Genomic DNA, 114,865 nt, shown 5'->3' with positions numbered 1-114,865 from the left:
ACCCGCGACTGGCAGGCGGTGATCCGCGGCAACATCGATTCGCTGTTCAACGTCACCAAGCAGGTGGTGGACGGCATGATGGAACGGCGCTTCGGCCGCATCGTGCTGATGGCATCGCTGACCGGCGGCCAGGGCCGCGTGCGGGAAGTCAACTACGCCACTGCCAAGGCCGCGGCGCAGGGCTTCACCCGTTCGCTGGCGCAGGAGCTGGCGCCGCACGGCATCACCGTCAACACCGTGTCGCCCGGCCACATCGCCGGCGCCGGTGCCCGCACGCCACCGCCCGACGTGCTGCAGCAACTGGCCGCCGCCACGCCGGTGCGCCGCCTGGGCCGCCCGCAGGAAGTGGCCAGCCTGTGCAACTGGCTGGCGTCGGACGATGCGGCGTTCATGACGGGCGTCGATTTCCCGGTGAACGGCGGCGCCCTGACGGGCCGGTGACCGGGGCGCGCCCCCCACGACCGTTTCGACGACCTGTTGATCACCCGGCGCAGCCTGCCGCTGTGGTCGGTGCCGTACCCGCAGGAGCTGAACGACATCCCGGCCATCGTGGTGGGCCGGCCTGACCGGCTGCGGCGGGCGCTGCAGCACATCGCCGCGCACCGGGCCGACCTGTGGATCACCACGCCCGGCGCGATCGCCGCGGCAGCGGCGCAGGCAGCGCCGTAGAGCCGTAGAGCCGCCCGGCACGTGGCTTGCGTGCAGGCGCGGCACGATGTCGTGGTCTGCCGTTCTCCCCGCAGCCGGCGCCGGCCGGGTGGCCGACGTCTGGCGTGATCGCCTGAGCCTGCTGCTGGAATCCACCGGCGAGGGCATCTTCGGCATCGACCTGGCCGGCTGCTGCGTGTTCGTCAACCGCAGCGCGGCGCAGCAGCTGGGCTGGCCGCCCGAGCAGGTGCTGGGCCGCAACATGCATGCGCTGATCCACCACACGCACCCGGGCGGCGCGCATTACCCGGAAGAACAGTGCCCCATCTTCAACGCCTTCCGCCAGGGCCTGCCCTGCCGGGTCGATGGCGAGGTGCTGTGGCGCGCCGACGGCAGCGCCTTTCCGGCCGAATACAGCAGCTACCCGATCCTGGAGAACGGCGAGGTCTGCGGCGCGGTGGTCACCTTCGTCGACATCAGCGAGCGCAAGCAGGCCGAGGAGCTGCTGCGCCGCACGAACGATGCGCTGGAAACCCGCGTGGCCGAGCGCACCGCCGAGCTCAGCACTGCATTGGCGCAGCTGCGCGAGCTGGCCAACCACCTGGAGACGGTGCGCGAGACCGAGCGCAAGCGCATCGCCCGGGAGGTGCACGACGAGCTCGGCTCGCTGCTGGTGGCGCTGAAGATGGATGTCGACTGGCTGGGCAAGCGCCTGGCGCCGATGGCCGCGCGGCCCGAGCTGCTGTGCAAGTGCCACGGCATGGGCCGGCTGATCGACACCGCGGTCGACAACGTCGGCCGCATCATCACCGACCTGCGGCCCAGCATCCTCGACCACCAGGGCCTGTGGGCCGCGCTGGAATGGCAGGCGCAGGAATTCATCGAGGCCGCCGAGCTGCCCAGCGACCTGCAGCTGCACGTGGCCGCCGGCGTGGCGCCGCCGGAAGGGGGCGTGGCCATCGCGGTGTTCCGCATCTTCCAGGAGATCCTGAGCAACATCGCCCGGCATGCGCAGGCCACGCGGGTGCAGATCCGCATCACGGTGGACGACCCGCCCGAGCCGGTGCTGTACCTGGACGTGCGCGACGACGGCATCGGCGCGCCGCCCGAGGCGCTGGCCGATGCACGCAGCTACGGCGTGCTGGGCATGCGCGAGCGTGCGGCGCACTTCGGCGGCCGGCTGGTGATCGACAGCGCGCCGGGCCTGGGCACCCGCGTGCGGCTGGTGATGCCGCTGAGCGTGCAGGAGGCCGCGCCATGATCCACGTGCTGGTCTGCGATGACCACCAGATCGTGCGCCAGGGCATCAAGCAGATCCTGGCCGACGCCGACGACATCGGCTGGGCCGGCGAGGCCGCCAACGGCCCCGACGCCATCGCGGCGGTGCGCCGCGGCGGCATCGACGTGCTGCTGCTGGACATCGCGATGCCGCAGCGCGACGGGCTGGACGTGCTCAAGCAGCTCAAGGCCGAATTCCCCAAGCTGCCGGTGCTGATGCTCAGCACCTACCCCGACCGGCAGTACGCGGTGCGCAGCCTGAAGCTGGGCGCCTCCGGCTACCTGAACAAGAGCGCCGATTCCGAGCAGATGATCGACGCCATCCGCACCGTGGCGCGCGGTCGCCTGTTCATCACGCCCAGCGTGGCCGAGCAGCTGGCCGGCGCGGTAGGCGCCGGCCGCGGCGCCGATGACGAGCAGCCGCTGCACGAGCGGCTGTCGCACCGCGAGCACCAGGTGTTCCGCCTGCTGGCCACCGGCCACAGCGTGGGCGAGATCGCCGAGCAGCTGGTGCTGGCCCCCAACACCGTGAGCACCTACCGCGCCCGCATCCTCGAGAAGACCGGCGTGCGCAACGACGTGGAGCTGGCGTTGTATGCGGTGAGGCATCAGTTGCTGGCGTAGTGCCAGCCCTACACCAACAACCCGCGCTGATCGATGGTGCCCGCGGGGGTGGCTTCCTAGCATTCAGCTCACCGATCCACCAAGGACACCCCGATGAGCCCAGGCCTCGACCCGTACGACGCAGACCGCCCGCTGCTGATGCGCTGCGCCTGCGGCCAGCATGCTTCCGCGGCCGAGCATGGGCAGGCCGAGGCGGCCATCGGCACGCTGAAGGCGCGCAGCGAGAGCGAGGACTTCATCGCCAGCGCCAATGCCTTCATCGAGGCCGCGCTGGTCAAGGCGCTGTTCCCGCAGGACGAGGTGCGCCGGCGCTTCCTGCGCGCGGTGGGCCGCTCCACCGCCATGGCGGCCATCGGCAGCGTGCTGCCGCTGGCCAGCCTGCAGGCGATGGCCCAGGACAAGGTCGCGCTGGAGAAGAAGGACCTGAAGATCGGCTTCATCCCCATCACCTGCGCCACGCCGCTGATCATGGCCCACCCGCTGGGCTTCTACAGCAAGCAGGGCCTGAACGTGGAGGTGGTGAAGACGGCCGGCTGGGCGCTCATCCGCGACAAGATGCTCAACAAGGAGTACGACGCCACGCACTTCCTGAGCCCGATGCCGCTGGCCATCAGCCTGGGCGCGGGCTCCAACCCGGTGCCGATGCGGGTGGCGACGATCCAGAACACCAACGGCCAGGCCATCACGCTGGCCAACAAGCACAAGGACCAGCGCGACCCGAAGCAGTGGAAGGGCTTCAAGTTCGCGGTGCCCTTCGAGTATTCGATGCACAACTTCCTGCTGCGCTACTACGTGGCCGAAGCAGGGCTCGACCCCGATCGCGACATCCAGATCCGCGTGGTGCCGCCGCCGGAGATGGTGGCCAACCTGCGCGCCGGCAACATCGACGGCTACCTGGGCCCCGACCCGTTCAACCAGCGCGCGGTGTATGAGGAGATCGGCTTCATCCACCTGCTGACCAAGGACCTGTGGAACGGCCACCCGTGCTGCGCCTTCGGCACCTCGGCCGAGTTCATCCAGAAGAATCCCAACACCTTCGCCGCCCTGTTCCGCGCGGTGATGACATCGGCCGCGATGGCGCGCGAGCCGAAGAACCGCGAGCTGATCGCGAAGGTGATCGCGCCGCAGGCCTACCTCAACCAGCCCGAGACGGTGCTGGCGCAGGTGCTCACCGGCCGCTTCGCCGACGGCCTGGGCAAGGTGCAGTCGGTGCCCGACCGAGCCGACTTCGACCCCATGCCCTGGCAGAGCATGGCGGTATGGATCCTCACGCAGATGAAGCGCTGGGGCTACGTGAAGGGCGACGTCAACTACAAGCAGCTGGCCGAGCAGGTGTTCCTGCTGACCGACGCCAAGAAGACGATGGAGTCGCTGGACATGAAGCCGCCGGCCGGCGCGTACCCCAAGTTCACCGTCATGGGCAAGGTGTTCGATCCCGAGAAGCCGGACGCCTACGTGTCCAGCTTCGCCATCAAGCGGGCCTGACGCAGTGGCGACGAACACCACGCCGAGCCACCTGAGCCTGCGTGCCGCGGCCTTGTCGCTGGCGCTGCTGGTGCTGCTGCTCGCGGTATGGCAGGTGGCCACGCTGCCGGCGCGCGGGACGGCTCCGGCACCCGCCGCGGCCAGCATGACGGCCGAGGAGATCGAATACGCCAAGCTGATGGGCAAGGACCCGACGGCCGGCGCGGCGGCCTCGCCGGTGCAGAAGTCGGGCTTCCCCACGCCAGCGCAGATGGGGGCCGCCGCCTGGGCGCAGCTGGCCAGCCCCTTCCACGACAACGGGCCCAACGACAAGGGCATCGGCCTGCAGCTGGGCCATTCCCTGGGCCGCGTCGCGCTGGGCTACCTGATCGCGGCCCTGGTGGCGATCCCGCTGGGCTTTGCCATCGGCATGAGCCCGCTGCTGTACCGCGCGCTCGATCCGTTCATCCAGATCCTGAAGCCCATCTCGCCGCTGGCCTGGATGCCGCTGGCGCTCTACACGATCAAGGATTCGAGCGTGTCGGGCATCTTCGTGATCTTCATCTGCTCGGTGTGGCCGATGCTGATCAACACCGCGTTCGGCGTGGCGGGCGTGCGGCGCGAATGGCTGAACGTGGCCCGCACGCTGGAGGTCAAGCCGCTGCGCCGTGCGTTCGAAGTGATCCTGCCGGCCGCGGCGCCCACCATCCTCACCGGCATGCGCATCAGCATGGGCATCGCCTGGCTGGTGATCGTGGCGGCCGAGATGCTGGTGGGCGGCACCGGCATCGGCTACTTCGTGTGGAACGAGTGGAACAACCTCTCGCTGCCCAACGTGATCTTCGCAATCCTCACGATCGGCGTGGTGGGCATGTTGCTGGACCTGATGTTCGCCCGCCTTCAAAAGGCAGTCACTTATGCAGACTGATGGAGCCCCCAAGACGCCTGCAGCGTCGTCCCCCCAGGGGGGAGCGCGGCCGCTTGGGAGCGGCCCGGCGCCGGCCGCTGAACTGCCCTTGCTCATACAAGTGCAGGGCTTGGCCAAGGCCTACCCTGGCGCTGCCGAGCCGGTGTTCGACCAAGTGAACTTCAGCGTCCGCACCGGCGAGTTTGTCTGCATCATCGGCCACAGCGGCTGCGGCAAGACCACCATCCTCAACGTGCTGGCCGGGCTGGAGCAGGCCAGCCAGGGCGTGGTGCTGATGGACGGCCGCGAGATCGCCGGGCCCAGCCTCGAGCGTGGCGTGGTGTTCCAGGGCCATGCGCTGATGCCCTGGCTGACGGTGCGCAAGAACATCGCCTTCGCGGTGCGCAGCAAGTGGCCGCAGTGGAGCGCCGCGCAGGTGGATGCGCAGGTGGAGAAGTTCGTCGCGATGGTGGGCCTGGCGCCGGCCATCGACAAGAAGCCCTCGCAGCTGTCGGGCGGCATGAAGCAGCGGGTGGGCATCGCCCGCGCCTTCGCCATCGAGCCGCGCATGCTGCTGCTGGACGAGCCATTCGGCGCGCTGGATGCGCTGACGCGCGGCACCATCCAGGACGAGCTGCTGCGCATCTGCGCCGAGACGCGGCAGACCGTCTTCATGATCACGCACGACGTCGACGAGGCCATCCTGCTGGCCGACCGCATCCTGCTGATGAGCAACGGCCCGCAGGCCCGCGTGGCGGAGGTGGTGGTCAACACCCTGCCGCGCAGCCGCCAGCGCGCCACGCTGCACCACGACCCGCAGTACTACCGCATCCGCAACCACCTGGTCGATTTCCTGGTGGAGCGCAGCCAGGCGCTGTCGCACGGCCGCGCGCCGCCCCAACCACCCGAAGTGCGCCCCGGCCTGCAGGCCGCGGACGCGCCGCACACCGAATACCCACCGGCGGACCCGAAGGTCACGCCCTTCCATCCGCGCAGCAAGGAGCAAGCCGCATGAGCCGCATCGACGTCACCGAGAAGATCATCGCCACCAAGGTGGCCCAGGGCCTGAAGTGGTCCGACGTGGCCGCCAGGGTGGGCCTGAGCAAGGAATGGGTCACGGCCGCCTGCCTGGGCCAGATGACGCTGAATGCCGAGCAGGCCGGCGTGCTGGCCGAGATCTTCGGCCTGACGCCCGCCGAGAAGCAGTGGCTGATGGTGGTGCCCTACAAGGGCAGCCTGCCCACCAGCGTGCCCACCGATCCGCTGATCTACCGCTTCTATGAGCTGGTGAGCGTGTACGGCACCACCTTCAAGGAACTGATCCATGAAGAGTTCGGCGACGGCATCATGAGCGCCATCGATTTCAAGATGGACCTGCAGCGCGAGGCCCATCCCGCCGGCGATCGTGTCAGCATCACCATGAGCGGCAAGTTCCTGCCGTACAAGACCTACTGACGCCACGCAAGGAGACGCCATGGCCGCACCCGAGACCCGCCCGCCCGTTCCCCCCTTCACCGAGGACAGCGCGCGGCAGAAGGTGCGCATGGCCGAGGACGCCTGGAACAGCCGCGACCCCGACCGCGTGGCCGGCGTCTACACCGAAGACACCGTGTGGCGCAACCGCGCGGAGTTTCCGGTGGGCCGCGAGCAGGTGCGCCAGTTCCTGCAGCGCAAGTGGGCGCGCGAGCTGGACTACCGGCTGATCAAGGAGCTGTGGGCCTTCGACGGCCCGCGCATCGCGGTGCGCTTTGCCTACGAGTGGCACGACGACTCCGGCCACTGGTTCCGCAGCTACGGCAACGAGAACTGGCAGTTCAACGCCCAGGGCCTGATGGAGCGGCGCTACGCCAGCATCAACGACCTGCCGATCCGCGCGGAAGACCGCCTGTTCCACTGGCCGCTGGGCCGCCGGCCGGACGATCACGCCGGCCTGTCGGACCTGGGCCTGTAGCGTGCCGCGCGCGTGGCGTCGGCGTATGCTCGCAGCGCATTTGTCTACCGCCCGCACGAGCCCATGAGCCTGCCCCAAGTCCACCACATCACCCACCCGCTGGTTCAGCACAAGCTGACGCTGATGCGCGAGAAGACGCGCAGCACCAGCGGCTTCCGTCGGCTGCTGAACGAGATCAGCATGCTGATGGCGTACGAGATCACGCGCGACATCGGCACGCAGATGATCGAGATCGAGACGCCGCTCGAGAAGATGCAGGCGCCGGTGATCGACGGCAAGAAGACGGTGTTCGTCAGCATCCTGCGCGCGGGCAACGGCTTTCTCGACGGCATGCTGAACGTGGTGCCCGGCGCGCGCGTGGGCCACGTGGGCCTGTACCGCGACCCGAAGACGCTGGTGGCGGTGGAGTACTACTTCAAGATGCCCAGCGACATGCATGAGCGCGACGTCATCGTGCTCGACCCGATGCTGGCCACCGGCAACTCGGCCGTGGCCGCGGTGGAGCGGCTGAAGGAAACCAACCCCAAGAGCATCCGCTTCGTGTGCCTGCTGGCCGCGCCGGAGGGCCTGAAGAACTTCCACGGCAGCCACCCCGACGTGCCGGTGTACACCGCCGCCATCGACCGCGGGCTGGACGAGCACGGCTACATCGTGCCGGGCCTGGGCGACGCCGGCGACCGCATCTTCGGCACCAAGTAGAACGGCCGGCGGTGTCGATGCACGACCTGCTGATCCGCAACGCCACGCTGCCCGACGGCCGTAGCGGGCTCGACGTGCTGGTGCTCGATGGCCGCATCGTGGCGGTGGAGCCGAACATCCAGGCGTCGCCGCAGCTGCCGGTGCACGACGCACAGGGCTGGCTGCTGAGCCCACCCTTCGTCGACGCCCACTTCCACATGGACGCGACGCTGAGCTACGGCCTGCCGCGTGTCAACGCCAGCGGCACGCTGCTGGAAGGCATCGGCCTGTGGGGCGAGCTGAAGCCGCTGCTCACGCCCGAGGCGCTGGTGGAACGTGCGCTGGCCTATTGCGACTGGGCGGTGGCCAAGGGCCTGCTGGCCATCCGCACCCATGTGGACGTGTGCGACGACCGCCTGATGGCGGTGCAGGCGCTGCTGCAGGTGCGCGAGCAGGTGCGGCCCTACATCGACCTGCAGCTGGTGGCCTTTCCGCAGGACGGCGTGCTGCGCGCGCCGAATGCGCTGGCCAACCTGGAGCGTGCGCTCGACCTCGGCGTGGACGTGGTGGGCGGCATACCGCACTTCGAGCGCACGATGGCCGACGGCGCCGAGTCGGTGCGGGTGCTGTGCGAGATCGCGGCCGACCGCGGCCTGCGCGTGGACATGCACTGCGACGAGAGCGACGACCCCATGTCGCGCCACATCGAGACGCTGGCCTTCCATGCGCATCGGCTGGGGCTGCAGGGCCGGGTCACCGGCTCGCACCTCACGTCCATGCACTCGATGGACAACTACTATGTGAGCAAGCTGCTGCCGCTGATCGCGGAGGCCGGCGTGCATGCGGTGGCCAACCCGCTGATCAACATCACGCTGCAGGGCCGGCACGACACCTACCCCAAGCGCCGCGGCATGACGCGCGTGCCCGAGCTGATGGCCGCGGGCGTGAACGTGGGCTTCGGCCATGACTGCGTGATGGACCCGTGGTATTCGCTCGGCTCCGGCGACATGCTGGAGGTGGCCGCCATGGGCCTGCACGTGGCGCAGATGACTTCGCAGGGCGGCATGCAGGCCTGCTTCGATGCGGTGACGGTCAACAGCGCGCGCATCCTCGGCCTGGAAGGCTACGGGCTGGCGCCCGGCTGCCGCGGCGACTTCGTGCTGCTGCAGGCCCGCACGCCGGTGGAGGCGCTGCGCCTGCGCGCGCACCGGCTGCTGGTGGTGCGCGGCGGCGCGGTGCTGGCCGAGTCGGCGCCCGTGCGCAGCCTGCTGCAGCTGCCCGGCCGGCCCCCCGAGGTGGACTGGACGCTGGCGCGCTGAGCCCGTGACTAGAATCGGCCGCACAGGGTAGGGGCAGCCAGAACTATGAAACTGATCGGATCGTTGACCAGCCCGTACGTGCGCAAGGTGCGCATCGTGTTGGCGGAGAAGAAGCTGGACTACCAGTTCGTGCAGGAAGACGTGTGGGGCAGCGACGCCATCCTCGCGTCCAACCCGCTGGGCAAGGTGCCCTGCCTGGTGATGGAAGGCGGCGAAGCCGTCTTCGACAGCCGCGTGATCGTCGAGTACGTGGATGCGCTGTCGCCCGTGGGCAAGCTGCTGCCCACCGCCGGCCGCGAACGCGCCGAGGTGCGCACCTGGGAGGCGCTGGCCGACGGCGTGCTGGACGCGCTGATCCTCGCCCGCCTGGAGCAGACCTGGCCCGGCCGCGCCGAGGGCGAGCGCTCGCAGGCCTGGATCGACCGCCAGATGGTCAAGGTGGACGCCTCGCTGAAGGCGATGGCCAAGGGCCTGGGCGACAAGCCCTGGTGCTGCGGCGGCAACCACCTGACGCTGGCCGACATCGCGGTGGGCTGCGCGCTGGCCTACACCGACTTCCGCTTCCCGCAGGTGGAGTGGCGCAGCCAGCATCCCAACCTGGGCAAGTTGCTGGACAAGCTGGCCGCCCGTGCCAGCTTCGCCGACACGGCGCCGCCGACGGCCTGAGCAGGCTCAGGCGGCCTGCGTCGCCTGGCCCGCCTGCGCGGCCTGCGTGGGCGGCATCGGCGGGTTGGCGGCCCGCTCCAGCGCCGGGCCTTCGCCGGTCACCGGCTCGAAGCTCTCGGCCCGCGCCAGCTTCCAGTACAGGCTGTAGACGGCATGCGGCCAGTCCTCGCGGCCTTCGATGGCGGCCAGCAACTGGCCCGGCCGCAGGAAGGGCAGCTGGTTGATCAGCAGCCGCACCTCGTGGTCGGACACCCGGTGCACGATGTGCGCGGCCGTGATCTGGTTGGGGTGCTTCAGGCCCGCGGCCTGCACCAGTTCCTTCAGTGCTTCCAGCGTGTTGTGGTGGAAGCGGTAGACCCGCTCGGCCTTGTCGGGCACCACCAGCGCCTTCTGGCGCACGGGGTCCTGCGTGGTCACGCCGGTGGGGCAGTGGCCGGTGTGGCAGGTCTGGGCCTGCACGCAGCCCAGCGCGAACATGAAACCGCGCGCCGAATTGCACCAGTCGGCGCCCAGCGCCATCATCCGCGCGATGTCGAAGGCGCTGATCACCTTGCCGGCGCAGCCGATCTTGATGCGCTCGCGCAGGTTCAGGCCCACCAGCGTGTTGTGCACCAGCAGCAGGCCTTCCTGCAGCGGCGCGCCGACGTGGTCGGTGAACTCCAGGGGCGCAGCGCCGGTGCCGCCTTCGGCGCCGTCGACCACGATGAAGTCGGGCACGATGCCGGTGGCCAGCATCGCCTTGCAGATGGCGAACCATTCCCAAGGATGGCCGATGCACAGCTTGAAGCCGGTGGGCTTGCCGCCCGACAGGGTGCGCAGCCGCTCGATGAACTGCAGCATCTGCACCGGCGTGTCGAAGGCGCCGTGGCGTGAGGGGCTGATGCAGGCCACGCCCACCGGCACGCCCCGCGCCGCGGCGATCTCCGGCGTGACTTTCGGGCCGGGCAGCACGCCGCCATGGCCGGGCTTGGCGCCCTGGCTCAGCTTCAGCTCGATCATCTTCACCTGCGGGTCGGTGGCATTGGCGACGAAGCGTTCCTCGTTGAAGGAACCGTCGTCGTTGCGGCAGCCGAAGTAGCCGGAGCCGATCTCCCAGATCAGGTCGCCGCCATGCTCGCGGTGGTAGCGGCTGATCGAGCCTTCGCCGGTGTCGTGCGCAAAGTTGCCCCGCCGGGCGCCGCCGTTGAGCGCCAGCACCGCGTTGGCCGACAGCGCGCCGAAGCTCATGGCCGAGATGTTGAACACGCTGGCGCTGTAGGGCTGCGCGCGGCCGGCGCCGATGGTGATGCGGAAGTCGTGGCTGTCGATCCGCGTGGGCGCGATGGAATGGTTGATCCACTCGTAGCCCGGCTGCTTCACGTCCATCTGCGTGCCGAAGGGCCGGTTGTCCGGTTCGCCCTTGGCACGCTGGTAGACCAGCGAGCGCTGCTGGCGCGAGAAGGGCGCGGCCTCGTTGTCGCTCTCGATGAAGTACTGCCGCATCTCCGGCCGGATGAACTCCAGCAGGAAGCGCAGGTGCCCGATCACCGGGTAGTTGCGCAGGATGGAGTGCTGCGGCTGGCGCAGGTCGTGCACGCCGATGGCCAGGCCCGCCAGGCCAAGCAGCGCCACCCAGCCGCCGCTGCCGAAGCCGATCCAGGCGAAGCTGCCCAGCAGCGCGGCCACCGCGCAGGCGAACACCGCCGTGTAGCGCACGGGCACATGGCGGTTGACCGCCGAGATCCAGGCAGGGGCCATCGTCGTTCTCTCGGGAAATGGGGCCGCCGCATGGTAGTGGCTGCCCGTGAATCGGCGCGCGCGGATAAGCGGCGGCTTCACCGGCCATGCGGGGCGGTTATCGTCGGGCCGCCATTGCAGACACCCGGAGCCCCCTGTGCTGAAGATCCTCGGCAAATCGCCTTCCATCAATGTGCGCAAGGTGCTGTGGACCTGCGCCGAGATCGGCGTGCCCTACCAGCAGGAGCAATGGGGCGCGGGTTTCCGGCCCACCGACGACCCGGCCTTCAAGGCCCTGAACCCGAATGCGCTGGTGCCGGTGATGGTGGACGGCGAGGCGGTGCTGTGGGAATCGAACACCATCTGCCGCTACCTGGCGCGCCGCCATGGCCGCACCGACCTGCTGCCTACCGACGCCTTCGCCCGTGCCCGGGTGGAGCAGTGGATGGACTGGCAGCTGGGCGACCTGAACAACGCCTGGCGCTATGCCTTCATGGCCCTGGTGCGGCACAGCCCGGCGCACACCGATGCCGCGGCCATCCAGGCCAGCGTGGCGCAGTGGAACGGCCTGATGGCGGTGCTGGACCGCCAGCTGGAGCGCACCGGCGCCTTCGTGCTGGGCGCGGACTTCACGCTGGCCGACGTGGTGCTGGGCCTGGCCACCCATCGCTGGTATTCGGTGCCGATGGCGCATGCCTCCCTGCCGGCCGTGGCCGCCTACTACGAGCGGCTGAGCCAGCGGCAGGCCTTCCTGCTGCACGGGCGCAACGGGTTGCCCTGAGCACGTGCGCGGCTCAGCGCACGGCCTCCGGCGCGGCCAGGGTGTCGAGGATCGGGCAGTCGGGCCGGTCGTCGCCGTGGCAACAGTGCACCAGGTGCTCGAGCGAGGCCTTCATCGCCAGCAGCTCGCGCGCCTTGGCTTCCAGCGCGTCGATCTGGGCCTGCGCCAGGGCCTTGACCTGCCGGCTGGGCCGCTCGCGGTCGCGCCACAGGCCCACCAGCTCGCCGATCTGCGCCAGCGGAAAGCCGAGATCGCGCGCATGGCGGATGAAGCGCAGGGTGTGCACGTCGGCCGCGCTGTACAGGCGGTAGCCGGCCTCGGTGCGCGGCGGCGCGGCCAGCAGGCCGATCTGCTCGTAGTGGCGGATCATCTTGGCCGTCATGCCGCTGGCCTTGGCCGCCTGGCCGATGTTCATGCTCATGCGGGGCTCCTTGTTGCCATCCGGTTCAGGCGCCGGGCCGCCAGCGGCGCAGCAGCAGCGCATTGGCCACCACGCTCACGCTGCTGAAGGCCATGGCCGCGCCGGCGATCATCGGGTTCAGCCAGCCCAGCGCGGCCAGCGGGATGCCCACCACGTTGTACGCGAAGGCCCAGAACAGGTTCTGGCGGATCTTGGCGTAGGTGCGGCGGGAGACGTCGATGGCGTCGGCCACCAGCGCCGGGTCGCCACGCATCAGCGTGATGCCGGCGGTTTCCATCGCCACGTCGGTGCCGGTGGACATGGCGATGCCCACGTCGGCCGCGGCCAGCGCCGGGGCATCGTTGATGCCGTCGCCCACCATCGCCACCACCCCGCCGGCCTCGCGCAACGCCTGCACGGCCTGGGCCTTGTCGGCCGGCAGCACGTCGGCGCGCACCTCGTCGATGCCCAGCGGCTGGGCCACGGCGCGGGCGCTGCCGGCGTTGTCGCCGGTGAGCATCACGGTGCGGATGCCCAGGCGGTGCAGGCGCTGCACCGCAGCCACCGCGGCGGGCTTGACCGTATCGCCGAACGCCAGCAGGCCGAGCGCGCGGGCGCCGCCGCCATGCGCTTCCAGCAGCCAGGACACGGTGCGGCCCTCGCCCTGCAGCCGCTCGGCCTGCGCCGCCAGCGCGCCGGCCTCGGCGCCCGATTCGTCCAGCAGCCGCTGGCTGCCCAGCAGCAGCCGGCGGCCTTCCACCGTGGCCTGCAGGCCGCGGCCGGGCAGCGCCTGCGCGTCGGCCGCGGCAGGCACGGGCAGCGCCTGCGCCTGTGCACGGGCGCTGACGGCACGCGCCAGCGGATGTTCGCTGTGCTGCTGCACGGCGGCGCACAGGCGCAGCAGTTCGGCCTCGTCCATGCCGGGCGCGGGCAGCAGCGCCACCAGCGAAGGCAGGCCTTCGGTCAGCGTGCCGGTCTTGTCGAAGGCCACGGTGGTGACGGCGTGCGCCAGCTCCAGCGCCTGCGCATCCTTGATCAGGATGCCGTGCGTGGCCGCGACGCCGGTGCCGGCCATGATGGCCGTGGGCGTGGCCAGTCCCAGCGCGCAAGGGCAGGCGATCACCAGCACCGCCACGGCATTGATCAGCGCCTGCTCCCAGTCGCCGCTGGCCAGCACCCACCCGCCGAAGGTGAGCAGCGCGATGCCCAGCACCACCGGCACGAACACCGCGCTCACGCGGTCGACGGTGCGCTGGATCGGCGCCTTGCCGGCCTGGGCCGATTCCACCAGCCGGATGATGCGGGCCAGCGTGGTCTCGGCGCCCACGGCGGTGGTGCGCACCAGCAGGGCACCTTCGCCGTTGATGGCGCCGCCGGTTACCGGCCCGCCCTCGCCACGGGCGGCGGGCAGGCTCTCGCCGGTCAGCAGCGATTCGTCCAAGTGGCTGTGACCTTCCACGATCACGCCGTCCACCGGCACGCGCTCGCCGGGGCGGATCACCACCAGGTCGTCCACCCGCACCTGGCGCACCGGCACCTCGGCTTCCACGCCGTGCCGGCGCACCCGGGCCACCGCCGGGCGCAAGGCATTCAGCGCCCGGATGGCCTCGGTGGTCTGGCGCTTGGCGCGCTGCTCCAGCCACTTGCCCAGCAGCACCAGCGTGATGACGGTGGCGGAGGCCTCGAAGTACAGGTGCGGCATGCCGCCGCCGTGCGCCGCATGTCCGCCCGCCACGGCCATCAGGTAGACCGACAGGCCGTAGGCGGCCGAGGTGCCCAGGGCCACCAGCAGGTCCATGTTGCCGCTGCCGGACAGCGCCGCCTTGACACCGGCGCGGTAGAAGCGCCAGCCCAGGACGAACTGCACCGGCGTGGCCAGCGCCAGCTGCCAGGCCGCGGGCAGCACCGCCTCCACCCCGAAGGGCGCCAGCAGCATCGGCAGGATCAGCGGCAGCGTGAGCAGGGCAGCCAGCGCCACCGGCCACCAGCCCGGCAGGCCGCGGGGGGCCGAAGCCGCGGCGCCGGCGGCTTCGGCGTCTTCCAACACCGGGCTGGCCTCGTAGCCGGCCTTCTCGACCGCCGCCTGCAGCGCCTGCGGCTGCACGCCATCGCCGGCTTGCACGGTGGCGCGCTCGGTGGCGATGTTGACGCTGGCCTCCTGCACGCCCGGCACCTTCTTCAGGGCCTTTTCCACCCGCATCACACAGGAGGCGCAGGTCATGCCGCCGATCTGCAACTGGAATTCGTGGGACGGCGCGGCGGTGGTGGTGGCTGACGACATGGCGGGGGACTTCCGAGGCAGGTTCTGGCAGCCAGTGTGAACCTTGCCATCATGGCAAGGTCAAGCCAAGGCCCTACCCCGTGTGCCGCGCTTGACCTTGCCACGAGGGCAGGGTTCAAGCTGCAGGCTTCCTTACCCACCGGAGTTCTCCATGATCAGCTTTGAAGTGAACGACATGAGCTGCGGCCACTGCGTGCGGGCCATCACCCAGGCATTACAGCAAGCCGATCCCGGTGCGCAGGTCCAGGTGGACCTGGACGCGCACCGCGTTCAAGTGCAGCCGGTGGCGGCCGATGCATCAGTGCTGCGCGCCGCCATCGAGGAGGCGGGGTACACGCCGGTGGCGGCGGCCTGAGGGGGCTGCCAACTCCTAAAAGCCCGCTGACGGGCTTGTGTACCATCCGACGCGGCCGCGCCGTCGAGCGAACGGCGGTGATGTTCTGCTCTCCCCATGGTGGTTATCTTGGCCTTGCCCCTCTCCCGTCTGCTGAAAATCGCCGTCCTCGTCCCCGTCCTGATCGCCGGCGGTTGCGGTGGCCAGAGCAGCGGCGACCTGATCGCCTCGGCCAGGTCGTACATGGACCGCAACGACAACGCGGCGGCCATCATCCAGCTCAAGAACGCGCTGCAGAAGGACCTCAAGCTGGCCGAAGCCCGCTTCCTGCTGGGCGAAGCGCTGCTGCGCAGCGGCGATGCGGCCAATGCCGTGGGCGAGCTGCGCCGGGCGCTGGAGTACGGCTACCCGGCCGACGAGGCGGTGCCGGCGCTGGCACGGGCGCTCACCGCCCAGGGCCAGGGGCAGGTGGTGATCCGCGACTACGCCACCACCCGCTTCGACAAGCCCGAGGCCACCGCCAGCCTCAAGACCTCGCTCGCGATGGCCTACCTTGGCGAAAAGTCGCAGCCGCAGGCGGAACAGGCGCTGGCCGATGCACTGCAGGCCGCGCCCGACCATGCCCCCGCGCAGCTGCTGCAGGCGCGCCTGCTGGGCAACCAGGGCCGGCGCGCCGAGGCACTGGCGCTGGCCGACAAGGTGACCGCCGCCCATCCGAAGGATGCCGACGCCTGGTTCACCCGCGGCAACCTGCTGACGCTGGAGGGCCGGCGCCAGGAAGCGCTGGCCGCCTACAACACCGCGCTGGAACACCAGCCGGCGCACGGCCCGGCGCGCATCGCCAAGATCTCGCTGCTGTTCGAGCTGGGCGAGCCCGAGGCCGCCGCCGAGATCGAGAAGCTGCGCCGGGTGCCCGGCCAGCAGCGGCAGAGCCTGTTCTTCGAGGCGCAGGCGGCACTGGCCCGCGGCGACGACCAGCGCGCCTACGAGCTGATCCAGCAGGTGCTCAAGGCCGCCCCCAACCATGCGTTGTCGCTGCAGGTGGCCGGCGGGCTGGAGCTCAAGCGCGGCCGCGTGCTGGTGGCCGAGCGCACGCTGGCCAAGGCGCTGCAGCTCTCGCCCGACCTGCCCGCGGCGCGGCGGCTGCTGGCGCAGGCCTACGTGCGCCTGGGCCAGCCCGCCAAGGCGCTGGCCACGCTGGAGCCGCTGCTGGCGGCCGCCAAGCCCGACAGCGAAGCCCTGCTCATCGCCGGCGAGGTGCAGCTGCTGATGGGCCAGGCCGACAAGGCCGAGCAGCTATTCCGCCAGTCGGTGCAGGCCGCGCCCGACCAGCTGCGCAGCCGCACGGCGCTGGCCGCGCTGCAGCTGCAGCGCAACCAGAGCCCGGCCGCGCTCGACGAGCTGAAGTCCATCGCCGCCGAGGACAAGACCGGCTCGCAGACCGACATGGTGGTCATCAGCTACTACGTGGGCCGTGGCGACACCGCCCAGGCGCTGCAGGCCATCGAGCGCCTGGAAGCCAAGCAGCCCGGCAAGCCGCTGGCCGCCCAGCTGCGCGGTGGGCTGCAGCTGCGGCAGAACGACCTGGCCGGCGCCCGTGCTTCCTTCGAGCGGGCGGTGGGCCTGGACGCCACCTACATGCCGGCGGTGCTGCGGCTGGTGGAGTTGGACCTGCGCGAGAACAAGCGTGATGCCGCGCGTGCACGCTTCGAGAAGGTGCTGGCCGCCGACAAGCGCAACCTCCAGGCGCAGCTCGGCCTGGCGGGCCTGATGGCGCGTGACCGCACCGAGCCCGCCAAGATCGAGGCCCTGCTGCGCGAGGCCATCAAGGCCAACCCGGCCGAGGTGCAGCCCCGGCTGGCGCTGGTGGAACACCTGCTGATACATCGCCAGCCGCAGCAGGCGCTGGAGGCGGCCCAGGCCGCGCTGGGCGCGCAGCCCGAAGGCATCGAGCTGCTGGACGCGCTGGGCCGTGCCCAGATGGCCACCGGCGACACCAACCAGGCCATCTCCACCTTCAACCGGCTGGTCGCGCTGGCGCCCGGATCGCCGCTGCCGCACACCCGCCTGGCCGAAGTGCAGCTGGCCGCCCGGAATCCGCAAGGCGCCAGGGCGCACCTGCAGCGCGCGGTGGCGCTGGCGCCCGACCTGGTGCCGGCGCAGCAGCAGCTGGTGCGCATGGCGATGACCGACGGCCGCACCGCCGACGCCCTGGCCATCGCCCGCACCGTGCAGAAGGCACGCCCGCAGGACCCCACCGGCTACCTGTGGGAAGCCGACATCGAGGCGGAAAAAGGCGGCCCGGCGGTGGCGGTGGAGCGCTACAAGGCGGTGTACGCCCGCTTCGCGCAACCCGAGCCGGTGATCCGCCTGCACCGCGCCCTGCTGCAGGCTGGACGCGCGCCCGAGGCAGAGAAGCTGGCGGCCGGCTGGATCGCCGCCCACCCCACCGAGCGTGAGCTGCGGGCCCACCTCGGCGAGGTAGCGATGATGGCGCGCGACTATCCCAAGGCCATCGCGCAGTTCAAGGCGGTGCTCGACCACCACCCCGACTACGTGCCGGTGCTCAACAACATCGCGTGGTCGATGGTGCGCGCGGGCGACAACGGCGCGTTGGCCCACGCCCGCCGGGCGAACGAGCTGCAGCCCGAGGTGCCCGCCATCCTGGACACCCTGGCCCTGGCGCTGGCGCAGGACAAGCAGTACGACGAGGCCATCCGCGTGCAGAAGCGGGTGCTGGAACTGGCCCCAGACGAGCCGGCGGCACGCATGTCGCTGGCCCGCATCTACATGCAAGGCGGCAAGCCGGCACTGGCCCGTACCGAGTTGCAGGCGCTGGCCGCGCTGGGGGACAAGTACCCCGCGCAACCCGAAGTGCAGAAGCTGCTGGGCCAGCTTTAGTGACATCGGTCACGGTGTCCGTTGCCGGGCGCCGTGACCGCCATGCGGCCCGGCCGCCCGGCTCCGATCTCAAACTCCGATGCTTCGCGTCGCCGAGGAACAGGAGACCGCTTTGGACAACAACAACCGCTTCGACTACAGCCGCGCCTTCTCGCGCAACATCGGCTGGGTCACCGCGCAGGAGCAGGACAAGCTCGGCAGCGCCCGTGTGGCCATCGCCGGCCTGGGCGGGGTGGGCGGCGCGCATGCGCTGACGCTGGCCCGGCTGGGCATCACCCGCTTCCACATCGCCGACTTCGACCGCTTCGAGGTGCACAACTTCAACCGGCAGGCCGGTGCCTTCATGAGCACGCTGGACCAGCCCAAGGCGGACGTGATCGCGGCCATGGTGCGCGACATCAACCCGCAGGCCGAGGTCACCGTGTTCGGCGAAGGCGTGTCGCCGGACAACGTGGCGGCCTTCCTGGGCGGGGTGGACGTGTATGTGGACGGCATCGACTTCTTCGCCATCGAGGCGCGCCGGCTGCTGTTCGCCCAGGCTTATGCCCAAGGCATCCCGGCGCTGACGGCCGCACCGCTGGGCATGGGCGTGTCGCTGCTGTATTTCCAGCCGGGGCGCATGAGCTTCGAGGACTACTTCCGCGTGGAAGGCCAGCCGGTCGAGGAGCAGTACGCCCGCTTCATCGCCGGGCTGTCGCCGTCCGCGCTCAACCGCAACTACCTGGTGGCGCCCGAGGCGGTGAACTTCAAGGAGCGGCGCGGCCCGTCCACCGGCATGTCCTGCGACCTGTGCGCAGGCGTCATGGGCACGGCGGTGCTCAAGGTGCTGCTGCGGCGCGGCGCCTTGAAGCCGGCGCCGTGGGGGCTGCAGTTCGACGCCTACGAGAACAAGCTCAAGCACACCTGGCGGCCGGGCGGCAATGCCAACCCGCTGCAGCGTTTGCTGCTGCGCTTCATCCGGCCGCGGGTGGCGGGGGCCTGATCGGCGCTCCCCAAAGGAAACGGGGCCGACCCTGCGAAGGGTCGGCCCCGTTTGTCATGCAGCGCCTTCAGCCGAAGGCACCAGCGTCAGGCCATCAGGCCTTGGTGCTGCGGCGGCGAGCCAGGCCCAGGCCCACCAGGGCGGCGCCGACCAGCGCCAGCGAGGCGGGTTCCGGCACATCGCTGAACACGGCCGAGGCATCACCCACGGCGGTGCCGGTGTAGTTGCCCGGGGTCAGGGCCGGGTTGAAGCTCTCGTTCTCGCCCGACACTTCGATGCGCAGGTAGAACGGCGACGGGTCGAAGAAGAAGGCCGAACCCGTGGGGGTCAGATTCAGGGCGCCGTAGTTGATGACGAACGAACCGCCGCTGGCGGCTTGGTTGCCGACCAGGGGCACGTTGGCCTGGCTGCCGGCCAGCACGATGTCGCTGCTGCCCAGCAGGATGTCTTCGCCGTTGCCGACCAGCGTGGTCGCGCCCAGGCCGGTGGTGCCGTTCAGGGACTTGGTGGTGTTCGAGCTGGTGTCAGCGTAGAAGCGCACGCTGCCCGTCAGGAAGTCGGCCAGGGCGGTGGTGCCGGCGAACGAGATGTTGCCCGACACGGTGAACAGGCCGTAGATCTGGTAGCCGCCGCCGACTTCCAGGCCGTTCAGCTGCGAGGGCTGCGAAGCGCTGCCATTCGAGTAGCCGGTGGCGTTGAAGAAGCCGGACTCGGTGAAGAACGTCGGGGCGGCCGGGCCAGCCTGCGTCTGGTTGATCGTCGCTTCGTAGCGCAGCGTGATCTTGTCGGCGGTGACGATGTTGGCGTTGGTGCCGGTCAGCGCGCCTTCCTGGACCTTGAAGGTCGGGGCGGCGGTAGCGGCGCCAATCAGGGCGGCGAGGGCGGCGCCGGCGATGAGCTTGGTCTTGAACATGTGTGGACTCCCGTGGGGTGAAAGCTGTTGCGAGCCTTTAAAGCAGACACCGTGCCACCTTGGTGATCCTCAATGAAATCAAGCACTTGGCTCGATTTCGGCGGCGCTGTTCACGTGGCGTGTAAAGGATCTCGACACTGTGGCGCGCTTCAGTCGGCGCCGGCCCTGCCGAAATCCGGCCACGCCATCCGAACACCGAAAGCCACCATGACCCAGCCCACCTACCGCCTCATCACCCGCAGCGACTTCGACGGCCTGGTTTGCGCCGTGCTGCTGAACGAGCTGAAGATGATCGACGAGATCAAGTTCGTGCACCCGAAGGACATGCAGGACGGCAAGGTGGAAGTGACGGCGCGCGACATCACCACCAACCTGCCCTACGTGCCGGGCGTGCACATGGCTTTCGACCACCATGCGTCGGAAACCCTGCGCAACACCGGCGAGCGGCCCAACCACGTGATCGATGCCAAGGCACCCTCGGCCGCCCGCGTGGTGTACGACCATTTCGGCGGCGCGGCACGCTTCCCGACGATCGCGCCCGACATGATGGCCGCGGTGGACAAGGCCGACGCCGCCCAGTTCAGCCGCGACGAGATCCTGAACCCCAGCGGCTGGGTGCTGCTGAACTACCTGATGGACGCGCGCACCGGGCTGGGCCGCTTCCGCAACTTCCGCATCAGCAACTACGCGCTGATGATGGACCTGATCGCCTACTGCCGTAACCACGGCATCAACGACATCCTGGGCCTGCCCGACGTGAAGGAGCGGGTGGAGCTGTACTTCGAGCATGCGGAGCGCGCCAAGGAGCAGATCACCCGTTGCGCCACGGTGCACGGCAACCTGGTGGTACTGGACCTGCGGCACGAGGAAACCATCTTCGCGGCCAACCGCTTCATGATCTACGCGCTGTTCCCGCAGACGAACATCTCCATCCACGTGATGTGGGGCGTGCAGCAGCGCAACACGGTATTCGCCACCGGCAAGAGCATCCTCGACCGCAGCAGCAAGACCGACGTGGGCGCGCTGATGCTGCAGTACGGCGGCGGCGGCCACCATGCGGCCGGCACGTGCCAGGTCGAGAACGACCAGGCGGAGAAGGTGCTGGGCGAGCTGATCGAGCGCATCAACCAGGACGGTTGAGTACACTCCAAAGCCCAGCGCCGATTTGCTTCTCAGATTGCGGGCGCTCAACAAATACTGCTAAAGAGGGATGCCCGGCCCGGTGTCCGCTTCTTTGGCGGCACCGGGTTCTTTGTTGATGGCATCCCTTGGACACGTCACACCGCAGCGCATGCAGTTCGCCGAGCCGCTGCCGCTCAAGAGCGGCGCGAAGCTCGCCGACTACACGCTGGTCTATGAAACCTACGGCACGCTGAACGCCGACCGCAGCAACGCGGTGCTGGTGTGCCATGCACTCAATGCCTCGCACCACGTGGCGGGCACCTACGAAGGCCAGGACCGCAGCGAAGGCTGGTGGGACAACCTGGTGGGCCCCGGCAAGCCGCTGGACACCGACCGCTTCTTCGTCATCGGCATCAACAACCCGGGCTCGTGCTTCGGCTCCACCGGCCCGATGCATGCCAACCCCGACCCCGCCGCCGGCGGCCGGCCCTATGGCGCCGACTTCCCGGTGATGACGGTGGAAGACTGGGTGGACGCGCAGGCCCGTTTGCTCGACCGCCTGGGCATCACCCAGCTGGCCGCGGTGCTGGGCGGCAGCCTGGGCGGCATGCAGGCGCTGAGCTGGTCGCTGCGCCATCCGCAGCGGCTGCGGCACTGCGTGGCGGTGGCCACCGCGCCCAACCTGTCGGCGCAGAACATCGCCTTCAACGAGGTGGCGCGGCGGGCCATCGTCACCGACCCCGACTTCCACGGCGGCCATTTCTACGCCCATGGCTTGGTGCCGGCCCGCGGCCTGCGCGTGGCCCGCATGATCGGCCACATCACCTACCTGTCGGACGACTCGATGGAAGCCAAGTTCGGCCGCAGCCTGCGCGCCGCCGAGCTCGGCTACAGCACGCAGGACATCGAGTTCCAGATCGAGAGCTACCTGCGCTACCAGGGCGAGAAGTTCAGCGAGTACTTCGATGCCAACACCTACCTGCTGATCACCCGCGCGCTGGACTACTTCGATCCCGCGCTCGCGCATGGCGGCGACCTGACGCGCGCCTTCGCCGCCGCGCAGGCCAAGTTCATGCTGGTGAGCTTCACCACCGACTGGCGCTTCTCGCCGGCCCGCTCGCGCGAGATCGTCAAGGCCCTGGTCGACAACCAGCGCGACGTCAGCTACGCCGAGATCGACGCCCCGCACGGCCACGACGCCTTCCTGCTGGAAGACCCGCGCTACCACGCCGTGCTGCGCGCCTACTTCGCCAACGTGGCCAAGGAGTTCGCGGCATGAGTGACAGGGCGGACATGGAGACGATAGCGTCGCTGGTGCCGGTCGGCAGTCGCGTGCTCGACCTGGGCTGCGGCGACGGCGCACTGCTGGCGCACCTGCGCGAGCATCGGCAGTGCCGCGGCTTCGGCGTGGAGATCGACGATGCCAAGGTCGCGGCCTGCATCCGCCGCGACGTGAAGGTGCTGCAGCTCAACCTGGAAGAGGGCCTGGCGCTGTTCGAGGACCAGTCCTTCGACGTGGTGCTGCAGCTGGACACCCTGCAGCACCTGCGCAATACCGAGAAGATGCTGCAGGAAACCGCGCGCGTGGGCCGCATCGGCATCGTCAGCTTCCCCAACTTCGCGCACTGGCCCAACCGCATCCGCGTGGCCTCGGGCCGCATGCCGGTGACGCGGGTGCTGCCTTACGAGTGGTACGACACGCCCAACATCCGCGTGGGCACCTATGCCGACTTCGAAGTGCTGGCGCGCAAGAACGGGCTGTCGGTGATCGAGAGCTTCGGCATCCAGCACGGCCGGCCGGTGCGCCGGCTGCCCAACCTGCTGGCCAGCGTGGCGGTGTTCAAGTTCGAACGGGCCTGACTCGTCGTAACCTCCTGCGCCTTTGCACAGGAGGAAACGATGAACAAGGCATTCCGTCAACGTCTCGGTCAGGCCGCCTTAGGCCTCAGCCTGCTGGCCGCGACCGCCGCCCAGGCCGCCGCGCCGCAGGTGGGCACCCAGGCACCGGGCTTCTACCGCATGGCGCTGGGCGACTTCGAGGTGACCGCGCTGTTCGACGGCGCGATCGACCTGGACGTCAAGCAGCTCCTCACCAACGTCAAGCCGGCGCAGGTGGACAAGCTGATGAAGCAGTCCTTTGCCAGCAATCCGCTGCGCACCTCGGTCAACGGCTACCTGATCAACACCGGCAGCCAGCTGGTGTTGATCGACGCGGGCGCGGCTGGGCTGTTCGGCCCGTCGCTGGGCCAGCTGATGGCCAACCTGAAGGCCGCCGGCTACCAGCCCGAGCAGGTGGACGCGGTGCTCATCACCCACCTGCATCCCGACCACGTGGGCGGTGCCATGGCCGCCGGCCAGCGGGCCTTTCCGAATGCCACGTTGCACGTGGACCAGCGCGACGCGGCCTACTGGCTGAGCGAGGCGGAGATGGCCAAGGCGCCCAAGGAAGCGCAGGGCTTCTTCCAGGGCGCGATGGCCGCCGCCAAGCCGTACGCCGATGCAGGCGCACTCAAGACCTTCGACGGCAACACCGAGCTGGTGCCGGGCGTCCGGGCGCTGCGTGCCTATGGCCATACGCCGGGTCACAGCGTCTATGCCGTCGAATCCAGGGGCCAGAAGCTGGTGCTGTGGGGCGACCTGATGCATGTGTCGGCGGTGCAGTTCGCGCAGCCCAGCGTCACCATCCAGTTCGACACCGACAGCAAGGCGGCGATGGGCGAACGCCGTAATGCGTATGCCGACGCGGCCAAGGGCGGCTACCTCGTGGCCGCGGGGCATCTGCCCTTCCCGGGCATTGGCCGGCTGCGGCCCGAGGCGGGTGGATACCGCTTCGTGCCGATCGACTACGTGCCGTACAAGTAAGGCATCAGCCTTCGCGCATCGCCTTGGCGATGAGCGAATAGGAGCGCCGGCGCACCAGCGGGTCGTGGGCCCAGGTGTTGATGACGATCTCGCCGAGCTGCAGTTCCTCGGCGATGTCCTTGAGCATCGCCGCCACCTGCGCGCCGGTGCCCACGAAGGCCTTGCGGCGCATCGGCGCCACCGTGGCCATCTCGGCCTCGGTGAAGCCGCGCGCGGCGACGGCGTCGGGCGGTTGCAGCGGGCCCAGCACGCCTCGCGCGCGGTCCACGCGCCAGCGCTCGCGGCTCAGCGCATGGTGGCGGGCTTCTTCCTCGGTGTCCGCGGCCAGCGCCCACACGCAGATGGTGGGCAGCGGCACGGGATGGCGTTCGCTGGGTTGGTAGAGCTCACGGTACAGGCGCAGCGCCTGCTCCACGCCCTGGCCGTCCATGAAGAAGTAGGCAAAGGCATAGGGCAGGCCGAAGTGCGCCGCCAGCTGCGCGCCGTAGTCGCTGCTGCCCAGGATCCACACCTGCGGCGCATGTGGGCCGCGCGGGTGGGCGGTGATGCCGTTGTGCGGCAGGCCGGCCGTCCAGGCCTGCAGGTCGCGCACCTGCTGCGGGAAGTGCTCGGCCGCATGATGGGCGTTGGGATTGAGGGCCATCGCGGTGCGCATGTCGCCACCGGGCGCGCGGCCCACGCCCAGGTCGATGCGGCCCGGGGCCAGCGCCTCCAGCACGCGGAACTGCTCGGCCACCTTGAAGGCCGAGTAGTGCGGCAGCATCACGCCCGCGCTGCCGATGCGGATGCGCTGCGTGGTGGCCGCCACCGCGGCCATCAGCACCTCGGGCGCGGTGCCGATGATGGTGGGCAGCGCATGGTGCTCGCTGAGCCAGAAGCGGTGGTAGCCCTCGGCCTCGCAATGCGTGGCCAGGCCCACGGTGTCGCGGATGGCGGCGTCTTCGCCGTGGCCGGCAAGGGAAACGGATTGGTCGAGGGCGGACAACAGCAGGCTCATGCGGCCACGCTATCACCGCCCGCATGCCGCCGTGGGCGGCAGGGGCAACACGTTGACACCCGCGCCGCGGGCCTCCCACAATCGCCCCCGCTCCGGGGTGCAGGCCGACAGGCCCGCTGAGATGGTGAATCCGAACCCGCGAACTTGAACCGGTTAGTACCGGCGGAAGAAGAGCTGTTGTGTCAGGACGGGTGCGTGCCTTCGAGGGGCATGCACCGGGCCGGCCTTCGGAGCATGCATCGCCACGCCACGAAGGAGACCCGCATGAACGCCCCCGACCAACTCGCGCAGTTGCTGCAACTCACCCGCGAGCCCTTTCCCGCTTCCACCAAGGCCTGGATCACCGGCAGCCGCGCCGACCTGCGCGTGCCGGTGCGCGACGTGGCCCTGAGCAACGGCGAGGTGGTCTCGCTGTACGACACCTCCGGCCCCTACACCGATCCCGCCGCCCCCATCGACGTGCGCCGCGGCCTGCCCGATGTGCGCGGCGCCTGGATCAGCGAACGCGACGACACCGAGCACTATGCAGGCCGCCTGCGCCATGGCCTGGACGACGGCCTGCGGCACGACGAGCGCGACAGCGCGCGCATCGCGCAGCTGCGCGCAGAGGCCGCGGCACTGCAGCGCACGCCGCGCCGCGCCAAGTCCGGCGCCAACGTCACGCAGATGCACTACGCCCGCCGCGGCATCGTCACGCCCGAGATGGAATACGCGGCCCTGCGCGAGAACGGCAAGCGCGAGTGGATGGCCGAGTACCTGGCCGATGCGCAGCGCGAGCAGCGCCTGGCCGGCAACGGCATGGGCGCGCGGCTGCCCGCCGTCATCACGCCGGAATTCGTGCGCGACGAGGTGGCCCGCGGCCGCGCCATCATCCCGGCCAACATCAACCATCCCGAGGTGGAGCCGATGGCCATCGGCCGCAACTTCCGGGTGAAGATCAACGCCAACATCGGCAACTCGGCCGTCACCAGCAGCATCGAGGAAGAGGTGGAGAAGCTGGTGTGGGCCATCCGCTGGGGCGCCGACAACGTGATGGACCTGAGCACCGGCCGCCACATCCACACCACGCGCGACTGGATCCTGCGCAACAGCCCGGTGCCCATCGGCACCGTGCCCATCTACCAGGCGCTGGAGAAGGTGGGCGGCGTGGCCGAGGACCTGACCTGGGCGCTGTACCGCGACACGCTGATCGAGCAGGCCGAGCAGGGGGTGGACTACTTCACCATCCACGCCGGGCTGCGGCTGCCGTTCATCCACCTCACGGCGCAGCGGCGCACCGGCATCGTCTCGCGCGGCGGATCGATCATGGCCAAGTGGTGCATCGCCCACCACCAGGAGAGCTTCCTGTACACGCACTTCGAGGAGATCTGCGAGATCATGAAGGCGTACGACGTGAGCTTCTCGCTGGGCGATGGCCTGCGCCCCGGCAGTGCCGCCGACGCCAACGACGAGGCCCAGTTCGCCGAGCTGCGCACGCTGGGCGAGCTGACGAAGCTGGCCTGGCAGCACGACGTGCAGACCATGATCGAAGGCCCGGGCCATGTGCCGATGCACCTGATCCAGGCCAACATGGACGAGCAGCTGAAGCACTGCCACGAGGCGCCGTTCTACACGCTGGGCCCGCTGACCATCGACATCGCGCCCGGCTACGATCACATCGCCAGCGCCATCGGTGCCGCGATGATCGGCTGGATGGGCACCGCGATGCTGTGCTACGTGACGCCCAAGGAACACCTGGGCCTGCCCGACCGCGAAGACGTCAAGCAGGGCATCGTCGCCTACAAGATCGCGGCGCATGCGGCCGACGTGGCCAAGGGCCATCCGGGGGCGCGGGCGCGCGACGACGCGTTGTCGAAGGCGCGCTTCGAGTTCCGCTGGACCGACCAGTTCAACCTGGGCCTGGACCCGGACACCGCCCGCAGCTTCCATGACGAGACGCTGCCCAAGGACACCAGCAAGGTGGCCCACTTCTGCTCCATGTGCGGCCCCAAGTTCTGCTCGATGAAGATCACGCAGGAGGTGCGCGAGTTCGCGGCCCGGGGCATGGGCGAGAAGTCGGCCGAGTTCCGCGCCGCAGGCGGCGAGCTGTACGTGCCCATCCAGCCCGTGGGCTGAGCGCCACGCCGCCGCAGCCGCGTGCTTGACCTGCGTCAAGCGCGCGCTGCAGTGCAGCAAGCTGCGGTGCCGGCCTTGCGCTGGCTCAAATCTGCATGGGGAGCCCCGCGGGGTAATGAGGCACGGGCCGCACAAGCCCGGCCTGACCACCACCCAAGGAGCTCACATGAACAAGCGCTGGAACGCGCTGGCGCTCGCCGCCGCTGCCACCCTCACGATCGCCGCCGTGCCCGCTGCCGCCCAGGCGCAGGACACCGGCAACTGGATCGTGCGTGGCCGCGTGCTGCACCTCGACTCGGCCGACAAGGACAGCACCGGCCTCGACCTGAGCCTGAAGAACAAGACCTTCCCCGAGGTCGACATCACCTACTTCTTCACGCCCAACATCGCGGCCGAGCTGGTGCTGACCTATCCGCAGAAGCACGACCTGCGCGCCGGTGGCGACAAGATCGGCACGCTGAAGCACCTGCCGCCCACGCTCAGCGTTCAGTACCACTTCACCGGCCTCGGCTTCCGGCCCTACCTGGGCGCGGGCATCAACTACACCCGCTTCTCCAGCCTGGACCTGCCTGCAGGCGTGGACATCGACCGCAACAGCTGGGGCCTGGCGCTGGGCGCCGGCGTCGACGTGCCGGTGGGCAACGGCTGGCTCGTCAACGTCGACGTGAAGAAGGTGCAGATCCGCACCGACGTATCCGCCGGCGGTGCGGACCTGGGCCGCTTCAAGGTCGACCCGCTGCTGTTCTCGGTCGGGTTCGGCAAACGCTTCTGACCTACCGCCGGTGATGCGGCCCCTCCCGGCCGTACACCTCGGTGGGCACACCTTCCATGCGGGCCTTGAGCTGCAGCGCCAGGAACTGCGAGTAGTGCCGCGACTGGTGCAGGTTGCCGCCGTGGAACCACATCTGCGGCTGCGCGGTGGGCTTCCACATGTTGCGCAGCTCGCCTTCCCACGGGCCGGGGTCTTTCGTGGTGTCGCTGCCCAGGCCCCAGCACTTGCCCACCTGGTCGGCCACCTCGGGTGACACCAGGTCGGCCAGCCAGTTGTTCATCGAGCCATAGCCGGTGGCGTAGACCAGCAGGTCGGCCGGCAGCTCGGTGCCGTCGGTCAGCGTGACCGAGCGTGGGTTGATGCGCTCGATGTTGACGCCGCTCCTCAGCTTGATGCGGCCATCGGCCACCAGTTCGGACGCGCCCACGTCGATGTAGTAGCCCGAGCCGCGGCGCAGGTACTTCATGAACAGGCCCGAGCCGTCCTCGCCGAAGTCCAGCAGGAAGCCGGCCTTCTCCAGCCGCGCATACAGGTCGGCGTCGCGCTTCTTCATCTCCTCGTACACGGGGATGTGGAAGGTATGCATGATCCTGTACGGCACCGAGGCGAAGATCAGGTCGGCCATGTCGGTGGTGATGCCGTTCTTCAGCGCCTGCTCGGAATACAGCCCGCCCAGCGCCAGCTCCATCAAGGAGGCCGAGGGCGCGATGTGGGTGGACGAGCGCTGGATCATCGTCACGTCGGCGCCGTTTTCCCACAGGTCGGCGCAGATGTCGTGGGCCGAATTGTTGGAGCCCAGCACCACCGCGTGCTTGCCGGCCCAGGCTGCGCCGCCGGGGTGCTGGCTGGAGTGGTGCTGCGTGCCTTCGAAGGTATCGGCGCCAGGGATCTTCGGCACGTTGGCATAGCCCGAGACGCCCAGCGCGAACACCAGCTGCTTCGGCCGCAGCGTCACCGGCTGGCCCTCGCGCTCCACCTGCACTTCCCAGGTCTGCGTGGCCTCGTCGAAGCGCGCCTTCCTCGCGATGGTGGAGCCCCAGTAGTTGAGCTCCATCACCTTCGTGTACATCTCCAGCCAGTCGCCGATCTTGTCCTTGGGCGCGAACACCGGCCAGTCGTCGGGGAAGGGCATGTAGGGCAGGTGGTCGTACCAGACGGGGTCGTGCAGGCACAGCGACTTGTAGCGGTTGCGCCAGGAGTCGCCGGCCCGAGCGTTCTTCTCGATCACGATGGTGGGCACGTCGAGCCGGCGCAGGCGTGATGCCAGGCCAATGCCGCCCTGGCCGCCGCCGATGATCACCACGTACGGCTGCTCCGTGTACCCCAGCGCCGCCTCGCGGGCCTGCTTGCGCTCCAGCCAGCTCTGGCGGCCGCCGGGCTGGGCGCCATGCTCCGCACCGGCGATGCGGCGCTCGCCCTTCTTCTCCTCGAAGCCCTTGAGCTCGGTCATGGTGGTGAGCAGCGTCCAGGCACGGCCGTTCTTCAGCCGCAGGTGGCCGCGGCCGCGGGCCACGCCGGTCTCGAAGGTGAACCAGGCTTCGATGACGCCGCCGGCTTCGCTCGCCTCGCCTTCGATGCGGAAGTGGGCGGGCGCGGTGTCGGCCAGCCGTGCCTCCAGCATCGCGCGGATGGCGTCGCGGCCTTCCTGCGTCTTGATGTTCCAGGTGAAGGCCACCAGGTCGCGCCAGTAGCACTCGTCATCGAACAGCGCGGTGGCGGCGTCGATGTCGGCGGCCGACAGCGCCGCCTCGAAGGCGGCCAGCCAGCGGGTGGCCTCGGATGTCGCAAGTTCGCTCATGCACAGGTCTCCATCGTTGTGGGGCATCGGCCGGGTGGCCGTGCGCATCAGCCAGATCAAGCGCCATGCCATGCATGCGGCGCGGGCGCGCATCGGGCTGCAGGCCGCGCCAGTGCTGGGTTTGCGGGTTCCGGCCGGTGGCGCGACCGCTGCCGTGCAGGTGTCACTGCGCGACAGGTGTCACAGCCGCGCGATGTGACAGCTGTCTCAGTGCAGCGCCGGGCTGTCCGACTGGTTGGGCGACACGATGCCCCAGCGCTTCATGCGCCGGTACAGCGTCATGCGCGACAGGCCCAGGCCGCGTGCCACCGCGCTGACGTTCCAGTGCGCGGCGCGCAGTGCCTGCAGCAGCGCGGCGGCGTCCTCACTGTCGCCCTTGCCGGCCGGCGCGGCTTGCCTGGTGCTGGGCAGCGGGCGCGTGGCCGCCGGCGACCACTCGGGCAGGTCGGCCAGCTGCACCGGTCCGTCGCCGCGCACCGCGCGGGCGTAGTCCAGCACGTTGCGCAGCTCCCGCAGGTTGCCGGGCCAGGGGCGGGCCAGCAGCAGCTGCCGCGCCTCGGGCGCGATGCCGTCGCTGCCAGCCCCCAGCAGCGTGTCGACCACCCAGCCGATGTCTGCGCGCTCGCGCAGCGGCGGAAGGTGGAAGCGCGCGCCGTTGAGCCGGTAGTACAGGTCGTCGCGGAAGCGGCCTTCGCGCACCAGCGCTTCCAGGTCGCAGTGGGTGGCGGCGATCACGCGGATGTTCACCGCCACCGCCCGCGTGGCGCCCACCGGCAGCACCTCGCGCTCGGCCAGCACGCGCAGCAGCCGTGCCTGCAGCGGCCTCGGCATGTCGCCGATCTCGTCGAGGAACAGCGTGCCGCCGTCGGCTTCCTGGATCAGCCCGCGCTTGGCCCGGGGCCCGGCGCCGGAGAAGCTGCCGGGCAGGTAGCCGAACAGTTCGCTCTCGATCAGCGTCTCGGGGATGGCGGCGCAGTTCACCGCGATGAAGGGCCGCGCGCGGCGCTCGCTGCTGGCATGCAGCGCCTTGGCGAAGAACTCCTTGCCGGTGCCGGTCTCGCCGGTCACCAGCAGGCTCATCGGCGAATTGACCAGCCGCGCGGCGCGCTCGATCTGCCGGTCCAGCATCGCGTCGCCGCCGCTCAGCGCGACCAGCGGCGCGGGCAGGCGCTGCCGTTCGCGCGGCGCCGCGGGTGCGGCCGGCCGGACTGGCGGCGGCGTGGCGGTCATGAACAGCAGCTGGCGGCCGCCGGCCAGCATCACCGCCCGCTGGTCGGACGGTCGCGCCTGCACGAAGCGGCCCAGCTCGACGAAGGGCGCGTCGAGCACCTGCTCATACGCCCGGCCCAGCAGCGGGCGGCGGCCGTCGCTTTCCCACAGCAGCTGGGCGCGCCGGTTGTGGCCGATCACGCGGCCCTGCGCGTCGATGGCCAGCAGGTAGTCGGGGTTGACGTCGAGGAACTGCGGCGCCGGCGCCAGCCGCAGGATCCACTCGCTGCGGAAGCGGTGCAGGAAGTCGGCGTTCTCGATCTGGTGCGCGAACAACTTGACCATCTGCAGCGCCAGGTGCTGGCTGGCCTTGGCCTGCGGCGCGCTCATCGCCGAGATGTCGAGCACCGCATTCAGCCGGCCGGTGGCATCGAACACCGGCGCGGTGGTGCAGGTGAGCGGGATGTGCGTGGCGTCGAAGTGGTCGTCCAGGTGCACCGTCAGCGCCTGGCCGGTGGAGATGCAGGTGCCCACGCCGCAGGTGCCGGCGCGCGGCTCGCTCCAGTCGGCGCCCAGCGTCAGGCCCGCGCGGTGCAGGTGGTCGGCGGGCTGCAGGTCGCCCAGGAAGTCCACCGTGATGCCGCGGGCGTCGGTCAGCAGCACCACGTAGCCCATGCCAGCCACCTGCTGGTAGAGCGATTCCAGCCCGTGGCGGGCGATGTGCAGGAAGGCTTCGAGCTGGTCCTGGTGTTCGCGCAGCCGCGCCGAGGGCAGGATCACCGCCTCCTGCATGCGCGTGGGGTCCAGCGCATGCTGCTGCACGCAGCGCAGCCACGACTGGCGGATCACTTCGTCGTGCGCCTGGGCGGCAGGGGCGTCGGCGCCCTGCGCGGCGAGCTGCACGACGGTGTCGATGTGGGCGCGCTGGAACGGCTGCATGCGCGTGTCTCCTGGTGGCCTCTGGCGGGCGTTGCGCACCATCGCGCCCGCACCGCGGGCTGTCAAGGCGGGCATGCCCTGCGGCTTCACACAGCTTTGCCTTCGGCGTTCACGGCGCTTTCACGCAAGCCGGACAGACTCGGCCGCGACGCAGGAGAACAACGATGAAGAAGCAACCTTTCCGCTTCTGGATGACCGGCTGTGCGGCCGTGCTGCTGGCGTCGATGGGAGCCCAGGCGCGCGACGGCCGCGCCGACGAGCGCAGCGCCGCGCTGCGCCACAGCCGCTATGGCCTGAAGGAAACCGTGCTGCGCCTGGAGGCCAGCGCCCAGCGCCACGGCCTGCAGGTGCTGGCCCACGTGGCCGCGCCGCAGCGCGTGGGCGATGCCGGCGAGTCGCTGCTCATCGTGTTCGCCTCGGCCGAAGGCGGCACGCCGGTGGTGATGGACCGGCCCGGAAGCGCGCCCCAGGCGCCGCTGGCGCTGGTGGTGAGCGCCCGCCGCCCTGCCGGGGAAGCCGACGTGTCAGTGCCCTGGGCCGACTGGGCCGGCCTGCCCGAAGGCGTGGTGCGCGAGCTGACGGCCCTGCCGCGGCTGGTGGACGAGGCGCTGGGCTGACGGCCGCCGGCACCGCGATCAGCGGCGCCGTCTGACGCTGGGCGCCGCCGGGCGGCGATATGCTGCTGGCGCCCATCGACCACCCGGGGCCTGCCGCCTCGCTTACATGAACACACCCGCGTTGCACCGCAAGGCGTTCCTGCTGCTGCTTTTCATCGTCACGGTGGCCTTCGGCTGGATCCTCTGGCCGTTCTATGGCGCCGTGTTCTGGGGTGCGGTGCTGGCGCTGCTGTTCTCGCCGCTGTACCGGCGGCTGCTGCGCCGCATGCCCCGCCACAACAACCTGGCCGCGCTGGCCACGCTGGGCATCTGCCTGGTCATCGTCATCCTGCCGATCGCGCTCATCACCGCCTCGCTGGTGCAGGAGGCGGCGCTGGTGTACGAGCGCATCCGCTCCGGCCAATGGAACCTGGGCAACTACGCAAGGCAGATCTTCGATGCGCTGCCCGGCTGGCTGGTGCAGCTGCTGGACCGCTTCGGCCTGGGCAACTTCGCCGCGCTGCAGGAGCGGCTCACCTCCGCCGCCGGCGAGGTGAGCCAGTACGCGGCCACGCAGGCGGTGAGCATCGGCAGCAACACGCTGCAGTTCGTGGTGGCCTTCGGCGTGATGCTGTACCTGCTGTTCTTCCTGCTGCGTGACGGCGCACGGCTGTCCATGCGCATCCGCCAGGCCATTCCGCTGGACGAGGCGCACAAGCGCAACCTCATCGGCAAGTTCGCCACCGTGGTGCGGGCCACCGTCAAGGGCAACGTGGTGGTCGCCATCACGCAGGGCGTGCTGGGTGGCCTCGCCTTCTGGGTGCTGGGCATCCAGGGCGCCATGCTGTGGGGCGCGCTGATGGCCTTCCTCTCGCTGCTGCCGGCCGTGGGTGCGGCGCTGGTGTGGGGCCCGGTGGCGGCGTATTTCCTGGCCACGGGTGCGCTGCTGCAGGGCTTCGGGCTGATCGCCTACGGCGTCTTTGTCATCGGCCTGGTGGACAACGTGCTGCGCCCCATCCTGGTGGGCAAGGACACCAAGATGCCGGACTGGGTGGTGCTCATCAGCACCCTGGGCGGCATGGCGATCTTCGGCATCAACGGCTTCGTGCTGGGGCCGGCGGTGGCGGCGCTGTTCATCGCCACCTGGGATATCTTCGCCCACTCGGACGAAGCCCAGACCGAGCCTGAAAGAAACTAGGCCGGCGCCACCAGCCCGCGCCGCGGGATGGGCGTGGAGAACACGATGGACGTGCGTGTCTCGCCGTAGCCGTTGATGGTGCCGAGGAAGCGCTCCAGGTCGGGCAGGTCGCGCGCCACCACCGTCATCAGGTAGGAGTCGGCGCCGGCCACGTGGTGGCACTCCAGCACCTGCGGCGTCTGCGCCAGCTTGGCCAGCAGCCGCTGCTTGCCGGGCTGCGCCGCCGTGATGCCGACGATGGCCTTCACCCCATAACCGACACGCGCCGGATCCAGCTCCGCGCCGATGGAACGCACCACGCCCGCGGCCTGCAGGCGCTGCAGCCGCTCCACCGTGGCAGGGATCGACAGGCCTGCCGCGGCGGCCAGCGTCTTCAGCGGGGCGCGGCCGTCAGCCTGCAGCGCCTGCAGCAGGCGCCAGGCCTTGTCGTCCAGGCGCACGGGCGGGTCGGTTTCTGTCATGCGAGCCTTGTGGCTGAAAAAGCGCGGGTGCTGCGCTGTTCGGCCTTCATTCTGCGCTGGCTGAAGCGGGTCGTGCCTTCGCACAATCACGCCATGTCGCCCTCCGCCATGCTGTTTGCCCAGTCCATGCTCATCGGCTTGTCCATCGCGGCGCCGGTGGGGCAGATCGGGGTGCTGGCCATCCAGCGCACGCTGCAGCACGGCACCGCTGCCGGGCTGGCCACCGGCCTGGGCGCCGCGCTGGCCGATGCGGTCTATGGCGCCATCGGGGCCTTCGGCGTGGTGGCGATCACCCAATGGCTGCTGGGCGCACGCGGTTGGCTGCACGGCGGCGGCGCGCTGGTCCTGGCGGTGATCGCCTGGCGCACCTGGCACCAGCCGCCCGCGCAGCAACGCACGGCGGCGGTCGGCGGGGGCGCGCTGCTGCGCCTGCTGGCGGGCACCTTCGTGCTCACGCTCGCCAATCCCTCCACCATCCTGTCGTTCGTGGCGGTGTTCGGCATGCTGGCCGGCCGCACCGCGGCACCGGCCTCGCCGTGGCTGATGGTGGGCGGGGTGCTACTGGGCTCGGCCCTGTGGTGGCTGCTGCTCGCCGCCGCGGTGGGGCGGCTGCGCACACGCTTCGATGCGCGCTGGCAGCGCCGGGTGAACCAGGCCTCGGCACTGCTGCTGGGCGGCTTCGCGTGCTTTCAGCTGTTGGCGCTGGCCCGCTGAAGCTTACTTCTTGCTGGCCGCGGCCATGCGAGCGGCGGTGTCGGCCTTGCGGTCGGCGTCCACCCGCTGCACCGCCGGGCGCTCGGCCAGCAGCTTGGCATAGGCTTTCCAGTCGATGCCGTGCTTGAGCAGCAGGTCTTCGCCGTAGATGGCCTTGGTGGCCATGCCCACCAGCGGCAGGTTGGTGTAGGCCGCGCAGTCGGCCATCGTGAAGTGCTCGCCGGCCACGTAGGGCTTGAACGAGGCCAGCCGCTGGAAGCCGGGAATGTGCTTGTCCAGCTTCTGGCGCACGCGCTGCTTGGTCTCGTCGCTCACGGTGCCGCCGAAGAAGGCCTCGCCATACAGCTCGCGCGCCACCAGCTCCAGGTGCAGGTCGAGGAAGGTGATCAGCTCATGCTGCTTGGCGCGGCCCCAGGCGTCGGCCGGCAGCAGCGCGGGCGTGGGGTATTCGGTCTCCAGCCAGTCGACGATGGCCTGGCTTTCGCACAGCGTGCCCTTGTCGGTGCGGATGAAGGGCACCTTGCCCAGCGGCGAGGCCGACAGCACGGCCTCGTCCTTGGAGCCGGTGTTGACGTATTCCTCGGTGAACTCGATGCCCTTTTCCAGCAGCGCGAGCTTGACCTTGTTGTAGTAGTTCGAAACCGGAAAACCGCAGAGCGTGATCATGGTCGTCTCCTTCTTGATGGTTTGACTATCGCCGGTTGACCAGCACCAGCCCCAGCACCACCGTGGCCAGGGCCAGCAGCAGCCGGGGCGTGATGGGCTCGTTCAACACCAGCGCCCCGGCCACCAGGCCCGAGATGGGCGTGAGCAGCGTGAACGAGGCGATGCGCGTGGCCGCGTAGTGCCGCACCAGCCAGAACCACACCAGGTAGCTGGCGAAGGTGACGATCACCGTCTGGAACAGCAACGCACCCCACGATACCGCCGCCACCGCCTGCGGCCACGTCTCGTGCGCGACAGGCGCGGCCACGCCCAGCAGCAGTGCCGACACGCCCAGCTGGTACAGCAGCGTCTTCTCCGGCGCGGCGCCCGCCAGCCGGGTGGAGCGGATGGACAGCGTGGTGGCACCCCAGATCAGCGCCGCCAGCACGCCGCAGGCATCGCCCAGCCATTGCCGGGGCCCGGCGCTGGGCTGGGCGAAGCCTTCGGCAAAGGCCGCGGCCACGCCGCCGAAGGCCACGACCAGCCCGGCGAACTGCACCGGCCGCAAGCGCTCCGATCGCGCGATGAACGGCATGCCCAGCGCCACCACGAACGGCGCCAGGTAGATGAACACCACCATGCGCGAGGCGGTGGTGAACTGCAGCCCGAAGAAGATCAGCCCGAACTCCACCGCGAACAGTGCGCCCGCCAGCAGGCCGCCGGCCAGGGTGCCGTCCCGCGTGAACAGCGGGATGCCCCGCAACCGCGACCAGGCCAGCACCAGCAGCGCCGCGCCGGCCGAGCGCAGCGCCGCCTGGGTGAAGGGCGGAAAGTCCGCCAGCGCGATCTTGGTGGCCACCTGGTTCAAGCCCCACAGCACGCAGCACATCAACAGCAGGGACAGCGCAGCGCCGTCCAGCGTGCTTCTTCGTTCGGTCATCCGGATCGTTCCTTGGTGAAGGCGCGCGCCAGGGCCAGGGCGGCCGCGGCGCACAACAGGGCGGCGAGCGTGCCGGTGGCATGGGCGATGGGCGCGATGGGAATGTCCCAGCCCGCCACATGCTGCACCGGGCCGCGCCAGGGCGCCTCGCGGTACAGCTTGACGCCCAGGCCCAGCAGCACGCCCCAGCCGATGATGGGTTCATGCCCCTGGCCGCGCAGGGCCACGTACAGCGCGGCCGCCGCGGTGCCGCCATGCAGCACGCCCGACAGGCCGGCATAGTGCTGCAGCGCCGGCTGCAGCCACAGCAGCGCATGGCCCAGCGGCCAGGCCAGCAGCCAGGCCAGCGTGATCCACCACGGCACGCGGGCGATGAGGCCGAAGGCCGTCACCACCACGCAGCCCAGCAGGTTGGCCAGCAGGTGGCGGGTGCTCAGGTGCACGAAGGCGGCGCTGAAGGCACGCCACGGCTCGGCCATAACCAGCGCCGGCTGCCAGTCCAGCAGCGTGCGCGGGTACAGCGTGCCGGCCAGCGCGCCGCCCGCCAGCACCAGGCCCAGCAGCAGCCAGGCCACGCCCGGCCGTGCGAGCAGCATCTAGCCGAACACCGCGCGCCACACGGCCAGCACGGCGTCGTGCTCCTTGGCCAGCGTGTCGGGCGGGAACTGCGTGGGCTGCTCGTCCAGGCGTGCGCGGTGCTGCGCGCGGCGCAGCTCCCGGTAGGCATCGGCGGCGGCCATGCCGGTGCCGGCGGGCAGCAGCCCGGCGGCCTCGGCACGCTGCAGCAGCGCGATGTTGCCCACGTTCGGGCGCAGCTCCGGGTGCTCGGCCGAATGGCGCAGCACCAGGTACTGCACCACGAACTCGGCGTCCATCATGCCGCCGGCGCTGTGCTTCACGTCGAAGCGCCCGGGCTTGACCGGATGCGCGGCACGCACCTTCTCGCGCATGGCGTGGATCTCGTCGCGCAGCGCCGCGGGCTCGCGCGGGGCGGTGAGCACCGCGCAGCGGATGGCCTCGAAGCGCTCGAACAGCTCGGGCGCGCCGGCGCAGCAGCGGGCGCGTGTGATGGCCTGGTGCTCCCAGGTCCAGGCCGCATTGCTGCCGCGGCCCACCTGGTACTTCTCGAACGAATTGAGCGAGGTGACCAGCATGCCGGAGTTGCCGTTGGGCCGCAGCGCGGTGTCGATCTCGAACAGCTCGCCCGCGGCGGTGCGCAGCGTCAGCCAGGTGATGAGCTTGCGCACGAAGGCGCCATACACCTCGCTGGCGGCATCGGGGTCGGCCTCGCCCTCGGCGTCGTAGAGGAACACCACGTCCAGGTCGCTGCCGTAGCCCAGTTCCTTGCCGCCCAGCTTGCCGTAGGCCACGACGGCGAAACGCGGCTCCTCGCGGTGGCGCTGCTTGAGGTGGCGCCAGGCCCAGCGCAGCGCGCAGTCCAGCGTGGCATCGGCCAGCGCGGAGAGGTCGTCGGCCACCTGCTCCACGGTGATGTGGCCCTCCACGTCGCGTACCAGGGTGCGGAACACCTCGGCATGGTGGGCGCGGCGCAGGGTGTCCAGCAGCGCTTCCTCCGAAGCCTCGCCCGAGCGCTCCCAGGCCGTGTAGCGCTCGTCCAGCTCCAGCGTGAAGGCGGCGCGGTCGAAGCGGCTGTGCAGCAGGCGGTCGTCGGCCAGCTCGTCGATCACGCCGGGATGGCGCATCAGGTAGCGCATCGGCCACTTGGCCAGGCCCAGCAGGTGCAGCAGCCGGGTCTGCACCTCGGGGCGCTCGACCAGCAGGGCCAGATAGCTCTCGCGGCGCAGCAGCGGCTCCACCCAGTCGACGAAGCGCAGCACCGCGTCGCCGGTGCAGTCGCTTTCGGTCATGCGCTTGGCCGCGCGCTGCACCAGGCGGCCCAGGCGCAGCTTGCTTTCGTCGCGCAGGGCCTGCACCCGCGGGCTGTGCGACCAGCGCTGCACCCGCTCGCGCAGCGCCGCGGGCAGCAGCTCGTGCAGCGTCTCGCTGTCGATGGGCAGCGGGCCGGTGCCGCAGGTGCGGCAGCCGTTGCGGCCCGGCGCGCTGGGCGTGGGCGCCTGGCCGTCGTGCAGCAGCGCATCGAATTCGGTGGCGACGAACTCGCGCGTCTCGCCCAGGTGATGCAGCAGCGCGCAGGGGTTGTCGGGCGTGCCCAGGCCCAGGCTGCCGGCGATCCAGCCCAGGTCGTGGTCGGCGGTGGGCAGCAGGTGGGTCTGCTGGTCGTCCAGGAACTGGATGCGGTGCTCCACCCGGCGCAGGAAGGTGTAGGCCTCGGCCAGCCGCTCGGCGGTGGCGGCCTTCATCAACCCACGCGCCACCAGGCGCTGCAGACCGCGCAGCGTGGAGCGGGTGCGGATCTCGGGGAACTGCCCGCCGCGCACCACCAGCAGCAGCTGCACGATGAACTCGATCTCGCGGATGCCGCCGCGCGACAGCTTCACGTCGTTGGCGCGCTCGGGCCGGCCGGCGGCGCGGCGCTGCGCCTCCTCGCGGATCTTGCGGTGCAGCTGCCGCAGGCCTTCGAACACGCCGTAGTCCAGGTAGCGGCGGTAGACGAAGGGCGTGACCAGGTCGCGCAGCTGCAGCGCGCGGCCGCTGTCCACCGCGGCGCGCGGGGCCACCACGCGGCTCTTGAGCCAGGCGAAGCGTTCCCATTCGCGGCCCTGCACCTGGAAGTACTCCTCCAGCATGGCCAGGCTGACGGCCGGCGGGCCGGAGTTGCCGTTGGGCCGCAGCATCAGGTCGACGCGGAAGACAAAGCCGTCGTCGGTGGTGTCGCCGATCAGCGTGTGGATGCGGCGCACCACCTTGGCGAAGTACTCATGCGCGCTGATGGGCTCGGGCCCGGTGGTCTGGCCGTCTTCCTCGTAGACGTAGATCAGGTCGATGTCCGACGACACGTTCAGCTCGCGTGCCCCCAGCTTGCCCATGCCCACGATCCACAGCTCCACCGGCCGGCCGTCGGCCGTCAGCGGCGGGCCGTGGCGCACGTCCTCGTCCGCGCGGGCCTGGGCGAGGGCGCGTTCCAGCGTCACCTCGGCCAGCGTGGTCATGGTGTGCGTCACGTCGTCCAGCGACGCGGCCTGCTCCACGTCCATCACCGCCAGCCGCTCGAGCACCACCTGGCGGGCCACGCGCAGTGCCGAGGGCAGCGGCCGGCCATCGGCCAGCAGGCGGTCGATCAGCGCCTGGATGGCGTCGGCATGCGGAATGCCAACAGGCAGCAGGGCCGTCTCGGCGGCATAGCGGCGGCGGATTCGCTGGACGAAGCGGCTGTGGTCGGCCGTGGGCAGAGGCATGTTGAAGGACGAGGTCTGCAAGCGTGGATGTAACGGCCCGGATGAGGCGCTTCGAGGGCGGCGGTGTGCGCCGGGCGGGCCGCCGGGCCCGGAAATGCCTGTGCTAGATTGCCGAGCACCCGAGGCAACTGCCCACGGCCCAGGGGCGTCGTCTGTCCCGGCCATGTCCGATGGCCGCTGCCTGGCGTGATTTCATTCGATGCCTCCGTCCCCTCTGGCTTCTGCCGATGCCGCCCTGGTACCGCCCCGCTGGCGATGGGCCAGGAACCTGCTGCGTGTGCTGGCCGCCGTCGTCGTCGCGGGCTGGAGCTTATTGCTCATCGCTTGGCTGACTCTGTACTGGGGAATTCTGCCCCACGTCGATGAATGGCGCGGCCCGATAGAAACCCGCGCCAGCCGGGTGCTGGGCGTGCCGGTCACCATCGGCGGCATCCAGGTGGAATCGAGCGGCTGGGTGCCTTCGCTGCGCCTGACCGACGTGGTGCTGCACGATGCCCAGCGGCGCGAGGCGCTGCGCCTGCCGCGGGTGGCGGCGGCCGTGTCGGCGCGCTCGCTGCTGGCGCTGGAGCTGCGCTTCGAGCAGCTGCTGATCGAAGGCGCACAGCTGGACGTGCGGCGTGACCGGCAGGGCCGCATCTTCGTGGCCGGCATCGAGGTGCCGCGCAGCCAGGGCAGTGGCGAGAACCCGGCGGCGGACTGGTTCTTCGAGCAGCACGAATTCGCCATCCGCGGCGGCGCGCTGCGCTGGACGGATGAACTGCGCGACCTGCCCGCACTGGAACTCACCGACGTGGACTTCGTCGTGCGCAACCGGCTGCGCCGGCATGCGCTGCGGCTGGACGCCACGCCGCCCGCGGGCTGGGGCGAGCGCTTCTCGCTGCGCGGCGATTTCACCGAGCGGCTGCTGAGCCGCAGCGGCGACTGGCGGCGCTGGGTGGGCACCGTGTATGCCGACCTGCCGCGCACCGACGTCTCTCAGCTGCGCCGCCACGTGGACCTGCCCTTCGAGCTGGATGCCGGCGATGGCGCGCTGCGCCTGTGGGCCGAGGTGGCCAACGGCACCGTGCGCGCGGCCACCGCCGACCTGGCGCTGCGCGAGGTGGCGCTGCGGCTGGGGCCGCAGGCCGAGCCGCTGGCCTTCGAGCAACTGCAGGGCCGGCTGCAGGGCCAGCACGACGACCGCGGCTGGCGGCTGTCGGCCCAGCAGCTGGGCTTCACCACGCCCGACGGCCTGCGCTGGCCGCAAGGCAACCTCACGCTGGCGGTGCGCGAATCGGGCACCGGCGCGCAGCGGGTGGTGCAGGGCGGCGAGCTGAGCGCCGACCGGCTGGACCTGGCGCTGCTGTCGCGCATCGCGGCCGGCCTGCCGATGCTGGATGCGGCGCAGCGCGAGTCGCTCGCCCGGCTGGCGGCCACCGGCCGCGTGGACAACCTGGCCGCCCGCTGGGACGGCCCGGCCGAGGACCCGCTGCGCTACAGCGCCAGCGCGCGGCTGGTGGGCGTCTCGGTGGCGCCGGAGCCTGCGGCCGTGGCCGACGAGCCCGGCCGGCCCGGCTGGCGCAATGCCACCATCGAGCTCAGCGCCAGCGAGCGCGGCGGCAGCGCCCAGGTGACGCTGGACCAGGGCGCGCTGCTGCTGCCCGGCGTGTTCGAGCAGCCCGAGGTGCCGTTCGACCGGCTGCAGGCCGACGTGAGCTGGCGCATCGACCCGGCGCGGCGCGAGGGCGAGGCCAGCCCGCTCAGCGTGAAGGTGCAGAACCTGAGCTTCGACAACGCCGATGCACGCGGCGAGCTGCAGGCCCAGTGGCGCACCGGCCCTGGCGAGGGCCACGGCGCGGGCAAGCGCTTTCCCGGCGTGCTGGAGCTGAGCGGCAAGCTGCAGGAGGGCCGGGCCACCGCCGTGGCGCGCTACCTGCCGCTGGCGCTGCCCGCCGACACCCGCAGCTACGTGGCCGAGGCGGTGCAGGCCGGCCGCATCACCGGCGCCAGCTTCAAGGTGCGGGGCGACCTCTGGCAGTTCCCGTTCTCCGATCCGCAGCAGGGCGACTTCCGCATCGCAGGCAAGGTGGCCGGCGTCACCCTGGCCTATGTGCCGCTGAGCCTGCAGGCCAGCAGCACCGACCCCGCCAAGGCCGCCTGGCCGGCCTTCGAGCAGGTGGCCGGCGAGCTGGTGTTCGACCGCGCTTCCATGGCCATCCGCCAGGCCAGCGGCCGGGTGTATGGCGCCGCGCTCAGCCGCATCGAAGGCGGCATCCCCGACCTGGACAAGCCGGTGCTCGCCATGGACGGCCTGGTGCGCGGGCCGGGCAACGAGCTGCTGCGCTTCGTGCGCAATTCGCCGGTGGACGAATGGACCGACCGCAGCCTGACCACCGCCACCGCCAGCGGCAATGCCGACCTGCGGCTGGCGCTGCAGATCCCGCTGGACGACCCCGAGCAGACGCAGGTCAAGGGCAGCGTCACCCTGGCCGGCAATGAGCTGCGCCTGCGGCCCGACGTGCCGGTACTTTCCGCCGCCCGTGGCCGCATCGACTTCACCCAGGACGGCCTGAAGCTGGTGGGCACCACCGCCCGCGCGCTGGGCGGCGAGCTGGCAGTGGAAGGCGGCAGCCAGCCCGATGGATCGCTGCGCTTCAGCGGCCAGGGCACCGCGACGGTGGACGGCCTGCGCCGCGCCACCGAGCTGGGCGGCGCCACCCGCCTGGCGGGCGTGCTCAGCGGCCAGCTCGCCTACCGGCTGGCGCTGGCCTTCGTCGATGGTCACACCGAGATGACGCTGACCAGCCCGCTCACCGGCCTGGGCATCGACCTGCCGGCGCCACTGCGCAAGCAGGCCGATGCGCCGATGCCGCTGCGGCTGGAGCTGCGGCCGGTGCCTGGCGCAGCCGCCGCGCGCGATGTGCTGCGGCTGGACCTGGGCGGCGTGCTGCAGGCCCAGTACCTGCGCGAATGGCCGGCCGAGGGCGCGCCGCGCGTGCTCAGCGGCGGCATCGGCGTGCGCGCACCGGCGCCCACGCCCACGGCCGGCGTGCAGGCCCAGGTGCTGCTGGCCAGCGTGGACGTGGACGAGTGGCAACGCGCGCTGGAACGCCTGGCCACCAGCACGCCGGCCGGCGCGGCCTCGCCCGCCGCCGGCAGCGACATCGACGCCGCCCATGCCTACCTGCCGCGCGCGCTGGCGCTGCAGGTGCAGCAGCTGGCCGCCAGCAGCCGCACGCTCACCCGCGTGGTGGCCGGCGTCAGCCAGACCGACGACGGCACCTGGCGCGCCAGCGTCGATGCCGAGCAGCTCGGCGGCTACATCGAATGGCGGCCCGCGCGCGCCTCGGCCGCGGCAGGGCGGCTGTATGCGCGGCTGGCGCGCCTGTCGCTGCCGCCCAGCGAGGCGCAGACGGTGGAGACCTACCTCGCGCAGTCGCCGGCCAGCGTGCCCGCACTGGACATCGTGGTGGACGACTTCGAGCTGTCCGGCAAGCGCTTCGGCCGGGTGGAGATCGAGGCGGTCAACCGGGGCGCCGCCGGCACGCGCGACTGGCGGCTGAACAAGCTGGAGGTGACGGTGCCCGAGGCGCGGCTGTCCGGCAGCGGTCAGTGGTCGGGCGCGGCGCGCAACCGCAGCCGCATGGTGCTGGACTTCCGGCTGGACCTGGCCGACAGCGGCGCCTTCGCCGAACGGCTGGGCCTGGGCAAGGTGCTGCGCGGCGGCAAGGGCCGCATGCAGGGCCAGATCGCGTGGGACGGCTCGCCGCTGGCCTTCCACGTGCCTTCACTGGGCGGGCAGATCAACCTGGCGCTGGATGCCGGGCAGTTCCTCAAGGTGGCGCCGGGCATGGGCCGGCTGCTGGGCGTGGTGAGCCTGCAGGCGCTGCCGCGCCGGCTGACGCTGGACTTCCGCGACCTCTTCGGCGAGGGCTTCGCGTTCGACAACGTGAACGGCGACGTCAGCGTGCGCGACGGCGTGGCGCAGACCAACAACCTGCGCATGCGCGGCGTGCAGGCGGCGGTGCTGATGGAAGGCCGCGCCGACATCGAGGCCGAGAACCAGGACCTGCGCGTGATCGTGGTGCCCGAGCTGAACGCCGGCACCGCCTCGCTGGCCTATGCGGTGATCAATCCGGCGGTGGGCCTGGGCAGCTTCGTCGCGCAGATGTTCCTGCGCCGGCCGCTGATGGCCGCCAGCACGCGCGAGTTCCGCATCACCGGCACCTGGGCCGAGCCCAAGGTGGAGAAGGTGGAGCGTGCCATCGGGGCGCCGCTGCCCGAGATCGACCCGCCCGCCGCGGCCGCCAGCCCCGCCGCGCCCCGCAACGCCAACTGATGCCGACCCCCCGGAGAAGCGCATGAAGATCGCCGCCCTGCAGATGGTGTCCACGCCGGATGTGGACCGCAACCTGGAAGCCGCCGCCCGGCTGATGGCGCAGGCCGCGCGGCAGGGCGCAGCGCTGGTGGCGCTGCCGGAATACTTCTGCCTGATGGGCCGGCGCGACACCGACAAGCTGGCCCATGCGGAGCCGCTTGGTGAGGGGCCGATACAGCGCTTCCTGGCCGGCGCGGCGCGCGAGCACCAGCTGCTGGTGATCGGCGGCACGCTGCCCCTGGCCACGCCCGATCCCGCCCGCGTGCGCAACAGCTGCTGCGTCTACGGCCCGCAGGGCGAACTGCTGGCGCGCTACGACAAGCTGCACCTCTTCCGCTATGACAACGGCAGCGAGCGCTACGACGAAGCCGCGGTGCTGGAGCCCGGCGACGCACCGGTGGTGGCCGATCTGCCCGCGCCCGGCGGCGGCCTGCTGCGCGCCGGCCTGTCCATCTGCTACGACCTGCGCTTCCCTGAGCTGTACCGGACGATGAGCTTCCAGCCCGGCGCCGCGCCCTGCGACCTGATGAGCGTGCCCTCGGCCTTCACCTACACCACCGGCCGCGCGCACTGGGAGCTGCTGCTGCGCGCCCGCGCCATCGAGAACCAGTGCTACGTCATCGCGCCGGCGCAGGGCGGCGTGCACGAGAACGGCCGCCGCACCTGGGGCCACAGCATGGTGGTCGACCCCTGGGGCGAGGTGCTCGCCGTGCAGCCCGAAGGCGAGGGCGTGGTGATGGCCGAGCTGGACCCGGCGCGGCTGGCGGCAGTGCGGCAGCAGCTGCCGGCGTTGGGGCATCGGCGGCTGTAGCCACCAGGCCCGGGCGTCGCGCCGCTGGCGGCCTACCGGCTGCCGAACATCATCTGCCGCGCCAGCGCTTTCTTCGCCGGGCCCAGCTTGTCCAGCACGGCCAGCCCCAGGCCGCGGGCGGCGGCCATGCCGGGCCAGGTCCAGGTGAAGCTGCGGGCCAGGAAGTCGGTGGCGGCGATCATCGTCCAGCGGTCCAGGCCGCGCTGCCATTCCACCTTGCGCAGCGCGCCGTCGATGTCGACATGGCTGTGCGCCAGCCGCGCGGCCTCGCAGGCATGGCGCAGGGCCTGCGCCAGCGCATAGGCATCGCGCAGGCCCAGGTTCAGGCCCTGGCCGGCCACGGGGTGCAGCGTCTGCGCGGCATTGCCGATGCGGATCTGCCGGCCGCGCACCAGCGTGCGCTCGGCGGCCAGGCCCAGCGCGAAGTGCTTCAGCGGCGACACCGCCACCAGCCGGCCCACGTCGGGCGGGAAGATGGTGTTGAGCACCGCCAGCCGCTGGGTGTCGTCCAGGTCCTTCACCGGGTCGTCGTCGGCCGGCACGCACCACACCAGCGCCGCGCGGGCCTGGCCGTCCCCGCCTGTCGGCAGCGGCAGCAGGGCCGCGGGGCCATGGCGCGTGAAGCGCTCCACTGCCATGCCGGGCCGGCCGCCCTGCAGCGTGACGGTGCCGACCCAGGCGGTCTGCCGGTAGTCGTGCGACAGCCGCTGTCCGCGTTCCGCCGGCAGCGCCATGCGCTCGGCGAACACGCCGCCTTCGGCCACGATGGCCAGGTCGAAGGTGTCGGCCACGCCGGCGTCGATCTCCACGCCGCCGGGCACGTCCTTGATGGCGGCCACCGGCATGCCGAAGCGGGTGTGCAGCCGCTGCGGCGCCAGCGCCACCTCGGCTTCCCAGCGGCGCTGCAGCGGGGCCACCAGCGCGCCGTACGGCAGCACCGCACCCAGCATCGGCACGCCCTGCTCGGCGGCGGTCAGGCGCACCTGCGGCAGCAGCTTCCGCGAAGGCAGCGTGGGCGGCTGCTGCGACACATGCACCTCGGTGATCGGCTGCGCGCGGCCGCCTTCCCACGCGCCCAGCCGCTGCAGCAGGTGCACGCTGCCCAGCGACAGCGCCAGCGTGCGTGGGTCGGCCGAAACGTCGCGGTCGGTCGGCCGCGCATCGAACAGCGAGACCTGCGCGCCAGGCAGGTTGCGGGCGGCCAGCAGGGCCAGCGCCAGCCCGGCAGGGCCCGCGCCGACGATGGCCAGGTGGAGGGAAGGTGGGGTGGTCACGCCGCGTATTATTCGCCGCGACCCGGGCAGCCGCCCCGGGCAACCAGGAGCGTCACCATGGCCTTGATGGACTTCATCAAGAAGCAGTTCATCGACATCATCGAATGGACCGAGCAGCGCGATGGGGTGCTGGCCTGGCGTTACCCGATGGCCGACCGCGAGATCCAGAACGGCGCCTCGCTCACGGTGCGCGAATCGCAGCTGGCGATGTTCGTCGACCAGGGCCAGGTGGCCGACGTGTTCGGCCCCGGCATGCACCGGCTGACCACGCAGACGCTGCCGGTGCTCACCTACCTGAAGAACTGGGACAAGCTGTTCCAGAGCCCGTTCAAGAGCGACGTGTACTTCTTCGCCACGCGGCAGCAGATCGATCGGCGCTGGGGCACCAGCCAGCCGGTGACCATCCGCGACAAGGACTTCGGCGCCGTGCGCCTGCGTGCCTTCGGCAACTACGCCTACCGCATCGTCGATCCGAAGCTGTTCCATACGCAGGTCTCGGGCACGCGGGAGACCTACACGGTGGACGACCTGGACGGCCAGCTGCGGGGCCTGATGCTGCAGCACATCAGCGACGCTGTGGCTGGCAGCGGCATTCCCTTCCTCGACCTGGCGGCCAACCAGGTGGAGTTCGCGGCCCAGCTGCGCGAAGCCACCGGGCCGGCCTTCGCGGCCCTGGGCCTGGCGCTGGAAAGCGTGACGGTGCAGAACGTGTCGCTGCCCGAAGAGCTGCAGAAGATCCTCGACCAGAAGATCGGCATGGGCATGGTCGGCAACGACATGGGCAGGTTCATGCAGTACCAGACGGCGCAGTCGCTGCCCAAGTTCGCCGAGGGCGCGGCTGCCGGCGGCGGCGTGGTGGGCGACGCGATGGGCCTGGGCGCCGGCGTGGCGCTGGGCCAGGTGATGGCGCAGCAGCTCAACCAGGGCCTGAAGCCCGAGGCGCCCGCCGCCGCGGCGGGGGCGGCCGCGCCCGCCGGCATCGCGCCCGACGAGGTGATGGCCACGCTGGAGAAGCTGGCCGACCTCCACGCCAAGGGCGTGCTCACCGACGACGAGTTCAGCGCCAAGAAGTCGGAGCTGCTGAAGAAGCTGGTGTGACCGCAGGGCGCTGAACCCCGGTGACACCCCCTTCGCAACGCGCCTGGCGCGCGGCCTGCCCGAACTGCGGTGCGCCGGTCGATTTCCAGTCGGCGGCCTCGGCCAGCGCGGTCTGCAGCTACTGCCGCAGCACCTTGGTGCGCGAAGGCGATGCGCTGCGCCGCATCGGCCAGAGCGCCGAGCTGTTCGACGACCATTCGCCGCTGCAGCTGGGCGTGGCCGGCCGGCTGCAGGGCGAGCCCTTCACGCTCGTGGGCCGGCTGCAGATGGCCTATGCCGGCGGCAGCTGGAACGAGTGGCATGCGCTGTTCGACAACGGCCGTTCGGGCTGGTTGAGCGAGGACAACGGCGGCTACGTCGTCGCCTTCGATGCACCGCCGCCGGCCGACGCGCCGGCGCCTGCGCAGCTGCGGCCCGGCGAGCGCCGCAGCATCGGCGGCCAGGCCTGGGAAGTGGCGTCGGTGCAGCAGGCCACGCTGCAGGCCGCCGAGGGCGAGCTGCCGCAGCCGCCGGCGCTGGGCGCCGCGTTCACCGTGGCCGACCTGCGCAACGCGCGCGACGAGGTGGCCACGCTGGACGACATCGCCGCGCCGCGGCGGGGCTGGTCGATCGGCCGGCCGGTGCGGCTGGCCGAGCTGTCCCTCACCGGCTTGTCGGAAGCCAGCGAGAAGACGCTGCGTGGCCGCAGCTTCGAGTGCCCAAACTGCGGCGCGCCGCTGCAGCCGCGGCTGGACAGCACGAAAAGCATCGTGTGCGGCCAGTGCCGCGCGGTGGTCGACCTGTCGCAGGGCGTGGGCGCCGACCTGGCGCACTACACGCAGGACAGCCCGGCCGGCCATGCGGCGCCGCAGATTCCGCTGGGCAGCACCGGCACCATCGCGCTGGGCGGCGAGCCGCTGCCCTGGCAGGTGGTGGGCTACGTGGAGCGTGCCGAGCTGCCCGACGACCCGGAGGACGAGCAGGTCTTCTGGCGCGAATACCTGCTGTACCACCGCACCGCCGGCTTCGCCTTCCTGGTGGATGCGGAAGACGGTTGGAGCTGGGCCCGGCCGATCACCGGCGTGCCTGAGCGCGCGGGCCAGCACGTGAAGTGGCAGGGCGTGCAGTACAAGCCGCTGTACACCTACACCGGCACCGTCACCTGGGTGCTGGGCGAGTTCTACTGGCGGCTGCAGCGCGACGAGCGCACCCGCAACACCGACTACCAGGGCCTGGGTGCCGATGCCCGCAAGCGGCTGAACCGCGAAGCCGCCGGCAACGAGGTCACCTGGTCCGCGGGCCAGGCGCTGGAGGCCGCGACGGTGGCACGCAGCTTCGGCCTGCCCGACGACCGGCTGCCCGGCCTGCAGCGCGACGGTGCGCCGCTGCAGGGCAGCTCCACCGGTGGGCTGCTCAAGCCGCTGCTGATCTTCGGCCTGTTGCTGCTGCTGATCCTGCTGCTGTCGCGCTGCGGCAGCGATGATTGCGACGGGCTGCGCGACACCTTCGGCAGCAACAGCAATGAATACCGCCAGTGCGTGCAGTCGGGCGGCGGCGGCGCGGGCTACGGCCGCGTGGGCGGCGGCTCCTACGGCGGCTTCAGCACCGGCGGCGGCGGGCACAAGTGACCAAGAGGAGAACACGATGATGGGTTTCGAATGGCTGCGGCCGGCGGCGGTGTTCGGTTCGCTGCTGTATGCCTTGATCGGCGTGCTGGTGTTCTGGATCTGCTTCGTCGTCATCGACAAGCTCACGCCCTACGACCTGTGGGCCGAGATCGTCGAGAAGCGCAACACCGCGCTGGCCATCGTGGTGGGTGCCATGTGCATCGCCATCGGGCTGATCGTCTCGGCCGCGGTGCACGGGTAGCGGCGACGTGACCGCATCCGCGGCGCCGGTGGGCGCGGCCCGCATCGCGCCGGCCGAGGTGGCGCTGCTGGCCTCGGTGTTCGTGGTGGCGGCCTGCGGGCTGGTGTATGAGTTGGCCGCCGGCGCGCTGGCCAGCTACCTGCTGGGCGATTCGGTGCTGCAGTTCTCCACCATCATCGGCAGCTACCTGTTCGCCATGGGCATCGGCTCCTGGCTCTCGCGCTTCGTGGAGCGGCAGCTGGTGGCGCAGTTCCTGCGCATCGAGCTGCTGGTGGGCCTGGTAGGCGGGCTGATGCCGGCGGCCCTGTTCATCGCGCACAGCCTGCTGCCGGCCTCGGCGCTGCTGCCGTTCCGCATGCTGCTGTACGGCCTGGTGCTGCTGGTGGGCACGCTGGTGGGGCTGGAGATCCCGCTGGTCATGCGCATCCTCAAGCGGCAGTTCGGCGAGCGTTATGCACTGCGCGAGCTGGTGTCGCAGGTGCTCACCTTCGACTACCTGGGCGCGCTGGTGGTGGCGCTGGCGTTTCCGCTGCTGTTCGTGCCGCAGCTGGGGCTGGTGCGCACGGGCCTCTTCTTCGGGCTGCTGAATGCGGCGGTGGCGGTGTGGGCGCTGTGGCTGTTCCGCGGCGAGCTGCGCCGGCTGCGCGCACATGCGCTGGCCTGTGCCGCGGTGGCCGGCGTGCTGCTGCTGGCCTGGGCGCAGGCCGACCGCATCACCACCTGGGCCGAGGACCGCTTCTACGGCGAAGGCGTGGTGCTGCGCTCCAGCAGCGACTACCAGCGCATCGTCGTCACCTCGGGCGCGGCCGGCGTGCGGCTGTTCCTCAACGGCAACCTGCAGTTCCACTCGCGCGACGAATACCGCTACCACGAGGCCCTGGTGCACCCGGCCATGGCCGCGCACGGCGCGCCGCGGCGGGTGCTGGTGGTGGGCGGCGGCGACGGCATGGCCGTGCGCGAGGTGCTGAAGTACCCCACCGTGCAGCAGGTGACGCTGGTGGAGCTGGACCCGCAGGTCACGCGGCTGTTCGCGCAGCAGCCGCTGCTGCGCCAGCTGAACGCCGACGCACTGCATTCACCGCGGCTGCGCATCGTCAACACCGATGCCTTCGCCTGGCTGGACCGGAGCACCGAGGTGTTCGACGTCATCGTGGTCGACTTTCCCGACCCCACCAACTTCGCGCTCGGCAAGCTCTATACCACCAGCTTCTACCAGCGGGTGGACCAGCACCTGGCCGCCGACGGTTATGCGGTGGTGCAGACCACCAGCCCGCTGGTGGCGCGCCGCAGCTTCTGGACGGTGGCCGCCACCATCGAGGCCACCGGCCTGGCCACCACGCCGTACCACGCGCACGTGCCCAGCTTCGGCGAATGGGGCTTCATCATCGCCAGCCGGCGGCCCTGGCGGCAGCCCGCGGCGCTGCCGGCCGGGCTGCGCTTCCTCACGCTGGAAGGGCTGCCGGCGCTGATGCAGTTTCCGCCCGACATGGCGCGGCTGCCGGCGCAGCCCAACCGGCTTTCCAACCAGCTGCTGGTGCACACCTTCGAGGAAGAATGGGGCCGGGTGCACCAGCCCTGAACCGCCGCGGCTGGCTGCGCGGCGCGGCCTCGGCGGTGGCGATGCCCTGGCTGGCCGGCTGCGGCCGCGGTGCGCAGCCGCAGGCACCGGCCCTGGCCGGCGGCTGGGTGGGCGCCGACCTCCAGCGCGGCCATCGCCTGCGCGACGGCACCATGGCCACCGGCGGACCGCTGCGCCGCACCCAGGTGCTGGTGCTGGGCGGCGGCATCGCCGGACTGGCCACCGCGCGCGCGCTGCTGCAGCGCGGCCTGGCCGACGTGCACCTGCTGGAGCTGGAAGATGACGCCGGCGGCAACAGCCGCGGCCATGTGATGGGCGGCATGGCCTGCCCGCTGGGCGCGCACTACCTGCCGGTGCCCGGGCCCGCGGCGCCGGAGCTGCGCCAGTGGCTGGAAGAACTCGGCCTGGCCCGCCAGCAGGCCGGCCGCACGGTGTACGACGAACGCCACCTGTGCCACAGCCCGCAGGAGCGCCTGTTCATCGACGGCGCCTGGGTGGAGGGCCTGCTGCCGCCGGCCGCGCCCGGCTCGGCCACGCTGGCGCAGTACCGCCATTTCGCCCAGGCGGTGCGACAGGCGCAGCAGGAGGTCGGCTTCGCCATGCCCACGGTGGGCAGCCGGTGGACGTCCGCCCATGCAGCCCTCGATGCACGCAGTTTTGCAGCCTGGCTGGACGAACGCGGCCTGCATGACGAGCGCCTGCGCAGCCACCTGGACTACTGCTGTCGCGACGACTACGGCGCCGGCATCCGCACCGTGTCGGCCTGGGCGGGCCTGCACTACTTCGCCAGCCGCCACGGCTTCCATGCACCGGGCGAGGAATCGGAAGCCGAACCCGTGCTCACCTGGCCCGAAGGCAATGCCTGGCTGGCCCGCCGCCTGGCGCAGCCGCTGGGCGCCGACCGGCTGCACACCGGCTGCCTGGCGCTGCGGGTGGAGGCCGGCCGGCACGAGGTGGCGGTGCAGGCGTGGAACGTCGGGCTCGACCGCCCCGAGCGCTGGGTGGCCCGGCAGGTGGTGATGGCCATGCCGCTGTTCATCGCGCAGCGGCTGCTGGCCACGCCGCCGCCCGCGCTGGCCGAGGCGGCCGCGGCGCTGCGCCATGCCCCGTGGCTGGTGGCCAACCTGCAGCTGCGCGAGCCGCTGCTCGACCGCCTGGGCGCCGCACCGGCCTGGGACAACGTGCTGTACGGCAGCCGTATGCTGGGTTACGTGGATGCGATGCACCAGCAGCTGCGCCCGCATGCCGGCCCCACCGTGCTCACCGCCTACTGGGCCTTGCCGGAGGCGGATCGCGCGGCGCTGCTGTCACGGCCCTGGCAGGCCTGGGCGCAGCAGGTGGTGGACGAACTGGCCACCGTGCACCCCGACCTGCCGGCCAAGCTGCTGCGCGCGGACCTGGTGCGCCACGGCCATGCCATGGCCATTCCAGCGCCGGGCGTGCGCGGCCATCCGGCGCTGCAGGCCCTGGGCGGCCCGCAGCCTGCGGGCGCACGGCTGCACTTCGTGCATGCCGACCTGTCGGGCTATTCGGTGTTCGAGGAGGCCTTCACCCGCGGAACCCGGCTGGGCCGCGCACTGGCCGTCAGCTGAGCTTGGAAAAGCCGCTGCGCCGGTCGAGCTGCCGGTTGGCATAGAACGCGCGCTTGGACTCGTACATCTTCTGGTCGGCCTCGTGGATCAACGCCTCCAGCCGCGCGCCGCTGTGGCCGGTGGCCGCGCCGAGCGAGAGGTGCAGCGGCGCGCTGGCGTGGTACTGGTTGTTCAGCGCCAGCAGGTCGCGCAGCTGCTCCACCACGCGCTGGCCGCCGCGCTCGTCCATGCCCGGCAGCAGCAGCGCGAACTCGTCGCCGCCGATGCGCGAGGCGCTCATCTGGCCTTCCAGCAGCTTGCCCAGCACCTCGCCGGTTCGGCGCAGCAGCGCATCGCCAGCGGCATGGCCGCCGCGGTCGTTGGCGGCCTTCAGGCCGTTCAGGTCCAGCATCACCACGGTGATCGGCCAGGGGCCGCGGCGCTCCAGGCGCTGCAGTTCCTCGATGAAGTAGGAGCGGTTGGACAGGCCTGTGAGCACGTCGTGGCGGCCCAGGTATTCCAGGTAGGCCTCGGCCTTCTTGCGGGCGGTGATGTCGGTCAGCGAGACCAGCACCTGGTCCCAGCGTGCCTCATGGCCGGGCAGCACCGAAAACTGCAGGTACACATGCAGCTTGTCGCCGTTGAGGGCGTAGTTCACCACCTCGCGCTGGTGCGTCAGCCGGCCTTCCCACAGGTCGATCAGCTGCTCGGTGAAGTTGGCGCGCATCTCGCCGCGGAAGACTGAATCCAGCTGCGCGAGCAGCGCCGCCTTGTCGGGCGCCTGGAACATCAGCAGCGTCTGGCGGTTGACGTCCAGCACGCGGATCTCGCGCATGCAGCGGTCGACGAACTCGGGGTGCACGTCGAGGAACACGCGGAAGTCGACGATGCCCTTGGCCCGCACCTCGTCCAGCAGGCGGCGGATGCTGCTGAAGTCTTCCACCCACAGCGACACCGGCGAATGCTCGAACAGCCCGCGGGCGTACTGCTCGCTGGCGCGCAGGGCACGTTCGGCGCGCGCGCGGTCGGTCACGTCGTCGATGGCGATCAGCACGCGGCTCCAGTCGTGCTCATGGCCGGGCAGCACCGTGGCTTCCAGCGTGATGGCCAGGCGGCGGCCGTCCAGGCTGTAGTTCACCGTCTGGCTGCTGAAGTGCAGCCGGCCTTCCCACAGCTGGGCCAGCTCCTCCACATGCTGGTCGAGCATGTCGTCGCGGAACACCTGGTCCAGGTTCTCCACCAGGTGCTCCAGGCTGCGCGCGCCGAACAGCGACAACGTGCGGCGGTTGACCCGCAGCAGCTGGATGCGGCGGGCACATTCGGCCACGCGCTGCGGGTCGGCGCGCAGCCAGCCGCGCAGGTCGGTCACGCCCTCGGCGCGCCAGCCTTCGAACAGCGGCTTCAGGCCCGAGTAATCCTCCAGCCACAAGGACACCGGGGCCAGTTCGAACATCTCCGCATACACGTCGGCCAAGACTGAAGACTCCTGAAGCGCTGGGGCTGAAGCGGCCGATTCTGCAACGGCCGGCGGCCTCCCCGCCCGGGCTCAGCCCAGCGAGGCCAGGCGCTCCGGCGTGCCCACGTCGGTCCAGGGGCCGTGGTACAGCTCGGCCTGCAGGCGCTGGCGGCGGATGGCGTCTTCCAGCAGCGGCCGCAGCGGCAGTCGCCGGCCCACCGGCACGTTGACGAACATCGCCGCGCGGTACAGGCCGATGGACGACCAGGTGTAGCGCGGCTCGCCATCGGCCAGGGCCAGGCCCTGGGGCGACAGCGCGAAGTCGCCTTGCGGATGGTGCGGCGCATTCGGCACCAGCCACAGGTGGGCCAGCGCGGGGCCGGCGGCAAAGCGGGCGGCCGCGTCGGCGCTGAACACGAAGCCCGGCGTGAACACGTCGCCCGACACCACCCAGAACACGTCGTCCGGGCCATCGGCCAGCGTCGGCAGCACCTTGGCGATGCCGCCGGCGGTTTCCAGTGCGCCGCCGTGGTCGCGGCCTTCGAAGCTGTAGCGGATGCGCAGGCCCCAGCGGCTGCCGTCGCCCAGTGCGGCCGGGAACTGCTCCTCCAGCCAGGCGGTGTTGATGACCACGTCCCGCACGCCGTCGCGGGCCAGTGCTTCCAGGTGCCATTCGATGAGCGGCTTGCCACGCACCGGCAGCAGCGGCTTGGGCGTGTGGTCGGTCAGCGGGCGCATGCGCTCGCCGCGGCCGGCAGCCAGGATCAGGGCCTTGGGGGCAGGTGGGTTCATGTGGGCTCGGTCGGCATGCCCCGCAGCAGCTGCTGACGCAGCACCTGCGTGGGCTGGAAGGCATCGAGCAGGCTGTCCAGCAGCCGCTGCGCGCGGGCGGAGTTGTCGCTGCCCAGGTTGCACACGTACACGTCCAGCGTCACCGCGCCCAGCTCGGGCCAGGTGTGCACCGCCACGTGGGATTCGGCCAGCAGCACCATGCCGGTCACGCCCTGCGGCGCAAAGCCGTGGAACAGCTCGCCCACCGCATGCAGCCCGGCGGCCTGCACGGCGCCCAGGCACAGCATGCGCAGGGCCTGGCGGTCGGTCATCGCCGGGGCTGCCGCGGGGCAGCCTTGCAAGTCGGCGGTGAGGTGCAGTCCGTGCATGGCCGGCGATTATGGTGGGGCCCCTGGCCTAAAATCCCGCGCTCAGCACCCCTCCCGCGCCGCGCCCCGGCACACAGCATGAGTTCCACTCCCCCAAGCAATCCCCAGCCCGCCGAAGCCACCATCATGGCCAACGCGGTACGCGCACTGGCCATGGATGCCGTGCAGCAGGCCAATTCCGGGCATCCCGGTGCGCCGATGGGCATGGCAGACATCGCGGTCGCGCTGTGGGGCCGGCACCTGAAGCACAACCCGGCCGATCCGCTGTGGGCCGACCGCGACCGCTTCGTGCTGAGCAACGGCCACGGCTCCATGCTGATCTACGCGCTGCTGCACCTGACCGGCTATGCGCTGCCGCTCGACGAGCTGCGCAAGTTCCGCCAGCTGCACAGCAAGACGCCCGGCCACCCTGAGGTGGACATCACCCCCGGCGTGGAAACCACCACCGGCCCGCTGGGCCAGGGCATCACCAACGCGGTGGGCATGGCGCTGGCTGAGAAGCTGTTGGCGCACGAGTTCAACCGCCCCGGCCATGCGGTGGTCGATCACCACACCTACGTGTTCCTGGGTGACGGCTGCCTGATGGAAGGCATCAGCCACGAGGCCTGCGCGCTGGCCGGCGCCTGGAAGCTGGACAAGCTGATCGCCATCTACGACGACAACGGCATCAGCATCGACGGCCAGGTCACGCCCTGGTTCATCGACGACACCGCCAAGCGCTTCGAGGCTTATGGCTGGTCGGTCATCGGCCCGGTGGACGGCCATGACGCCGACGCCGTGGACGCCGCCATCGCCAAGGCCAGGCAGGGCAGCGGCAAGCCGGTGCTCATCATCGCCAAGACCACCATCGGCAAGGGCTCGCCCAACCGCGCCGGCACCGCGAAGGCGCATGGCGAGGCGCTGGGCGGCGAGGAGATCGCGCTGACGCGCGAAGCGCTGGGCTGGTCGCACGAACCCTTCGTGCTGCCCGACGAGGTGTACACCGCCTGGGACGCGAAGGAAGCCGGCGCCGCCGCGCAGGCTGAATGGACCCAGCGCTTCGAAGCCTACCGCGCCGAGTTCCCCGAGCAGGCCGCCGAGCTGCTGCGCCGCATGCGCGGCGAGCTGCCCGCCACCTTCGCCCAGCATGCAGTGGACGCGATGGTGGCCGCGCACGAGAAGGCCGAGACCGTCGCCTCGCGCAAGGCCAGCCAGCTGGCGCTGGAAGCCTTCACCCGCGCGCTGCCCGAGCTGCTGGGCGGCTCGGCCGACCTCACCGGCTCCAATCTCACCAACACCAGCAGCACGCCGGCGCTGCGCTTCGACGAGCAGGGCACGCCCAACGGCGGGCGCCACATCAACTACGGCGTGCGCGAGTTCGGCATGGCCGCCATCATGAACGGCGTGGCGCTGCACGGCGGCTTCATCCCCTACGGCGGCACCTTCCTCACCTTCAGCGACTACAGCCGCAACGCCATCCGCATGGCCGCGCTGATGAAGCGCCGGGTGATCCACGTGTTCACCCACGACTCCATCGGCCTGGGCGAAGACGGCCCCACCCACCAGAGCGTGGAGCATGCGGCGTCGCTGCGGCTGATCCCGGGCCTGGACGTCTGGCGCCCGGCCGACACCACCGAGACCATCGCCGCCTGGACCATGGCCATCGGCAATGCCAGCCGTCCCAGCGCGTTGCTGCTCAGCCGCCAGAACCTGCCGTACCTGCCCAAGGCGCAGCTCGACGAGATCAGCAAGGGCGCCTACGTGCTGGCCGAGCCCAGCGAGGTGGGCCTGAAGAAGAAGCCGCAGGCCGTGATCCTGGCCACCGGCAGCGAGGTGGGCCTGGCGCTGCATGCGCAGCAGATTCTCGCGGTGCAGGGCATCGCGGTGCGCGTGGTGTCGGTGCCCAGCACCACCGTGTTCGATCGCCAGAGCGTCGCCTACAAGACGCAGGTGCTGCCGAAGAACCTGCCGCGCATCGCGGTGGAGGCCGGCGTCACCGACTTCTGGTGGAAGTACGGCTGCGCCGCCGTGATCGGCCTCGACCGCTACGGCGAAAGCGCCCCGGCCAACGTGCTGTTCAAGGAGTTCGGGTTCACCGCGGACAACGTGGCCGCCACCGTGCGCAAGGTGCTGCGCGGTTGAAGACGTTGCAGTACGAAGTCTTGTTTTTCACCTACCGAGGAGATTGATCCCATGGCTATCAAGATCGGCATCAACGGCTTCGGCCGCATCGGCCGCATGGTGTTCCGCGCCGCAGTGCAGAACTTTGCGGACGACATCGAAGTGGTCGGCATCAACGACCTGCTGGAGCCCGACTACCTGGCCTACATGCTGAAGTACGACAGCGTGCACGGCCGCTTCGAGGGCGATGTCTCGGTCGACGGCAACACGCTGATCGTCAACGGCAAGAAGATCCGCCTGACCGCGGTGAAGGACCCTGCCGAGCTGAAGTGGGACGAGATCGGCGCCGACATCGTGGTCGAGGCCACCGGCCTGTTCCTGACCAAGGAAACCGGCCAGAAGCACATCACTGCCGGTGCCAAGAAGGTGGTGATGTCGGCTCCGTCGAAGGACGACACGCCGATGTTCGTCTACGGCGTGAACGACAAGAGCTACAAGGGCGAGACCATCATCTCGAACGCCTCCTGCACCACCAACTGCCTGGCCCCGGTGGCCAAGGTCCTGAACGACACCTTCGGCATCAAGCGCGGCCTGATGACCACGGTGCATGCCACCACCGCCACGCAGAAGACCGTGGACGGCCCGAGCAACAAGGACTGGCGCGGCGGCCGCGGCATCCTGGAGAACATCATCCCCAGCAGCACCGGCGCGGCCAAGGCGGTGGGCGTGGTGATCCCCGAGCTGAACAAGAAGCTCACCGGCATGTCGTTCCGCGTGCCCACCTCCGACGTGTCGGTGGTGGACCTGACGGTGGAGCTGGAGAAGGAAGCCAGCTATGCCGACATCTGCGCCGCCATGAAGGCCGCCGCAGAGGGCCCGATGAAGGGCGTGCTGGGCTACACCGAGGACAAGGTGGTCTCCACCGACTTCCGCGGCGAGGCGCGCACCTCGGTGTTCGATGCCGAAGCCGGCATCGCGCTGGACAAGACCTTCGTCAAGGTGGTGTCCTGGTACGACAACGAGTGGGGCTACTCGAACAAGGTGCTCGAGATGGTCCGCGTGATCGCCAAGTAGGCGCCTGGCGTTCTCTCAAAAAAGGCCCGCCTTGGCGGGCCTTTTTCGTGGGCGCTCCGCCATACGTCCGGCAACATCGGGTCACCTCCATTTGCCTACACTCGGCCCATGAAAACGCTCCTGCTGCCCATGGTGTTGGCTTTTGGCGCACTCACCGCCCACGCGGAACGGGCTCCCCGCCTCCCCACGCTGTCCAACGCCGCCATCGCCAGCGAAGCGCGCGTGATCGTCAAATTCAAGGCAGATTCCAGCACGCTGCGGGCGCGGGCGTTGTCGGCGACAGCCGGTCGAGATTCGGTCGCCTTGATGCTGAACGAACGGGCTGGGCTGCTGGGAAGCCGCGCGGGCGTCTCGCTGTCGAGCGGGAGTCCTGCGGGAGAACGGGCGCAGGTGGTGATGGCGAGTGGCATCACCAGCGAGCAGTTGGCTGCACGGCTGTCAGCGGATGCGGAAGTGGAATACGCAGAGCCCGACCGGCGCATGACCCGACTGGCGGTGCCGAACGACCCGTACTTCTCCTCGCGTGACGCCGCGGTCACTCCGGACGTCGGGCAGTGGTTCTTGCGGGCACCTTCCAGCGACTTTGCGTCTTCGATCAACGCGGTTGGTGCCTGGAACCAAAGCAGGGGTGGGGAGGGAAACGAGCGCGTGATCGTGGCTGTCCTCGACACTGGTGTGCGGCGCGACCACCCAGATCTGGCGAGCAAGTTGGTCCGCGGTGCCGACATGGTGGCCGATATCGACATCGCCAACGATGGCGGCGGCCGGGACGACGACCCCAGCGACCCGGGCGACTGGGTCAGTGGCACCGAAGCCAACACAGGGAAGTTCACGGGCTGCTCCGAGGCGCCCAGTTCCTGGCATGGCACGCAGGTAGCTGGGATCGTGGGTGCCGAGACAGACAACGGCATAGGCGTCGCTGGAACGGGTTGGAACGTTCGCGTGCTGCCCGTTCGTGTTTTGGGCAAGTGCTACGGCAACGAGTCGGACATCGCCGCCGGCATTCTCTGGGCTGCGGGTGTGCCGGTCGCCGGAATGGAGGCCAATGCCACTCCTGCAAGGGTCATCAACCTCAGTCTTGGTGGTACGGGCAGTTGTGGCCGGACCTATCAGGAAGCAATCAATACCGCCGTAGCGCGGGGCGTCACAGTGGTAGTGGCAGCAGGCAACAGTGCCGGCCACGCAGTGGGGGCGCCGGGCAACTGCGCCAACGTCATCACGGTCGGCGCATTGCGCCATGTAGGCACCAAGGTGGGTTACTCCGACGTGGGGCCACAGGTGACGTTGAGTGCGCCCGGTGGCAATTGCGTGAACCTGGACAGTGGCCCGTGCCTGTACCCCATCGTGACGACCTTCAACACCGGCGCCACCGTGCCTGGAGCTTCCGGGTACACCGACTATGTGGCGAACTCGAGCGTCGGGACGAGCTTTGCATCACCGCAGGTGGCCGCGGTGGCCGGACTGATGCTAAGCAGTCAGCCCACGCTCACACCGTTGGGCGTCAAGGTGTTCCTCCAGCGAGGCGCTCGCGCGTTTCCGACGACCGCTCCTGCCGAGCCGGGATTGAGCGCCACGGCGCAGTGCCGTGCGCCCAATGGAATCGACCAGCTGGAATGCTTTTGCACAACGTCCACGTGCGGCGCCGGCATGCTCGATGCAGAAGCCGCGGTGCGTCTGGCATCTACCGCCGCAGCGGTGGTGGTGCCTGTGGTCAGCGCACCTCCCACGGCGTCGGCCGGCGAGGCGTTCAGTGCTTCCGTCAACGGCACCGTGGAGCCGTCCGGGCGTGAGATCGCTTCCGTGCGGTGGCAGGTCATCAGCGGCCCCGCTGCGCTCGGCACCACAGCCACCGAGCGGACAGTGACGGTGCTGCCGAGCGGTAGCGGCGATGTCGTCGTGCAAGTCTCCGTGACGGACGTGCTCGGGTTTCAGAGCACTGGCACTGCCACCGTGGCCGTGTCGAGCGCGGGCACGGGCGGCAGCGGTGGCGGTGGCGGAGCGGTCTCCCTCGCTTGGCTGCTCGGCCTGGCGGCTGCTTGCACGGGGCTGCTGCGCCGACGACTCCATCCCTAGTTCGCCCTCCTCAGGACACGCGGAGGGCTGCCGATAATCCGGCATGAGCCGGGTAACAGTGTGCAGTCTGCTGGTCTTGAGCCTGGCATGGGGTGTGGCGCCGCCTGCGGGGGCCGCCGTGGATGGTCTGATCGTGCAGCTTCGCGGTGCGCCTGCGCATTCGGACCGCTCGCGGGCACAGGCACTGGCTGCGCCGGCGTCCGGCCAGCGGCTGGACGGCGAGGCCCGCCGCTGGCAGCAGGTGCTGGCCGCTGCACCGCAGCCCGCCGGCGCGCCGGGCCTGCAGCCCCAGGCCGTGGGCAGCGCGGCCTACCTGCTGCGCACCGGCCAGGCGCTCACCGCCGCCCAGGCCGACGAATGGGCGGCGCGGCTGCGGGCCCAGCCCGATGTGGCCTGGGTGGCCGCCAATGTGCGCGAGCCGCGCCTGCAGGCCACCACACCCGACGATCCGATGTTTGCCAGCGGCGGCCACAACCAGTGGTGGCTGAAGCCCGCCTCGGGCGGCGACCAGATGCCCTTGGCCGCCCGTCTGCGCGGCGTGGCCAGCTTTGCCCAGGCCTGGCAGCGCAGCACCGGCGCCCCGGCACTGGCCGCCGCCCGCGTCGCGGTGCTGGACACCGGCATCACCCCGCACCCGGAGCTGGCCGGCCACCTGCTGCCGGGCCACGACTTCGTCACCGACGTCTCGGCCGCCAATGATGGCGACGGACGCGATGCCGATCCCAGCGACCCTGGCGACTGGATCGACGAAGCCGACCGTGCCCGCAGCGCGTTCCGCGATTGCGAGGTGGCCCGCAGCTCCTGGCACGGCACCATGACGGCCGGCATGCTGGCCGCCGGCACGCACAACGCCACCGGCGTGGCCGCCATCCACTGGGATGGGCGCGTGCTGCCGGTGCGGGTGGCCGGCAAATGTGGCGCGGCGGTGGCCGACATCATCGACGGCATGCGCTGGGCGGCCGGCTTGCCGGTGCCCGGCGTGCCGGCCAATCCCCATCCGGCGCGCATCATCAGCCTGAGCTTCGGCGGCCCGGGCGCCTGCAACCCGGCCTACCAGCAGGCGGTGGACGAGCTGCGGGCTGTCGGCGCGCTGCTGGTGGCTGCCGGCGGCAATGGCCATGGCGCCCTCACGCGGCCGGCCAACTGCCCGGGGGTACTGGGCGTGGTGGCCCTCAACCGCGACGGCTTCAAGACCACCTATTCCAACTTCGGCCCGCAAGCCGCCATCGCCACCGTGGGCGGCGACCCCACCGATGGCGCCTGGGGACCGGTGCTGTCCGACGGTGGGCTGCTGTCCATCTACAACGACGGCGCGGCCGGACCGGGCCAGGGCGGCTACGCCTACCTGTTCGGCAGCAGCTTTGCCGCGCCCGGTGTGGCCGGCACGTTGAGCCTGATGCTCAGCGTGCATCCGTCCATGACGGTGGCCCAGCTGGAGGCGGGCCTGCGTGCCAGCGCCCGGCCCCATGTGCAGTCGGCGCTGATCGGTGCCTGCAGCGATGCCAATCCCGGCCGCTGCGTGTGCAGCACCGCCACCTGCGGCGCCGGCATCCTGGACGCCGACGGCGCGCTCGCCCATGCGCAGGCCCTGGCCGCCGGGCGCGAGCCCCCACGCACCAGCGCGGTGGCGGCCCAGCTGGACAGCGCCGAGCTGCGCCAGGCGGTGGCCCTGGGCGCGGACCGTGCGGCCAACGTGGTGGCGCCGCCCGCGGCCCCGGTCGAGCCGGTGGCCGACGGCGGCGGCAACCAGGACGGAGGAAGCGGCGGCAGCGGCGGCGGTGGCGGCGCAATCAGCGCTGCGCCGTTGGCCGCATTGGCGTGGGCGGTGTCGCTGTTGGCGGCCGCCCGGCGGCGGCGCCGCCGTCACTTGGGGTGAGTCCCGACGCCGCGGCCGATCAGCGCGGCTTGCAGGCTTCGAAGCCGCCGGCCAGCGCGGTGGGCGGCAGGGCCACCAGCTGGGCAGCCACGGCGGCGGTGGCGCGTTCCACCCGCAGCCGGTGCTGCGCACGCGGCGGCGCCAGCACCACCACGCGGGCCGAACGCACCCCGCGCGAAGCGGCGACCGCCAGGGCGGCATCGGCTTCCTCGCGCGTGTGGAAGTGGCCCAGCGACAGGCCGTTGTCCAGCTCGGGCGGCGCCTTCACTTCCTCGAAGCCCACCTTCAGGCGGCGCAGCTCCTCGGTCTTCTTCTGCAGCGCCTCGCGGGTGGGGTAGCGACCCATGTACACCAGGTAGCTGCCCGGCAGGTCGACCGAGATGCGGTGCCAGCTGCCGGTGGGCAGCTCGGCCACGGCCAGCTCGGCAGCGCCCACGTCGGCGTCGGAGAACGGGCCGGCTTCCATGCAGGCGCCCTGGGCGGCCTGCGCGGCGGCCGAGGCGGCCTCCGCCAGCGCGGCACTGGCCGCCTCGGGCGGCAGCAGCTTCACCGAATCGGGCTGCACCTGCCGCGCCACGCGCTCCGGCTCGCGTTCCCGGTGGCTGGGGCCCAGCAGCGGGTCCAGCCAATGTTCGGTCCAGGCGAAGAACAGCGCATTGGCCACCAGCAACAACAGGACGAGGGTTCTGAGCATTCAGGGTCCGGGGATAAAGATGCACGCCCGCGGGCGCGTGGGTCAGCGCAGGCGCACGCTCACGTCGCCGCTGGACACCAGGTGCACCTCGGCCTCGGGGCCGCTGCCCTGGCGCACGCGCAGCGCACCATCGGTGCCCACGCCGTCGGCGATGCCTTCCGGCAGGTGCTGCAGCGTGGTGGTGACGGCCTGGCCGCGCAGCAGGTCGCGCTGCGCAAAACGGTCGGCGAAGGCGGCGAAACCATCGCGCTCGAAGGCCAGCAGCGCTTCGGCCAGCGGCCGGGCCACCTGGTGCAGCGCCATCGGCGCGGTGATGCCGGGCTGGCGCTCCTGCAGGCAGGCGTAGCCGGTGCTCAGCTCGCGGGTGGCCTGCGGCAGCACGTTCAGCCCCACGCCCACGATGGCCATGCGGCGCGTGCCCACCATCACAGTCTCGATCAGCACGCCGCCCAGCTTGCGGCCCCGGCCCGGGCCGTCCATCAGCCACAGGTCGTTCGGCCACTTCAGGCCGATGGCCGGCCCGCTGCCGCCGGCGGCTTCGAGCGCCTCGGCCAGTGCCACGCCCACGGCCAGCGACAGCCCCGACCAGTCGCGCGGCGCCAGGGCCAGCGACAGCGAAAAGGTGAGCGAGGCGCCGGCGCTGCTCTGCCAGTGGCGGCCGTGGCGGCCGCGGCCACGAGTCTGCTGCTCGGCCACCAGCAGGCAGGGATGGGTGTCGCCGGTGCGGCGGCCGTGCGGTGAGCGCTCGTCTTCGTCGTGCAGGTCGAGCACGCCGGGCACCGTCACCGGCTGGTCACGGCGGCCGCTGAACATGCGGGCGCGGTCGATCAGCTGCGAATTGGTGGAATCGGCGCGCGCCACCACTTCCACGGACACGCCGGGCATCAGGGGCTGCAGCTGTTCCCACAGGCGCTCGGCGCCCCAGGAAAGGTGGTTGGGCTCGTCGGGCATCACGGGCTGCGAGGGATGGGGCGGGCGGGGCTCAGCGCTTGGGCGCGAGCATGGTGCCACGGCAGCTCTTGGCGCCGCAGTGGCAGGCGAACTGCTTCTTGACCTTGGCGGTATGCCGGCCATCGAGGACCAGGCCGTAGTCGAAGTACAGCTCCTCGCCGGCTTTCACCCGCCGCAGCGTCCTGATGAAGACGCGCCCGTCCACCTCGTCGGCCTCGCAGTTGGGGTCGCAGGAGTGGTTGATGAAGCGGGAGGAGTTGCCGCCGTGGGCGCCATCGATGACGTGCTGGTCGTCGATGTGGAAATAGAAGGTATGGTCCGGCTGTGACGGGTCGTGCGGATGCCGGCGCAGCGCCTCGGCCCAGGTGATGACCTCGCCGGCGTACTCGAACAGGGTTTCGCCGGCGGCCAGGGGCTGCAGCGCGAACACGCCCTTGCCGTGCACGCCGGAGCGTCGGACCTGGGTCCGGCGGCCGCCGGTCTTGGCCTGCGCGCCAGTGGCGGCAGGGCCTTCGGAGGGTGCGGCTTGCGTGTCGGTTTTCATTCGGTACATTGAAATCACGGATGCGCGCGCGTATGTGTGCGTGCGCGTGAGGAACGGAATTGTAGGCAGACGCGGGCGCCGCTTCGGCGCCTTCGCAGGCCAATTGAAGGCACAACAAGGCTCATGGGCAAGTCACTGATCATTGCGGAAAAGCCGAGCGTGGCGCAGGACATCGTGCGGGCGCTGACCCCGGTGGCCGGCAAGTTCGACAAGCAGGCGGACCACTTCGAGAACGACCAGTACGTGGTCACCTCGGCGGTCGGCCACCTGGTGGAGATCAAGGCGCCGGAGGAATTCGACGTCAAGCGCGGCAAGTGGAGCTTCGCCAACCTGCCGGTGGTGCCGCCGCACTTCGACCTGGCGCCGATCGACAAGGCCAAGTCGCGCCTGAGCGCGGTGGTCAAGCTGGTCAAGCGCAAGGACGTCACCGAGCTCATCAACGCCTGCGACGCGGGCCGCGAGGGCGAACTCATCTTCCGCCTCATCGTGCAGTACGCCGATGGCGGCAAGGGCAAGCTCGACAAGCCGGTGCGCCGGCTGTGGCTGCAGAGCATGACGCCGCAGGCCATCCGCGATGGCTTCGCGCAGCTGCGCAGCGACCAGCAGATGCAGGGCCTGGCCGACGCGGCGCGTAGCCGCTCCGAGGCCGACTGGCTGGTGGGCATCAACGGCACGCGGGCGATGACCGCCTTCAACTCGCGCGACGGCGGCTTCTTCCTGACCACCGTCGGCCGCGTGCAGACGCCCACGCTGTCCATCGTGGTGGAGCGGGAGGAGAAGATCCGCAAGCACGTGGCGCGCGACTATTGGGAGATCAAGGGCCAGTTCGCCGCCAAGGCGGGTGAATACGAAGGCAAGTGGTTCGACCCCGGCTTCAGGAAGAACGACGACCTGGAGCGCCGTGCCGACCGCCTGTGGACCGCCGCCGAGGCCAACGCCATCGCCGAGGCCTGCCGCAACCAGCCGGCCACCGTCACAGAGGAAGCCAAGCCCAGCACCCAGGCCAGCCCGCTGCTGTACGACCTGACCACGCTGCAGCGCGAGGCCAACTCGCGTTTCGGCTTCTCGGCCAAGACCACGCTGAGCCTGGCGCAGGCGCTGTACGAGAAGCACAAGGTGCTGACCTACCCGCGGACCGATTCGCGTGCGCTGCCCGAGGACTACGTGGGCGTGGTCAAGCAGACGATGGAGATGATCGCCAGCGAAGACCTGCCCGGCCCGCTGCGCGAGCTGGCCGGCCATGCCCGCAAGGCGCTGAACGACGGCTACGTGAAGCCCACCAAGCGCGTGTTCGACAACAGCAAGGTGTCGGACCACTTCGCCATCATCCCCACGCTGCAGGCGCCGCGCAGCCTGACCGACATCGAGGCCAAGCTCTACGACATGGTGGTCAAGCGCTTCCTGGCGGTGTTCTATCCGTCGGCGGAGTTCATGGTCACCACCCGCATCTCCACCATCAGCAACCAGGGCAAGGACTACAAGTTCCAGACCAACGGCAAGGTGCTGGTGCGTCCGGGCTGGCTGGCGGTGTACGGGCGCGAGGCGCAAGAGGACGATGCCAACCTGGTGCCGGTGGACAAGGGCGAGGTGGTGCGCACCGAGAGCGTGGACGTCAACCAGCTCAAGACCAAGCCGCCCGCCCGCTATACCGAGGCCACGCTGCTGAGCGCGATGGAAGGCGCGGGCAAGCTGATCGACGACGACGAGTTGCGCGAGGCCATGGCCGAGAAGGGCCTGGGCACGCCGGCCACGCGTGCGCAGACCATCGAAGGCCTGATCCTCGAGAAGTACATGCTGCGCGAGGGCCGCGAGCTGGTGCCCACCGCCAAGGCCTTCCAGCTCATGACGCTGCTGCGCGGCCTGGACATCCCCGACCTCACCAAGCCCGAGCTCACCGGCCAGTGGGAATACCAGCTGGCCGAGATGGAGCATGGCCGGCTGAATCGCGACAAGTTCATGGCCGAGATCGCGAAGATGGCCGAGCGCATCGTCAAGAAGGCCAAGGAGTACGACCGCGACACCATCCCCGGCGACTACGCGACGCTCAGCACGCCCTGCCCCAAGTGCGGCGGCAAGGTGAAGGAGAACTACCGCCGCTTCGCCTGCGTGGGCAACGAGACGCCAGCCAACCCCGGCTGCGGCTTCTCCATCAGCAAGATCCCCGGCGGTCGCGCCTTCGAGATCGCCGAGGCCGACGCGCTGCTGCGCGACAAGAAGATCGGGCCGCTGGAAGGCTTCCGCTCCAAGGCGGGCTGGCCCTTCACTGCCGAGCTGAAGCTGGCCTTCGACGACGAGACCGACAACTGGAAGCTGGAGTTCGACTTCGGCGAGGACGCCAAGAAGGCCGAGGGCGACGGCGAGCCGGTGGACTTCGGCGACCAGGCCAGCCTGGGCAGCTGCCCCAAGTGCAAGGGCAAGGTGTTCGAGCACGGCAGCAACTACGTCTGCGAGCACGCGGTGGGCGCCAACACCACCTGCGACTTCAAGACCGGCAAGATCATCCTGCAGCAGCCGGTGCCGCGCGAGCAGGTGCACAAGCTGCTGACCGAGGGCAAGACCGACCTGCTGGAGAACTTCGTGTCCAACAAGACCCGCCGCAAGTTCAAGGCGCGGCTGGTCTACGACACCAAGGGAGGCAAGGTGAGCTTCGAATTCGAGCCGCGCGCGGCCAAGACGCCGGCCAAGAAGGCGGCCCGAAAGGCGGCATGACGAGGTGAATCTGCACCATCGCCGTAACAGGCGGTGAAGCGAGGTCGAATAGACCCATTCCAATCACCTGAGGGATGGGTCATGAAGAACGTGATCATTGCGGCGGCCTGCGGGGCCGCCGTCTTGTTGATGGCCGGCTGCGCCACCGAGGCTTCGCGCTCGGTGGAAGTGAGCAAGGTCGAGGCGGCGGCCACGCCGTACCGCGGCGCGCGGGTGCCGGTGGTGGTCGGCAAGTTCGACAACCGCTCCAGCTTCATGCGGGGCATCTTCTCCGATGGCGTCGACCGCCTGGGCAGCCAGGCCAAGACCATCGTCATCTCGCACCTGCAGCAGACCCAGCGCTTCAACGTGCTGGACCGCGACAACCTGGCCGAGGCCCAACAGGAAGCCAAGTTCAAGGCCCAGGCTCAGGCCGTCAAGGGCGCGGACTTCATCGTCACCGGCGACGTGTCCGAGTTCGGCCGCAAGGAGGTGGGCGACCAGCAGCTGTTCGGCATCCTGGGCCGCGGCAAGTCGCAGATCGCCTATGCCAAGGTCACGCTGAACATCGTCAACGGTGCCACGTCGGAAGTGGTGTATTCGGTGCAGGGCGCGGGCGAGTACAGCCTGAGCAATCGCGAGGTGATCGGCTTCGGTGGCACGGCCAGCTACGACGCCACGCTCAATGGCAAGGTGCTGGACCTGGCGGTGCGCGAGGCGGTGAACAAGCTGGTGTCGGGCTACGACGCCTCGCAGTGGGGCGTGGTCGCGAAGGTGGCGCCATGAGGCGCGTCGCTTGGACGGGCCTGGCCGCTGCTGCGCTGCTGGTGGGCTGCGCGCAAGCGCCCAAGCCGCTGTACCACTGGGGCGGCTACCAGGACACCGTGTACGAGCACCTCAAGGGCGATGGCAAGTCGCCTGAGCAGCAGCTGCAGGCGCTGGCCGAGGCGCAGCAGAAGGCGGCCGCCACCGGCGCCGCGCTTCCGCCGGGCTTCCGGGCCCATGTCGGGCTGCTGCAGTTGCGGCTGGGCCGCGATGCCGAAGCCCGCAGCCAGTTCGAGGCCGAGAAGGCGCAGTTCCCTGAATCCGCGCCTTACATCGATTCCCTGCTCAAGCGCATGGACGCGCGCAAGAGCTGACGCCGGAGCCCGCATGAACCCGATCCATCTCTCCTGGCGCCGCGCCGGGGTTGCTTCCGCGCTGGCCGCGGCCGTGCTGCTCGGCGGCTGCGCCACGCAGCGCCAGCCCTACGACTACACCGCCTTCCGGCAGGCCAAGCCGGCCTCATTGCTGGTGCTGCCGCCGGTCAACGAGTCGCCCGAGGTCAAGGGCGGTATCGGCGTGCTGTCGCAGGTGACGCTGCCGCTGGCCGAGGCCGGCTACTACGTGCTGCCGGTGTCGCTGGTGGAAGAAACCTTCCGCGAGAACGGCCTGCACACCACCGACGACATCCATGCGCTGGACCGCGCCAAGCTGCGGGAGGTGTTCGGTGCCGATGCGGCGGTGTACCTCACCGTCAAGCAGTACGGCACCAGCTATGCGGTGATCAGCAGCAACACCGTGGTGGCGGTGGAAGGCCGCATCGTCGACCTGCGCAGCGGCGAGCTGCTGTGGCAGGGCAAGGCGATGGCTTCGTCGGCCGAGCAGCAGCAGAGCAACCAGGCCGGCCTGGTGGGCCTGCTGGTGCAGGCGGTGGTTTCGCAGATCATCGCCACGAGCACCGACGCGGGCTACCGCTATGCCGGCCTGGCTTCGCAGCGGCTGCTGTCGGGCGGCATGGTCAACGGCGTGCTGTACGGGCCGCGCTCGCCGAAGTACGGTCAACCGTGAGCCTGAAGGCAGGGTGAACCCGGGGCCGCGATACTCGCGGCTGCATGACCCTCGCAGTTTTCTACAAGCTCCTCGCCATCTTCCTCACCGCCGGCCTCGGCTGGATCGTCGGGCGCATGCGCTGGCTGGGCGACGAGCGCAAGGGCGCCGACCCGGCGCGCACGCTGTCCAACGCGGCGTTCTACATCTTCGTGCCGGCGTTGCTGTTCCGCACCACCTCGCGGCTCGATTTCGCGCACATGCCCTGGGGCCTGATCGTGGCCTTCTTCGTGCCGGTGGTGGGGCTGGCGGTCATCGTCTATGCCATCGGCCGGCACCACAACCGCGGCGGCGGGCTGGGCGTCGCCGGGCCGTCGGTGCGAGCGGTGTCGGCCAGCTTCGGCAACACGCTGCAGATCGGCGTGCCGATGGCCGCGGCGCTGTTCGGCGAGGCTGGCCTCGGGCTGCATATCACCATCGTCAGCCTGCATTCGCTCACGCTGCTGACGGTGCTCACCACGCTGGCCGAGCTGGACCTGGCGCGCGCTCGGGCTCGGCATGAGGAGGCGGGTGGCGGCACGCTGCTGGCCACGCTCAAGCTCACGGTACGCAACACCATCATCCACCCGGTGGTGCTGCCGGTGCTGGCTGGCATGGCCTGGAACCTCACTGGCTGGGGCCTGCCGCCGGTGGTGGACGAGGTGCTGCAGCAGCTGGGCTCGGCCGTGGTGCCGCTGTGCCTGACGCTGATCGGCATGTCGCTGGCGTATTACGGCCTGCGTGGCAGCCTGCGCGGCGCCATCGCGCTCAGCGCCACCAAGCTGCTGGTGCTGCCGGCGGTGGTGCTGGTGGTGGCGCACTGGGGCTTCGGCCTGCAGGGGCTGCCGCTGCAGGTGGCGGTGATGATGGCCGCGCTGCCCGCGGGCAGCAACACGCTGATGTTCTCGCAGCGCTACGAGACGCTGGAGGGCGAGACCACCTCCACCATCGTGCTGTCGACGCTGGCCTTCGCGGCCACGGCGCCGTTGTGGCTGGCGGTGCTGGCCTGGCTGGACTGATCCGGCTCGCGCGACAATCGCCGCATCATGCCGACCGACACCGCCGCCACTTCCATCCAAGACATTCCGGCCTACATGGCCCGCGTGGGCGCTGCCGCGCGCGGTGCCGCCACGGTGATGGCCGCCTCTTCCACCCAGGCCCGCAACGTGGCGCTCACCACGTTGGCGCAACTGCTGCGTGACAGCGTGGCCGCGCTGGACGTGGACAACGCGCGTGACCTGGAAGCGGCCCGCGCCAACGGCCTGGCCGGCCCGATGCTGGACCGGCTGAAGCTCGGCGCGAAGGTGATCGACACCGTGGCCGAAGGCTGCGAGCAGCTGGCCGCGATGCCCGACCCCATCGGCGAGGTCACCGGCGTGAAGCGCCGGCCCAGCGGCATCGCCGTGGGCCAGATGCGGGTGCCGCTGGGCGTGTTCGGCATGATCTACGAGAGCCGCCCGAACGTGACCATCGAGGCGGCGTCGCTGGCCATCAAGAGCGGCAACGCCGCCATCCTGCGCGGCGGCTCCGAGGCCATCCATTCCAACCTGGCGCTGTGGCGGCTGGTGCAGCAGGCGCTGCAGTCGGCCGGCCTGCCGCCCGAGGCGGTGCAGCTGGTGGAAACCACCGACCGCGCCGCGGTGGGCCGGCTGATCGCGATGCCGGAGTTCGTGGACGTGATCATTCCGCGCGGCGGCAAGTCGCTGATCGAGCGCATCAGCGCCGAGGCCAAGGTGCCGGTGATCAAGCACCTGGACGGCAACTGCCATGTGTACGTCGATGCCGATGTGGACCTGGACCTGGCGGTGAAGGTGACCGACAACGCCAAGACGCAGAAGTACAGCCCCTGCAATGCAGCGGAGTCGCTGCTGGTGCATGCGCAGCAGGCCGCGCCGTTCCTGGCGCGCATCGGCGCCATCTTCGCGGCCAAGGGCGTGGAATGCCGCGCCGACGACCGCGCCGCCGCCATCCTGCGCGACGTGCCGGGCCTGCCGGTGAAGCCCGCCACCGAGGCCGACTGGGCGGAGGAGTACCTGGCGCCGGTGATCAGCGTGAAGATCGTTGATTCGGTCAACGAAGCCATCGCCCACATCAACCGCTACGGATCGCACCACACCGACGCCATCCTGACGACGAACCACCCGAACGCCATGCGCTTCCTGCGTGAGGTGGATTCGGCCAGCGTGATGGTCAACGCCAGCACCCGCTTCGCCGACGGCTTCGAGTACGGCCTGGGCGCCGAGATCGGCATCTCCACCGACAAGTTCCACGCCCGCGGCCCGGTGGGCCTGGAGGGGCTGACGTCGATGAAGTGGGTGGTGCTGGGGAACGGCGAAGTGCGGGGCTGAACGCAGCATTGGCATGAAAAAAACCGCCGGCAGCGCAGGCTGCGGCGGTTGATTCGACCCTCGGCGCCAGCCGTGCGTGGCGCGGCGATGTAGCCGGGTCAGTGCTGGCGCTGGCGAGCGGAATAGATCCCCATGGCAGCCAGGCCGAGGAACATCATCGCGTAGGTGCTGGGTTCGGGCACCGGCTGGAACATCACGTCATCCATCGCGAAATAGCCGTGATAGCCCTCGATCACGAAGCTGTCCACCGCGCCGGTATAGCCCGTGGACAGGAAGGCGGGGGCGTCGCCGTAGTTCATCACCAGGTAGTCCGAGGCATGCACCTCGGCGCCCTGGTACGACAGCTTGAAGCGCACGCTGATCTGGTCGTCGAACGACTGGAACCAGGCGCCCTGCAGCACCACCGGCGTGCTCAGCGTGACGGGCAGCGAGTCGCCATAGACGCTGATGGGATTCCCGGCATCGTTGAAGGCCGATTCGGTGCTTACGCTGGTGAGCGGGGAGCGGTAGAAGCTCAGTCCGGCGTCGGGCACGTCCGAGTGGAACCACGAGCCGCCGGGTCCCTGTGCGGCGACGCCAAAGGTGAAGCCTTGGTAGGGCGCCTGGAAGAAGTTCCTGCCCGTGAGGTCGTCGAACCCAAGCACATCGGCGGTGGCGGCCAGTGGCATCAGGCAGGTCAGGGCAACGGCTGCAGCCGTCTTGTTCAGTGCACGAAGCATTCTCTCTCCTTGGATTTGCGAGCCAACGCGCCGTGTAAACGGCACGATCTGATTTTCTTTGCGCGGTTGTGTGATGTCGTCACTATATTTGCCACATATCAGGTGGTTGTTCGTGACATCTCGCCTGTGCTTGTGCCCTGCGGCTCATCCGACTCGAACCGCAGCCCATGCAGCGCCGCCAGCTTGTTGATGGCAGCCTGCTGCGGCGCGGCGCTGGCGGCGAACAACGCGGTTGCCCAGGACTGCATGCCCGGCGTGGCATCCGCCCAGCCCCGCAGGGCCACATCCAGCAGCATGGGCTGCACATGGCCTTCGTTCGGGCCCAGTGCCAACGATCTCGCCCATGCGGCGTGGGCGGCCGCCAGGTCGCCAGTGGCTTGCAGCGCGGCGGCCAGGCCGGCCCAGGTCTGCGGGTCGGACGGGCGGCGAGCGAGCGCGGCCTGGTAGTGCGCCACGGCAGCGGCCTGGCCCGCATCGCGCGCGACGTCGTCCTGCGCCGCATCCGCCACGCGGGCCGCCACCATGCGCAGGTCGCCCAGCAATTCATGCAGCTCGGCATTGGCGGGCGTGATGTCGACTGCGCGGCGCAGCGCGGCTTCGGCTTGGGCGATCTCCCCGGCCGAAGGCAGCGAGCTTGCACGGGAGGCCCAGTGGGTGACCAGCCGGCGCGCGCCCTGCGATGCCATGTCGGCGCGCAGCAGCGCCTGGCTGAGTCCCAGCACCAGCAGGGCGATGGCGAGCACCGCCACCAGCACCGGCAACCGGTGCCAGGCGATGCGGCTACCAGACGGCGGCCTGGCACTCATGCAGCTGCCCGCTGCGCCACCGGCGCCGGCGGCGACAGGCCGCACAAGGCCGCGGGGCCGGTGACGGTGAGCCGGTGCGCCACCTCCGGGCCGTAGTGCTGCTGCAGCCAGGCGGCCGCCTCGCGCATGCGCGGGCGGCGGCCGGCCAGATTGTGGGCATCGCTGGCAATGGCGTGCACCCAGCCGGCTTCCAGCATGGTTTCCGCGGCCTGTTGGGCGCGGCTGCCGAAGCCGCCCACCAGCGATCCGGCGGTGAGCTGCACCGCGCAGCCCTGTGCCACGAAGGGCGCCAGCCGCTGCGGCTGGTCCATCAGCGCCCGGTTGCGCTCCGGGTGCGCCAGCACCGGCCGCACGCCGCGCTGCAGCAGCAGTTCGACGAATCGTTGGGAACCCAGGGGCACCTGGCCGTCGGGCATCTCCAGCAGCAGCGTGCGCTGGCCGGTGGTGCTGCGGCCGAGGAACGGCAACTCGTCACGGTCCAGCAGATCCAGCACCTCGGGCGTCAGGCGCACTTCTCCGGCCCAGCCCAGCTGCAGCGGCAGGCCTGCCGATGACACCGCCGCCTGGAAGGCGGCGAAGGCTTCCTCGATGCTGGAGGCACGGTTCTCGAAGCGGCCCGGGAATACATGCGGCGTGGCGACCGCATGGGTGATGCCGTCGTCCACGCAGGCCTGCCCCAGCGCCAGTGCAGCCTGCAGCGTGGGCGGCCCGTCGTCGATGCCGGGCAGCAGGTGGCAGTGCAGGTCGATCATGCGGGCTTGCTGGTCGGGGCATCGGCCGGCGCCGGGTCGTGGCCCAGTTGGCCGCCGTAGCCATAGCCGCCATAGCTGTAGCTGGAGGCGGTGTATTCGCCGTAGTAGGCACGCGCCCGCTCGAAGTCGAGCTGGTTGACGATGACGCCCAGCAGGCTGGCGCCGGCGCGCTGCAGCCGCGCCAGGCTCTTGCGCACCAACGGCGCCGGCGTGGACATGGCCTTGATGACGAACACGGTGCTGGTGGACAGCGGCGCCAGCACCAGCGCTTCGCTCACCAGTTCCACCGGCGGGGAGTCGAGGATCACCACGTCGAACTGCCGCGACAGCTCGGCCAGCGCGTCCTTGAACCGCTGGGACAGCAGCAGTTCCAGCGGGTTGGGCGGCAGGTCGCCCACGGTCATCACCAGCAGGTCCGAGCCGGGCACGGGCGTCACGCAGGCGTCGGCGGGGTCGGTGCCGGCGACCAGGTTGGTCAGGCCCTTGGTGCCCGGGGCCAGGCCCAGGCTGCAGGCCACCTGCGGCCGGCGCATGTCGCAATCGATCAGCAGCGTGCGCTTGGTCTGTGCATGTGCCAGCGCCAGGTTGATCGCCACCGTGGTCTTGCCCTCGCCCGGCAGGGTGGAAGTGACCAGCAGCACCTTGTGCGCCACGTCCAGCTTGGACAGCAGAACGCCGGTGCGAGCAGTGCGGATGGCCTCGGCATAGTGCGAGTGCGCGTCGTCCAGGAACAGCCGCGACATCGCATCGCGCGCCAGCGCCGGCATCTCGGGCAGGGCGGTGAGCACCGGCTGCTTCAGCCGGCTTTCGATGTCCTCGGTGCCCTTGAAGGTGTTGTCCAGCCGGTCCATCAGGATGGAAGCCAGCGCGCCGGCCATGAGCGCCAGCAGCGTGGCCAGGGCCACGATCTGCGACTTGGCCGGCTTGTACGGCAGCGTGGGCGGCACCGCGCCATCGACCACGCGGGCGATGGAGGCCTGCACGTCGCCCGCCAGGTCGGTTTCCTTGGCGCGGCTCATGAACATGTCGTACAGCTGGCGGTTGGTCTGAACCTCCCGCTCCAGCACGGCCAGCTGGAACTCCTCCCGGTTGACGCTTTGCACCTCCTCGCGGGCGGTGTCCAGGGATCGCTGCAGCGCCTTCTCGGTGTCGCGCGCAGCCTCGTATTCCCGGGTCAGGCTGGCCACGGCGGCCTCCCGCTGACGCTGCACGTTGGCGCGCAGGGAGGCCAGTTCGGATTCCAGCTGCTGGATGCGCGGGTGGCTGGCGCCCAGCGTCTGGCGCGCCTCGGCGAGCCGGCGTTCGCCTTCGTTGAAGCCGCGTAGCGCCTCGATCACGCTCCAGTCGCGGGTGACGACAGGCACTTGCGCATAGTCGCCGCCGCGCACTGCCTTGGCCTGCTGGTAGCTGCCCTCCAGCTCCAGCCGACGGGCCTGGGCGCGCAGCAGGTTGTCGGCCGCGCCGCCCACCTGCTGGCCCGCCACTGTTTGGGGTGAGCCGGCCAGGTTGACGATGCCTTTGCGCTCCCGGTAGGCCTGCAGCGCCTGCTCCGACTCGGCCAGCGTGTCGCGCAGCGAGGAGAGCCGGTCCTGCAGGAAGCTGCTCACCTCCTGCGAGATGCGGAAGCGTGCGTCCCGGTCGGCGCGGATGTATTCCTGCGCCACGGTATTGGCGATGCGCGCGGCCAGCGCCGCGTCCTCGCTGGAGAAGCTGACCCGCACCAGCTGGCTGAGCCGCACCGGCTCGATGCTCAGTGCCTCCATCACCGGTCCCACCACGGCTTCGGCCAGCTCGGCCTCCATCCATTCGAGCTTGGCGCTGCCGATTCCCAGCGCCTGCGCGAGGGTGGCGCGCAGCGAAGGGTCCTGCCGCCGTGGGTCGAAGAGCGGATGCTCCCAGAGCCTGAGCGCGCGCACCGCACGCAGTGCAACCTCGCGCGACTTCAGTACCTCCACCTGCGTCTGGTAGTGCTCGCGCTGCTGGTTGCTGCTGTAGATGTCCTCGATGGACAGGATCTTGCCCTTGCCCGCCTCGATGAGCACCGTGGCGGTTGCGCGGTACACCGGCGTGATGGACAGCGCCACCACCGCTGCCAGCAGGGCGGCCACCGCGGCCAGTCCCAGGATGAGCCAGCGGCGCTTGACCACGCTGCGCCAGTACTCCAGCAGCTCGAGCTTCTGTTCGGGCGACACGCTGACCAGCGGTGGCATGGGCGGCACCACCAGCGCCGGCGGAGTGGCCGGCGCGGCGGAAATCACGGGCAGGGAAGGAGGCGTCATGAGGCGAAGGAAGTCGGCCGGGCGGCCTGCATGCGGCGCTGTGCGGCCGTGGCCCAGGGCAGGGCGCATAGCAGCACCAGCGTCAATGCGTTGGCAGGAATTTGCAGGTTGAAATCGACCATGCTGTGCAGCGCCATGCAGCACAGGGCGGTGAGGGTGGCCACGCCCACGCCCTTGTCCAGCGGGGGATGCCGGTCGTCGATCAGCCGTGCCGCGCGCCAGGCGCTGGCCGAGGCCATGCCCAGCAACAGTGCCAGCCCCACCAGGCCGGTATCGACGGCGATCTCGACGTAATCGTTGTGGGCATGGTCCCAGTGGTGCGGGAAACCCGCCGGCTTGATGGGCGGCAGTGCCAGCACGTAGGTGCCGCCGCCGTGGCCGAACCAGGGCTGCTGCACCACCAGCGGCACCGACAGCCGCGGGATGCGCAGGCGATCCTGGATGGACTCTTCCGCCTTGGCCGGTGCCACGAGGCCGCCGGTGGCCGGCATTGCCGGCATGGCGGCGGCCTGCTGCGCTGGCTGTGCATCGAGCGAGGTGGACTCCGCGGTGTCCTGGAGTCGCTCGATCACGCGGCCCAGTCCCACCCACTGGCCCACGATCACCACGTCCACCAGCGCCATGCTCAGCACCAGCCACAGCGCCGGCCGCCGCCACTGCGCCGACAGCGCCGCCACCAGGCCGCCCATCAGCAGCAGCGACAGGAAGAAGGCCCCGTTGCCCATGCGGGAGTGCGTCATCACCAGCGCCACCACCATCACGACCAGCATGAGGCGCAGCCGCATCTTGGCGGACATGAGGAAGCGCAGGGCCGTGGCCGCCCGCTGCTGCCACGCCGGAGCCGCGGCAACATGGCCGGCCGCGAACTGCGCGAGCAGCAGCCCCAGCCCGGCCGACAGCGTCAGCTCCATGTAGCCGGCCAGGTGATCGGGATTCGGAAACGTTCCCATCGCGCGGTGGCCCTGCACGAACTCGGTGAACAGGTACTGGTAGCGGGCGCGCGAGGAGTGCAGCACCACCGCCAGCACGGCCTGCAGCACGCCGCCGGCCACGACGGCACCCAGCAGGCCGGCCACCCGCTGCGGCGTGTTGACGCACAGCATCACCAGCGCGAAGGCGGCCAGGTAGGCCAGCGCACGCAGGAGGTAGCCGGCGGTGAGGTGAACGTCTGGCGTGTGCAGCACGCCGGGCAGGACGCTTGCCCATTGCGCCAACACCAGCAGGCAGAACGCGGACAGGGCTGCCAGCGGCCAGCGTGCGCACTGCAGCGCGCTCCAGGCCGGCCTACCACGCAGCCAGGGACGTGCAGCCAGGCAACGCAGTGCCAGCGTGGCCCACAGGGCGGTGGCCAACAGCCCGACCGCCCAATCCCGGTTGCTGCCCAGTGGCAAAGGAGCCCAGACGGTGAGGGCCAGCAGCGTGGCGAAGGACCCGCGGTCCCATATCGGGGCGCGCCGGGGCCCGTGCGCAGCAGTGGCGCCAGGGCGGTGCCGTGCGGGCGAAGTGGCCGCCTGGATGGGCGTCGCAGTCAACATCTCAAGCTGGTGTGGGGCGCACGCCCCCTGCCGGCGGCAGGCAGAAAAAAACGGCGCCTGGTGAGGCGCCGATCCATGAGGTGGGCGGGCCGGCGATCAGCGCCGGCTGGGCGGCGTGCGGGGCGGACGGGTGGGCGGCACACGCGGCGGCCGGGTGGGTGTGACGTTGGGCGGGGCGCTGGGCGAGACGACCGAGGTGGCCACCGGCGCCAGCGGCACCACGCGCACTGGCGTAGCGGCGTGGGCGGCGACGGACGCCCCGAACAGGGCCGCGGCGATCACGAACAGGGATGTGCTTGCTTTCATGGATGCGCTCCTGCGGCAGCAAATGACCCGAGCAAGGTAACACCGCGAAGTGATAGTGGTCAATTATGCGGATTTGACTGCGATGCCTTACCACCGAACCTTGCCATTCTTCACGATCACTTCAATCGACAGTGTGAAATTGTTACCATTGCAATCGATTGGTGGCATTCTCTATCACATCGCACGGCGCCGTGTCGTGCGAATGGCCTGGACGAGGCCAAACCCCCCTGGTTAGAGGGCTCGGAGCACTTTTGAAGATCCTGATCTACGGCATCAACTACGCACCGGAGCCCACGGGCATCGGCAAGTACACCGGCGAGATGGCCACGTGGCTGGCCACGCAGGGTCACGAGGTGCGGGTGGTGGCGGCTCCGCCGTATTACCCCGCTTGGCGGGTGGCCGACAGCCACGCCGGCCGCGGCCGCAGCGTGGAGACGATGGATGGCGTGCAGGTGTGGCGCTGCCCGCTATGGGTGCCGGCGCGGCCCAATGGCTCCAAGCGGGTGCTGCATCTGCTGAGCTTCGCGCTCAGCTCTCTGCCCACCATGCTGCGGCAGGCATGCTGGAAGCCGGACGTGGTGTGGGTGGCCGCGCCAGCTTTTGCCTGCACGCCGGCGGCGCTGCTCACCGCGCGGTTGGCGGGTGCGCGCGCATGGCTGCACATCCAGGACTATGAGGTGGACGTGGCCTTCGATATGGGCCTGCTGCGCGGGCGGCTGGTGCGTAGCCTGGTGCTTTCGGCCGAACGCTGGCTGATGCGCCGGTTCGACGTGGTGTCTTCCATCTCGCGTCGCATGGTCGGGCGCGCGGTGGAAAAAGGCGTGGCGCCCGACCGGGCCGTGCTGTTCCCCAACTGGGTGGACGTGGACAGCGTCAAGCCGCTGGGCGGGGCCAGCCCATACCGGGCGGAGCTGCAGCTGCCGCCCGACGCGGTGGTGGCGCTGTTCTCCGGCACCCTGGGCGCCAAGCAGGGGCTGCACCTGATTCCCCTGGCGGCCCGCCTGCTGCGCCAGCGCTGCCCGAACCTGGTGTTCGTGGTGTGTGGCGACGGCCAGATGAAGCCCGACATGGAAGCCGCGGCGCGTGAGCTGCCCAACATGCGACTGCTGCCGCTGCAACCGAAGGAGCGCCTGCCCGACCTGCTGGGCATGGCCGACATCCACCTGCTGCCGCAGGACCCCGGTGTGGCCGACCTGGTGATGCCGTCGAAGCTCACCGCCATGCTGTCCAGCGGCCGGCCGGTGGTGACGAACGCGCGCCCCGGCAGCGAAGTGGCCGAGGTGGTGGCGGGGTGCGGGGTGGTGGTGTCGCCGGACGATGCGCCGGCGTTCGCGGGGGCGGTGGAGGGGCTGGCCGCCGATGCGGCGCGGCGTGCGCGGCTCGGCGCAGCCGCCCGGCTGCATGCTGAGCAGCACTTGGGCGCTCGCGCCGCGCTGGGCCGGTTCAGGCAGCGCTTGGAGCATCTGACGGGTGTTTCACCTCTGCCCGCTCACGCCTTGATCGAGGAAGACGCCGACGCCAGGACACAGACGCCCGGCTGAGCGACCCTGCCTGCGTCGTGAGCCCTAACGCGACTCGCGCACCTTCAGCACGATCATGTATTCGTAGATCGACTGCAGCGCGGCGTACGTGAGCCCTGCGCGGCCGTCCAGGAAACCGCGCTTGACCAGATACAGCAGCAGGAACTTCACCAGCGGGCGCAGCGGCAGCCGGTAGAACAGCTCCTTCTGGTGGTAGCGGCGCTCATGGAAGTCGCGGCACCACAATGCCTTGCGCACCGAGAACGCCGCGCCCACGTGCCGGTTGTCCAGGATCTGGCGCGCCTCGAAGGTGCTGTAGGCGTTGTGCCGCTCGAGCCAATGCGTCACGCCCTTGCTGAAGGGATGGTGATCGAGGTAGCCGCCGATCGTGGCCACGGGTCCGTCGGGAATGGACACGGGATTGACCAGCCTTTCATAACGCATGCGGGCCGGCCGGAAGAGTCGCAGATAGAAGGCGGACGCCTGCACATGGCGCAGCCATGTCTGCATGAAGAAGTCACGGCGCTGCACGCGGAAGGCCACATGCTCGCCCGGCGCCTGCACCGCCTGCAGCACGGCCTCGCGCAGCTCGTCGGTCATGCGCTCGTCCGCGTCGATGTAGAACACCCAGTCATGCTTGAAGGCGATGTGTTGCAGGCCCCAGTTCTGATGCGCAGCCCAGTTGTCGAACGGCCGTTGGGTGACGGTCGCGCCGAAGGCGCGGGCGATCTCCAGCGTGCGGTCGGTGCTCATGGAGTCGTACACGTGCACGTCGTCGCTCCAGGCGACCGAGGCCAGGCAGCCCGGCAGATCCTGCTGTTCGTTCTTGGTGAGGATGAGGATGGAAACGGACATGGTTCAGCGCGAGTGCGAAGGCGTTGGCGTTGGAACGGAGGAAGCGAGCCGCGAGGCCCGCGGGTCGCGCCGACCGACCACGCGTGCCGGCACGCCGGCCAGCACCGTCCACGGCTCGGCCACGGTGCGGGTGACCACGCTGCGGGCGGCCACCACGCAGCCGGCCGGCACGGTCACGCCGGCGGACACGAAGGCTTCGGCGCACACCCACACCTCGGCCTGCAGCTCGATGGGCGCGGCCACGAGCTGGAAGCTGGGCTGCTGGTAGTCGTGCGAGCCGCCGCACAGGTGCGCGCCCTGCGAGACCACGCAGCGCGGCCCGATGCGGATGCCGCCCATGTTGTAGAGCGTCACGCCATCGGCGATGCCGCTGTGCTCACCCACCTGCAGCAGCCACGGCGCCCAGATGCGCACCGATGGGTACACGTGGACATGACGCCCCAGCCGCGCGCCGAACAGCCGCAACAGCAACGCACGCCACGCATGCAGCGGCCTTGGCGAGGGCCGGAACAGCAGCAACCACGCCATGTTCCATACCGCCCGAGCGCAGCGGTTGCGCAGCGTGAACGAGGGCTGCGTAGTGGGGTCCACGCCCTGCAGGATGCGCTCGTCAGCCATGCTGCAGCACCGACAGCAGGCTGTCGGCCATCGCCTCCACGGTGAAGCGCTGCGCGAAGCAGCCGCGGGCGCGGTCCCGCATCGCCGCGCGCTCGGCCGACGACAACGCAAGCCAGCGCTGCAGCAGCTGCGCCGTGCCCTCGGCGGTGTCGGGCGCGACCAGGCCGGCGCCATCGGCCTCGATCTCGCGCCAGATGTTCACTTTGTCGGAGATCAGCACCGGCACGCCACAGCCCAGTGCCTCAGCCACGGCGATCCCGAAGTTCTCCTGGTGCGAAGGCAGCACGAACGCCTCGGCTGCGTGGAAGGCGCCCCACTTCAGGTCGCCCTGCAGCATGCCCGGCCACACGATGCGGTCGGCGATGCCCAGCGCCGCAGCCCGCTGCTGCAGCGCGGCGCGCCAGGCGGCCTGGTCGGGGCCGGCCATCACCAGCCGCAGGTCGGCGTTGGTGCGCGCCACCTGTGCGAAGGCGTCGATCAGCAGGTCGCAACCCTTCTTCTGCTGGATGCGGCTGAGGAACAGCATCACCCGCTTGCCGCGCAGGCCAGGGTGCGCCTCCAGGAAGGCGGCCTGGCCCGGCGACTCGTCCCAGCGCGGCGGCGTGCGCGTGCCGTAGGCCACCACACGCTCGCGCGCGCGGTACAGCCAGAACGACTGCCGCGCACGCAGCCGTTCTTCTTCGCTGGTGAACAGCACCGCGCGAGCATCGCGCAGCACGCGGTAGTCGCCCCAGGGCCAGTACAGCCACTTCTTGAGGTGCTTGCGCGGATAGGCCTGCTTGAACCAGGGGTCCAGCATGCCGTGGGTGAAGACGAAGTACTCGCGCCCCAGCGCCCGCAGCGCAGCGCGCGCCGCGACCGAGTGGTGCTGCCACAGGCCGCTGATGACGAAGGCGTCGTAGTCCTGCGCATGGGCGCGCAGCCACGTGCCGATGGCCGGGTTGTGCGCATAGCCCACCGGCATGCGCCGCCCCACCGCGTGGATGCGCACCGGCTGCCCCGCCAACCACGGCGCAGAGGGATCGTCACTGGTCAGGCACTCGCTCGTGTGGCCCATCCGTGCCAACGCCTGCGAGACCTGCCGGATGCCCTCCGACGGCCCGCCGCCGCGCGGGTTCATGGTGGAGATGATGCGGAGGATCTTCATGGATGAGCGGTTGCCGAGGGCGGCTGGATGTACACGCTTCGGCCATCGGCACGCACGAGGCGCAGCACACCGTCCGCAAGGGTCACGGGATCCGACAGCAAGGGTGCCTGCGGCGGCGGGGGCGCGGACTTGCCGTCCACTTCCACCCGCGGGATCGAGGCCACCCGTCCATCGGGCAAGGACTGCAAGTCGAACTGCACCGCGACCCGACGTCCCTCCAGCGTGGTGTGCACCACCCGGGTCGTGGCTGGGTCGAACTTCGGCATGCGCTGCCGCGCCCAGGCCTGGAAGGCGCGGAAGCTGTCGCCGCGCGCCGTCTTGCGCACCAGGAACACCAGGGCGGCGCTGCGGGCCTGCACCCTGGCCACGTGGTGCCACGGCGGGTCGGCCGACGCGTCGATCTCGAAGCGCCCGACCGGCAAGCCGATGGCCACATCCACCTCGCCCTGCCGAACGAAAATCCAATGCGGTTCGATCTGGACCCGGGCGAAGCTGCGCGGCACGCGGCACTGGAAGCCGGCGACCAGCGCTCCGGCGTGCCGGCTGCGCGGCGCAAAGAAGCGGCTGGCCGGGTCGCCTGGCCAGGGGTCGGCCCGTGGGATGCGGAACAGCATCACCCCGGTGCGGCCGTCGATGCGGTGCGTCTGCTGGAACGGCGACCAGCGATCGGTGCCCCAGACGCCATCACCTGCATCGCTGCGGAAGAACGGGTGGCGGCACTCGATGGCGTTGTGCCGGGAGCTCGACTTCAGCAGCAGCGCAAAGCTCTGCAGATGGTCGGCATAGGTGTTGGGCCGGAACACGACGTTGCCGGTGCCCAGGGCATAGGCCTCGTCGATGTAGCCGTCGCCCAGCAGTTCGGTGGTGGTCGCGTCGTCCCAGCGGGAGAAGGCCGGCGTGCGCATCCGTACCGCATGGCCGCCGCGGCCGGCCGGATCGAACAGTGCCGCAGGCGGGCGCCAGCGCGACAGTGCTGCGATGGTGACGAAGGCCGGTTCGTTGCGGTTGGCCAGGTCCGCCGAGCCGCTGGCCGGCTCGCCGAAGTACAGCCACAGCAGCGCCTGCGTCGCGGCGGGCGTGTCGGTGCCGTCGCCGGGCGCGTTGCGCTGGTCGTGGTTCAGCCGGTTGAGCGGCGGCAGCAGCGTGCCGTGGAACGAGGCGGCGCGCAGCACGGCCACCAGAAGCGCTGCCTGCGCCTGGGCATTGGCGCGCACCTGCGCATCGTCGGCGAAGTCGATCAGGTTCAGCAGCGGCAGCAGGTTCACCACCGCATAGGTGGGCGACAACCACTCGGTGTGGCCGGCCGCGAAGAACTGCGCCGTGCGCCTTTGCAGCAGCTGTTGGATGGCGGCCATCAGCTCTTGCGAGCTGCGACGCTCCCCCCGCGCGTCCGGCCACGTGGCCTGCGGAAAGCGCTGCGCGATCAGGTACCAGGAGGCCACCCGCATGATGGCGTGGTTGAGGGTGCCGTGCGCCAAGCGGTCCTGTGGCGCAGCGAGGGCGCGCTGCATCGCCTGCGCCATCGGCTCGTCGATGCACTGCGGGAACTGCAAGAGCAGCCGCACGAGCGCAGGCAAGGCAAGAAGTTCGGTGCCCGCGGATTCCGCTGGGTCGTCGGGGTGGCGGGCGGTCGGCTTGGCCAGCGACACCGCGTCGGCCGCGGCCGCGCAGCCGGACACCGCCGTGCGCCGCAGGACTTCGAAGGCGCGGAATTTTGGATGCACGCGCTCGGGCTGGGCGGGCTCGGCCGCCAACGCCTGTGCGGCCCGGTCGTTGATCGGATCGGCGACCTGCCCAGCCGGGGCGGGGGCCACGCCCAGGCAGGCCAGCAGCCCGACGCAAAGCGCTGCAGCCGCAGGCCGCCAGCGGGTGGGGCGACTCGCCGGCTTCATGCGGCGGCCTGCTTCAACACTTGGCTATACACCTGCAGGTAGCCTTCGATGGCGCGCGCGGCCTCGAACCGCATGCACCAGGCGGCGGCGTCGTCGCGCCAAGCATCAAGGGCAGGCCCCTGCAGCGCCAGCACCCGTTCGAGCACGGGTGCCGCGGCGGCGGCCCAGGCGCCCAGCCCGGCACCGGCGGGCAGCCGCGGGATGTAGAACGCGGCCGATCCGCCCACCTCGTTCATCGGCGGCGCGTCGGTGGTGATCACCGGGCAACCGCAGGCCAGCGCCTCGACGATCGGCCAGCCGAAGCCTTCCTCCAGGCTGGGAAACAGGAACGCGCTGGCGGCCGAATAGCAGGCGCGCATCGTCTCGTTGTCGATGTCGTGCAGCCGCACCACGCGCGCCGAGGCTGGCAGCGCGGCGATCGCCGACTGCACCGCGGGCTGGCGGTGATGGCCGACGAGCACCAGCGGCAGCGGACGGGCCGCCGACCGCGCATGCTCGGCATACAGCGCGATGACGCCGGGCACGTTCTTGTAGAACTGGCCGGCGCTCACGTGCAGCAGGAAGCCTCGTTCGTCGACCACTGCGCCCGCCTGCCGCAGCAGCGTGGCGGCGGATGCTGCGGCCATGCGACGGTACGGGTGGTTCATGCCGTTGTGCACCACCGCCGAGGTGACGGCGTGTGCCACGGCGTGGGCATGGAGGTCGACGCGGGTCTTGTGCGAGATGCTGATGAAGTGCTGCGCCTGCCTGAAGCCGCGCCGGATGAAGCGCTGGTAGACGCGGCCGGTCAGGCCCACCGGGTTCTCGGGCATCAGTCCCAGGGCCGAGCGCAGCGCCAGCAGGTCATGCACGTGCACCACGTGCGGCCGATGCGCCACCAGCGGCACCCACGGGCCCAGGGCCTGGTCGCAGAACACGAACAGCGTGTCCGCCGGCTGGCGCTCCACCGCTCGGCGCACCCATCGCGGAAACAGCAGGTACTGGTCAAAGTAGCCGGCCCACTTGGCCGCCGCAGACCCCAGCCCTCGAGCCCGGGCCTGCAGCCGGGCCGCGGGCCGCCAGAGGCTGACCTCATGGCCGCGCGCCGACAGCTCCGAGTGCAGCAGCGCCGCGAAGCGCGGCATGCTGCGCGACGGCATGAACTCGGGGTGCGCGAAAAGCACGATCTTCATGTGGGCGCCTTCCTGCCCAGCCCGCCGACCATCACCAGCGCGGCGGACAGCCAGAACACCGTGGCGTAGACGAGCGCGTCCTGCACCCAGCCGCGCACCAGGTAGGCCAGCAGTTCCGACATCGATTCGGCACCGGTGGCGGCGCTGGTGAAGTAGTAGCACCAGGTGAAGAGCGACACCACCAGCATCGGGCTGAAGACGGGGCTCCATCCGCCTGGCGCCGCGGGGTCGGCGACCCGGCGCGTCAAGGCGTCCACCAGGGTGAAGGTGAACAGCGCCAGCAGCATCAGCAGCGGCACGTAGAACCAGCCGAACTGCCCATAGCCGCTGGCGAAGATCGACCCCGTGCGAAAGCCGCCCATCGCCCGAGGTGCATTGGTGGCCACGAACAAGAGAAGGTCGCCGCCCGAGCCCGAGTTGACGAAGTCCTTGTCCGTCTCGGGCGACACCTGCTCCAGGATCGGCCGCGGCAGCAGCCCGACCACGCGCTGCCATTCCAGCGACCGCAGCGAGGCGGATTGCGCCGCATCCAACTCGTGCGCCAGCACCAGCGTCGCATCCGCGAAGCGCAGGTTGCACAGCCGGCTGGCGAACACGTTGTCGACGTAGCGTTCGTCCCAGAATTCGTTGCTGGAGCCGCCCTCGGCGGCACGGAAGCTGCGGATGCGTTCCTTGTCGAGAAATACCGACGTGGTCGTCTGGATCACCTGCAAGGCACTGACCTCAGCGCGTTCTTCCCGCGCGATCACCATGCTCGTGGCCAAATCGGCCAGCGGGCCGCCGGCCACCCACACCACCACCGCCGCCAGCACGAGGCGCCGAGTCGAGAAGGCGCTGGCCCTGCGTTGCGGATCGATCAGTGCCAGGTAGGCCCAAGCGATGCCGATGGAAACGAAGCCGATCAGCACGGCCGACCGACTGTTGCGGCCCAGACCTACCAGGGCCACCGCCAGCGCGTACAGCAGCAGCACAGGCCACTGGCCAGGCGGCATGGGTCGGCGGTCGACGAGTGGCTGCACCATCAGCGCCAGCGGCACCCAGGCGAGCGGGTACAGGCCCTGCATCAGCTTGGTGACGATGCCGGACTCCGCCTCGTGGAGCTGGGCTGCACCGAGGGTGAAGGTCAGCCACGCGGCGGCCAGCAGCCCCATTGCACCCATGGCGAAGAGGTGTGCCGGCGGCGGCATGCGGAACAGGCCTAGCGGTCCATACAGGCGCCCGCACAGGGTCTGCCGGGCTGCCTGCAGCAGGCCGCTGCCCAGATAGACGCGGTGCGACACGATCAGCGCCAGCAGGCACACCAGTGCATGCAGCAGCACGTCGGTCGGCCGTTCCAGGTGCGTGGTGAGCGGCTGCCCTTCCATCGCCGTCACCAGCGGCGGCAGGACGAAGTGGAAGGTGCTGTAGCCCGCCAGGCTCAGGCTGGACACCGGCGCCAGCCGCAGCAACCGTGGCGACAGCGCGTGCCGAAGGCCGATGCCTGCGCCGGCCGCGGCCATCAGCGCACAGGCCGCGGCTTCCCACGTCCAGGTGGCCAAGGCCTGCCCGACGACCAGCATGAGCCAGGCCAGCGGCAGGACGGGTGCGTGGCGTCCGCTGCTTGTCATGTGTCCGCCAACGCCGGCGCGGCCGGCAGGCCCACCGCATCGAGGATGCGCAGCAGCACCGTCTCGTTGAAGTGGCCGTTGGCCTTGGCGCGCCGTCGGCCGGCGGCGGCGATGCGTGCGGCCCAGGCCTCGTCCTGCAGCGCCTGGCGGCAATGCCGGGCGCACTCTGCGGCATCCGACCACAGCAAGGCCTCGACACCGTCGCGGTATAGCGCCGCATGCTCGGGCGTGCGCTGGGCACAGAGCAGTCCGCCGAGAGCGGGCACTTCGACGGAACGGGTCGTGTGTTCATCCCGGTTGCCCACCGACAACAGGCCGAGGTTTACCCGCGCGCATTGCAGCGCGAGCGCGTAGTCGTCGCCCACGATCGGCCCGCCCCGCCAATGCGGTTGAAGCAGCGGCCATTCCGGCGCCTTCTGCCAGTGGGCACCCCGGATCGATAGCGGCACGCCTTGCGCCAGCAGCCCGGCGAGGAAGGGCCCGCGTTCCGGCATCCAGGTGCCGACGAACAGCACGTCGCTGCGCCATGTCTGCTGCTGGGCGGGTGTCGGCTGCCGCGGTGCATGGCTCACCTCGTCCGCGGACATGAACACCCGCAGCACACGCCGCGCGCCGTGCGCCTGCGCCTCGGCCACGTTGGCCGTTCGCATCACCACCGCCAGGTCATAGAACGGCAGCCCGTGCAGATAGGCAGCAAAGCGGCGCCCGTCGCGGCCGCCGAACGGGTCGTCGATGTTGTAGTTCACGAGCACGTCGGCATGGCTGCGCAGCAGCCGCAGCACCTGTGGCCCGGCGAGCGCACCGCCGTCGACGTGGCACAGCGCATAGCGCTGCCCTGCGAGCCGGTGCGCCAACGCACTGCAGAGAAGGCGGCCCAGCCAACGGCCGCCGAAGCGCCAGGCGGCACGGTCGAGCCAAGGCGAAGCGGGCAGCAGGGACCGTAGGTCGAGGTGCTGCACTTCGTGACCCAGACGTTCGTAGGCGCGCGCCCGGTCCAGGCAGGTGCCGCTGCGCGGGCCGAGGTACAGGATCTTCACGCGGCCGGCTCCCGCAGCAGGCGATCAGCGCCGCGGAGTGCGGCGGCGCCCGTGAGCGCATCGGCCAAGGCCATGGCCAGGGCGGCACCGAGCAGGCCTGACCATGACGTCAGCTGGCTGGCCACCAGCAGGCCCGCCACCGCGCTGGCGATGCCCGCCCACACCAGCCCCTCGTGCCGGCTGGTGGACAGCAGCAGCACGCGCGGCACGTGCGTGGCGCTGGCCACGGTGGCGTAGGCCAGCATCGCGCCCATCGGCGCCAGCAAGAACTCGATCTTGCCGTGCGTCCACAGTGCCAGCAGCCACGGGCTGCCGAGCCCGACGGCCGCCACGGCGACGGCTGCGATCCACAGGCCGGTGCGGCGGGCGCGGTGGTACAGCGGTGCCACGCCCCGCGCACCCTCGGCCCCGTAGGCCCGTGCGAACTCAGGCCACAGCGCGAAGCTGAAGGCGGAGGTGGCCTGCACCACCACGCGGGCCAGCGTGCGGTAGGTGTTGAACACGGCCACCGCTGCCGGGCCGAGCAGGTGACCGACCAGCAGCGTCATGCCCTGGAGGCTCAAGGCGTTGGCCGCGGGAATCAGCATGAAGCCGGCCGCGGGCCGCCACAGGCCACGCAGCACGGCCGCGTCGGCCCGGGCGAAGCCCCAGTCGATGCTGCCGCTGCCGCGCCGCGCCAGGCGCGCCGCAATGGCGGTACCCACCACCCGCATCAACAGTCCGCCCAGTGCCGTCGACAGCAGCGAGCCGAAGGTGAACAGGCCGCCGAGCTGCCCCAGCCATTCGGCCAGCCGCACGAGATGCGTGGCCATCTCGCCCTGCGCGTTGCGGCCTGTGGCTCGGACCAGCTGATGCGCAAGCCCGCCCCAGAAGGCCACCAGCACCCCGGCACCGAGGCAACCGACGGCCAGGGCCGCGCCGGGCGGCTGCAACAGGCCAGGCAGCGGCAGCCAGGCCAGGCCCGCCGCCAACAGCGCACCTGCTGCTACGCACACGCCGGTGACGAACACCGTTGCGCTGTGGAACACCGTGCGCGCCTGCGCCACGTCGCCACGGCCGACGGCCATGGTCATCCGGTTGCCGGCTGCGGTCACCATGCCGGCATCGGCCATCGAGAGATAGCCGGGCAGTGCAGACAGCATCAGCCAGATGCCGTAGGTCGGCAGATCCCAACGGCCGAGGAACAGCGGCAGGGAGGCGAGCTGGATGGCAATGGACAGCGCCTGCCCGAAGGCATTGGCACCGATGCCACGCGCCAGCCGCGCGCGGACTGCGGTCGTCACCGGACCGCGGCGAAGCGGCGATTGGACGAGAGCGTGAAGGTTGCCACAGCCATGTCGAACGTCAATGTGATGAATTTACTCGCATTATCATCACTTCGACGGTGGAGGCGTTGCATTGTGAGAGCGCAGGCGCCTGAATCTGCGATTTACCCAGGCTTGGAACGGTCCCTCGGCCCACGCTGCCAGTCCAAGCGCGGTCAGTACATAGGCCACGCCTGCTAGCCATGGCGCGCTCACCCCGTCCAGCCAGGTGGCCGACACCGCCACGGGGTAATGGAAGACATAAAGCCCATACGACAGCGGTGCCAAGGCCGTAAAGGGGCCGAGCGTCTGGTCGAAGAAGCGCCAGCGGTACTTCGACCAGACGATCGCTGCGGCCACGATGACCAGCGCAGCCAGAAAGTGACGCAGTTCCAGCACCGGGTGCTCGCCAAAGGACAAGGACTCACCTCGGAGTCGCTGCGCAGCGCAGGGCACGGCAAGCAGCAGCGCAAAGCCTGCAAGGTACAGCAGCAGCCCTCGTTGCGAAGCCAGCGTAATGCGCCCGTCCGTTGCATAGGTCTTCGCCAGTTCGACTCCGGCCCACCAGACGACGAAGTAGGTCGCGAACAGGGAAGCCTGATTGGGCATCCATTGGTACGAGGCGAATCCGAGCAACGACAGCAGCGCGACGCCGTGCAGTTGCAGGCGGCTGGGCAGGAGCGTGGCGACCGGAAAGAACAGTACATAGAACCACCACTCGTACGACAAGGACCACAGCGATGCATTGCCGCCGAGCGGGGACACCCACACGCCCGGCTTGCCGGAGGCGAAGTCCTGGAGCATCAGCAGGTTGCCCGCCCACTGCCATGCTGCGTCTGCAGCGCGCCCTGTCGGCGGCTCGCCCAAGGCGAACGACACAGCCAGCGCCAGCAGGTAGATGGGATAGATGCGCCGCGCCCGACGTGCCAGGTAGGAAAGGAAGCTTGTCGGCGGCCGCTGTGCAAACGAATGCTGGATGACGAAGCCTGAGATAAGAAAGAAGGCAATGACGGCCTCCTGCCCGAAGCGGAACGGCAGGGCGAGCGGCCCGGACTTGGTCAGCACGCGGTGAAGGAGATAGTGCCCCGCAAACACGTAGAGTGCCGCAAAGCCGCGAATCGATTCCAGTCGAGTGAGTTTGGTCTGCATGGTCGTTGCCCAGGGCGGTCGCCAATCTGGGAACGAGCATCGGCCGTCGCGGCATGTCGAGGTTGTCTTGCCGCGGGGCCGCATCCTCGCAGCGCTGCGTCTGCAGGCCAAGTCTTCGTCGTCGAGTCAGCCGTTGGCCGTGTCATGCGGCCAACAGCGAGCGGCTGCAACTACGGCAATACCCAACTCCCCGCTGCCTGCCGCACCTGCGGCGCCGCCGCCCGAAGTAGCTGCAGCCGCTGCGCCACCAGCCCGTCCGCGGCGGCGCTGACCGCAGCCAACCAGCCGGCTTGAGTGATGGCGTAGAGCGCTTCCAGCGAAGGCCGGGTGTCGCCGGCGGCGAGGTGGGGAGTGTCGGTCGTGTAGGCGCCAGTCAGGTGCCTTCCCTGGCGACAGGCTGGCGCGGCAGGTGCGAGCGGGCTTGCAGGACGGCCATCCCGGCGTTCAGCTTCGGGTGTCCGACGTGCTGTCCAAGCCCTGCATCGAGCGCGTGCGCCACGGCGAGGCCGACTTCGCGCTGGCCGCCACGCAAGCCTACCCGCCCGAGCTGGTGGCCTAGCCCCTCTGCAGCGAGCACTTCTACATTGCATCGTCTGCGGACGACGCTACTACCGTGGCGTGGCTGCCTCCAGGTACTGCCGCACGCCGAAACGTGCGCGACACGTGGTGATGGAGGTGGACCAGCTCGCCACGGTGATGGGGATGGTGCGCGCCGGCATCGGCATCAGCGTGGTGCCGTAGCTCACGCTGTTCCACTTCCAGGCGCCGGGTGTGCTCACGCGGCGGCTGGCGTGGCTCGGGCTGCAGCGCCACATCTGCCTGGTGCGGCCGCGCGACCGCAGCGTGTTGGTGTCGGCGCAGGCGTTATAGAAGTAGGTGAATGGCCCGCCGGCCGCAAGGCACGCGGCAGGCGGACGGTCAGCGGCGCGCGGTTGCGCCGCGCGGCATCAGCGCGCCGCGTCCGGCAGCTCAATCTTGACTTCCAGCACCTCCAGGTCATCCTGCTTCTCCAGATGCACCTTGATGTCGTCCGGCGAGATGGCCACGTACTTGGAGATCACAGCCACCAGTTCGCGCTGCAGGGCGGGCAGGTAGTCGGCCCGCGGCGGGCCGTCGCCGCTGCGCTCGTGGGCCAGGATGATCTGCAGCCGCTCCTTGGCGACGCTGGCGGTCTTCTTCTTTTCCCCGAGCAGGAAGGAAAGGAAAGACATCGGCTTACCTCCCACCGAACAGCCGCTTGAAGAAGCCGGGCTTCTCGGCGTCGATGAAGCGCATCGGCCGGTCCTCGCCCAGGAAGCGGGCCACCACGTCCTGGTAGGCCTCGGACACGTCGCTGCCCTTCAGGTGGATCGCCGGCACGCCCTGGTTGGACGCATCGAGCACCGACTCCGATTCCGGGATCACGCCGATCAGCTTGATGCGCAGGATCTCCTGGATGTCGTTCAGCGACAGCATCTGCCCGCCTTCCACCCGCGAGGGGTTGTAGCGGGTGATCAGCAGGTGCTCCTTCACCGGCTCCTGGCCGTCGATGGCGCGCTTGGTCTTGCTGCTGAGCATGCCCAGGATGCGGTCGGAGTCGCGCACCGAGGACACCTCGGGGTTGGTCACCACCACGGCCTCGTCGGCGTAGTGCATGGCCATCATGGCGCCCGTCTCGATGCCGGCCGGGCTGTCGCACACGATGTACTCGAAGCCCATCTCCGACAGGTCCTTCAGCACCTTCTCGACGCCTTCCTGCGTCAGCGCTTCCTTGTCGCGCGTCTGCGAGGCAGCCAGCACGAACAGGTTGTCGCACTGCTTGTCCTTGATCAGCGCCTGGTTCAGGTTGGCTTCGCCCTGGATGACGTTGATCAGGTCGTACACCACGCGCCGCTCGCAGCCCATGATGAGGTCGAGGTTGCGCAGGCCGACGTCGAAGTCGATGACGGCCGTCTTGTGGCCCGCCAGGGCCAGGCCGGAGGAAAAGCTGGCGCTGGTGGTGGTCTTGCCCACACCTCCCTTGCCGGAGGTGACGACGATGATTCTGGCCATCGGTGGCTTGTCCTTTCTTGTGCAGACTTGCTTGCGTACGGTGGCGTCAGCGGCGCGGGCGCATCAGGCGCCCAGGCGTTCGATGACGAGCTTTTCGCCCTCGAGCCGCACCTGGGCCGGCTGGCCGACGATGTCCGCCGGCAGCGGCACGTCGGTGGTGCGGTAGATGCCTGCCACGGAGACCAGTTGCGCCTCCATGCAGGTGGTGAAGATGCGGGCTTCGGTGTTGCCGCGCGCGCCGGCCAGGGCCCGGCCGCGCAACGGCGCATAGACATGGATGTGGCCGTCGGCGATGACCTCGGCGCCGAAGTTCACCGCGGCCAGCACGATGAGGTCGCAGCCGCGGGCGTACACCTGCTGGCCCGATCGCAACGGCTTGTCGATCACCATGGTGGCGGGCGCCTCGCCGGGCACGCGCACTTCGCGCACCACTTCCACTTCATGGATGACCTCGCGGATCACCTCGCGCACTTCGGGCTCGGGGGCCGGTGCGGCGGCTGCGGGTTCGGGCACAGGCGCGGGGACCGGCACGGGCGCGGCGCGCGGCGCACGGGCGGGCGGCGCGAAGTCGGGCGCTTCCACCAGGCCGGCGGCCAGCGCGGCGGCCATCTGCTCGGGCGTGCCGCCCTTGGCGGCCACCGGCATCATGCGGTGCTGCCGCAGCAGGGCCACCAGCAGCGCGAAGTCGATCGGCTCGTGCTCGTCGCGCACGGCGCTCAGGTCCACCGCCACGGGGTCGTTGTCGAACAGGCCGGGGTTGTCGGCGCTGCGGGCGTCCAGCTCCCGGGCCAGCACGGTGAGGTCGGCGGTCTTCAGCACGACCGCCACCAGCGTCAATGCGGCGCTGCGCAGGTCGAAGATGTCGGGAGAGTTCGGCGGGGCAGCGACGGCCATGGGTGGGGTGTCGGGAAAGACCCGGAGTTTACCGGCGCGGCCCGCCCGCTCCCGCGCGCGGAATGTGTTCAGACGTAGGGGGCCGCAGGCCGCCGCTATGCTTTGCGCATCATGCAAGCTCACTCATCAGCCCTGGTGCTCTTTTCGGGCGGGCAGGATTCCACCGCCTGCCTGGCCTGGGCGCTGCAGCGGTATGCCCGGGTGGAGACCATCGGCTTCGACTACGGCCAGCGCCATGCGGTGGAGCTGCAATGCCGGCTGCAGGTGCTGCAGCAGCTGCGCAGCCAGTTCCCGGCCTGGGGCGCGCGCCTGGGCGAAGACCACCTGCTGGACCTGCGTCTGCTGGGCCAGATCTCCGACACCGCATTGACCGACGCGCGGCAGATCGAGATGGCCGCCAGCGGCCTGCCCAACACCTTCGTGCCCGGCCGCAACCTGCTGTTCCTCACCTTCGCGGCCGCGCTGGCCTACCGGCGCGGCGCCAGCGTGCTGGTGGGCGGCATGTGCGAGACGGACTATTCCGGCTACCCCGATTGCCGAGACAACACCCTCAAGGCGCTGCAGGTGGCGCTGTCGCTGGGCATGGATGCGCCGATGACGGTGGAGACGCCGCTGATGTTCCTCACCAAGGCCCAGACCTGGGCGCTGAGCCACCAGCTGGGCGGCGATGCGCTCGAAGCGCTGATCGTCGAGCACACCCATACCTGCTACCTCGGCGACCGCACCCGGCGCCATGCCTGGGGCTACGGCTGTGGCCACTGCCCGGCGTGCGAGCTGCGCGCCCGCGGCCATGCGGAGTACCTGGCAGCCGCCGGATGCTGACCACGCGCGAGCTGACGCTGCTGGCCACGGCAGCCATCCTCATCTTCTGGATGGTGGGGGCCTACAACCGCATCGTGGCGCTGCGCAACAAGGTGGTGCAGTCGTGGCTGCAGGTGGACGAGCCGCTGCGCCGGCGCAAGGAGGTGCTGGCGCTGCTGATGCCGGTGCTGGCCGAAGCCTGGCCCGGCGAGCAGGGCGCCATCGAGGCGGTGAATGCCGCGCAGCTGCAGGTGAGCCTGGCGGCCGACGCGATGCGGGCCAAGCCGGTGCTGGCCACTGCGGCGGAGCGGCTGGTGCAGGCCGACCGTCAGTTGGCGGCGGCGCTGGTGCGCGTGCGCGCCCTGGCCGACCACGACACCGCGCTCAAGGCACGCGACGACGTGCCGCTGTGGCTGGCCGACCTGCGCGAGGCCGAGCAGCGCCTGGCCTTCGGCCGCCAGCTGTTCAACGATGCGGTGCTGGCCTGCAACCTGGCCGCGCACCAGTGGCCAACGCGGCTGCTGGTCAAGCTCTACGGCTTCGAGGACGTCGGGCCGTTGTAGCTCAGCCGCGCTCGCCCATGATGGAAGCGGTGGCCACCAGCTCTTCGAACAATGCCATCGACACCTGCCCCGACACCGAATACGGATCGAGCGTGGGCGTCTCCGAATACTTCAGCAGGATGGCCGGATTGAGCCGCTGCAGGTTCACCTGGCCCATCGCCCAGCCGGCGAAGCGGCGCTCGCGGATCTCGGCGTAGTCGAGCAGCACCACGTCGGTGTGGCGGCTGTCGGCCGCGATGCGGTTGTAGAGCTGGTTGACGGCCATGCGCCCGCCCTCCAGCACCTGCATGAAGATGCCCTGCGACAGGCACAGCACGCCGGTGATGCCGTGCTTGGGGTTCTCGGCCTTGCATTGGCGCAGCAGCGTGTGCAGCTCTTCCTGGTCGAGCGACGCCGACGCGCGGCTTGCATACATGAGGCGTACCAGCATCGTGTTCTCCGGGGGTAGGGTGCGGTCAGCCGAGGTTCTTCTTCGACAGCAGCGACAGGAACTCGCGGCGCAGCGTCGAGTCCTTGAGGAAGGCACCGCGCATCACCGAGTTGGTCATCATCGACTCGTCGTCCTTTACCCCGCGCCAGTGCATGCAGAAGTGGTCGGCCTCCATCACGATGGCCAGGCCGTCGGGCTTCACGCGGTCCTGCAATTCGTCGGCCAGCATCGTCACCGCCTCTTCCTGGATCTGCGGCCGGCTCATGATCCAGTCGCAGATGCGGGCGTACTTGCTCAGGCCGATCAGGTTGGAATGTTCGTTGGGCAGGATGCCGATCCACACCTTGCCCAGGATGGGGCACAGGTGGTGCGAGCAGGCGCTGCGCACCTTCACCGGGCCCACGATCATCAGCTCGTTCAGGCGCGAGAAGTTGGGGAACTCGGTCACCGGCGGAATCGGCACGTAGCGGCCGCGGAACACCTCGTCGATGAACATCTTGGCCACGCGGCGGGCGGTCTCGTTGGTGTTGTGGTCGCTCTCGGTGTCGATCACCAGCGACGACAGCACCTCCTGCATCTTGGCCGTCACCTCCGCCTTCAGTTCCTCGATCTCGCCCGGGCGCACATGGGCCGAGATGTTGTCGTTGGCGTGGTAGCGGCAGTCGGCGCCGATCAGCCGGTAGCGGATGCGCTCGGAGGCCGGCAGGCGCGCGAGGTCGTCCTCGCTGGGAAGGATCTTGGGGATGCTGCGTGACATGCTCATTCGGTGCTCCGGCCCTCGTCGGGTTCGAGGCATTGTCTGTTACAGCCTCGGCCCCTGGGTAGACTGCCCCGATGACCCCGCACGCCCTGCCGCTATCCCGCCTGCTCGATCACACGGCCGATGCCGTGATGGCCGTGCGCAGCGGCAAGTCCCTCACCGACGTGATCGCCCGCGTGCCAGCCGATGCCCGCGCCGGCACGCAGGCCCTGAGCTTCCATGCGTTGCGCTGGCTGGGCGGCGCGGTGAAGGTGCGCGAGGCGGTGGCGCCGAAGACGCCGCCGCCCAAGGTGGATGCGCTGCTGGTCACCGCGCTGGCGCTGCTGTGGCCCAGCGATGCGCCGCCCTACAACGACCACACGCTGGTCGACCAGGCGGTGGCCGCGGCCCACCACCGCACGCCCGCCGCGGCAGGCTTCATCAACGCCGTGCTGCGCCGCTTCCTGCGCGAGCGCGCCGCGCTGGTGGCCGCCGCCACGCACGACCCGGTGGGCGCCTTCAACCATCCGCTGTGGTGGATCGACCGCATCAAGCAGGACTGGCCGTCGCAGTGGCAGCCCATCCTGCAGGCCGCCAACCGCCGCCCGCCGATGACGCTGCGGGTCAACGCCCGCCGCGGCAGCGCCGAGGCCTATGCCCATCGGCTGGCCGCGCAGGGCCGCGCCGCCACCGTGCTGGGGCCGCAGACGCTGGTGCTGGCCGAGCCCAGCCCGGTACAGCAGCTGCCCGGCTTCGCCGAGGGCGAGGTCTCGGTGCAGGACGCCGCCGCCCAGCGCGCCGCGCCGCTGCTGGTGCATGGCGACGGCACGCTGCCGCCGCTGCCTGCCGGCGCACGGGTGCTCGACGCCTGTGCCGCCCCGGGCGGCAAGACGGCCCACCTGCTGGAGCTGGCCGACCTCGACCTGCTGGCCATCGACAGCGACCCCACCCGCCTGGGCCGCGTGCAGGAAACGCTGAACCGCCTGCAGCTCAAGGCGCAGGTGGCCGCCGCCGACGCCCGCGACCCGCGCGCCTGGTGGGACGGCCGTCCGTTCGATGCCATCCTGCTCGATGCGCCCTGCAGTGCCTCGGGCATCGTGCGCCGCCACCCCGACATCCGCTGGCTGCGCCGGGCCGAGGACATCATGGCGCTGGCCAAGGTGCAGGCGCAGATGCTGGATGCGCTGTGGCCGCTGCTGGCGCCGGGCGGTCGGTTGCTGTTTGCAACGTGTTCGGTGTTCCGGGCCGAGGGCAGCCAGCAGACCGATGCGTTTTTGCAACGGCAGGGCACCGCCGCGGTGCAGCTGGCGCCGGCATCGCCGGGCCACCTGCTGCCGGTGCCCGACAATCCCGGCGAGGCCGTGGTGTCCGACGGCTTCTACTACGCCCTCTTGCACAAGCCCTGATTGATCCGAACCGTCGTGACCCGCTGCTGGAAGGTCCGCTCCCTGCTGACGGCATGGCTGTTTGCTGCCACCTGCATCGCCTCCTGGGCGCAGGGCGTCGACCTGCTGGAACTGGAAGTGCGCAAGGCCGACAGCGGCCTGGTGCTGGACTACGCCGTGCGCCTGCAGCTGCCCCGCGTGGTGGACGAAGCGCTGCAGCGCGGCGTGCCCATCTACTTCGAGGCCCAGGCCACCACCTACCGTCCCCGCTGGTACTGGCGTGACGAGCGGGTCGGCCGCGCCACGCGCTCATGGCGGCTGTCGTACCAGCCGCTGACGGCCAGCTGGCGCGTCACCCAGGGCGGGCTGCACCAGTCGTACACCTCCTTGTCCGATGCGCTGGCTGCGATCTCGCGCGCGGGCACCTGGCCGATTGCCGATGCGGCGCGGCTCGAAGCCGACCAGCCGGCGTACGTCGATTTCAGTTTCCGCCTGGACACCGGGCAGCTGCCCCGCCCGATGCAGATCGGCATCGGCAGCCTGGCCGAGTGGACGCTGCAGGTGGAGCGCACGGTGCGGATCGAGCCGCAGTGAGGCACCGATGAGCAAGTCTGTCCGCTGGGCCTGGCTGGTGTCGCTGGTCGCCTTCGTCGGCGTGGCGCTGGTGCTCAGCTTCGTGCTGGCCCTCACCACCGACAGCCGCATCTTCTACGAGCGCAACTTCGTCTGGCTGTTCTGGGTGAACGTCACGGTGGCGGCGATGCTGGCGCTGGTGGTGCTGCTGGCGGCGCTGCGGCTGGTGGTGCGGCTGCGGCGCGGCAAGTTCGGCAGCCGGCTGCTGTTCAAGCTGGCCGGCATCTTCGCCCTGGTGGGCGTGGTGCCGGGGGTGCTGATCTACACGGTCAGCTACCAGTTCGTCTCGCGCAGCATCGAGGCCTGGTTCGACGCCAAGGTGGAAGGCGCGCTGGACGCCGGCCTCAACCTGGGCCGCAGCACGCTGGATGCGCTGGTGGTGGACCTGGGCAACCGCACCCGCGCCGCCGCCGATCGCATGGCCGAGACGCGGCTGCAGCCCGACACCCTGCAGCTGGAACGCCTGCGGGAGCAGCTGGGCGCGGAGCAGGTGGCGCTGCTCAATGGCAGCGGCCAGAGCCTGGTGGCTGCCGGTGGCACCGCCGGTGCCTCCATCGCGCCGGAGCGACCCACCGCCCAGCAGATACGCCAGGCGCGCCTGCTGCGCGCGGCCAGCCAGCTGGAGGGGCTGGACGACGAACCCACGCCCGGCGCCGCGCCCCGGGCCCGCGTGCGGGCGCTGGCCCTGGTGCCCAACAACGACATCACCCTGGCCGGCGAAGACCGTTTCCTGCTGGTGGTGCAGGCGGTGCCCACCTCGCTGGCCACCAATGCGCTGGCGGTGCAGAGCGCCTACCGCGAGTACCAGCAGCGCGCGCTGTCACGCGACGGCCTGCGCAAGATGTACATCGGCACGCTGACGCTGGCGCTCATCCTGGCCGTGTTCGGTGCGGTGCTGCTGGCCGGCCTGCTGGGCACCCAGCTGGCGCGGCCGCTGCTGCTGCTGGCCGAGGGCGTGAAGCAGGTGGCGCAGGGCGACCTCACGGCCAAGCCGGTGTCCAGCGCCAGCGACGAGCTGGGCGGGCTCACCCGCAGCTTCGCCGACATGACCGAGCAGCTCGGCCAGGCGCGTGAGCAGGTGCAGCGCGGCGTGGCGCAGCTGGAAAGCGCACGCACCCACCTGCAGACCATCCTGGACAGCCTGACCGCCGGCGTCGTGGTGTTCGACCGTGAACGCCGCATCGAGAGCGTGAACCCTGGCGCCACCCGCATCATGAAGCTGCCGCTGTCGGCCCACGTGGGCCAGCGGCTGGAGCAGGTGCCGGGGCTGGAGGCCTTCGCGATGAGCGTGTGGCAGCGCTTCGAGCTGCACCGCTCCAGCCCCGAAGCCGGCGAGCGCGACCATTGGCAGGATTCGTTCGACCTGGTGCCCACGGTGCCCGAGCGCGACACGCTGACGTTGCTGGTGCGCGGCGCCGTGCTGCCCAACGACGCCCGGCTGATGGTGTTCGACGACATCACCGACGTGGTCTCGGCCCAGCGCTCGGCCGCCTGGGCCGAGGTGGCGCGCCGGCTGGCGCACGAGATCAAGAACCCGCTCACGCCCATCCAGCTGTCGGCCGAGCGGCTGCAGCACAAGCTGGAAAGCAAGCTCGAGGGCACCGACCAGGCGATGCTGGTGCGCTCGGTAGGCACCATCGTGGCCCAGGTGCAGGCGATGAAGCAGCTGGTCAATGAGTTCCGCGACTACGCCCGCCTGCCGGCCGCCAAGCTCGGTCCGCTCAACATCAACGAACTGGTCGGCGAGGTGCTGGCGTTGTATGGTGCGCAGGCCGAGCAGGGCCGCCTGACGGCGCATTGCGCCAGCGGACTGCCAGCCATCATCGGCGACGCTTCGCAGTTGCGGCAGGTGGTGCACAACCTGGTGCAGAACGCGCTGGACGCGGTCGACGAGGCGGCCGACGGGCACGTGGACGTGGTCACCGAGGCCGTGCGTAACGACAACGGCGACGTGCGTGCGGTGCGGTTGAAGGTGCTGGACAACGGGCCGGGGTTCGCCGACAAGGTGCTCAAGCGCGCCTTCGAGCCCTACGTCACCACCAAGAGCAAGGGCACGGGCCTGGGCCTTGCGGTGGTGAAGAAGATTGCCGACGAGCATGGGGCACGTGTGCGCATCGGCAATAGAACGGATGCAGTAGCCGGCTTGAGCGAATTGGCTCAATCGGCAGGCGCGCAAGTTTCGTTATCATTTTCGAACCTCGCCGCCGTACCCGCTGCCGCCGCCACCGTGGTGGTGGCCGGTTCTCCTCCCCTGGCGCACTGAGGATCATGGCCACAATACTTGTTGTTGACGACGAACTCGGCATCCGTGCCCTGTTGTCTGAGATCCTGACCGACGAAGGTCATACCGTAGAGCTCGCCGAGAACGCTGCCCAGGCGCGCGCCGCCCGGGAGCGCCGGCGTCCCGACCTGGTGCTGCTCGACATCTGGATGCCCGATGTCGACGGCATCACGCTGCTGAAGGAGTGGGGCAGCACGTCGCAGCTCACCATGCCCGTCATCATGATGAGCGGACACGGCACCATCGACACTGCGGTGGAAGCCACCAAGTACGGCGCGATGGCCTTCCTGGAAAAGCCCATCACGCTGCAGAAGCTGTTGCGGGCGGTCGAAGCCGGCCTGGCCAAGCCCGCGCCGCGCGGCCTGGAAGGCACCGGCCATGGCGGCCTGCCGATGCGCGGCGATGGTGGGTTGACGGTGGAGTCGGCGATGACCGGCGGCCTCGGCCTGCCTCCTGCGCAGCCGCTGCAGCTGGGACCGCAGAGCGAGCAGTCCTTCGACCTCGACCGGCCGCTGCGCGAGGCGCGCGACGCCTTCGAGAAGAGCTACTTCGAGTTCCACCTGGCCAAGGAAAACGGCAGCATGACCCGCGTGGCCGAGAAGACGGGGCTGGAGCGCACGCACCTGTACCGCAAGCTCAAACAGCTGGGCGTGGACCTCAGCCGCAACAAGCGCAATGCGCTTTGAACGAGCACAAGAGTTGCGCGATTCTTTTTCCACGCTATACTCGTCAGTCTTGGCCAAGTAGCTCAGTTGGTAGAGCAGCGGATTGAAAATCCGCGTGTCGGTGGTTCGATTCCGCCCTTGGCCACCAAGACATGAAAGCCCCGGAAGGTGCAAACACTCCGGGGTTTTTTATGAGGGGCTGCTTGTCTAGACAAGTTGCGCACACGGTCCCCGAATGCGCAGTTTGTCGTGCTACAGTCGCGGCCCTGAAATGCCCAGGTGGCGGAATTGGTAGACGCACTAGTTTCAGGTACTAGCGGGTAACTCCGTGGAGGTTCGAGTCCTCTCCTGGGCACCAAATCGAAAAGAGGGCCGATGCGAAAGCATCGGCCCTTTTGCGTTGTGAGCCGCGTTCAGCGGCGACGCGGCACCAGCACCATCGCGCCCACCGCCAGCACGGCCACGCCGACCAGCGCACCGGCCTTCACATACAGCAGGCTCGACACCAGCAGGTAGCCGCTGCAGCCGCAGAACAGCAGCGGCAGCCACGGATACAGCGGCACCTTGAAGGGCCGGGGCGCCTGCGGCAGCCGGCGCCGCAGCACCAGCACGCTGGCTGCGCTCAGCGTGAGAAAGCCCCAGTACACCGGCGACAGGTAGTCCACCATCGTGGAGAAGCCGCCGCGGGTCACGGTGCCCAGCCCCACCAGCGCCACGGCCACGGTGCCGATGGCCGCGATGGCGGCGGGCGGAATGCCGCGCGACAGGTCCCAGCGAGCCAGCCGCGCGCCCAGGCCACCGCCCAGCCACTGCGCCTGCTGCAGGTCCCGTGCAGCGGCCCAGGTCGTGCGGGCGCCGGCGATCAGCGTCGCGTTCATCACCGTGATGGAGGTGAGGGCCACCGCGGCCACGATCAGCAGTTCGCCAGGGGCGCCGAAGGCCAGCCGCATCAGCTCCGCAGCCGGGGCCTGGCTGTGGGCCAGGCCTTCCAGGCCCAGGCCGCGCAGGTAGGCGAAGTTGGCCAGCAGGTACAGCAGCGTCACGGTGGCCAGGCCCAGCATCAGCGCATGCACGATGCCGCGGCGGCCGTCTCGCATCTCGGCCGAGAGCGTGGCGGCATCGCTCCAGCCGCCATAGGCCAGGAACACGAACACGAAGGCGGTGCCGATCTCGACCTGGCCAGCACGTTCCGGCGCGGCCATCGGCGTGGCCGGCGGCAGGCCCTGCAGCATCAACCAGGCAGCGGCCACGCCCAGGGCCAGCAGTCCACCGATCACCAGCAGCATCAGGCCCACCTGCGTGCCCAGGCCCACATGCACCCCGCGCAGGTTGAGCAGCGTGAGCGCCACGATCACCGCGGCGGCGAACAGCGCCGGCGCATACGCACCCAGCGCCGGGCCCAGCCAGGGGTCCAGCCGGACGACCTGGCTGAGGTAGTCGCCGAAGACGAAGGCCAGCAGCGCCATCGAGCCGGTGTGGATGACCGCGAAGCGCGACCACGCGAACAGGAAGCCGGTGCGTTGCCCGAAGGCCAGCCGCAGGAAGTGGTAGTCGCCGCCCGCATGCGGAAAGGCGGCGGCCAGTTCCGCGAAGCACAGTGCGCCGATGAAGGACAGCAGGCCGCCCAGCGCCCAGGCCAGGTACAGCGCCTGGTCGCTGGCCAGGCTGCTGGCCACCATCGGGGAGGTCTTGAAGATGCCGGCGCCGATCACCATGCCGACGCACACCGAAACTGCATGGCGCACTTGGAGATGTCGTTCGGGCGCCGACGCGGCAGGGTTCGGCGGCGGTGTCATGGGCGCGCAGGTTAGCCGCGAACCCCGCTTCGGCATGCATCGAGCCGCCGCATTTGCATATGCGCGACGCTCAGTGGCCGAGGCGGCGCGCCGCGGCTACGCTCGCGGCCTTTCGCCGACTGCCCACCGGCCCACCGTCCCGGGGCTGATCCTTCCCGCATCCTTCCATGACGACGCTGCCGCCCACCCAACCCCCGTTCCACCGCTTGCTGCTAAGCCTGGCCGTGGCCGCCGCGGCCGCCCCCGCGGGGGCCCAGACCACCACGACCGAAGCCACCGGGCCCGACGCCGTCATCGTGACCGGCACCCGCACGCGCGATCGCACCGTGCTCACCGCCACCTCGCCCATCGACGTGCTGCATGCCGATGACCTGCGCCGTGCCGCCGGGCCGGAGGGCTCGCTCGCGGCCGCGCTGCAGGTGCTGCTGCCTTCGTTCAATTTCCCGCGCCAGTCCAACTCCGGCGCCGCCGACCATGTGCGCGCGGCGCAGCTGCGCGGCATGAGCCCGGACCAGGTGCTGGTGCTGGTCAACGGCAAGCGCCGCCACACCAGCGCAGTGGTGAACCTGGAGTCCAAGACCGGCAAGGGCACCAACCCGGTGGACTTCAGCGCCTTGCCGCTGGGCGCGATCAAGCGCGTGGAAGTGTTGCGCGACGGCGCGGGCGCGCAATACGGCTCCGATGCCGTCGCCGGTGTCATCAACGTCATCCTGGACGATGCGGCGCAAGGCGGCGAGGCGGTGGCCACCGGCGGCGCCTACCGCACCCGCTTTGCGCCCACCGGCCAGCGCCTCACCGACGGCCAGGCCACCGAGCTGCAGCTGGAGCACGGCTGGCGCCTGGCGGAAGGCTTCTTGCGCGCGGGCGTAGAGCTGGGCCACCGCAATGGCACCAACCGCGCCGGCCTGGACGGGCTGCCGTTCTTCGAAGCGCACACCGAAGCGAACCTGGCCACGCAGGGCCGCCGCAACTACGTGGCCGGCGATCCGGAGACCGACAAAAAGGCGCTGTGGCTGAACGGCGCGCTGGCGCTGGATGGTGGCCACCAGGCCTATGCCTTCGGCACCTGGAGCCGGCGTGACAGCGTCGGCGCTGCCTACTTCCGCTATCCCGACAGCGAAGCCAACCCGGGGCGGCGATATCCGCAGGGCTACCGGCCGGAGACCATCGGCCGCAGCGACGACCTCTCGCTGGTGGCCGGCGTGCGCGGCCCGCTGGTCGGCTGGGAGCTGGACACCAGCCTGGCCTATGGCCGCAACGACTTCCGCTTCGGCGTGCGACGTTCACTCAATGCCTCGCTGGGCGACGCCAGTCCCACGCGCTTCGATTTGGGCCGCCACGCGTTCAGCCAGCTGGGCGCAAACCTGGACCTGAGCCGGCCGCTGGCCATCGGGCTGGCGCGCCCTGCCACGCTGGCGGTGGGCGCCGACCTGCGCCGCGAGGCCTTCCGCAGCCAGGCCGGCGACGAAGCGTCCTGGATCGCCGGTCCGCTGCAGGCGCCGCCCGGCGCGCAGGCCGGCCCGGGCCTGGCGCCGGCGGACGAGGCGGACCGCTCGCGCCGCGTGGCCGGTGTCTATGCCGACCTCTCGGCCGATCTGGGCGAGCGCTGGTTCGCCCAGGCGGCCACCCGATACGACCATTACAGCGACGCCGGCGGCGCCGGCACCGGCAAGCTGTCCGCACGCTGGCAGCCGGCACCGCAATGGGCGCTGCGCGGCGCCCTGTCCAGCAGCTTCCGCGCGCCGTCGCTGGCGCAGTCCGCCTTCAGCTACAGCGTGGCCAACTATGGCGATGGCGGCGTGCTGTCCCAGGTGCGCACGCTGCCGGTGGACAGCGAGGCGGCACGGGCGCTGGGCGCTCGGCCGCTGAAGCCAGAGCGTTCACGCCAAGTCGGGCTGGGCCTGACCGCGCAGCCGCTGCGCGGCATGTCGGTCACGCTGGACGTGTACCGCATCGACGTGAAGGACCGCATCACGCTGTCCGAACGCTTCAGCAGCCCCGCGCTGAGCGCGCTGCTGCCCGGCGTGGAGGGCGTCAACTTCTTCACCAATGCGGTGGACACCCGCACCCGCGGCGCCGACCTGGTCGCGCAGTGGCAGGGCAAGGCCGCGCAGGGTGACCTGCAGCTGAGCGCCGCGGCCTCCGCCTCGCACACCCGCATCCGCCGCACCGAGCCGCTGCCGGCCGCCTTGGCCGGCCTGGGGGTCAGCGGCCTGCCGGTGGGCCTGGAAGAGGCCAACACGCTCACCACCGCCGCACCGCGGCAGCGGCAGGTGTTCAGCGCACAGTGGACGGGCGCGGCCTGGGGCGGCCTGCTGCGCGCCACCCGGCATGGCAAGACCACCCGGGTGTTCGACTTCGGCGACGGCTTCACGCCGACGCAGACCTATGGCGCCACCTGGCAGCTGGATGCCGAGCTGGAATGGCGCCCCACGCGGCAATGGGCGCTGGCGGTGGGTGGCCTGAACATCACCAACCGCTACCCCGACCGGTCCAGCGACGACATCGCCTACTTCGGCAACCTGCCGTACGACGTGCTGTCGCCCATCGGCTTCAACGGGGCTTACTGGTACGCCCGCGCCCGCTACAGCTTCTAGGCTCAGCCGGCCTTGATGCGCTGGTCCAGGTGGGCCAGCGCTTCCTCCACCTGGTCCACCAGCACCAGGCACAGGTCGCCGGGCTGCAGTCGGTCCAGCGCATGGTCGATGGCGATGAACTCGCCGCGGATCTCTTCCACGTGCCGCGTGCGGCGGGCCTGCGCCAGGCCTTCGCGCAGCAGCGCCATCACCTCGCCGTCGGCGCGGCCACGCTGGGCCGCGTCCTGGTACAGGATGACCTCGTCGAAGGCGTCGCCCAGGATCACCGTCTGGTCGCGGATGTCCTGGTCGCGGCGGTCGCCGGCGCCGCTGATCACCACGCTGCGGCGCTTGGCCGGCATGGCGTCCACCGCCTGCACCAGCGCGCGCATCGCGTCGGGGTTGTGGCCGTAGTCGGCGATCACGGTGGCGCCGCGGAAGTCCATCACGTTGAAGCGGCCGGGCGCGTTGTGCGCATCGTTGACGAAGCTGGCCAGGCCGCTGCGGATGGCCGCCAGGTCCAGGCCCAGGCCCCAGGCCGCGGCCACCGACGCCAGCACGTTCTCCACCTGGAAGCCGATGGTGCCGGCGCGCGTCAACGGCACGTCGCGCAGCGAGATGCTTTCGCGCCAGCTGCCTTCGGCCACCACCACCGAGCCGTCGTCCACGTACACGGTGCGGCCGCCCTGCGCGCGGTGCGTGGCCATCACCGGATGGTGGCGGTCGGCCGCGAAGAAGATCACCTTGCCCGGCGAGGTGGCGGCCATCTGCGCCACGATGGGGTCGGCGGCGTTGAGCACCGCATAACCGGTGGGGGCCACGTTCTGCACGATCACGCGCTTGAGCACCGCCAGGTCTTCCACCGTGGTGATGTAGTTCAGCCCCAGGTGGTCGCCGGCGCCGATGTTGGTGACCACCGCCACCTGGCAGCGGTCGAAGCCCAGGCCCTCGCGCAGCACGCCGCCGCGGGCGGTCTCGAACACGGCGGCGTCCACGTCGGGATGGGCCAGCACGTTGCGCGCGCTCTTCGGGCCGCTGCAGTCGCCGCTGTCGATCTGCCGGCCTTCCACGTACACGCCGTCGGTGTTGGTCATGCCCACGCGGTAGCCATCGCTGGCCAGCAGGTGGCCGATCAGGCGCGCGGTGGTGGTCTTGCCGTTGGTGCCGGTGACGGCCACCACCGGGATGCGGCCGTCTTCACCGGGCGGGAACAGGTGGTTGATGATGGCCTCGCCCACCGGCCGGCCCTTGCCGTACGAGGGCGACAGGTGCATGCGCAGGCCGGGTGCGGCATTCACTTCCACCACGCCGCCGTGCTGGTCCTCCAGCGGCTCCAGCACGCCTTCGCACACCACGTCCACGCCACAGATGTCCAGGCCGATCATGCGGGCCGCAGCCACCGCGCGCGCGGCCACCTCGGGGTGCACGTCGTCGGTCACGTCGGTGGCGGTGCCGCCGGTGGACAGGTTGGCGTTGTTGCGCAGGATCACGCGCTGGCCGATGGCCGGCACCGACTGCTCCGTCAAACCCTGCTCGGCCAGCCGCGCCACCGCGATCTCGTCGAAGCGGATCTTGGTGAGCGAGGTGGCATGGCCTTCGCCCCGGCGCGGGTCGGAGTTCACGCGGTCCACCAGCTCGCGCACGGTGTGCTCGCCGTCGCCGATGACGTGTGGCGGGTCGCGCCGGGCGGCGGCCACCAGCTGGTCGCCCACCACCAGCATGCGGTAGTCGCAGCCGGGCAGGTACTTCTCGACCATCACGGTGCCGTATTCCTCGGCGGCGCGGTAGGCCACCTCCAGGTGCTCGCGGCTGACGATGTTCACCGTCACGCCCTTGCCCTGGTTGCCGTCCTGCGGCTTCACCACCACCGGCAATCCCACTTCCTGGGCCACGGCCCAGGCGTCGTCGGCGCTGGTCACCGGGCGGCCGATGGGCACCGGCACGCCGGCCGCGCGCAGGAGCTTCTTGGTCAGGTCCTTGTCCTGGGCGATGGCCTCGGACACGGCGCTGGTGGAATCCACCTCCGCGGCCCAGATGCGGCGCTGCTTGGCGCCCCAGCCGAACTGCACCAGGCTGCCTTCGGTCAGCCGGCGGTACGGAATGCCACGCGCCAGGCCGGCGTTGACGATGGAGCCGGTGCTGGGGCCCAGGCGCACGTCCTCGTCCTTCTCACGCAGGCGGTGGATGGCGGCATCGATGTCGAAGTCGGTGCCTTCCAGCGCGGCGGTGACCAGCAGGTGCGCCTCTTCCAGCGCCATGCGGCCGACGGCTTCCTCGCTGTACTCCACCACCACCTGGTAGACGCCTTCGTCCACCGTGGCCGAGGTGCGGCTGAAGGTGACGGGGCAGCCGGCCTCCTTCTGCAGCGCCAGCGCGGCGGCTTCCAGCACATGGGCCAGCGACGCCGCGCCGGTGCTGGGCCGCAGCGCGCCGATGGCCGGGAAGCGCTGGCGCACGCGGTCCTCGAAGTCGTCGCGCTGCGAGAGCGTCAGCGCCTTATCCGAGCATTTGACGATCGCCTCGATGGCCGTGTTGCGGGTCCAGAGGTTGGGGCCGCGCAGCGCGCGAATGCGGGAGACTTGCATGGGCTTGGTGCGGAAGGTCAGGCGGCGGTGGGCACGTCGGCGGCGAAGGTCTCGATGCCGGCGATCATCAGGTCGGGCGGAACATCCTGGGCCCAGGCCGCGGCGATGGCCGCCAGCAGGGCTTCGGTGTCGATCGGGTCGTGCGCGGCGCCGCGACCCAGCGCCATGCGCTGCACCGGCGCCAGCCGCGTCTCGGCGCTGCCGGTGGCCAGCACCACGCGGCCGTCGCGCACGAACACCGCGCGGCCGCCACGGGCGCCGGTGCCGCGGTGCTTGTCGATGGCGATGAGCTGCGGGTCCTTGCCGTAGAGGATGGTGTCGCCATCACACAGCTCGGCCAGCGCGGCCACGCGCTCGTCGGCGGCGTTCAGCACCGCGGTGCCGTGCGACAGCACCACGTCCACCTGCGTGCGCAGCACCTTCACCAGCTGCTCGGCCTCGAAGAAGTCGTGCTGCGCCAGCGGCTCGCGCAGCGCCTCGGGCAGGTCGAGGTCGGTGACGATGCCCACGTCGCAGCGGTCGTAGGCCAGGCCGTCGTTCAGGATCTCGACCGGGCCGTTCTCGATCACCGCGGTGTCCACGCTGCGGCTCATCAGCAGGCGCTGGGCGCTGTCCCAGCGGGTGGCGTCGCCGCCTTCCACCCGACGCCGCTCGAGGAACAGGCCCTCGCGACAGGCCAGGCCCACGTGCCGGCCGCTGAGCTGCAGCAGCCAGGCCACCAGCCGCGCCACCAGCGCGGTGTTGCGGGTGCCGGCCACGCCGACGATGGGAATGCGGCCGTCCTCGCCCTCGCGGAACAGGTGGTCGACCACCGCGCGGCCCACCGGCCGCGGCATGCCCACCGCGGGCTTCAGGTGCATCAGCAGGCCGGGGCCGGCGTTCACCTCGACGATCGCGCCACCCTGCACATGCAGCGGGCGGCGGATGTCCTCGGCCACCAGGTCGATGCCGGCGATGTCCAGGCCCACCACCCGTGCGGCCAGCGCGGCCACGCGCGCCACCTCGGGATGCACGTCGTCGGTGCAGTCGATGGCCACGTTGCCGTTGCGCTGGATCAGCACGCGGCGGCCGGCCTCGGGCACCGACTCGGGCGCCAGCCCCTGGCGCTGCAGCAGCAGCCGGGTGACGGCGTCCTTGTCCAGGTTGATGAACTCCAGCGGGAACTCCTCCGCCTCGCCGCGGCGGGGGTCGGTGTTGAGTTGGCTGTCCACCAGCGCGCGCACGGTGGCCTCGCCGTCCGCGGTGATCCACAGGCTCTCGCCGCGGGCTGCGGCCACCACCTCGTTGCCGACGACCAGCAGCCGGTGCTCGTCGCCGCGGATGTAGCGCTCGACGATCACGCCGCTGCCTTCGGCATCGGCCACCGTCCAGGCGGCCTCGACTTCCTCGCGGGTGTTCAGGTCCAGGCTCACGCCGCGGCCGTGGTTGCCGTCCAGCGGCTTCACGACCACCGGCAGGCCGATGTCCTCGGCCGCTTCCCAGGCCTCTGCCGGGCTGTCGGCGGTGCTACCTTCGGGCACCGGCACGCCGCAGCCGGCGATCAGGCGCTTGGTCAGGTCCTTGTCGCCGGCGATGTTCTCGGCAATGGCGCCGGTCTTGTCGGTCTCGGCCGTCCAGATGCGACGCTGGCGCATGCCGTAGCCCAGCTGCACCAGGTTGCCGCCGTTCAGGCGGATGTGCGGGATGCGGCGGTCGGTGGCGGCCGACACGATGGACGCGGTGCTGGGGCCGAAGTAGGTGTCGTCCAGCTGGTCGCGGATCTGCGCCACCGCGGCAGGCACGTCGAACGGCTCGTCGTTGATCGCGGCCATCAGCAGCCGATGACCGCAGGCCAGCGCGGTGCGCGAGACATGCTCGTCCCGTGCGCGGAACACCATGCGGTAGACGCCCGACTGCGAGGTGCTGCGCGTCTGGCCGAAGCCAGTGGCCATGCCGGCCAGGTTCAGCAGCTCGATCACCACATGCTCCAGCACATGGCCCATCCAGGTGCCTTCGTGCAGCCGCTGCAGGAAGCCGCCGCGCTCGCCCACGCCGCAGTGGTGCTCGACCAGCGCCGGCAGCAGCGCCGACAGCCGGTCGTTGAAGCCGGGCAGCAGGTTGGAGGGATGGTTCTCCAGCTCGCCGAGATCGAGCCAGGTTTCGAGCACGGGGCGGTAGGTCCAGATGCTGGGCCCCCGCAGGTAGTTGATGCGCAGCAGCCGGATGTCTTGGAATTTGCTCATGGGTCCGCAGGGGGTTGTGCCGCGAGGCCGGGTGGTCTGAGGGGATTGTGCGTCGTGCGACGGCCGCCTTGTCGGCCGGCGGCCGCGTTGGTGCGTTGCGGGCATGGTTCAGAATCCGTCTGCCTGGCCATCGCCTGGGCCGGCCTGCCGATGCAACCCCTCCAAGAACAATCACTCACCGTCGGCGCGCCTGGCGCGTCTTCCCTGATCACCGCCCTGCCTTCGCTGCTGGCGAGCGACGAGAACGTGCTGGCCACGCTGGAGGTTGACCTCGATGCCCGCCAGCGCTTCGCGCCCGGCCTGCTGGTGCTCACCGACCGTCGGCTGATGGCGGGCAGCGCGGACGGCTGGGCCGAGTGGCCGCTGGCAGCCGACCTGCACCTGCGGCATACCGACCATGCCGGCGTGGGCACCCTCGAGCTGCACGACCACCAGCGCCGGGTGGCCCAATGGCGCTTCACGCTGGCGGTGAACGTCCAGGCCCTGCAGTGGATGGCGCAGGTGGAGCGGCAACTGGCGCGGCTGCACCGTGGCGAGCCCGACGACGCGGACGCCGATGCCTTCGAGCCCGAAGATTTCAGCCGCGAGGCGGTGGAGGTGCCTTCCACCTGGGTGCTGCTGCGGCTGGGCCGCTTCGCGCGGCCTTACCGCAAGCAATTGATCGGCGGCTTCCTGCTCACGCTGGCCAGCACCGCGGCCACGCTGGTGCCGCCCTACCTCACCATCCCGCTGATGGACGATGTGCTGATCCCGTTCCAGAACGGACAGCAGATCGATTCCTGGCTGGTGTTCTCGCTGCTGGCCGGGCTGCTGGGCTCGGCGGTGCTGGCCTGGGGGCTGGGCTGGGCACGCACCTGGCTGTTGGCGCTGGTGTCCGAACGCATCGCGGCCGACCTGCGCACCGCGGCCTTCGAGCACCTGCTGCGCCTGTCGCTCGACTATTTCAGCGCCAAGCGCACGGGCGACCTGATCGCGCGCATCGGCTCGGAAACCGATCGCATCAGCGTTTTCCTGTCGTTGCATGCGCTGGACTTTGCCACCGACGTGCTGATGATCGGCATGACCTCGGCCATCCTGTTCTCGATCAATCCGTGGCTGGCGCTGGTCACGCTGATACCGCTGCCTTTCATCGCCTGGATGATCCACCTGGTGCGCGACCGGCTGCGCACCGGCTTCGAGAAGATCGACCGCGTGTGGGGCGACGTCACCAACGTGCTGGCCGACACCATCCCCGGCATCCGCGTGGTCAAGGCCTTCGCGCAGGAGCGCCGCGAGGCCGATCGCTTCAAGGCCGCCAACCGCCTGAACCTCGCGGTCAACGACCGGCTCAACAAGACCTGGTCGCTGTTCTCGCCCACCGTCTCGCTGCTCACCGACGTCGGCCTGCTGGTGGTGTGGGCCTTTGGCATCTGGCTGGTGTCCGACGGCAAGATCACCGTGGGCGTGCTCACGGCCTTCATCGCGTACATCGGCCGCTTCTACACGCGGCTGGATTCGATGAGCCGCATCGTCTCCGTCACGCAGAAGGCCGCCGCCGGTGCCAAGCGCATCTTCGACATCCTGGACCATGTGTCCAACGTGCCCGACCCCGAGCAGCCGGTGCCGATCACGAACCCGCGCGGCGGCATCCGCATGCGCGGGCTGGGCTTCCGCTATGGCAGCCGCTCGGTCATCCGCGGGCTGGACCTGGACATCCGCCCCGGCGAGATGATCGGCCTGGTGGGCCACAGCGGCTCGGGCAAGAGCACGCTGGTGAACCTGATCTGCCGCTTCTACGACGTGACCGACGGCGCCATCGAGGTGGACGGCACCGACATCCGCCGCTTCGGCGTGGCCGACTACCGGCGCCACATCGGCCTGGTGCTGCAGGAGCCGTTCCTGTTCTTCGGCACCATCGCCGAGAACATCGCCTACGGCCGGCCCGAGGCCAGCCGCGAGGAGATCATCGCCGCCGCCCGCGCGGCCCATGCGCACGAGTTCATCCTGCGGCTGCCGCACGGCTACGACTCTCTGGTGGGCGAGCGCGGCCAGGGCCTGTCCGGCGGCGAGCGCCAGCGGATCTCCATCGCCCGCGCGCTGCTGATCGACCCGCGCATCCTCATCCTGGATGAAGCCACCTCGTCGGTGGACACCGAGACCGAAGGCGAGATCCAGAAGGCGCTGGACAACCTGGTGCAGGGCCGCACCACCATTGCCATCGCGCACCGGCTGTCCACGCTGCGCAAGGCCGACCGGCTGGTGGTGATGGACCGCGGCCGCGTGGTGGAAGTCGGCCCGCATGATGAGCTGATCGACAAGCAAGGCCACTACTGGCGGCTGTATGAGGCGCAGGCGCGGCGGGTGGACGCCGACGACGTGCCGCCCGAGCGCGAGCCCGCCCATGCAGCCCATCCTGCAGGAGCCTGAGCATGGCCACGCTTGAAGACTTCCAGTTGCAGCGCGACGGCTTCGGCCGGCTGGTGCTGACCACTGCCGACGGCATGCGCCACGAGGGCGTGCTGCCGGTGCGGGCGTTCCCGCTGGCCGCGCCCGACGAAGGCATCTCGTTGGTGAATGCGGAGGGCCGCGAGGCGGTGTGGATCGACCGCCTGGCCGCGCTGCCGGCGCCGGTGCGCGCACTGATCGCCGAGGAGCTGGCGCAGCGCGACTTCTCGCCGAAGATCCAGCGCATCCGCACCGTGTCCACCTTTTCCACGCCCAGCCTGTGGGAGGTGGACACCGACCGCGGCCCCACGCGCTTCGAGCTGAAGGGCGAGGAGGACATCCGCCGCGTGGGCAATGACGGCATGCTGATGATCGCCAGCAGCCACGGCATCTTCTTCACCGTGCCCGACTGGCGGGCGCTCGACCGCGGCTCCCGCCGACTGCTCGAACGCTTCCTGTAGAGCGCAGCAAGCCTGGTGGCCCGTCAGGTCTTGAAGCCGGCCACCACCTCCGCCAGCCGGTCGGCCTGCTGCTTCAGGCTCTGCGTGGCGGCGGCCGATTGCTCCACCAGCGCGGCGTTCTGCTGCGTCATGCGGTCCAGCTCGGCCATGGCGGTGCCCACCTCGCCGATGCCGTGGCTCTGGTCGGTGGTGGCCGCGGTGATCTCGCCGATGATGTCGCTCACGCGGCGCACGCTGTGCACGATGTCCTGCATGGTGCTGCCGGCGTCCTGCACCAGGCGGGCGCCGTCCTCCACCTTGCCCACGCTGTCGCCGATCAGCACCTTGATCTCCTGCGCGGCCGAGGCCGAGCGCTTGGCCAGCGAACGCACCTCGGCCGCCACCACCGCGAAGCCGCGGCCCTGCTCGCCGGCGCGCGCGGCTTCCACCGCGGCATTGAGCGCGAGGATGTTGGTCTGGAAGGCGATGCCGTCGATGGTGCCGATGATGTCGACGATCTTGCGCGAGCTGTCCGAAATGGCCTCCATCGTCGTCACCACCTGGCCCACCACGTTGCCGCCGCGCAAGGCCGCATCGGCCGCGCTGGAGGCCAGGCCATTGGCCACGGTGGCCGACTCGGCGGTCTGGCGCACGGTGCCGGTCAGCCGGTCCATGGAGCTGGCGGTGAGCTGCAGGTTGGCGGCCGTCTGCTCGGCCCGGCCCGAGAGGTCCGCGTTGCCGGCGGCGATCTCCGACGCCGCGGTGTTCACCAGCGCGGTGGCGCCCCGCACGCCCTGCAGGATGGCGGCGATCTTGTCCGCGAAGGCATTGAAGTGCCGGCCCACGTCGGCCAGCTCGTCGTTGCCGTTCGTGCTCAGGCGGCGCGTCAGGTCGGCCTGGCCGCTGGCGATGTCGCGCAGCGCGGCACGCAGGCGGCGCAATCGACGCAGCAGCAGCTGGGTCAACACGCCCAGCGCCACCGCCGTCATGGCCAGCACCACCAGGCCCAGCACGCCCAGGGTGGTGCCCACGGCGGCAAAGCCCTCCAGCGCGTCGGCCTGATCCACGGCCACCAGCAGCGTCCAGTCGGTGCCGGGAATGCTGCGGGCGGTCATCCAGTACTCGCGCTCGCCGATCTGCATCGCCACAAAGGCATCGGCCGAGCGCAGCGACGCCAGCTTGTCCGGCCGCAGGTCGGGCGACAGGGCCGTGGCCGGCTGCAGCGCACGGTCGGCGTCGGCATGCGAGACGATGAGGCCCGACTGGTCGACCACGAACCCGAAGCTGTTGGGCGACGGCCGGATGGCCTTGACTGCGTCATTCACCTCGCGCAGCGGAATGTCGCCGGCCACCACCGCCGCCAGCTCGGTGCCCCGGATGGCGGGCGCAGCGAAGGTCACCACCAGCTGGCCGGTTTGCGCGTCGCGGTAGGGCGCGGTGAGCACGGCCTTGCCCGCGGCTGCCGCGGCCTGGTACCAGGGCCGGGAGGTGGGGTCGTAGTTGGCGACCGTGTTCTGCGGCTTGGAGAACACCGCCCGCTTGTCCGGATAGCCGGCATAGGCGGTGTCGAAGGCGCCCGACTGCCGCAGCAGTTCAAGCGCCGGAGCGGGATCACCGGTCAGCGCGGTGGGGACCATGGCGCGCAGCACGCCGGTCTTGTCGGCCACCCAGGTGGCGATGCCGCTGGCATAGCTGTCGGCCAGGGCGCCTGTGCTTTTTTCCAGCACGCCATACAGGGCGTTGCGGGTGGTCCAGAAGCCGCTGGCGGTCAGGATGGCCATCGAGATGGCCACGGTTGCCACGGAGGCGGCGATGAGCTTGCCAGGGATCGACAGGCGTTGGAGAAGGTTCATGCGCGGTTTGCAGGAGTGCTAGCCAAGAGGGACCCGGAGGGTCGCGGAACGGCTAGCGAGCAAACCGGGAGGTCAGGCACGGTATCGGCGGCGCCGCTGCGTCACTTGAGCGCAGCGCGGCGCCCCGGTTGAAACCCGGCGCGCTGACCCAAAATCGCGATCACCTGTTCCACCCCTTGTCGGCAACACTCGAACGATCATGGAAAAACAAACACTTGCCTTCCAGGCCGAAGTCCAGCAGATCCTGCATCTGGTGACCCACTCGCTGTACTCGAACAAGGAGATCTTCCTGCGCGAGCTGGTCTCCAACGCATCGGACGCCTGCGACAAGCTGCGCTTCGAGGCGCTGGACAACAACGCGCTGTACGAGGACGCGCCCAACCTCGAGGTGCGCGTGTGGTTCGACGCCGAGGCCAAGACCCTCACCATCCGCGACAACGGCATCGGCATGAGCGCCGACGAGGCCGTGGCCCACCTCGGCACCATCGCCAAGAGCGGCACGCGCGAGTTCATGAGCAAGCTGCAGGGCGACCAGAAGAAGGACGCCAACCTGATCGGCCAGTTCGGCGTGGGCTTCTATTCCGGCTTCATCGTGGCCGACCGCATCACCGTGGAAAGCCGCCGCGCCGGCCTGCCCGCCGACCAGGGCGTGCGCTGGAGCAGCGACGGCTCCGGCCAGTTCGAGGTGGAGACGATCAACCGCCCTGAGCGCGGCACCGACGTCATCCTGCACCTGCGCGACGAGGAGAGCGAATTCCTCAGCACCTGGCGCCTGAAGTCGATCATCGGCAAGTACTCCGACCACATCTCGCTGCCCATCCTGATGAAGAAGGAGGAGTGGGACGCCGAGGAGAAGAAGCAGGTCGTCAAGGACGAATGGGAGACGGTCAACAAGGCCGCCGCGCTGTGGGCCCGCAGCAAGAGCGACGTGACCGACGCCGAGTACCAGGAGTTCTACAAGCAGATCAGCT

The 114,865-nt window shown here is 70.3% G+C and carries 98 protein-coding genes, 2 tRNA genes and 1 pseudogene (2 of these 101 running past the window's edge); 57 read left to right on the top strand and 44 right to left on the bottom strand.

Annotated elements, in window-relative coordinates; all coding sequences use genetic code 11:
• The 12 genes and pseudogenes from VO99_RS10885 to VO99_RS10830 form a co-directional block, all read left to right on the top strand.
• Positions 1-441 carry the 3' portion of an SDR family oxidoreductase gene (locus VO99_RS10885; RefSeq protein ID WP_046112858.1) on the top strand. Its footprint begins 303 nt before the window's first position, so only the last 441 of its 744 coding nucleotides appear in the window; the start codon falls outside the window, past its left edge; its stop codon occupies positions 439-441.
• A 48-nt stretch (positions 442-489) separates the two neighbouring features.
• A pseudogene (locus tag VO99_RS10880) lies at positions 490-669 on the top strand (hypothetical protein); the annotation flags it as partial.
• A gap of 46 nt (positions 670-715) precedes the next feature.
• Positions 716-1,909, top strand: coding sequence for a sensor histidine kinase (locus VO99_RS10875; RefSeq protein ID WP_046112856.1), 1,194 nt, complete (start codon positions 716-718; stop codon positions 1,907-1,909).
• Positions 1,906-2,550 carry a response regulator gene (locus VO99_RS10870; RefSeq protein WP_046112855.1) on the top strand — a complete coding sequence of 215 codons (645 nt, stop codon included), beginning with the start codon at positions 1,906-1,908 and terminating at the stop codon, positions 2,548-2,550. The genes VO99_RS10875 and VO99_RS10870 overlap by 4 nt, the downstream gene beginning before the upstream one ends.
• A gap of 93 nt (positions 2,551-2,643) precedes the next feature.
• The gene (locus tag VO99_RS10865; RefSeq protein WP_046112854.1) at positions 2,644-4,035 is read left to right on the top strand and encodes a CmpA/NrtA family ABC transporter substrate-binding protein; all 1,392 of its coding nucleotides are present in this window, start codon (positions 2,644-2,646) and stop codon (positions 4,033-4,035) included.
• Positions 4,036-4,039: 4 nt separating this feature from the next.
• Positions 4,040-4,942, top strand: a complete 903-nt coding sequence (gene ntrB / locus VO99_RS10860) for a nitrate ABC transporter permease (RefSeq protein WP_046112853.1) — start codon at positions 4,040-4,042, stop codon at positions 4,940-4,942.
• Positions 4,932-5,936, top strand: a complete 1,005-nt coding sequence (locus tag VO99_RS10855) for an ABC transporter ATP-binding protein (protein WP_083440507.1) — start codon at positions 4,932-4,934, stop codon at positions 5,934-5,936. The genes ntrB and VO99_RS10855 overlap by 11 nt, the downstream gene beginning before the upstream one ends.
• Positions 5,933-6,376, top strand: a complete 444-nt coding sequence (gene cynS / locus VO99_RS10850; RefSeq protein WP_046112852.1) for a cyanase — start codon at positions 5,933-5,935, stop codon at positions 6,374-6,376. Before VO99_RS10855 ends, cynS begins: the two co-directional genes overlap by 4 nt.
• A gap of 19 nt (positions 6,377-6,395) precedes the next feature.
• Positions 6,396-6,872, top strand: coding sequence for a nuclear transport factor 2 family protein (locus tag VO99_RS10845; RefSeq protein WP_046112851.1), 477 nt, complete (start codon positions 6,396-6,398; stop codon positions 6,870-6,872).
• A gap of 63 nt (positions 6,873-6,935) precedes the next feature.
• Positions 6,936-7,571: a uracil phosphoribosyltransferase gene (upp, locus tag VO99_RS10840; RefSeq protein ID WP_046112850.1), complete on the top strand. Its 636-nt coding sequence runs from the start codon at positions 6,936-6,938 to the stop codon at positions 7,569-7,571.
• Positions 7,572-7,588: 17 nt separating this feature from the next.
• Entirely contained in the window at positions 7,589-8,869 is a 1,281-nt protein-coding gene (locus VO99_RS10835) for an amidohydrolase family protein (protein WP_046112849.1), read from the top strand.
• 45 nt (positions 8,870-8,914) lie between these two features.
• Positions 8,915-9,535: a glutathione S-transferase N-terminal domain-containing protein gene (locus tag VO99_RS10830; RefSeq protein ID WP_046112848.1), complete on the top strand. Its 621-nt coding sequence runs from the start codon at positions 8,915-8,917 to the stop codon at positions 9,533-9,535.
• 6 nt (positions 9,536-9,541) lie between these two features.
• Here VO99_RS10830 and VO99_RS10825 read toward each other — a convergent pair whose 3' ends face one another.
• A complete protein-coding gene (locus tag VO99_RS10825; protein ID WP_046112847.1) occupies positions 9,542-11,272 on the bottom strand; it encodes an FMN-binding glutamate synthase family protein in 1,731 nt (576 codons plus the stop codon).
• 136 nt (positions 11,273-11,408) lie between these two features.
• Here VO99_RS10825 and VO99_RS10820 point away from each other — a divergent pair, with 136 nt between their 5' ends.
• Positions 11,409-12,032 (top strand): glutathione S-transferase family protein, encoded by a 624-nt coding sequence (locus VO99_RS10820; RefSeq protein WP_046112846.1) that lies wholly within the window; start codon positions 11,409-11,411, stop codon positions 12,030-12,032.
• A gap of 13 nt (positions 12,033-12,045) precedes the next feature.
• Here the strand turns inward: VO99_RS10820 and cueR are convergent, their stop codons facing one another.
• On the bottom strand, positions 12,046-12,447 hold the full coding sequence (gene cueR / locus VO99_RS10815; RefSeq protein ID WP_046112929.1) for a Cu(I)-responsive transcriptional regulator: 402 nt from the start codon (positions 12,445-12,447) through the stop codon (positions 12,046-12,048).
• Positions 12,448-12,478: 31 nt separating this feature from the next.
• Complete coding sequence (locus VO99_RS10810) at positions 12,479-14,713, bottom strand: heavy metal translocating P-type ATPase (RefSeq protein ID WP_046112845.1); 2,235 nt, start codon at positions 14,711-14,713, stop codon at positions 12,479-12,481.
• Positions 14,714-14,864: 151 nt separating this feature from the next.
• Between VO99_RS10810 and VO99_RS10805 the strand changes: the two genes are divergently transcribed.
• The 3 genes from VO99_RS10805 to VO99_RS10795 all read left to right on the top strand — a co-directional run bounded on the left by VO99_RS10805 (position 14,865) and on the right by VO99_RS10795 (position 18,930).
• Complete coding sequence (locus VO99_RS10805; RefSeq protein ID WP_046112844.1) at positions 14,865-15,068, top strand: heavy-metal-associated domain-containing protein; 204 nt, start codon at positions 14,865-14,867, stop codon at positions 15,066-15,068.
• A 114-nt stretch (positions 15,069-15,182) separates the two neighbouring features.
• Positions 15,183-17,948, top strand: a complete 2,766-nt coding sequence (prsT, locus tag VO99_RS10800; RefSeq protein WP_232315332.1) for an XrtA/PEP-CTERM system TPR-repeat protein PrsT — start codon at positions 15,183-15,185, stop codon at positions 17,946-17,948.
• Positions 17,949-18,060: 112 nt separating this feature from the next.
• The gene (locus VO99_RS10795; RefSeq protein ID WP_232315331.1) at positions 18,061-18,930 is read left to right on the top strand and encodes a ThiF family adenylyltransferase; all 870 of its coding nucleotides are present in this window, start codon (positions 18,061-18,063) and stop codon (positions 18,928-18,930) included.
• 94 nt (positions 18,931-19,024) lie between these two features.
• Here VO99_RS10795 and pepA read toward each other — a convergent pair whose 3' ends face one another.
• Positions 19,025-19,843, bottom strand: coding sequence for a flocculation-associated PEP-CTERM protein PepA (gene pepA / locus VO99_RS10790; RefSeq protein WP_046112841.1), 819 nt, complete (start codon positions 19,841-19,843; stop codon positions 19,025-19,027).
• Positions 19,844-20,050: 207 nt separating this feature from the next.
• Between pepA and VO99_RS10785 the strand changes: the two genes are divergently transcribed.
• From VO99_RS10785 to VO99_RS10770, 4 genes are all read left to right on the top strand, one after another.
• On the top strand, positions 20,051-20,983 hold the full coding sequence (locus VO99_RS10785; RefSeq protein WP_046112840.1) for an exopolyphosphatase: 933 nt from the start codon (positions 20,051-20,053) through the stop codon (positions 20,981-20,983).
• Positions 20,984-21,101: 118 nt separating this feature from the next.
• Complete coding sequence (gene metX, locus VO99_RS10780) at positions 21,102-22,244, top strand: homoserine O-succinyltransferase MetX (protein ID WP_046112839.1); 1,143 nt, start codon at positions 21,102-21,104, stop codon at positions 22,242-22,244.
• Positions 22,241-22,825, top strand: a complete 585-nt coding sequence (metW, locus tag VO99_RS10775) for a methionine biosynthesis protein MetW (RefSeq protein ID WP_046112838.1) — start codon at positions 22,241-22,243, stop codon at positions 22,823-22,825. Before metX ends, metW begins: the two co-directional genes overlap by 4 nt.
• A 39-nt stretch (positions 22,826-22,864) precedes the next feature.
• Entirely contained in the window at positions 22,865-23,827 is a 963-nt protein-coding gene (locus VO99_RS10770; RefSeq protein WP_046112837.1) for an MBL fold metallo-hydrolase, read from the top strand.
• Between the two features lie 4 nt (positions 23,828-23,831).
• Here the strand turns inward: VO99_RS10770 and VO99_RS10765 are convergent, their stop codons facing one another.
• Positions 23,832-24,818 carry an LLM class flavin-dependent oxidoreductase gene (locus VO99_RS10765; RefSeq protein WP_046112928.1) on the bottom strand — a complete coding sequence of 329 codons (987 nt, stop codon included), beginning with the start codon at positions 24,816-24,818 and terminating at the stop codon, positions 23,832-23,834.
• 270 nt (positions 24,819-25,088) lie between these two features.
• On the opposite strand from VO99_RS10765, the gene thiC reads away from it, so the two are divergent.
• A complete protein-coding gene (thiC, locus tag VO99_RS10760) occupies positions 25,089-26,939 on the top strand; it encodes a phosphomethylpyrimidine synthase ThiC (RefSeq protein ID WP_046112927.1) in 1,851 nt (616 codons plus the stop codon).
• A 166-nt stretch (positions 26,940-27,105) separates the two neighbouring features.
• The gene (locus VO99_RS10755) at positions 27,106-27,711 is read left to right on the top strand and encodes an OmpW/AlkL family protein (RefSeq protein WP_046112836.1); all 606 of its coding nucleotides are present in this window, start codon (positions 27,106-27,108) and stop codon (positions 27,709-27,711) included.
• Position 27,712: 1 nt separating this feature from the next.
• Here the strand turns inward: VO99_RS10755 and VO99_RS10750 are convergent, their stop codons facing one another.
• Positions 27,713-29,509, bottom strand: coding sequence for an NAD(P)/FAD-dependent oxidoreductase (locus VO99_RS10750; protein ID WP_046112835.1), 1,797 nt, complete (start codon positions 29,507-29,509; stop codon positions 27,713-27,715).
• 16 nt (positions 29,510-29,525) lie between these two features.
• Between VO99_RS10750 and VO99_RS10745 the strand changes: the two genes are divergently transcribed.
• Positions 29,526-29,708 (top strand): hypothetical protein, encoded by a 183-nt coding sequence (locus VO99_RS10745; protein ID WP_046112834.1) that lies wholly within the window; start codon positions 29,526-29,528, stop codon positions 29,706-29,708.
• 8 nt (positions 29,709-29,716) lie between these two features.
• Here VO99_RS10745 and VO99_RS10740 read toward each other — a convergent pair whose 3' ends face one another.
• The gene (locus VO99_RS10740; RefSeq protein ID WP_046112833.1) at positions 29,717-31,657 is read right to left on the bottom strand and encodes a sigma-54-dependent Fis family transcriptional regulator; all 1,941 of its coding nucleotides are present in this window, start codon (positions 31,655-31,657) and stop codon (positions 29,717-29,719) included.
• 164 nt (positions 31,658-31,821) lie between these two features.
• On the opposite strand from VO99_RS10740, the gene VO99_RS10735 reads away from it, so the two are divergent.
• Together VO99_RS10735 and VO99_RS10730 are read left to right on the top strand one after the other, a co-directional pair.
• On the top strand, positions 31,822-32,274 hold the full coding sequence (locus VO99_RS10735; RefSeq protein ID WP_046112832.1) for a hypothetical protein: 453 nt from the start codon (positions 31,822-31,824) through the stop codon (positions 32,272-32,274).
• Positions 32,275-32,380: 106 nt separating this feature from the next.
• On the top strand, positions 32,381-33,451 hold the full coding sequence (locus VO99_RS10730; RefSeq protein ID WP_046112831.1) for an AI-2E family transporter: 1,071 nt from the start codon (positions 32,381-32,383) through the stop codon (positions 33,449-33,451).
• Here the strand turns inward: VO99_RS10730 and VO99_RS10725 are convergent.
• The gene (locus VO99_RS10725) at positions 33,448-33,912 is read right to left on the bottom strand and encodes an Lrp/AsnC family transcriptional regulator (RefSeq protein ID WP_198156917.1); all 465 of its coding nucleotides are present in this window, start codon (positions 33,910-33,912) and stop codon (positions 33,448-33,450) included. The two genes, VO99_RS10730 and VO99_RS10725, sit on opposite strands and share 4 nt — an antisense overlap.
• A gap of 93 nt (positions 33,913-34,005) precedes the next feature.
• Between VO99_RS10725 and VO99_RS10720 the strand changes: the two genes are divergently transcribed.
• A complete protein-coding gene (locus tag VO99_RS10720) occupies positions 34,006-34,626 on the top strand; it encodes a LysE family translocator (RefSeq protein WP_046112925.1) in 621 nt (206 codons plus the stop codon).
• 3 nt (positions 34,627-34,629) lie between these two features.
• On the opposite strand, the gene VO99_RS10715 is transcribed toward VO99_RS10720, so the two are convergent.
• From VO99_RS10715 to glnE, 4 genes are read right to left on the bottom strand one after another with little or no spacing between them, the layout of a single operon-like run.
• Positions 34,630-35,292: a glutathione S-transferase family protein gene (locus VO99_RS10715; protein WP_046112830.1), complete on the bottom strand. Its 663-nt coding sequence runs from the start codon at positions 35,290-35,292 to the stop codon at positions 34,630-34,632.
• A 25-nt stretch (positions 35,293-35,317) separates the two neighbouring features.
• Positions 35,318-36,211, bottom strand: coding sequence for a DMT family transporter (locus VO99_RS10710; protein ID WP_046112829.1), 894 nt, complete (start codon positions 36,209-36,211; stop codon positions 35,318-35,320).
• Positions 36,208-36,807 carry a rhombosortase gene (rrtA, locus tag VO99_RS28760; RefSeq protein ID WP_052736251.1) on the bottom strand — a complete coding sequence of 200 codons (600 nt, stop codon included), beginning with the start codon at positions 36,805-36,807 and terminating at the stop codon, positions 36,208-36,210. Before rrtA ends, VO99_RS10710 begins: the two co-directional genes overlap by 4 nt.
• Positions 36,808-39,528 (bottom strand): bifunctional [glutamate--ammonia ligase]-adenylyl-L-tyrosine phosphorylase/[glutamate--ammonia-ligase] adenylyltransferase, encoded by a 2,721-nt coding sequence (gene glnE, locus VO99_RS10700; RefSeq protein WP_046112923.1) that lies wholly within the window; start codon positions 39,526-39,528, stop codon positions 36,808-36,810. It abuts the gene before it with no gap.
• Between the two features lie 199 nt (positions 39,529-39,727).
• Here glnE and VO99_RS10695 point away from each other — a divergent pair, with 199 nt between their 5' ends.
• Positions 39,728-43,846 carry a YhdP family protein gene (locus VO99_RS10695; RefSeq protein ID WP_083440506.1) on the top strand — a complete coding sequence of 1,373 codons (4,119 nt, stop codon included), beginning with the start codon at positions 39,728-39,730 and terminating at the stop codon, positions 43,844-43,846.
• A gap of 22 nt (positions 43,847-43,868) precedes the next feature.
• Positions 43,869-44,696 carry a carbon-nitrogen hydrolase family protein gene (locus VO99_RS10690; protein ID WP_046112828.1) on the top strand — a complete coding sequence of 276 codons (828 nt, stop codon included), beginning with the start codon at positions 43,869-43,871 and terminating at the stop codon, positions 44,694-44,696.
• Positions 44,697-44,728: 32 nt separating this feature from the next.
• On the opposite strand, the gene VO99_RS10685 is transcribed toward VO99_RS10690, so the two are convergent.
• A complete protein-coding gene (locus VO99_RS10685; protein ID WP_046112827.1) occupies positions 44,729-45,970 on the bottom strand; it encodes an FAD-dependent monooxygenase in 1,242 nt (413 codons plus the stop codon).
• 57 nt (positions 45,971-46,027) lie between these two features.
• Between VO99_RS10685 and VO99_RS10680 the strand changes: the two genes are divergently transcribed.
• The 5 genes from VO99_RS10680 to VO99_RS10660 are packed head-to-tail and all read left to right on the top strand — an operon-like array spanning position 46,028 to position 52,087.
• Entirely contained in the window at positions 46,028-47,068 is a 1,041-nt protein-coding gene (locus VO99_RS10680; RefSeq protein WP_046112826.1) for an SPFH domain-containing protein, read from the top strand.
• Between the two features lie 20 nt (positions 47,069-47,088).
• Entirely contained in the window at positions 47,089-48,675 is a 1,587-nt protein-coding gene (locus VO99_RS10675; RefSeq protein WP_046112825.1) for a DUF4178 domain-containing protein, read from the top strand.
• 19 nt (positions 48,676-48,694) lie between these two features.
• Positions 48,695-48,916: a DUF350 domain-containing protein gene (locus tag VO99_RS10670; RefSeq protein WP_198156923.1), complete on the top strand. Its 222-nt coding sequence runs from the start codon at positions 48,695-48,697 to the stop codon at positions 48,914-48,916.
• Positions 48,917-48,923: 7 nt separating this feature from the next.
• Entirely contained in the window at positions 48,924-50,495 is a 1,572-nt protein-coding gene (locus VO99_RS10665) for a polyamine aminopropyltransferase (protein WP_046112823.1), read from the top strand.
• A complete protein-coding gene (locus VO99_RS10660; RefSeq protein ID WP_198156916.1) occupies positions 50,471-52,087 on the top strand; it encodes an FAD-dependent oxidoreductase in 1,617 nt (538 codons plus the stop codon). The genes VO99_RS10665 and VO99_RS10660 overlap by 25 nt, the downstream gene beginning before the upstream one ends.
• Here the strand turns inward: VO99_RS10660 and VO99_RS10655 are convergent.
• From VO99_RS10655 to speD, 3 genes are all read right to left on the bottom strand, one after another.
• On the bottom strand, positions 52,080-53,519 hold the full coding sequence (locus tag VO99_RS10655) for a sensor domain-containing diguanylate cyclase (protein ID WP_083440514.1): 1,440 nt from the start codon (positions 53,517-53,519) through the stop codon (positions 52,080-52,082). The genes VO99_RS10660 and VO99_RS10655 overlap by 8 nt on opposite strands.
• 93 nt (positions 53,520-53,612) lie before the next feature.
• On the bottom strand, positions 53,613-54,314 hold the full coding sequence (gene murU / locus VO99_RS10650) for an N-acetylmuramate alpha-1-phosphate uridylyltransferase MurU (RefSeq protein ID WP_046112821.1): 702 nt from the start codon (positions 54,312-54,314) through the stop codon (positions 53,613-53,615).
• A complete protein-coding gene (speD, locus tag VO99_RS10645; RefSeq protein WP_046112820.1) occupies positions 54,311-54,682 on the bottom strand; it encodes an adenosylmethionine decarboxylase in 372 nt (123 codons plus the stop codon). The genes murU and speD overlap by 4 nt, the downstream gene beginning before the upstream one ends.
• A gap of 78 nt (positions 54,683-54,760) precedes the next feature.
• On the opposite strand from speD, the gene tkt reads away from it, so the two are divergent.
• The 4 genes from tkt to VO99_RS10625 all read left to right on the top strand — a co-directional run bounded on the left by tkt (position 54,761) and on the right by VO99_RS10625 (position 61,805).
• Entirely contained in the window at positions 54,761-56,803 is a 2,043-nt protein-coding gene (gene tkt / locus VO99_RS10640; RefSeq protein ID WP_046112819.1) for a transketolase, read from the top strand.
• Positions 56,804-56,854: 51 nt separating this feature from the next.
• Positions 56,855-57,856, top strand: a complete 1,002-nt coding sequence (gap, locus tag VO99_RS10635; protein WP_046112818.1) for a type I glyceraldehyde-3-phosphate dehydrogenase — start codon at positions 56,855-56,857, stop codon at positions 57,854-57,856.
• Between the two features lie 108 nt (positions 57,857-57,964).
• Positions 57,965-59,929, top strand: a complete 1,965-nt coding sequence (locus tag VO99_RS10630) for a S8 family peptidase (protein WP_083440505.1) — start codon at positions 57,965-57,967, stop codon at positions 59,927-59,929.
• A gap of 118 nt (positions 59,930-60,047) precedes the next feature.
• On the top strand, positions 60,048-61,805 hold the full coding sequence (locus tag VO99_RS10625; protein ID WP_157039527.1) for a S8 family peptidase: 1,758 nt from the start codon (positions 60,048-60,050) through the stop codon (positions 61,803-61,805).
• 19 nt (positions 61,806-61,824) lie between these two features.
• Here the strand turns inward: VO99_RS10625 and VO99_RS10620 are convergent, their stop codons facing one another.
• The 3 genes from VO99_RS10620 to VO99_RS10610 are packed head-to-tail and all read right to left on the bottom strand — an operon-like array spanning position 61,825 to position 64,003.
• Positions 61,825-62,499, bottom strand: a complete 675-nt coding sequence (locus tag VO99_RS10620; protein WP_046112817.1) for a hypothetical protein — start codon at positions 62,497-62,499, stop codon at positions 61,825-61,827.
• 42 nt (positions 62,500-62,541) lie between these two features.
• Entirely contained in the window at positions 62,542-63,450 is a 909-nt protein-coding gene (locus tag VO99_RS10615; RefSeq protein WP_046112816.1) for a biotin--[acetyl-CoA-carboxylase] ligase, read from the bottom strand.
• 31 nt (positions 63,451-63,481) lie between these two features.
• Positions 63,482-64,003, bottom strand: coding sequence for an SET domain-containing protein (locus tag VO99_RS10610; protein WP_083440503.1), 522 nt, complete (start codon positions 64,001-64,003; stop codon positions 63,482-63,484).
• A gap of 114 nt (positions 64,004-64,117) precedes the next feature.
• On the opposite strand from VO99_RS10610, the gene VO99_RS10605 reads away from it, so the two are divergent.
• The 6 genes from VO99_RS10605 to VO99_RS10580 all read left to right on the top strand — a co-directional run bounded on the left by VO99_RS10605 (position 64,118) and on the right by VO99_RS10580 (position 70,878).
• Positions 64,118-66,703, top strand: a complete 2,586-nt coding sequence (locus tag VO99_RS10605; RefSeq protein ID WP_046112814.1) for a DNA topoisomerase III — start codon at positions 64,118-64,120, stop codon at positions 66,701-66,703.
• A gap of 81 nt (positions 66,704-66,784) precedes the next feature.
• Positions 66,785-67,468, top strand: coding sequence for a CsgG/HfaB family protein (locus tag VO99_RS10600; RefSeq protein WP_046112813.1), 684 nt, complete (start codon positions 66,785-66,787; stop codon positions 67,466-67,468).
• The gene (locus VO99_RS10595; protein ID WP_046112812.1) at positions 67,465-67,821 is read left to right on the top strand and encodes a DUF4810 domain-containing protein; all 357 of its coding nucleotides are present in this window, start codon (positions 67,465-67,467) and stop codon (positions 67,819-67,821) included. Before VO99_RS10600 ends, VO99_RS10595 begins: the two co-directional genes overlap by 4 nt.
• A 13-nt stretch (positions 67,822-67,834) precedes the next feature.
• Positions 67,835-68,512: a DUF799 domain-containing protein gene (locus tag VO99_RS10590; RefSeq protein ID WP_046112811.1), complete on the top strand. Its 678-nt coding sequence runs from the start codon at positions 67,835-67,837 to the stop codon at positions 68,510-68,512.
• 44 nt (positions 68,513-68,556) lie between these two features.
• Positions 68,557-69,549, top strand: a complete 993-nt coding sequence (locus tag VO99_RS10585) for an AEC family transporter (RefSeq protein WP_046112810.1) — start codon at positions 68,557-68,559, stop codon at positions 69,547-69,549.
• Between the two features lie 27 nt (positions 69,550-69,576).
• Positions 69,577-70,878 (top strand): glutamate-5-semialdehyde dehydrogenase, encoded by a 1,302-nt coding sequence (locus VO99_RS10580; RefSeq protein WP_046112809.1) that lies wholly within the window; start codon positions 69,577-69,579, stop codon positions 70,876-70,878.
• Between the two features lie 98 nt (positions 70,879-70,976).
• On the opposite strand, the gene VO99_RS10575 is transcribed toward VO99_RS10580, so the two are convergent.
• The 6 genes from VO99_RS10575 to VO99_RS30215 all read right to left on the bottom strand — a co-directional run bounded on the left by VO99_RS10575 (position 70,977) and on the right by VO99_RS30215 (position 77,275).
• Positions 70,977-71,597, bottom strand: a complete 621-nt coding sequence (locus tag VO99_RS10575; RefSeq protein ID WP_046112808.1) for a PEP-CTERM sorting domain-containing protein — start codon at positions 71,595-71,597, stop codon at positions 70,977-70,979.
• 98 nt (positions 71,598-71,695) lie between these two features.
• Complete coding sequence (locus VO99_RS10570; protein ID WP_157039526.1) at positions 71,696-72,403, bottom strand: hypothetical protein; 708 nt, start codon at positions 72,401-72,403, stop codon at positions 71,696-71,698.
• Positions 72,400-73,155: a tyrosine-protein phosphatase gene (locus VO99_RS10565; RefSeq protein WP_046112806.1), complete on the bottom strand. Its 756-nt coding sequence runs from the start codon at positions 73,153-73,155 to the stop codon at positions 72,400-72,402. Before VO99_RS10565 ends, VO99_RS10570 begins: the two co-directional genes overlap by 4 nt.
• Positions 73,152-75,434, bottom strand: a complete 2,283-nt coding sequence (locus VO99_RS10560) for a GumC family protein (protein WP_198156915.1) — start codon at positions 75,432-75,434, stop codon at positions 73,152-73,154. The genes VO99_RS10565 and VO99_RS10560 overlap by 4 nt, the downstream gene beginning before the upstream one ends.
• Complete coding sequence (locus VO99_RS10555) at positions 75,431-76,786, bottom strand: O-antigen ligase family protein (protein WP_052736247.1); 1,356 nt, start codon at positions 76,784-76,786, stop codon at positions 75,431-75,433. Before VO99_RS10555 ends, VO99_RS10560 begins: the two co-directional genes overlap by 4 nt.
• A gap of 279 nt (positions 76,787-77,065) precedes the next feature.
• Entirely contained in the window at positions 77,066-77,275 is a 210-nt protein-coding gene (locus VO99_RS30215; RefSeq protein ID WP_157039525.1) for a hypothetical protein, read from the bottom strand.
• A gap of 251 nt (positions 77,276-77,526) precedes the next feature.
• On the opposite strand from VO99_RS30215, the gene VO99_RS10545 reads away from it, so the two are divergent.
• On the top strand, positions 77,527-78,816 hold the full coding sequence (locus VO99_RS10545; RefSeq protein ID WP_083440501.1) for a glycosyltransferase WbuB: 1,290 nt from the start codon (positions 77,527-77,529) through the stop codon (positions 78,814-78,816).
• Between the two features lie 24 nt (positions 78,817-78,840).
• Here VO99_RS10545 and VO99_RS10540 read toward each other — a convergent pair whose 3' ends face one another.
• The 9 genes from VO99_RS10540 to VO99_RS28755 all read right to left on the bottom strand — a co-directional run bounded on the left by VO99_RS10540 (position 78,841) and on the right by VO99_RS28755 (position 89,576).
• Entirely contained in the window at positions 78,841-79,650 is an 810-nt protein-coding gene (locus VO99_RS10540; RefSeq protein WP_046112802.1) for a glycosyltransferase family 2 protein, read from the bottom strand.
• Between the two features lie 3 nt (positions 79,651-79,653).
• Positions 79,654-80,268: an LbetaH domain-containing protein gene (locus tag VO99_RS10535; protein WP_046112801.1), complete on the bottom strand. Its 615-nt coding sequence runs from the start codon at positions 80,266-80,268 to the stop codon at positions 79,654-79,656.
• On the bottom strand, positions 80,261-81,415 hold the full coding sequence (locus tag VO99_RS10530; protein ID WP_046112800.1) for a glycosyltransferase: 1,155 nt from the start codon (positions 81,413-81,415) through the stop codon (positions 80,261-80,263). Before VO99_RS10530 ends, VO99_RS10535 begins: the two co-directional genes overlap by 8 nt.
• The gene (locus VO99_RS10525) at positions 81,412-83,307 is read right to left on the bottom strand and encodes a hypothetical protein (protein ID WP_157039524.1); all 1,896 of its coding nucleotides are present in this window, start codon (positions 83,305-83,307) and stop codon (positions 81,412-81,414) included. Before VO99_RS10525 ends, VO99_RS10530 begins: the two co-directional genes overlap by 4 nt.
• Positions 83,304-84,479 (bottom strand): glycosyltransferase, encoded by a 1,176-nt coding sequence (locus VO99_RS10520; RefSeq protein ID WP_046112798.1) that lies wholly within the window; start codon positions 84,477-84,479, stop codon positions 83,304-83,306. Before VO99_RS10520 ends, VO99_RS10525 begins: the two co-directional genes overlap by 4 nt.
• Positions 84,476-86,086: a hypothetical protein gene (locus VO99_RS10515; protein WP_046112797.1), complete on the bottom strand. Its 1,611-nt coding sequence runs from the start codon at positions 86,084-86,086 to the stop codon at positions 84,476-84,478. The genes VO99_RS10520 and VO99_RS10515 overlap by 4 nt, the downstream gene beginning before the upstream one ends.
• A complete protein-coding gene (locus VO99_RS10510; RefSeq protein WP_046112796.1) occupies positions 86,083-87,123 on the bottom strand; it encodes a CgeB family protein in 1,041 nt (346 codons plus the stop codon). Before VO99_RS10510 ends, VO99_RS10515 begins: the two co-directional genes overlap by 4 nt.
• Positions 87,120-88,406: a lipopolysaccharide biosynthesis protein gene (locus VO99_RS10505; RefSeq protein WP_046112795.1), complete on the bottom strand. Its 1,287-nt coding sequence runs from the start codon at positions 88,404-88,406 to the stop codon at positions 87,120-87,122. The genes VO99_RS10510 and VO99_RS10505 overlap by 4 nt, the downstream gene beginning before the upstream one ends.
• A 90-nt stretch (positions 88,407-88,496) precedes the next feature.
• The gene (locus VO99_RS28755; protein ID WP_198156914.1) at positions 88,497-89,576 is read right to left on the bottom strand and encodes an acyltransferase family protein; all 1,080 of its coding nucleotides are present in this window, start codon (positions 89,574-89,576) and stop codon (positions 88,497-88,499) included.
• Between the two features lie 409 nt (positions 89,577-89,985).
• Here VO99_RS28755 and VO99_RS30210 point away from each other — a divergent pair, with 409 nt between their 5' ends.
• The gene (locus VO99_RS30210) at positions 89,986-90,135 is read left to right on the top strand and encodes a hypothetical protein (RefSeq protein ID WP_198156913.1); all 150 of its coding nucleotides are present in this window, start codon (positions 89,986-89,988) and stop codon (positions 90,133-90,135) included.
• A gap of 49 nt (positions 90,136-90,184) precedes the next feature.
• Here VO99_RS30210 and VO99_RS28750 read toward each other — a convergent pair whose 3' ends face one another.
• From VO99_RS28750 to minC, 4 genes are all read right to left on the bottom strand, one after another.
• On the bottom strand, positions 90,185-90,355 hold the full coding sequence (locus tag VO99_RS28750) for a hypothetical protein (RefSeq protein ID WP_157039522.1): 171 nt from the start codon (positions 90,353-90,355) through the stop codon (positions 90,185-90,187).
• A 168-nt stretch (positions 90,356-90,523) separates the two neighbouring features.
• Positions 90,524-90,787, bottom strand: a complete 264-nt coding sequence (gene minE, locus VO99_RS10490) for a cell division topological specificity factor MinE (protein WP_046112794.1) — start codon at positions 90,785-90,787, stop codon at positions 90,524-90,526.
• A 4-nt stretch (positions 90,788-90,791) separates the two neighbouring features.
• On the bottom strand, positions 90,792-91,607 hold the full coding sequence (minD, locus tag VO99_RS10485) for a septum site-determining protein MinD (RefSeq protein ID WP_046112793.1): 816 nt from the start codon (positions 91,605-91,607) through the stop codon (positions 90,792-90,794).
• A 63-nt stretch (positions 91,608-91,670) separates the two neighbouring features.
• A complete protein-coding gene (minC, locus tag VO99_RS10480) occupies positions 91,671-92,501 on the bottom strand; it encodes a septum site-determining protein MinC (protein WP_046112792.1) in 831 nt (276 codons plus the stop codon).
• 111 nt (positions 92,502-92,612) lie between these two features.
• Between minC and queC the strand changes: the two genes are divergently transcribed.
• Together queC and VO99_RS10470 are read left to right on the top strand one after the other, a co-directional pair.
• Positions 92,613-93,323, top strand: coding sequence for a 7-cyano-7-deazaguanine synthase QueC (gene queC / locus VO99_RS10475; RefSeq protein WP_046112916.1), 711 nt, complete (start codon positions 92,613-92,615; stop codon positions 93,321-93,323).
• The gene (locus tag VO99_RS10470) at positions 93,317-93,865 is read left to right on the top strand and encodes a LemA family protein (RefSeq protein WP_052736244.1); all 549 of its coding nucleotides are present in this window, start codon (positions 93,317-93,319) and stop codon (positions 93,863-93,865) included. The genes queC and VO99_RS10470 overlap by 7 nt, the downstream gene beginning before the upstream one ends.
• Position 93,866: 1 nt before the next feature.
• Here VO99_RS10470 and VO99_RS10465 read toward each other — a convergent pair whose 3' ends face one another.
• Together VO99_RS10465 and folE are read right to left on the bottom strand one after the other, a co-directional pair.
• A complete protein-coding gene (locus VO99_RS10465; RefSeq protein ID WP_046112791.1) occupies positions 93,867-94,295 on the bottom strand; it encodes a BLUF domain-containing protein in 429 nt (142 codons plus the stop codon).
• 25 nt (positions 94,296-94,320) lie between these two features.
• Positions 94,321-95,052 (bottom strand): GTP cyclohydrolase I, encoded by a 732-nt coding sequence (gene folE, locus VO99_RS10460; RefSeq protein WP_232315336.1) that lies wholly within the window; start codon positions 95,050-95,052, stop codon positions 94,321-94,323.
• 77 nt (positions 95,053-95,129) lie between these two features.
• Between folE and rsmB the strand changes: the two genes are divergently transcribed.
• From rsmB to VO99_RS10430, 6 genes are all read left to right on the top strand, one after another.
• Positions 95,130-96,440, top strand: a complete 1,311-nt coding sequence (rsmB, locus tag VO99_RS10455) for a 16S rRNA (cytosine(967)-C(5))-methyltransferase RsmB (protein WP_046112789.1) — start codon at positions 95,130-95,132, stop codon at positions 96,438-96,440.
• Positions 96,441-97,013: a DUF4390 domain-containing protein gene (locus VO99_RS10450; protein ID WP_052736243.1), complete on the top strand. Its 573-nt coding sequence runs from the start codon at positions 96,441-96,443 to the stop codon at positions 97,011-97,013. It abuts the gene before it with no gap.
• A 7-nt stretch (positions 97,014-97,020) separates the two neighbouring features.
• Positions 97,021-99,315, top strand: coding sequence for a sensor histidine kinase (locus tag VO99_RS10445; RefSeq protein WP_046112788.1), 2,295 nt, complete (start codon positions 97,021-97,023; stop codon positions 99,313-99,315).
• Positions 99,316-99,320: 5 nt separating this feature from the next.
• Positions 99,321-100,019, top strand: coding sequence for a response regulator (locus VO99_RS10440; protein ID WP_046112787.1), 699 nt, complete (start codon positions 99,321-99,323; stop codon positions 100,017-100,019).
• Positions 100,020-100,070: 51 nt separating this feature from the next.
• Positions 100,071-100,146 (top strand) — tRNA-Phe (locus tag VO99_RS10435).
• A 125-nt stretch (positions 100,147-100,271) separates the two neighbouring features.
• Positions 100,272-100,356: transfer RNA gene (locus VO99_RS10430), tRNA-Leu, on the top strand.
• Positions 100,357-100,411: 55 nt separating this feature from the next.
• Here VO99_RS10430 and VO99_RS10425 read toward each other — a convergent pair.
• Entirely contained in the window at positions 100,412-101,743 is a 1,332-nt protein-coding gene (locus tag VO99_RS10425) for an APC family permease (protein WP_198156912.1), read from the bottom strand.
• Between the two features lie 218 nt (positions 101,744-101,961).
• Between VO99_RS10425 and VO99_RS10420 the strand changes: the two genes are divergently transcribed.
• Positions 101,962-104,391, top strand: coding sequence for a TonB-dependent receptor plug domain-containing protein (locus VO99_RS10420; RefSeq protein WP_046112785.1), 2,430 nt, complete (start codon positions 101,962-101,964; stop codon positions 104,389-104,391).
• Between the two features lie 2 nt (positions 104,392-104,393).
• On the opposite strand, the gene cphA is transcribed toward VO99_RS10420, so the two are convergent.
• Together cphA and VO99_RS10410 are read right to left on the bottom strand one after the other, a co-directional pair.
• Entirely contained in the window at positions 104,394-106,955 is a 2,562-nt protein-coding gene (cphA, locus tag VO99_RS10415; RefSeq protein WP_046112784.1) for a cyanophycin synthetase, read from the bottom strand.
• A 17-nt stretch (positions 106,956-106,972) separates the two neighbouring features.
• Positions 106,973-109,177, bottom strand: coding sequence for a cyanophycin synthetase (locus VO99_RS10410; protein WP_046112783.1), 2,205 nt, complete (start codon positions 109,175-109,177; stop codon positions 106,973-106,975).
• Positions 109,178-109,327: 150 nt separating this feature from the next.
• Between VO99_RS10410 and VO99_RS10405 the strand changes: the two genes are divergently transcribed.
• Together VO99_RS10405 and VO99_RS10400 are read left to right on the top strand one after the other, a co-directional pair.
• A complete protein-coding gene (locus tag VO99_RS10405) occupies positions 109,328-111,583 on the top strand; it encodes a cyanophycin metabolism-associated ABC transporter (protein WP_083440499.1) in 2,256 nt (751 codons plus the stop codon).
• A gap of 2 nt (positions 111,584-111,585) precedes the next feature.
• Entirely contained in the window at positions 111,586-112,062 is a 477-nt protein-coding gene (locus VO99_RS10400) for a cyanophycin metabolism-associated DUF1854 family protein (protein WP_046112782.1), read from the top strand.
• A 23-nt stretch (positions 112,063-112,085) separates the two neighbouring features.
• On the opposite strand, the gene VO99_RS31830 is transcribed toward VO99_RS10400, so the two are convergent.
• On the bottom strand, positions 112,086-113,894 hold the full coding sequence (locus tag VO99_RS31830; protein ID WP_046112781.1) for a methyl-accepting chemotaxis protein: 1,809 nt from the start codon (positions 113,892-113,894) through the stop codon (positions 112,086-112,088).
• A 199-nt stretch (positions 113,895-114,093) separates the two neighbouring features.
• On the opposite strand from VO99_RS31830, the gene htpG reads away from it, so the two are divergent.
• Positions 114,094-114,865 carry the 5' portion of a molecular chaperone HtpG gene (gene htpG, locus VO99_RS10390; RefSeq protein ID WP_046112780.1) on the top strand. Its footprint extends 1,100 nt past the window's final position, so 772 of the gene's 1,872 nt are visible here — the first part of the coding sequence; the start codon lies at positions 114,094-114,096; the stop codon falls past the right edge of the window.

This window comes from Aquincola tertiaricarbonis (assembly GCF_000969605.1).
Taxonomy (GTDB): Bacteria; Pseudomonadota; Gammaproteobacteria; order Burkholderiales; family Burkholderiaceae_C; genus Aquincola; species Aquincola tertiaricarbonis.
The sequence above is the reverse complement of the archived record's forward strand: the minus strand, read 5'-3'. Positions and strand labels throughout refer to the sequence as shown.

Coding starts and splice junctions, on each gene's coding strand:
- VO99_RS10560 (WP_198156915.1), bottom strand. CDS start 75,434: ATGACGCCTCCTTCCCTGCCCGTGATTTCCGCCGCGCCGGCCACTCCG.
- VO99_RS10875 (WP_046112856.1), top strand. CDS start 716: ATGTCGTGGTCTGCCGTTCTCCCCGCAGCCGGCGCCGGCCGGGTGGCC.
- VO99_RS10400 (WP_046112782.1), top strand. CDS start 111,586: ATGGCCACGCTTGAAGACTTCCAGTTGCAGCGCGACGGCTTCGGCCGG.
- VO99_RS10615 (WP_046112816.1), bottom strand. CDS start 63,450: ATGCCCGACGAGCCCAACCACCTTTCCTGGGGCGCCGAGCGCCTGTGG.
- VO99_RS10825 (WP_046112847.1), bottom strand. CDS start 11,272: ATGGCCCCTGCCTGGATCTCGGCGGTCAACCGCCATGTGCCCGTGCGC.
- VO99_RS10770 (WP_046112837.1), top strand. CDS start 22,865: ATGAACAAGGCATTCCGTCAACGTCTCGGTCAGGCCGCCTTAGGCCTC.
- VO99_RS10660 (WP_198156916.1), top strand. CDS start 50,471: ATGGGGCCGGGTGCACCAGCCCTGAACCGCCGCGGCTGGCTGCGCGGC.
- VO99_RS10570 (WP_157039526.1), bottom strand. CDS start 72,403: ATGAGTGCCAGGCCGCCGTCTGGTAGCCGCATCGCCTGGCACCGGTTG.
- rsmB (WP_046112789.1), top strand. CDS start 95,130: ATGACCCCGCACGCCCTGCCGCTATCCCGCCTGCTCGATCACACGGCC.
- VO99_RS10440 (WP_046112787.1), top strand. CDS start 99,321: ATGGCCACAATACTTGTTGTTGACGACGAACTCGGCATCCGTGCCCTG.
- VO99_RS10695 (WP_083440506.1), top strand. CDS start 39,728: ATGCCTCCGTCCCCTCTGGCTTCTGCCGATGCCGCCCTGGTACCGCCC.
- VO99_RS10810 (WP_046112845.1), bottom strand. CDS start 14,713: ATGTCGTCAGCCACCACCACCGCCGCGCCGTCCCACGAATTCCAGTTG.
- VO99_RS10465 (WP_046112791.1), bottom strand. CDS start 94,295: ATGCTGGTACGCCTCATGTATGCAAGCCGCGCGTCGGCGTCGCTCGAC.
- minC (WP_046112792.1), bottom strand. CDS start 92,501: ATGGCCGTCGCTGCCCCGCCGAACTCTCCCGACATCTTCGACCTGCGC.
- queC (WP_046112916.1), top strand. CDS start 92,613: ATGCAAGCTCACTCATCAGCCCTGGTGCTCTTTTCGGGCGGGCAGGAT.
- VO99_RS10565 (WP_046112806.1), bottom strand. CDS start 73,155: ATGATCGACCTGCACTGCCACCTGCTGCCCGGCATCGACGACGGGCCG.
- VO99_RS10755 (WP_046112836.1), top strand. CDS start 27,106: ATGAACAAGCGCTGGAACGCGCTGGCGCTCGCCGCCGCTGCCACCCTC.
- metW (WP_046112838.1), top strand. CDS start 22,241: ATGAGTGACAGGGCGGACATGGAGACGATAGCGTCGCTGGTGCCGGTC.
- cynS (WP_046112852.1), top strand. CDS start 5,933: ATGAGCCGCATCGACGTCACCGAGAAGATCATCGCCACCAAGGTGGCC.
- VO99_RS10690 (WP_046112828.1), top strand. CDS start 43,869: ATGAAGATCGCCGCCCTGCAGATGGTGTCCACGCCGGATGTGGACCGC.
- VO99_RS10410 (WP_046112783.1), bottom strand. CDS start 109,177: ATGAGCAAATTCCAAGACATCCGGCTGCTGCGCATCAACTACCTGCGG.
- VO99_RS10865 (WP_046112854.1), top strand. CDS start 2,644: ATGAGCCCAGGCCTCGACCCGTACGACGCAGACCGCCCGCTGCTGATG.
- rrtA (WP_052736251.1), bottom strand. CDS start 36,807: ATGCTGCTCGCACGGCCGGGCGTGGCCTGGCTGCTGCTGGGCCTGGTG.
- VO99_RS10590 (WP_046112811.1), top strand. CDS start 67,835: ATGAACCCGATCCATCTCTCCTGGCGCCGCGCCGGGGTTGCTTCCGCG.
- VO99_RS10830 (WP_046112848.1), top strand. CDS start 8,915: ATGAAACTGATCGGATCGTTGACCAGCCCGTACGTGCGCAAGGTGCGC.
- VO99_RS10605 (WP_046112814.1), top strand. CDS start 64,118: ATGGGCAAGTCACTGATCATTGCGGAAAAGCCGAGCGTGGCGCAGGAC.
- VO99_RS10535 (WP_046112801.1), bottom strand. CDS start 80,268: ATGGCTGACGAGCGCATCCTGCAGGGCGTGGACCCCACTACGCAGCCC.
- VO99_RS10750 (WP_046112835.1), bottom strand. CDS start 29,509: ATGAGCGAACTTGCGACATCCGAGGCCACCCGCTGGCTGGCCGCCTTC.
- VO99_RS10620 (WP_046112817.1), bottom strand. CDS start 62,499: ATGCTCAGAACCCTCGTCCTGTTGTTGCTGGTGGCCAATGCGCTGTTC.
- VO99_RS10575 (WP_046112808.1), bottom strand. CDS start 71,597: ATGCTTCGTGCACTGAACAAGACGGCTGCAGCCGTTGCCCTGACCTGC.
- VO99_RS10520 (WP_046112798.1), bottom strand. CDS start 84,479: ATGAAGATCGTGCTTTTCGCGCACCCCGAGTTCATGCCGTCGCGCAGC.
- VO99_RS10670 (WP_198156923.1), top strand. CDS start 48,695: ATGGGTTTCGAATGGCTGCGGCCGGCGGCGGTGTTCGGTTCGCTGCTG.
- murU (WP_046112821.1), bottom strand. CDS start 54,314: ATGAACCCACCTGCCCCCAAGGCCCTGATCCTGGCTGCCGGCCGCGGC.
- VO99_RS10540 (WP_046112802.1), bottom strand. CDS start 79,650: ATGTCCGTTTCCATCCTCATCCTCACCAAGAACGAACAGCAGGATCTG.
- VO99_RS10805 (WP_046112844.1), top strand. CDS start 14,865: ATGATCAGCTTTGAAGTGAACGACATGAGCTGCGGCCACTGCGTGCGG.
- glnE (WP_046112923.1), bottom strand. CDS start 39,528: ATGCCTCTGCCCACGGCCGACCACAGCCGCTTCGTCCAGCGAATCCGC.
- VO99_RS10655 (WP_083440514.1), bottom strand. CDS start 53,519: ATGTTCGAACTGGCCCCGGTGTCCTTGTGGCTGGAGGATTACTCGGGC.
- VO99_RS10730 (WP_046112831.1), top strand. CDS start 32,381: ATGAACACACCCGCGTTGCACCGCAAGGCGTTCCTGCTGCTGCTTTTC.
- VO99_RS10680 (WP_046112826.1), top strand. CDS start 46,028: ATGGCCTTGATGGACTTCATCAAGAAGCAGTTCATCGACATCATCGAA.
- VO99_RS10720 (WP_046112925.1), top strand. CDS start 34,006: ATGTCGCCCTCCGCCATGCTGTTTGCCCAGTCCATGCTCATCGGCTTG.
- gap (WP_046112818.1), top strand. CDS start 56,855: ATGGCTATCAAGATCGGCATCAACGGCTTCGGCCGCATCGGCCGCATG.
- minE (WP_046112794.1), bottom strand. CDS start 90,787: ATGTCTTTCCTTTCCTTCCTGCTCGGGGAAAAGAAGAAGACCGCCAGC.
- VO99_RS10855 (WP_083440507.1), top strand. CDS start 4,932: ATGCAGACTGATGGAGCCCCCAAGACGCCTGCAGCGTCGTCCCCCCAG.
- VO99_RS10470 (WP_052736244.1), top strand. CDS start 93,317: ATGCTGACCACGCGCGAGCTGACGCTGCTGGCCACGGCAGCCATCCTC.
- VO99_RS10580 (WP_046112809.1), top strand. CDS start 69,577: ATGCCGACCGACACCGCCGCCACTTCCATCCAAGACATTCCGGCCTAC.
- VO99_RS10845 (WP_046112851.1), top strand. CDS start 6,396: ATGGCCGCACCCGAGACCCGCCCGCCCGTTCCCCCCTTCACCGAGGAC.
- VO99_RS10735 (WP_046112832.1), top strand. CDS start 31,822: ATGAAGAAGCAACCTTTCCGCTTCTGGATGACCGGCTGTGCGGCCGTG.
- VO99_RS10585 (WP_046112810.1), top strand. CDS start 68,557: ATGACCCTCGCAGTTTTCTACAAGCTCCTCGCCATCTTCCTCACCGCC.
- VO99_RS10710 (WP_046112829.1), bottom strand. CDS start 36,211: ATGACCGAACGAAGAAGCACGCTGGACGGCGCTGCGCTGTCCCTGCTG.
- VO99_RS10445 (WP_046112788.1), top strand. CDS start 97,021: ATGAGCAAGTCTGTCCGCTGGGCCTGGCTGGTGTCGCTGGTCGCCTTC.
- VO99_RS30215 (WP_157039525.1), bottom strand. CDS start 77,275: ATGAAAGCAAGCACATCCCTGTTCGTGATCGCCGCGGCCCTGTTCGGG.
- minD (WP_046112793.1), bottom strand. CDS start 91,607: ATGGCCAGAATCATCGTCGTCACCTCCGGCAAGGGAGGTGTGGGCAAG.
- cphA (WP_046112784.1), bottom strand. CDS start 106,955: ATGCAAGTCTCCCGCATTCGCGCGCTGCGCGGCCCCAACCTCTGGACC.
- VO99_RS10600 (WP_046112813.1), top strand. CDS start 66,785: ATGAAGAACGTGATCATTGCGGCGGCCTGCGGGGCCGCCGTCTTGTTG.
- VO99_RS10740 (WP_046112833.1), bottom strand. CDS start 31,657: ATGCAGCCGTTCCAGCGCGCCCACATCGACACCGTCGTGCAGCTCGCC.
- VO99_RS10785 (WP_046112840.1), top strand. CDS start 20,051: ATGACCCAGCCCACCTACCGCCTCATCACCCGCAGCGACTTCGACGGC.
- cueR (WP_046112929.1), bottom strand. CDS start 12,447: ATGAACATCGGCCAGGCGGCCAAGGCCAGCGGCATGACGGCCAAGATG.
- VO99_RS10515 (WP_046112797.1), bottom strand. CDS start 86,086: ATGACAAGCAGCGGACGCCACGCACCCGTCCTGCCGCTGGCCTGGCTC.
- VO99_RS10630 (WP_083440505.1), top strand. CDS start 57,965: ATGAAAACGCTCCTGCTGCCCATGGTGTTGGCTTTTGGCGCACTCACC.
- VO99_RS10725 (WP_198156917.1), bottom strand. CDS start 33,912: ATGACAGAAACCGACCCGCCCGTGCGCCTGGACGACAAGGCCTGGCGC.
- VO99_RS10835 (WP_046112849.1), top strand. CDS start 7,589: ATGCACGACCTGCTGATCCGCAACGCCACGCTGCCCGACGGCCGTAGC.
- tkt (WP_046112819.1), top strand. CDS start 54,761: ATGAGTTCCACTCCCCCAAGCAATCCCCAGCCCGCCGAAGCCACCATC.
- VO99_RS10595 (WP_046112812.1), top strand. CDS start 67,465: ATGAGGCGCGTCGCTTGGACGGGCCTGGCCGCTGCTGCGCTGCTGGTG.
- folE (WP_232315336.1), bottom strand. CDS start 95,052: ATGTCACGCAGCATCCCCAAGATCCTTCCCAGCGAGGACGACCTCGCG.
- VO99_RS10610 (WP_083440503.1), bottom strand. CDS start 64,003: ATGTACCGAATGAAAACCGACACGCAAGCCGCACCCTCCGAAGGCCCT.
- metX (WP_046112839.1), top strand. CDS start 21,102: ATGGCATCCCTTGGACACGTCACACCGCAGCGCATGCAGTTCGCCGAG.
- speD (WP_046112820.1), bottom strand. CDS start 54,682: ATGCACGGACTGCACCTCACCGCCGACTTGCAAGGCTGCCCCGCGGCA.
- VO99_RS31830 (WP_046112781.1), bottom strand. CDS start 113,894: ATGAACCTTCTCCAACGCCTGTCGATCCCTGGCAAGCTCATCGCCGCC.
- pepA (WP_046112841.1), bottom strand. CDS start 19,843: ATGTTCAAGACCAAGCTCATCGCCGGCGCCGCCCTCGCCGCCCTGATT.
- VO99_RS10525 (WP_157039524.1), bottom strand. CDS start 83,307: ATGAAGCCGGCGAGTCGCCCCACCCGCTGGCGGCCTGCGGCTGCAGCG.
- VO99_RS10870 (WP_046112855.1), top strand. CDS start 1,906: ATGATCCACGTGCTGGTCTGCGATGACCACCAGATCGTGCGCCAGGGC.
- VO99_RS10405 (WP_083440499.1), top strand. CDS start 109,328: ATGCAACCCCTCCAAGAACAATCACTCACCGTCGGCGCGCCTGGCGCG.
- VO99_RS10715 (WP_046112830.1), bottom strand. CDS start 35,292: ATGATCACGCTCTGCGGTTTTCCGGTTTCGAACTACTACAACAAGGTC.
- thiC (WP_046112927.1), top strand. CDS start 25,089: ATGAACGCCCCCGACCAACTCGCGCAGTTGCTGCAACTCACCCGCGAG.
- upp (WP_046112850.1), top strand. CDS start 6,936: ATGAGCCTGCCCCAAGTCCACCACATCACCCACCCGCTGGTTCAGCAC.
- VO99_RS10530 (WP_046112800.1), bottom strand. CDS start 81,415: ATGAAGATCCTCCGCATCATCTCCACCATGAACCCGCGCGGCGGCGGG.
- VO99_RS10420 (WP_046112785.1), top strand. CDS start 101,962: ATGACGACGCTGCCGCCCACCCAACCCCCGTTCCACCGCTTGCTGCTA.
- VO99_RS28755 (WP_198156914.1), bottom strand. CDS start 89,576: ATGCAGACCAAACTCACTCGACTGGAATCGATTCGCGGCTTTGCGGCA.